The organism is Nitrosospira sp. Nl5 (genome assembly GCF_900102495.1).
Taxonomy (GTDB): domain Bacteria; phylum Pseudomonadota; class Gammaproteobacteria; order Burkholderiales; family Nitrosomonadaceae; genus Nitrosospira.
This window is the reverse complement of record NZ_FMVQ01000001.1, coordinates 57,672-173,014: the sequence shown is the minus strand read 5'-3', so window position 1 is coordinate 173,014 and position 115,343 is coordinate 57,672. Positions and strand designations below refer to the sequence as shown.

At 54.7% G+C, this 115,343-nt stretch carries 103 protein-coding genes, 2 tRNA genes and 1 other RNA gene (2 of these 106 cut by a window edge); 49 read left to right on the top strand and 57 right to left on the bottom strand.

Annotated features, from left to right (window positions below; genetic code table 11):
- Nucleotides 1-202, top strand: partial view of a 2,3,4,5-tetrahydropyridine-2,6-dicarboxylate N-succinyltransferase gene (dapD, locus tag BLP45_RS00830; RefSeq protein ID WP_090368856.1) — the 3' portion only. 620 nt of this gene lie to the left of the window's left edge; only the last 202 of its 822 coding nucleotides appear in the window; the start codon falls outside the window, past its left edge; its stop codon occupies nucleotides 200-202.
- Nucleotides 203-231: 29 nt separating this feature from the next.
- Nucleotides 232-1,365, top strand: coding sequence for a succinyl-diaminopimelate desuccinylase (gene dapE / locus BLP45_RS00825; RefSeq protein WP_090368854.1), 1,134 nt, complete (start codon nucleotides 232-234; stop codon nucleotides 1,363-1,365).
- A 161-nt stretch (nucleotides 1,366-1,526) separates the two neighbouring features.
- Here the strand turns inward: dapE and BLP45_RS00820 are convergent, their stop codons facing one another.
- From BLP45_RS00820 to BLP45_RS14250, 4 genes are all read right to left on the bottom strand, one after another.
- Nucleotides 1,527-3,029, bottom strand: a complete 1,503-nt coding sequence (locus tag BLP45_RS00820) for a hypothetical protein (RefSeq protein WP_090368852.1) — start codon at nucleotides 3,027-3,029, stop codon at nucleotides 1,527-1,529.
- Between the two features lie 348 nt (nucleotides 3,030-3,377).
- Nucleotides 3,378-3,698, bottom strand: a complete 321-nt coding sequence (locus tag BLP45_RS14735) for a hypothetical protein (RefSeq protein WP_090368850.1) — start codon at nucleotides 3,696-3,698, stop codon at nucleotides 3,378-3,380.
- A 116-nt stretch (nucleotides 3,699-3,814) separates the two neighbouring features.
- Nucleotides 3,815-7,411 (bottom strand): RHS repeat domain-containing protein, encoded by a 3,597-nt coding sequence (locus BLP45_RS00810; protein WP_090368848.1) that lies wholly within the window; start codon nucleotides 7,409-7,411, stop codon nucleotides 3,815-3,817.
- Nucleotides 7,359-7,550 (bottom strand): hypothetical protein, encoded by a 192-nt coding sequence (locus BLP45_RS14250; RefSeq protein WP_143002359.1) that lies wholly within the window; start codon nucleotides 7,548-7,550, stop codon nucleotides 7,359-7,361. The genes BLP45_RS00810 and BLP45_RS14250 overlap by 53 nt, the downstream gene beginning before the upstream one ends.
- 255 nt (nucleotides 7,551-7,805) lie before the next feature.
- Between BLP45_RS14250 and prmB the strand changes: the two genes are divergently transcribed.
- On the top strand, nucleotides 7,806-8,711 hold the full coding sequence (gene prmB / locus BLP45_RS00805) for a 50S ribosomal protein L3 N(5)-glutamine methyltransferase (protein WP_090368846.1): 906 nt from the start codon (nucleotides 7,806-7,808) through the stop codon (nucleotides 8,709-8,711).
- A 17-nt stretch (nucleotides 8,712-8,728) separates the two neighbouring features.
- Here prmB and rluB read toward each other — a convergent pair whose 3' ends face one another.
- From rluB to BLP45_RS00775, 6 genes are all read right to left on the bottom strand, one after another.
- Complete coding sequence (rluB, locus tag BLP45_RS00800; protein WP_090369388.1) at nucleotides 8,729-9,559, bottom strand: 23S rRNA pseudouridine(2605) synthase RluB; 831 nt, start codon at nucleotides 9,557-9,559, stop codon at nucleotides 8,729-8,731.
- Nucleotides 9,560-9,872: 313 nt separating this feature from the next.
- The gene (gene recR, locus BLP45_RS00795) at nucleotides 9,873-10,469 is read right to left on the bottom strand and encodes a recombination mediator RecR (RefSeq protein WP_090368844.1); all 597 of its coding nucleotides are present in this window, start codon (nucleotides 10,467-10,469) and stop codon (nucleotides 9,873-9,875) included.
- Between the two features lie 111 nt (nucleotides 10,470-10,580).
- Complete coding sequence (locus tag BLP45_RS00790) at nucleotides 10,581-10,904, bottom strand: YbaB/EbfC family nucleoid-associated protein (RefSeq protein WP_176754632.1); 324 nt, start codon at nucleotides 10,902-10,904, stop codon at nucleotides 10,581-10,583.
- A 14-nt stretch (nucleotides 10,905-10,918) separates the two neighbouring features.
- A complete protein-coding gene (gene dnaX, locus BLP45_RS00785; RefSeq protein WP_256327637.1) occupies nucleotides 10,919-12,598 on the bottom strand; it encodes a DNA polymerase III subunit gamma/tau in 1,680 nt (559 codons plus the stop codon).
- A gap of 129 nt (nucleotides 12,599-12,727) precedes the next feature.
- An RNA gene (gene ffs, locus BLP45_RS00780) (signal recognition particle sRNA small type) lies at nucleotides 12,728-12,826 on the bottom strand.
- Nucleotides 12,827-13,311: 485 nt separating this feature from the next.
- Entirely contained in the window at nucleotides 13,312-13,845 is a 534-nt protein-coding gene (locus tag BLP45_RS00775) for a YfbU family protein (protein ID WP_090368838.1), read from the bottom strand.
- A 474-nt stretch (nucleotides 13,846-14,319) separates the two neighbouring features.
- On the opposite strand from BLP45_RS00775, the gene BLP45_RS00770 reads away from it, so the two are divergent.
- Nucleotides 14,320-14,514, top strand: a complete 195-nt coding sequence (locus tag BLP45_RS00770) for a hypothetical protein (RefSeq protein WP_090368835.1) — start codon at nucleotides 14,320-14,322, stop codon at nucleotides 14,512-14,514.
- A 139-nt stretch (nucleotides 14,515-14,653) separates the two neighbouring features.
- Here BLP45_RS00770 and BLP45_RS00765 read toward each other — a convergent pair.
- Nucleotides 14,654-14,730 (bottom strand) — tRNA-Met (locus BLP45_RS00765).
- 847 nt (nucleotides 14,731-15,577) lie between these two features.
- On the opposite strand from BLP45_RS00765, the gene BLP45_RS00760 reads away from it, so the two are divergent.
- From BLP45_RS00760 to BLP45_RS00750, 3 genes are all read left to right on the top strand, one after another.
- Entirely contained in the window at nucleotides 15,578-16,441 is an 864-nt protein-coding gene (locus tag BLP45_RS00760) for a response regulator (RefSeq protein WP_090368833.1), read from the top strand.
- 341 nt (nucleotides 16,442-16,782) lie between these two features.
- Nucleotides 16,783-17,718, top strand: coding sequence for a diguanylate cyclase domain-containing protein (locus BLP45_RS00755; RefSeq protein ID WP_090368831.1), 936 nt, complete (start codon nucleotides 16,783-16,785; stop codon nucleotides 17,716-17,718).
- A 279-nt stretch (nucleotides 17,719-17,997) separates the two neighbouring features.
- Nucleotides 17,998-18,837 carry a response regulator gene (locus tag BLP45_RS00750; RefSeq protein ID WP_090368829.1) on the top strand — a complete coding sequence of 280 codons (840 nt, stop codon included), beginning with the start codon at nucleotides 17,998-18,000 and terminating at the stop codon, nucleotides 18,835-18,837.
- 74 nt (nucleotides 18,838-18,911) lie between these two features.
- Here BLP45_RS00750 and truB read toward each other — a convergent pair whose 3' ends face one another.
- The 5 genes from truB to rimP are packed head-to-tail and all read right to left on the bottom strand — an operon-like array spanning nucleotide 18,912 to nucleotide 24,955.
- Nucleotides 18,912-19,910: a tRNA pseudouridine(55) synthase TruB gene (truB, locus tag BLP45_RS00745; RefSeq protein ID WP_090368828.1), complete on the bottom strand. Its 999-nt coding sequence runs from the start codon at nucleotides 19,908-19,910 to the stop codon at nucleotides 18,912-18,914.
- A gap of 39 nt (nucleotides 19,911-19,949) precedes the next feature.
- Entirely contained in the window at nucleotides 19,950-20,330 is a 381-nt protein-coding gene (rbfA, locus tag BLP45_RS00740) for a 30S ribosome-binding factor RbfA (RefSeq protein WP_090368825.1), read from the bottom strand.
- Between the two features lie 15 nt (nucleotides 20,331-20,345).
- Complete coding sequence (gene infB, locus BLP45_RS00735; RefSeq protein ID WP_090368823.1) at nucleotides 20,346-22,976, bottom strand: translation initiation factor IF-2; 2,631 nt, start codon at nucleotides 22,974-22,976, stop codon at nucleotides 20,346-20,348.
- A 50-nt stretch (nucleotides 22,977-23,026) separates the two neighbouring features.
- Nucleotides 23,027-24,499: a transcription termination factor NusA gene (gene nusA, locus BLP45_RS00730; RefSeq protein WP_090368821.1), complete on the bottom strand. Its 1,473-nt coding sequence runs from the start codon at nucleotides 24,497-24,499 to the stop codon at nucleotides 23,027-23,029.
- 27 nt (nucleotides 24,500-24,526) lie between these two features.
- Nucleotides 24,527-24,955 (bottom strand): ribosome maturation factor RimP, encoded by a 429-nt coding sequence (gene rimP / locus BLP45_RS00725; RefSeq protein ID WP_090369386.1) that lies wholly within the window; start codon nucleotides 24,953-24,955, stop codon nucleotides 24,527-24,529.
- Nucleotides 24,956-25,271: 316 nt separating this feature from the next.
- On the opposite strand from rimP, the gene acs reads away from it, so the two are divergent.
- The 3 genes from acs to pal all read left to right on the top strand — a co-directional run bounded on the left by acs (nucleotide 25,272) and on the right by pal (nucleotide 29,193).
- On the top strand, nucleotides 25,272-27,239 hold the full coding sequence (gene acs, locus BLP45_RS00720; RefSeq protein ID WP_090368819.1) for an acetate--CoA ligase: 1,968 nt from the start codon (nucleotides 25,272-25,274) through the stop codon (nucleotides 27,237-27,239).
- A 25-nt stretch (nucleotides 27,240-27,264) separates the two neighbouring features.
- The gene (locus BLP45_RS00715; protein ID WP_090368817.1) at nucleotides 27,265-28,275 is read left to right on the top strand and encodes an MBL fold metallo-hydrolase; all 1,011 of its coding nucleotides are present in this window, start codon (nucleotides 27,265-27,267) and stop codon (nucleotides 28,273-28,275) included.
- A 408-nt stretch (nucleotides 28,276-28,683) separates the two neighbouring features.
- Nucleotides 28,684-29,193 (top strand): peptidoglycan-associated lipoprotein Pal, encoded by a 510-nt coding sequence (gene pal / locus BLP45_RS00710; protein ID WP_090368815.1) that lies wholly within the window; start codon nucleotides 28,684-28,686, stop codon nucleotides 29,191-29,193.
- Nucleotides 29,194-29,426: 233 nt separating this feature from the next.
- On the opposite strand, the gene BLP45_RS00705 is transcribed toward pal, so the two are convergent.
- The 18 genes from BLP45_RS00705 to BLP45_RS00620 all read right to left on the bottom strand — a co-directional run bounded on the left by BLP45_RS00705 (nucleotide 29,427) and on the right by BLP45_RS00620 (nucleotide 46,581).
- A complete protein-coding gene (locus tag BLP45_RS00705; RefSeq protein ID WP_090368813.1) occupies nucleotides 29,427-30,278 on the bottom strand; it encodes a TrmH family RNA methyltransferase in 852 nt (283 codons plus the stop codon).
- A gap of 71 nt (nucleotides 30,279-30,349) precedes the next feature.
- Complete coding sequence (gene greB / locus BLP45_RS00700) at nucleotides 30,350-30,934, bottom strand: transcription elongation factor GreB (protein WP_090368811.1); 585 nt, start codon at nucleotides 30,932-30,934, stop codon at nucleotides 30,350-30,352.
- Nucleotides 30,935-31,068: 134 nt separating this feature from the next.
- A complete protein-coding gene (locus tag BLP45_RS00695; RefSeq protein WP_090368809.1) occupies nucleotides 31,069-32,097 on the bottom strand; it encodes a glucokinase in 1,029 nt (342 codons plus the stop codon).
- Nucleotides 32,094-32,867, bottom strand: coding sequence for a M90 family metallopeptidase (locus BLP45_RS00690; protein WP_090368807.1), 774 nt, complete (start codon nucleotides 32,865-32,867; stop codon nucleotides 32,094-32,096). Before BLP45_RS00690 ends, BLP45_RS00695 begins: the two co-directional genes overlap by 4 nt.
- Nucleotides 32,868-32,885: 18 nt before the next feature.
- On the bottom strand, nucleotides 32,886-34,016 hold the full coding sequence (locus tag BLP45_RS00685; protein ID WP_090368806.1) for a DNA recombination protein RmuC: 1,131 nt from the start codon (nucleotides 34,014-34,016) through the stop codon (nucleotides 32,886-32,888).
- Between the two features lie 176 nt (nucleotides 34,017-34,192).
- Nucleotides 34,193-34,558, bottom strand: a complete 366-nt coding sequence (locus BLP45_RS00680) for a hypothetical protein (protein ID WP_090368804.1) — start codon at nucleotides 34,556-34,558, stop codon at nucleotides 34,193-34,195.
- Between the two features lie 99 nt (nucleotides 34,559-34,657).
- Nucleotides 34,658-35,215 (bottom strand): DUF488 domain-containing protein, encoded by a 558-nt coding sequence (locus BLP45_RS00675; RefSeq protein WP_090368802.1) that lies wholly within the window; start codon nucleotides 35,213-35,215, stop codon nucleotides 34,658-34,660.
- A 34-nt stretch (nucleotides 35,216-35,249) separates the two neighbouring features.
- Nucleotides 35,250-37,004, bottom strand: coding sequence for a tetratricopeptide repeat protein (locus BLP45_RS00670; protein ID WP_090368800.1), 1,755 nt, complete (start codon nucleotides 37,002-37,004; stop codon nucleotides 35,250-35,252).
- A gap of 193 nt (nucleotides 37,005-37,197) precedes the next feature.
- Nucleotides 37,198-37,914, bottom strand: coding sequence for an EI24 domain-containing protein (locus tag BLP45_RS00665; RefSeq protein WP_090368798.1), 717 nt, complete (start codon nucleotides 37,912-37,914; stop codon nucleotides 37,198-37,200).
- Between the two features lie 30 nt (nucleotides 37,915-37,944).
- On the bottom strand, nucleotides 37,945-38,508 hold the full coding sequence (locus tag BLP45_RS00660; protein ID WP_090368796.1) for a hypothetical protein: 564 nt from the start codon (nucleotides 38,506-38,508) through the stop codon (nucleotides 37,945-37,947).
- 12 nt (nucleotides 38,509-38,520) lie between these two features.
- Entirely contained in the window at nucleotides 38,521-38,913 is a 393-nt protein-coding gene (locus BLP45_RS00655) for a DUF5675 family protein (RefSeq protein ID WP_090368794.1), read from the bottom strand.
- Nucleotides 38,914-39,050: 137 nt separating this feature from the next.
- Nucleotides 39,051-40,373 carry a serine/threonine protein kinase gene (locus tag BLP45_RS00650; protein ID WP_090368792.1) on the bottom strand — a complete coding sequence of 441 codons (1,323 nt, stop codon included), beginning with the start codon at nucleotides 40,371-40,373 and terminating at the stop codon, nucleotides 39,051-39,053.
- Between the two features lie 92 nt (nucleotides 40,374-40,465).
- Nucleotides 40,466-41,632 (bottom strand): S41 family peptidase, encoded by a 1,167-nt coding sequence (locus tag BLP45_RS00645; RefSeq protein WP_090368790.1) that lies wholly within the window; start codon nucleotides 41,630-41,632, stop codon nucleotides 40,466-40,468.
- A 12-nt stretch (nucleotides 41,633-41,644) separates the two neighbouring features.
- Nucleotides 41,645-42,091, bottom strand: a complete 447-nt coding sequence (locus tag BLP45_RS00640) for a hypothetical protein (RefSeq protein ID WP_090368788.1) — start codon at nucleotides 42,089-42,091, stop codon at nucleotides 41,645-41,647.
- A 126-nt stretch (nucleotides 42,092-42,217) separates the two neighbouring features.
- Nucleotides 42,218-42,790: a hypothetical protein gene (locus BLP45_RS00635; RefSeq protein WP_090368786.1), complete on the bottom strand. Its 573-nt coding sequence runs from the start codon at nucleotides 42,788-42,790 to the stop codon at nucleotides 42,218-42,220.
- 396 nt (nucleotides 42,791-43,186) lie between these two features.
- Nucleotides 43,187-43,963 carry an FHA domain-containing protein gene (locus BLP45_RS00630; RefSeq protein ID WP_176754612.1) on the bottom strand — a complete coding sequence of 259 codons (777 nt, stop codon included), beginning with the start codon at nucleotides 43,961-43,963 and terminating at the stop codon, nucleotides 43,187-43,189.
- 17 nt (nucleotides 43,964-43,980) lie between these two features.
- Nucleotides 43,981-44,946, bottom strand: coding sequence for a PP2C family protein-serine/threonine phosphatase (locus tag BLP45_RS00625; RefSeq protein WP_090368782.1), 966 nt, complete (start codon nucleotides 44,944-44,946; stop codon nucleotides 43,981-43,983).
- A 57-nt stretch (nucleotides 44,947-45,003) separates the two neighbouring features.
- A complete protein-coding gene (locus BLP45_RS00620; protein ID WP_176754611.1) occupies nucleotides 45,004-46,581 on the bottom strand; it encodes an FHA domain-containing protein in 1,578 nt (525 codons plus the stop codon).
- Between the two features lie 804 nt (nucleotides 46,582-47,385).
- Between BLP45_RS00620 and BLP45_RS00615 the strand changes: the two genes are divergently transcribed.
- The 25 genes from BLP45_RS00615 (at nucleotide 47,386) to BLP45_RS00495 (ending at nucleotide 77,158) form a co-directional block, all read left to right on the top strand.
- Nucleotides 47,386-47,985: a Pvc16 family protein gene (locus tag BLP45_RS00615; RefSeq protein ID WP_090368778.1), complete on the top strand. Its 600-nt coding sequence runs from the start codon at nucleotides 47,386-47,388 to the stop codon at nucleotides 47,983-47,985.
- On the top strand, nucleotides 47,982-48,404 hold the full coding sequence (locus BLP45_RS00610) for a hypothetical protein (RefSeq protein WP_090368776.1): 423 nt from the start codon (nucleotides 47,982-47,984) through the stop codon (nucleotides 48,402-48,404). The genes BLP45_RS00615 and BLP45_RS00610 overlap by 4 nt, the downstream gene beginning before the upstream one ends.
- 120 nt (nucleotides 48,405-48,524) lie before the next feature.
- Nucleotides 48,525-50,180 carry a phage tail sheath family protein gene (locus tag BLP45_RS00605; RefSeq protein WP_218117917.1) on the top strand — a complete coding sequence of 552 codons (1,656 nt, stop codon included), beginning with the start codon at nucleotides 48,525-48,527 and terminating at the stop codon, nucleotides 50,178-50,180.
- A gap of 39 nt (nucleotides 50,181-50,219) precedes the next feature.
- Complete coding sequence (locus BLP45_RS00600) at nucleotides 50,220-51,563, top strand: phage tail sheath family protein (RefSeq protein WP_090368775.1); 1,344 nt, start codon at nucleotides 50,220-50,222, stop codon at nucleotides 51,561-51,563.
- Nucleotides 51,564-51,581: 18 nt separating this feature from the next.
- On the top strand, nucleotides 51,582-52,031 hold the full coding sequence (locus BLP45_RS00595; RefSeq protein WP_090368773.1) for a phage tail protein: 450 nt from the start codon (nucleotides 51,582-51,584) through the stop codon (nucleotides 52,029-52,031).
- Nucleotides 52,028-52,396: a hypothetical protein gene (locus BLP45_RS00590; RefSeq protein WP_090368771.1), complete on the top strand. Its 369-nt coding sequence runs from the start codon at nucleotides 52,028-52,030 to the stop codon at nucleotides 52,394-52,396. The genes BLP45_RS00595 and BLP45_RS00590 overlap by 4 nt, the downstream gene beginning before the upstream one ends.
- Nucleotides 52,393-52,581 (top strand): DUF6760 family protein, encoded by a 189-nt coding sequence (locus BLP45_RS15020; protein ID WP_090368770.1) that lies wholly within the window; start codon nucleotides 52,393-52,395, stop codon nucleotides 52,579-52,581. Before BLP45_RS00590 ends, BLP45_RS15020 begins: the two co-directional genes overlap by 4 nt.
- Nucleotides 52,582-52,607: 26 nt before the next feature.
- Nucleotides 52,608-53,063 (top strand): phage tail protein, encoded by a 456-nt coding sequence (locus tag BLP45_RS00580; RefSeq protein ID WP_090368768.1) that lies wholly within the window; start codon nucleotides 52,608-52,610, stop codon nucleotides 53,061-53,063.
- A 153-nt stretch (nucleotides 53,064-53,216) separates the two neighbouring features.
- On the top strand, nucleotides 53,217-55,913 hold the full coding sequence (locus tag BLP45_RS00575; protein WP_090368766.1) for a hypothetical protein: 2,697 nt from the start codon (nucleotides 53,217-53,219) through the stop codon (nucleotides 55,911-55,913).
- Nucleotides 55,904-56,587: a CIS tube protein gene (locus BLP45_RS00570; protein WP_090368764.1), complete on the top strand. Its 684-nt coding sequence runs from the start codon at nucleotides 55,904-55,906 to the stop codon at nucleotides 56,585-56,587. The genes BLP45_RS00575 and BLP45_RS00570 overlap by 10 nt, the downstream gene beginning before the upstream one ends.
- Nucleotides 56,588-56,603: 16 nt before the next feature.
- Complete coding sequence (locus tag BLP45_RS00565; protein ID WP_090368763.1) at nucleotides 56,604-57,674, top strand: phage late control D family protein; 1,071 nt, start codon at nucleotides 56,604-56,606, stop codon at nucleotides 57,672-57,674.
- Nucleotides 57,671-58,294, top strand: a complete 624-nt coding sequence (locus BLP45_RS00560) for a phage baseplate assembly protein V (RefSeq protein ID WP_218117916.1) — start codon at nucleotides 57,671-57,673, stop codon at nucleotides 58,292-58,294. Before BLP45_RS00565 ends, BLP45_RS00560 begins: the two co-directional genes overlap by 4 nt.
- Before the next feature lie 89 nt (nucleotides 58,295-58,383).
- Nucleotides 58,384-58,800 carry a GPW/gp25 family protein gene (locus BLP45_RS00555; RefSeq protein WP_218117915.1) on the top strand — a complete coding sequence of 139 codons (417 nt, stop codon included), beginning with the start codon at nucleotides 58,384-58,386 and terminating at the stop codon, nucleotides 58,798-58,800.
- Complete coding sequence (locus tag BLP45_RS00550; RefSeq protein ID WP_090368761.1) at nucleotides 58,797-61,796, top strand: putative baseplate assembly protein; 3,000 nt, start codon at nucleotides 58,797-58,799, stop codon at nucleotides 61,794-61,796. The genes BLP45_RS00555 and BLP45_RS00550 overlap by 4 nt, the downstream gene beginning before the upstream one ends.
- 145 nt (nucleotides 61,797-61,941) lie before the next feature.
- Nucleotides 61,942-63,153, top strand: a complete 1,212-nt coding sequence (locus BLP45_RS00545; RefSeq protein ID WP_090368759.1) for a baseplate J/gp47 family protein — start codon at nucleotides 61,942-61,944, stop codon at nucleotides 63,151-63,153.
- Nucleotides 63,146-63,811, top strand: a complete 666-nt coding sequence (locus BLP45_RS00540) for a phage tail protein (RefSeq protein WP_090368757.1) — start codon at nucleotides 63,146-63,148, stop codon at nucleotides 63,809-63,811. Before BLP45_RS00545 ends, BLP45_RS00540 begins: the two co-directional genes overlap by 8 nt.
- Nucleotides 63,812-63,879: 68 nt before the next feature.
- The gene (locus BLP45_RS00535; protein ID WP_090368755.1) at nucleotides 63,880-64,872 is read left to right on the top strand and encodes a hypothetical protein; all 993 of its coding nucleotides are present in this window, start codon (nucleotides 63,880-63,882) and stop codon (nucleotides 64,870-64,872) included.
- The gene (locus BLP45_RS00530; RefSeq protein ID WP_371128721.1) at nucleotides 64,794-67,112 is read left to right on the top strand and encodes an ATP-binding protein; all 2,319 of its coding nucleotides are present in this window, start codon (nucleotides 64,794-64,796) and stop codon (nucleotides 67,110-67,112) included. The genes BLP45_RS00535 and BLP45_RS00530 overlap by 79 nt, the downstream gene beginning before the upstream one ends.
- Nucleotides 67,113-67,289: 177 nt before the next feature.
- Entirely contained in the window at nucleotides 67,290-70,814 is a 3,525-nt protein-coding gene (locus BLP45_RS14730) for an eCIS core domain-containing protein (RefSeq protein ID WP_218117914.1), read from the top strand.
- Between the two features lie 9 nt (nucleotides 70,815-70,823).
- Nucleotides 70,824-71,333 (top strand): hypothetical protein, encoded by a 510-nt coding sequence (locus BLP45_RS00520; RefSeq protein WP_090368753.1) that lies wholly within the window; start codon nucleotides 70,824-70,826, stop codon nucleotides 71,331-71,333.
- 140 nt (nucleotides 71,334-71,473) lie between these two features.
- Entirely contained in the window at nucleotides 71,474-74,329 is a 2,856-nt protein-coding gene (locus BLP45_RS00515; protein ID WP_176754610.1) for an eCIS core domain-containing protein, read from the top strand.
- A 37-nt stretch (nucleotides 74,330-74,366) separates the two neighbouring features.
- Nucleotides 74,367-74,600 carry a hypothetical protein gene (locus tag BLP45_RS00510; protein WP_143002358.1) on the top strand — a complete coding sequence of 78 codons (234 nt, stop codon included), beginning with the start codon at nucleotides 74,367-74,369 and terminating at the stop codon, nucleotides 74,598-74,600.
- Nucleotides 74,601-74,652: 52 nt separating this feature from the next.
- A complete protein-coding gene (locus BLP45_RS00505) occupies nucleotides 74,653-75,042 on the top strand; it encodes a DUF4280 domain-containing protein (protein WP_090368748.1) in 390 nt (129 codons plus the stop codon).
- A 474-nt stretch (nucleotides 75,043-75,516) separates the two neighbouring features.
- Entirely contained in the window at nucleotides 75,517-76,590 is a 1,074-nt protein-coding gene (locus BLP45_RS00500) for a sigma 54-interacting transcriptional regulator (RefSeq protein ID WP_218117913.1), read from the top strand.
- A gap of 211 nt (nucleotides 76,591-76,801) precedes the next feature.
- Nucleotides 76,802-77,158 carry a helix-turn-helix domain-containing protein gene (locus tag BLP45_RS00495; RefSeq protein ID WP_143002357.1) on the top strand — a complete coding sequence of 119 codons (357 nt, stop codon included), beginning with the start codon at nucleotides 76,802-76,804 and terminating at the stop codon, nucleotides 77,156-77,158.
- A gap of 76 nt (nucleotides 77,159-77,234) precedes the next feature.
- Here the strand turns inward: BLP45_RS00495 and cysS are convergent, their stop codons facing one another.
- A complete protein-coding gene (gene cysS / locus BLP45_RS00490) occupies nucleotides 77,235-78,617 on the bottom strand; it encodes a cysteine--tRNA ligase (RefSeq protein ID WP_090368742.1) in 1,383 nt (460 codons plus the stop codon).
- A gap of 252 nt (nucleotides 78,618-78,869) precedes the next feature.
- Here cysS and BLP45_RS00485 point away from each other — a divergent pair, with 252 nt between their 5' ends.
- The 5 genes from BLP45_RS00485 (at nucleotide 78,870) to BLP45_RS00465 (ending at nucleotide 83,359) form a co-directional block, all read left to right on the top strand.
- Nucleotides 78,870-79,919: a nuclear transport factor 2 family protein gene (locus tag BLP45_RS00485; RefSeq protein WP_090368740.1), complete on the top strand. Its 1,050-nt coding sequence runs from the start codon at nucleotides 78,870-78,872 to the stop codon at nucleotides 79,917-79,919.
- Nucleotides 79,916-81,163 (top strand): L,D-transpeptidase family protein, encoded by a 1,248-nt coding sequence (locus tag BLP45_RS00480; RefSeq protein WP_090368738.1) that lies wholly within the window; start codon nucleotides 79,916-79,918, stop codon nucleotides 81,161-81,163. The genes BLP45_RS00485 and BLP45_RS00480 overlap by 4 nt, the downstream gene beginning before the upstream one ends.
- Nucleotides 81,164-81,308: 145 nt before the next feature.
- Entirely contained in the window at nucleotides 81,309-81,911 is a 603-nt protein-coding gene (locus BLP45_RS00475; protein WP_090368736.1) for a peptidylprolyl isomerase, read from the top strand.
- 23 nt (nucleotides 81,912-81,934) lie between these two features.
- On the top strand, nucleotides 81,935-82,426 hold the full coding sequence (locus BLP45_RS00470; protein ID WP_090368734.1) for a peptidylprolyl isomerase: 492 nt from the start codon (nucleotides 81,935-81,937) through the stop codon (nucleotides 82,424-82,426).
- Between the two features lie 111 nt (nucleotides 82,427-82,537).
- Nucleotides 82,538-83,359, top strand: a complete 822-nt coding sequence (locus BLP45_RS00465) for a M48 family metallopeptidase (protein ID WP_090368732.1) — start codon at nucleotides 82,538-82,540, stop codon at nucleotides 83,357-83,359.
- Between the two features lie 96 nt (nucleotides 83,360-83,455).
- Here BLP45_RS00465 and BLP45_RS00460 read toward each other — a convergent pair whose 3' ends face one another.
- From BLP45_RS00460 to BLP45_RS00370, 18 genes are all read right to left on the bottom strand, one after another.
- Nucleotides 83,456-84,634 (bottom strand): O-succinylhomoserine sulfhydrylase, encoded by a 1,179-nt coding sequence (locus BLP45_RS00460; RefSeq protein WP_090368731.1) that lies wholly within the window; start codon nucleotides 84,632-84,634, stop codon nucleotides 83,456-83,458.
- Between the two features lie 218 nt (nucleotides 84,635-84,852).
- Nucleotides 84,853-86,373, bottom strand: a complete 1,521-nt coding sequence (purF, locus tag BLP45_RS00455) for an amidophosphoribosyltransferase (RefSeq protein WP_090368729.1) — start codon at nucleotides 86,371-86,373, stop codon at nucleotides 84,853-84,855.
- A gap of 273 nt (nucleotides 86,374-86,646) precedes the next feature.
- Nucleotides 86,647-87,141: a CvpA family protein gene (locus BLP45_RS00450; protein ID WP_090368727.1), complete on the bottom strand. Its 495-nt coding sequence runs from the start codon at nucleotides 87,139-87,141 to the stop codon at nucleotides 86,647-86,649.
- 77 nt (nucleotides 87,142-87,218) lie between these two features.
- Nucleotides 87,219-87,842, bottom strand: a complete 624-nt coding sequence (locus tag BLP45_RS00445; RefSeq protein WP_090368726.1) for an SPOR domain-containing protein — start codon at nucleotides 87,840-87,842, stop codon at nucleotides 87,219-87,221.
- 17 nt (nucleotides 87,843-87,859) lie between these two features.
- Nucleotides 87,860-89,173, bottom strand: coding sequence for a bifunctional tetrahydrofolate synthase/dihydrofolate synthase (gene folC, locus BLP45_RS00440; protein ID WP_090368724.1), 1,314 nt, complete (start codon nucleotides 89,171-89,173; stop codon nucleotides 87,860-87,862).
- A 46-nt stretch (nucleotides 89,174-89,219) separates the two neighbouring features.
- Nucleotides 89,220-90,086 carry an acetyl-CoA carboxylase, carboxyltransferase subunit beta gene (accD, locus tag BLP45_RS00435; RefSeq protein ID WP_090368722.1) on the bottom strand — a complete coding sequence of 289 codons (867 nt, stop codon included), beginning with the start codon at nucleotides 90,084-90,086 and terminating at the stop codon, nucleotides 89,220-89,222.
- A complete protein-coding gene (gene trpA / locus BLP45_RS00430; RefSeq protein WP_090368720.1) occupies nucleotides 90,086-90,895 on the bottom strand; it encodes a tryptophan synthase subunit alpha in 810 nt (269 codons plus the stop codon). The genes accD and trpA overlap by 1 nt, the downstream gene beginning before the upstream one ends.
- 16 nt (nucleotides 90,896-90,911) lie before the next feature.
- The gene (gene trpB / locus BLP45_RS00425) at nucleotides 90,912-92,114 is read right to left on the bottom strand and encodes a tryptophan synthase subunit beta (RefSeq protein ID WP_090368719.1); all 1,203 of its coding nucleotides are present in this window, start codon (nucleotides 92,112-92,114) and stop codon (nucleotides 90,912-90,914) included.
- Nucleotides 92,101-92,727, bottom strand: coding sequence for a phosphoribosylanthranilate isomerase (locus tag BLP45_RS00420; protein WP_090368717.1), 627 nt, complete (start codon nucleotides 92,725-92,727; stop codon nucleotides 92,101-92,103). Before BLP45_RS00420 ends, trpB begins: the two co-directional genes overlap by 14 nt.
- A gap of 11 nt (nucleotides 92,728-92,738) precedes the next feature.
- On the bottom strand, nucleotides 92,739-93,572 hold the full coding sequence (gene truA / locus BLP45_RS00415; protein WP_090368715.1) for a tRNA pseudouridine(38-40) synthase TruA: 834 nt from the start codon (nucleotides 93,570-93,572) through the stop codon (nucleotides 92,739-92,741).
- A gap of 153 nt (nucleotides 93,573-93,725) precedes the next feature.
- A complete protein-coding gene (locus BLP45_RS00410) occupies nucleotides 93,726-95,762 on the bottom strand; it encodes a motility hub landmark protein FimV (protein ID WP_176754609.1) in 2,037 nt (678 codons plus the stop codon).
- A gap of 333 nt (nucleotides 95,763-96,095) precedes the next feature.
- Nucleotides 96,096-97,208: an aspartate-semialdehyde dehydrogenase gene (asd, locus tag BLP45_RS00405; RefSeq protein WP_090368711.1), complete on the bottom strand. Its 1,113-nt coding sequence runs from the start codon at nucleotides 97,206-97,208 to the stop codon at nucleotides 96,096-96,098.
- A gap of 49 nt (nucleotides 97,209-97,257) precedes the next feature.
- The gene (leuB, locus tag BLP45_RS00400) at nucleotides 97,258-98,319 is read right to left on the bottom strand and encodes a 3-isopropylmalate dehydrogenase (RefSeq protein WP_090368709.1); all 1,062 of its coding nucleotides are present in this window, start codon (nucleotides 98,317-98,319) and stop codon (nucleotides 97,258-97,260) included.
- A gap of 128 nt (nucleotides 98,320-98,447) precedes the next feature.
- Nucleotides 98,448-99,086 (bottom strand): 3-isopropylmalate dehydratase small subunit, encoded by a 639-nt coding sequence (gene leuD / locus BLP45_RS00395; RefSeq protein ID WP_090368707.1) that lies wholly within the window; start codon nucleotides 99,084-99,086, stop codon nucleotides 98,448-98,450.
- A 3-nt stretch (nucleotides 99,087-99,089) separates the two neighbouring features.
- A complete protein-coding gene (locus tag BLP45_RS00390; RefSeq protein WP_371128724.1) occupies nucleotides 99,090-99,197 on the bottom strand; it encodes an entericidin A/B family lipoprotein in 108 nt (35 codons plus the stop codon).
- A 59-nt stretch (nucleotides 99,198-99,256) separates the two neighbouring features.
- Nucleotides 99,257-100,666 (bottom strand): 3-isopropylmalate dehydratase large subunit, encoded by a 1,410-nt coding sequence (gene leuC / locus BLP45_RS00385; RefSeq protein ID WP_090368702.1) that lies wholly within the window; start codon nucleotides 100,664-100,666, stop codon nucleotides 99,257-99,259.
- A 96-nt stretch (nucleotides 100,667-100,762) separates the two neighbouring features.
- Nucleotides 100,763-101,905 carry an MFS transporter gene (locus BLP45_RS00380; RefSeq protein ID WP_090368700.1) on the bottom strand — a complete coding sequence of 381 codons (1,143 nt, stop codon included), beginning with the start codon at nucleotides 101,903-101,905 and terminating at the stop codon, nucleotides 100,763-100,765.
- Nucleotides 101,906-102,173: 268 nt separating this feature from the next.
- Nucleotides 102,174-102,698 carry a PRC-barrel domain-containing protein gene (locus BLP45_RS00370; RefSeq protein WP_090368696.1) on the bottom strand — a complete coding sequence of 175 codons (525 nt, stop codon included), beginning with the start codon at nucleotides 102,696-102,698 and terminating at the stop codon, nucleotides 102,174-102,176.
- 463 nt (nucleotides 102,699-103,161) lie between these two features.
- Here BLP45_RS00370 and egtB point away from each other — a divergent pair, with 463 nt between their 5' ends.
- The 4 genes from egtB to mnmC all read left to right on the top strand — a co-directional run bounded on the left by egtB (nucleotide 103,162) and on the right by mnmC (nucleotide 108,411).
- Nucleotides 103,162-104,475 (top strand): ergothioneine biosynthesis protein EgtB, encoded by a 1,314-nt coding sequence (egtB, locus tag BLP45_RS00365; RefSeq protein ID WP_256327616.1) that lies wholly within the window; start codon nucleotides 103,162-103,164, stop codon nucleotides 104,473-104,475.
- Nucleotides 104,472-105,425 (top strand): L-histidine N(alpha)-methyltransferase, encoded by a 954-nt coding sequence (egtD, locus tag BLP45_RS00360; RefSeq protein ID WP_090368692.1) that lies wholly within the window; start codon nucleotides 104,472-104,474, stop codon nucleotides 105,423-105,425. Before egtB ends, egtD begins: the two co-directional genes overlap by 4 nt.
- A 180-nt stretch (nucleotides 105,426-105,605) precedes the next feature.
- Nucleotides 105,606-106,358 (top strand): TerC family protein, encoded by a 753-nt coding sequence (locus BLP45_RS00355; protein ID WP_090368690.1) that lies wholly within the window; start codon nucleotides 105,606-105,608, stop codon nucleotides 106,356-106,358.
- Nucleotides 106,359-106,512: 154 nt separating this feature from the next.
- Nucleotides 106,513-108,411, top strand: a complete 1,899-nt coding sequence (gene mnmC / locus BLP45_RS00350; protein ID WP_090368688.1) for a bifunctional tRNA (5-methylaminomethyl-2-thiouridine)(34)-methyltransferase MnmC2/FAD-dependent 5-carboxymethylaminomethyl-2-thiouridine(34) oxidoreductase MnmC1 — start codon at nucleotides 106,513-106,515, stop codon at nucleotides 108,409-108,411.
- Nucleotides 108,412-108,467: 56 nt separating this feature from the next.
- Here mnmC and BLP45_RS00345 read toward each other — a convergent pair whose 3' ends face one another.
- From BLP45_RS00345 to BLP45_RS00335, 3 genes are all read right to left on the bottom strand, one after another.
- Nucleotides 108,468-109,463 carry a carbonic anhydrase gene (locus BLP45_RS00345; protein WP_256327615.1) on the bottom strand — a complete coding sequence of 332 codons (996 nt, stop codon included), beginning with the start codon at nucleotides 109,461-109,463 and terminating at the stop codon, nucleotides 108,468-108,470.
- Between the two features lie 706 nt (nucleotides 109,464-110,169).
- Nucleotides 110,170-110,385: a hypothetical protein gene (locus BLP45_RS00340; protein ID WP_143002356.1), complete on the bottom strand. Its 216-nt coding sequence runs from the start codon at nucleotides 110,383-110,385 to the stop codon at nucleotides 110,170-110,172.
- A gap of 104 nt (nucleotides 110,386-110,489) precedes the next feature.
- Nucleotides 110,490-110,566 (bottom strand) — tRNA-Arg (locus tag BLP45_RS00335).
- 295 nt (nucleotides 110,567-110,861) lie between these two features.
- Between BLP45_RS00335 and BLP45_RS00330 the strand changes: the two genes are divergently transcribed.
- Complete coding sequence (locus BLP45_RS00330; RefSeq protein ID WP_090368684.1) at nucleotides 110,862-111,218, top strand: DsrE family protein; 357 nt, start codon at nucleotides 110,862-110,864, stop codon at nucleotides 111,216-111,218.
- A gap of 56 nt (nucleotides 111,219-111,274) precedes the next feature.
- On the opposite strand, the gene BLP45_RS00325 is transcribed toward BLP45_RS00330, so the two are convergent.
- Entirely contained in the window at nucleotides 111,275-112,294 is a 1,020-nt protein-coding gene (locus BLP45_RS00325) for a zinc-dependent alcohol dehydrogenase family protein (RefSeq protein ID WP_256327614.1), read from the bottom strand.
- Between the two features lie 416 nt (nucleotides 112,295-112,710).
- Between BLP45_RS00325 and BLP45_RS14725 the strand changes: the two genes are divergently transcribed.
- The 4 genes from BLP45_RS14725 to BLP45_RS00305 all read left to right on the top strand — a co-directional run.
- Nucleotides 112,711-113,160, top strand: a complete 450-nt coding sequence (locus BLP45_RS14725) for a DUF4336 domain-containing protein (protein ID WP_218117912.1) — start codon at nucleotides 112,711-112,713, stop codon at nucleotides 113,158-113,160.
- Nucleotides 113,161-113,336: 176 nt separating this feature from the next.
- Entirely contained in the window at nucleotides 113,337-113,780 is a 444-nt protein-coding gene (locus tag BLP45_RS00315) for a DC-STAMP domain-containing protein (RefSeq protein ID WP_256327613.1), read from the top strand.
- Nucleotides 113,777-115,075 (top strand): relaxase/mobilization nuclease domain-containing protein, encoded by a 1,299-nt coding sequence (locus BLP45_RS00310; RefSeq protein ID WP_090368682.1) that lies wholly within the window; start codon nucleotides 113,777-113,779, stop codon nucleotides 115,073-115,075. Before BLP45_RS00315 ends, BLP45_RS00310 begins: the two co-directional genes overlap by 4 nt.
- A 119-nt stretch (nucleotides 115,076-115,194) precedes the next feature.
- Nucleotides 115,195-115,343, top strand: partial view of a type II toxin-antitoxin system ParD family antitoxin gene (locus tag BLP45_RS00305; protein WP_090368680.1) — the 5' portion only. 94 nt of this gene lie beyond the right edge of the window; 149 of the gene's 243 nt are visible here — the first part of the coding sequence; it begins with the start codon at nucleotides 115,195-115,197; the stop codon falls past the right edge of the window.

Here is a 115,343-nt window from a genome sequence, read left to right as displayed (position 1 = left end):
TATTGGTCAAAGCACCAAGATCTACAACCGCGAAACCGGCGAAACAACCTATGGCCGTATCCCGCCGGGATCGGTGGTTGTTTCAGGCAATCTGCCCTCCGCGGATGGAAAATACAGCCTTTACTGCGCAGTCATCGTTAAACAGGTAGACGCCAAAACGCGCGCAAAAACCGGCATCAATGAGCTGTTGCGCGGGATTTAAACCTTCTTCGATTTCCAGGAAAACATCCCATGCACAATGACACGCTGTCTCTCGCACACGCGCTCATCTCCCGCCGCTCGCTGACGCCTTTCGATGACGGATGCCAGGAAATTCTGATTGGCCGCCTGGAAAAAATTGGCTTCAATATTGAGAGGATACGCTGCGGCGAAGTGGATAATTTATGGGCGCGGCGCGGGACGAGTGCGCCATTGCTGTGTTTTGCCGGTCACACCGACGTGGTGCCAACCGGTCCCGTCGACCAGTGGATCAGCGATCCATTCAAGCCGGAAATTCGTGACGGCAGGCTTTACGGCCGGGGTGCTGCCGACATGAAAGGATCGCTTGCAGCGTTCATTACCGCGATTGAAGCCTTCGTTGCCGCCCATCCCGACCACGGCGGCTCGATCGCGCTGCTTGCCACCTCGGACGAAGAGGGTATCGCCGTGGACGGTACCGTCAAAGTAGTGGAAGTGCTCAAGGCGCGCAACGAGTTGATCGATTATTGCATCGTCGGCGAACCTACCTGCGTAAATGATCTTGGTGATACCATCAAGAATGGCAGGCGCGGCTCCCTCTCGGGGACATTGACCGTAAAAGGCATACAAGGCCACATCGCTTACCCTCACCTGGCGAAGAATCCCATTCACCTCGCCGCCCCCGCCATCGCCGAATTAGCCCAAACCGCATGGGATGATGGCGACGAATACTTTCCACCCACCACCTGGCAGATTTCCAATATCAGTGGCGGAACCGGCGCCACCAATGTGATCCCCGGCGAGGTCACCATACTGTTCAATTTCCGCTTTTCCACGGCCAGCACCGTGGAATCTCTAAAAGCCAGAGTGCATGACATCCTCAACCGGCAAGGCCTGGAATATGACTTGCAATGGGAATTTTCCGGAAAGCCCTACCTCACCCCACAGGGCAGCCTGGTGAAAGCAGTCAGTTCCGCGATTCGAACCGTGACGGGAATCGAACCGCTGCTCTCCACTTCCGGCGGCACCTCCGATGGACGGTTCATCGCCGACATCTGCCCGCAAGTGGTAGAGATGGGTCCGCGCAACGCTACCATACACAAGCTCAATGAATATGTTGAAGTCAAGGAAATGGAACAGCTGCCGGAAATTTACCGCCTGACGCTGGAAGATTTACTGTTGAGATAATCTTGAGTGCCTCTACTAATCAGCGATAAATAGAACTGTCCGGTTTGTGCCAGGTGAAGATTCGCTTTGGGTTTCTCCCTTTTCATAAAGGGTTCCATCAACTCACGTTGCAAGCTGGATGGATACATCACCGTTCACGCTGCTTGTATAAGCGCAATATCCTACTGGACGGCCAATTGGCAGGAATTCCCTAAACGCGCGCCCTTGGAAGTGGGGCCGCTCGCGGCGGCTGCCGGGGTGACGAATATCCCCCGCAAATCGCTATTGGCCAGTTTGGCGGTGACGGCCGTGACCAGCGCGGCCCCGGCCAGGCTGGCGGGGCTTGTCGCGCCGTCGGCAGTGAATGCCGCCAGCTCATACCAGAAGGTGTATGTCCCATCCATGGCCTTGGCGCGTTGCTGCGCATCGGCGTTGGGCGAGACGCCATCCAGCTTGACGAAGGCCCAGCGATCGTTCGTGGCGGTCGGCACGGGGACATTCTCCATGGATACCACGCCCAGGGCGAATTGATCCGCCAGGGAGGCATTCCTCAGGGCAATCTCCACGCCGCTGGTCCCGGACTGCTGGTTCACCGTCACCGTGGAAGTACTGTCGGCCGTGCCTGCCGATTCCAATGCGCCTCCGCGGGTGCCGGTCGCGCAGGGCTGGGCAAGGAAGCGGGCATCGGACACGGATTGGGTGCCGGAGGTGGGGATGTGGCGTACCAGGCTGACCACGGAACCGGCGCTTCCGCCGAACAGGCTGCCGTCCACGCCAACAATCGAGTCCTTGCCTGCAATGGTGGTGTAGCGCTGGGCCGGCAGGTTGGGCTGGCAGGCCGGCGTGAGGTTGGGGCTGCTCGTGGTGAAGGGGGTGGCGGTGCAGCTGGCGGCGATGTCTCCCGTGGCAATGTCATTCTTCTGCAATTGGTAATATAGGGGGTAGCTGACGGCCACGCCAAATGCCTGACCGATGCTGGTCGCCACTTCGCTGCCGATGACGCTCAGGTTCTTCGTGATGCCCAGGTTCTGCTTGTTGATCAGGTATTCGGTGTCGGAGAATCCGCCATCGGGATAGCTCTGGCCGGGCAGGCCCGAGGCGTCCCCCTTGAGGGTGGTGGTATAGGTCTTGGTCACGGCGTCGCAGTCGCCGTAGCGCCCGATGTTGTAGGCCACGCCGTTCAGCGTGACGCTGATGGTGCCGGCCGCGCCCGCTGCGCATTTGCCGACTGCCCCCTGCCCTGCCAGGTCGTTGACCCGGCCCAGGGTGCCCGGCAGGTAGCCGTTGGGGTTCGGTTCGCCCGCCATGCTCAGGTGCGGGGTGTAGGCATTGAACGAGCCGCCCTGGACGGTGTGGTACACCACCGTTTTCTTGCCGGCCAGCGCGGCCCCGGCGGCGGCGCTCATGGTGCAGGCATAGGCGGTCCGGTCGCTGATGTAGAGGCCGGGTTCGATGGCGTAGCCTTCCATGTAGATGTGCAGGTCATTGGTGCCGGCGTTGCCGGCCAGGCCGTTGCAAAGCGAGATCACGCCGCGGAATACGGTGTTCTGCGCCGCGGAGCTGCCCGCCACCCATACATAGGTGGTGGGCCCGGCGGCGATCTGGGCCGGGGTCAGGGCAAGGGCCGCTGGCGTCATGCCAAGTGTTGCCACGGCCAGGGCGATTTGTCTCAGCTGCGTTTTCATAATGAAAATCCTTGGAGAGGTTGGAGGTATTGATGAGGAGTATTTCAATCAGTGTTCAGTGTTATCTGGCAGTTAATCTTTTGACTTTTGGACATATAAAAATGATTGCCACGAAAGTCATCAGAGGCAACGTGTTCATATACGCGTAAGATAAGCAACATAGGCATTCATCGCGTGGATCGTTTCCCGTTCAGATTCCCGGCAGTGCTATCCTTCACCCCTCTTAACATCCGTTTTCCGCGCGTCAATTCCTCTCTATAGATGCCAGGACTCGGCCAAAGGGGTCGAAGCAGCAGTTCGTCTTGAAAGTAGCAGGTTAATGAGACATTGAACTAGCCTGAGTGCGCATTAATTCCCCTTTTCTTTCAGTAGCCGATGCCACTCCCTGGCGACAACGTATGTGAGGTAAAACATTACAATGAGCGTAATCGTAGCAACCAAATGAATTTTTTCGGTTATATCGATGTCATATTTAGCATAGAGCTTTGTCGCCACCAGTATCCCGCCAATGGTCAAGCAGCCGTGGAGACCTTTCAGTATTGCCACTGCTGGACCACTCCATTTCCCACGCTCACGTTGTATTTCGAGTAACCCTAATACAAGCAAAAATCCCATACACCCCAGACCCCAGAAGTATGCAATAGCAATGGTCATGAATATAGTAAGCATCTTCCAGCTCCACGGAGTTAATCAATTCACCAGTTTATCGAGGTTACCAATATATTCAGCCTCTCTGCCAAATAATTGCTCGCCGGGAAGAATGTGTCCGCCAAACGCATAGTCTCCTAGTTGCACTTTTTGACGCAGTTCACGCCGCCAGCCGGCGCTCGGCCGGAACTACTTGCCGATATATTGCCAGGGCTATTTGACGGGGTGCCGGTCACGGCGAAGTCCTTATTCGCCGCCGCTCTCAAATCAATGAGTCCCTGGGAAACGGCCGTGACGCTTCCGCCAAATCCGGCCTGAAGGTGCGGCCCAAAACCACCTGCTTTTGCCAGAAGAGAACCACCTGCCCCGAACCCGCCTGTTACGGCTGCCAGGCCTACTTCGCGAGGGTTCACACTCCCAGAAGAAAAATATTGCCCTGCAGCGTTACCGGCCCCGCTGGCAATTCCTCCGGCCGCTACGATTACTGATGGATTTAATACAAATCCAGCGGCAGCTCCACTGGCTGAGCCAATAATAATTGAGCGTGCAATAGCAAGCCAATCCCCTCCAGCTCCGGCGGCAGTAACCCCGCCTGAGACTCCACCAATAATCGCCCCAATCCCGGCAGCACCAAAATTGACGGCCATGGTTCCGGTTGGATCGATCAGATTCACCGGATCGTTCCCCACATACACATACAGGTTCATGTCGCTCCCATACCCCACCGGATCGGTCTGCAGGAACCGGCCGAGCGCGGGCCAGTAGATCCGCGCCTTGTAGTAGTACAGGCCCAGCTGCCCCAGCAGCTGCTGGCCGGTGTAGCGGAAGCGCACGCTGGCGGTCACGTTCGGTTCGCCAAAGGGTCCGTAGGCATAGGTGACGGTGGAGGCGCCCGCGCTGTTGGCGGTGGCGGCGATGGAGCCCTGGTGGTCGGCATACAGCCAGGTCTTGCTGCCGGTGCCGCTGCCTTCGTACCATACCAGCGGCTCGTCGATGCCCGGCCCATGCACGTAGCGGCGCAACAGTGTGTTGCTGCCATCGTACTCGGCGATGAGATCCGTGCCGTCATAGAGCAGGTTGGTGGTGATCCCCGCGATGGTGGTGCGGTGCATGCGCCCGTTGCCGTCATACGCCAGGGTGGCGGCCAGGCCAGGTCTGCTGGCTGTCCTCAGCCGGTTGTCGGCATCGTAGCCATACGTCCATGTGCTGTAGCTGCTCAGATTGCCGTTGCCGTCGTAACCGAGGGCGGCCCCGGCAGCCGCGGTGTATTGGTTGAGCCCATTGGCGGTATAGGCCTTGGCGCCGTTGATGTAACCCGTCCACTGGTAGGCATCGTTGCTCCAGGCATGGCTGGTGATTTCCTGGGCCTGGTTGCGCCCGTAGGTCCAGGTGTTGTCCTGCGCGGTGCCGGCCAGGTCCGGCGTCAGGGTGAGCAGGGCTGACTGGGCGGTGTAGTCATAGGTCGTGGTGGTGGCGTTGCCCAGCGTCACGGTGGTGCGCCGCGACAGGTCGTCGTAGGCATAGGTGGCCAGGGAAGTGGCGTCCAGTTCCTTGATGCCGGTGGGCCGGTTGAGCGCATCGTAGGCGGTGGTGACGTAGAACGGGGTGGCTTCCGGCCAGGTGATGCGGGTGCGGTTGCCCGCCGCATCGTATTCGTAGGCGAGGCTCAGGTCTCCGTTCAGGTAGACGCTGGCGAGGCGCCCGGCATAGTCCCGCAGGTAGCCCAGGCCGTGTCCGGTGGTGTAGGCGCTGGTGAGGCGGTCGCGGAAATCGTAGCGGAAGGTCACGTTGTCGTCCGGGTTCGGGTAGTTGCGGCTGGTGACGCGGTTGAGGTCGTCATAATTGTCGATCACAACTTGCGCGTTGCGCTTGCGCGTGACGACGAGGTTATCATTATTGTCGTAGTCGTATTGCTCGTAATCGGTGGCGGAGGACGTATTGGGCGTTGCCTTGTCCGGGAACAGGGTCTTGCTCAGGCGGTCGTGCCCGTCGTATTGGTAGGTGGTCAGGTTGTTCTTCGCATCCTTGACGCTGGCGGGCAGGCCGTTGTCGGTATAGGTGTAGGTGGCATACACCTGCGCCAAGGCGGTCCCGATCGCGCGCGAGGCGCTGTAGAGGCTTTCATCCAGCCGGTAGCTGTACTCGGTCACGCGGTTGCCGCCCTGGCCCGCGGTCAGGTTCTCGGTAATCCGGTACGGCGTGTCGAAGACGGCGTAGGCGTAGTCGGTCACCGCCACCGGTGAGGCGGCGGTGGGGCAAGTCGTATCCGCCGCGGTCTGCCCTGGGCCCCAGGCTTTGAGCAGCTTGCCGCTCGCGGTATAGGTGTTGCAGGAGACCAGCCATTGGGCGCCGATTTGCGCCGACGAGCGGATGCGGTTGCCATCGGGATCGTAGGCGAACCTGGTCAGCTTGCCCAGCGCATCGGTCATTTGAATGGGACGGCGCTGGTTGTCATAGGCGGTGGTGACGGTGTCGGTGACGTCGGTGCGCGGGCCGTTGACCACTGTCAGGTTGCCGACGGCATCGTAGGTATAGGTCGTGACCAGGTTGAGTTTGCCAGTGCCCACATCCACAGTGGTCGTCAGCGGCACATACTTGTTGGCGCTATTGTAGCTTGTCGTATTCGCCACATTCACCGAATCGACGGTATTGAACGTGGTCGATGTGGGCAGGTAGAAGGTGGGAAGCCCGGTGACGATATAGCCGGTGTAGCCATAGGCTGTGTAAGCGCGGATGCCATCGATGTTGGCTGGCCTCGCGATGATGAAGGGATCGCCCTGGGCCGTGTAGGAATAGTAGGTGATGAATCCTTTTGGATCGGTCAAGGTCGCCACCTTGTTGAAGGCGCTCTCGTAGGTCATGCGGGTGACCAGCGTCTCCAGCCCGGAACCAGACTTTGGAATCCTGCTCAGGGTCTTGACGTTATGGGTGCAACGCTTGTCGGCGGCGGCGCAGGTTGCATCGTCATAGACATAGGTGACGCTGTTGCCTTCCGGCAAGACGGTTTTGGCGAGGCGCTCCTGGCCATCGTAGGTATTGGATGTTGCCTGCCCAAGCGGATTGATCAATTTGATGACCTTACCGAAGGCTTCGTTATAGGAAATCTTGTTGACGCCGCTGGGCCCTGCTTCCTCGGAGCGTGAGCCGGCGAAGTAATAGGTATAAAGACAGCTGTGGATGTTGGTCTGGGTCTGCACGCGGCCCAGGGTGTCATAGACATTGGTGACGAAGGCGAGCGCTGGGTTGGTGGGGTAAAACAGCTTCGTCATCCGGCCCGGCAGGTCGTACTGGTAGGTGGTATTCTTGGCAGTGGCATCGGTAAAGGTGGCAAGGTTGCCGCTGCCGTCGTAAGCATAGCCGATACTGCGGGCGCCGTCGCCCACGGCGGTGACGCGCCCCGACACGTTGGTCAATGTTAGGGTACGGCCCAGGCTGTTTTGCACCTGGGTCAGGTCGTTGCCGGTATAGGTGAATTTGACCTGCAGGCCGCTGGCATGATTGTATGTGGCGATCCTGCCGGCGGTGTTGAAGTTGAGTTTGTCGCGGTTCAGCGTCTCATAGGTATATGTCGTATCGACGTTCTTGATCAGCCGCGCGGGGTCGCCGGGCGGGGGATTATAACTGCCGTCAGGCAGCTTGACGAAGACCTCGCCGTTCAGCCCCTGGCGCACGATGACGGTATTATCGAAGAGTTGATCGCCGAACCAGCGGTGGCCCAAGGTGGCGACGACCAATCTGTTCCACCAGGGTGGTCACTGCATCCAGCGCAGAGTCTTCACCCATCCCCTGGTAGCCGTCGCTGCCCAGAGTGGCGCTGGAAGCAAAGTTATGGCTCCAGCCTTTGCCCAGCGGACCGGCCTGGGTGCGTGCCATGACGCTATCCAAAATCACCACGTCTAAAATCGATCTGCCGCTTCTGGCATGGGCCGGGATTTAATCTGAGATGGCTATGAGAGGTATGATGTCTACGAATCATTAAAATCACGCTTCCAGCCTGGCGCGATTCGGGTTTATGATATCGTTCAGCGTAAACGAATAAGTAGCTTCATACTTCGGAGTAAATTCTTCCCCGCCTTCTGGGCTCGTTACAAGCTCAGACATCTTAATGTCCTGCGGTTTAATGGAATTATGTTCAGCCAAGCCAAGACCCAGCTCCATACTATCCGCGATCTCTTGCGCTTCGCCGTAAGCCGCTTTAACGAAGCCGAGCTTTTTTTCGGACATGGCTCAGTCTCGGCGTACGACGAGGCGGCCTACCTCATCCTCCACACCCTGCGCCTGCCGCTTGACCAGCTGGAACCGTTTCTTGATGCGCGCCTTACTGGCACTGAGGTGGAAGAGGTATTGCGCATCATCGAGCGGCGCGCAACGGAAGAAATTCCTGCCGCCTATCTCACCAAAGAAGCCTGGCTGGGGGATTTTAGTTTTTACGTGGACGAACGCGTGATCATACCGCGCTCTTTCATTGCGGAATTGCTGCGCGAAGAGCTCGCGCCATGGATAGAAAATCCGGATGATATCCACTCCGCACTGGATCTTTGCACCGGATCGGGCTGCCTGGCGGTGCTGCTTGCGCAGGCTTTTGAAAATGCCACGATAGATGCCACGGATATTTCACATGAAGCGCTGCAGGTTGCCCGGAAGAACGTGCTGGATTACCACCTGGAGCACAAAATCAATCTTGTTCAGTCTGATTTATTCAACGCATTGCACGGACGCCGCTATGACCTCATTATCAGCAATCCGCCCTATGTCAGCGCAGAATCGATGGCAGCGCTCCCTGGGGAATATCGCCACGAACCGCCCGATGCTTTGGCCAGCGGCGAAGACGGCCTGGAGGCAACCCGCGCAATACTGCGTCAGGCGGCCCGTTATCTAACTGGCCAGGGATTGTTGATCGTCGAGATCGGCCATAATCGGGATGCCCTGGAACAAGAATTCTTCCAGACTCCTTTCACCTGGCTGGAAACCAGCGCAGGGGACGAGTTTGTTTTCCTGCTGAAGCGCGACCAGCTTCCAGTTTCAACGAGTTAACCGCGAATGGCCCCGCACTACGCAACTAACGCCAGCAGGCGCTTTATTTCTGTCTCATCCAATTCCATCCAACTCCCGCGTTTCAGGCGCGGCGGCAGATTAATGGGACCAAAGCGCACCCGCATCAGTCGGCTCACCGTCATTCCCGCCGCTTCAAACATGCGGCGGACTTCGCGATTCCTGCCTTCCTTCAATACTACCCGGTACCAGTGATTGGACCCCTCGCCGCCCTGATCCGACAAGTGATCGAACTTCGCCGGACCGTCTTCCAGTTCAATACCTGTGATCAATCGTGCCGTCACTTCGGGAGTCAGGCGCCCCATGATCCGTACGGCATATTCACGCTCGACCTCGAAACGCGGATGCATCAAGCGGTTAGCCAATTCTCCGTCAGTGGTAAAAATCAGCAACCCGCTGGTATTGTAGTCAAGCCTGCCGATGGATATCCACTTGGATGAGCGCAATTGGGGCAGCTTGTCGAATACCGATGGGCGGCCTTCGGGATCATCATGACTGACAATTTCGCCTTCCGGTTTATGGTAAAGCACCACTCTGGGCAGACGGTCACCGGATTTGAAATGAATGGTGCGTTTCCCAACCCGTACAACATCGTCAGGCCCCGCCCGATCACCCGTTTCCGCCACTTTTCCATTGATGGTCACCTGGCCGGTGGCGATCAATTCCTCCATCTCGCGCCGCGACCCCAGCCCCGCCTGCGCCAGCAGCTTGTGCAGTTTGTGCGTGGCCCCGGGCGTCGGCGTGGATGTGGAGGTCGGGTCAGCCCGTACCGGCGCCTTTTTCTTTCCCGGTCTGATTGGCGTACGTGGCCGATGCGGCCTGGCTCTCATCTGCATGTCACTTTTAAACCTAAATCCGGTAGTTGGACAGGGAGGAGTGTGCGGTTTTTGGGGTGCAGGGCAAGGCGCAACGACGCGGAATGGTCGCTCCATTCCAAGGAGTTGCAACGCCGCCATGTGCCACAAAAACCGTGCAATTCGCCCTGTAGCGAACTCACCTTATAGGTGAACGTCAAGTGACACGAAAAGTCTTTGTGGATCATTGCACTAAATTAAAAAAAAGCGGTCAACTGCCGGCTTTAGGTTAAAACTTCAAGTTTCCCAATTTCATAAGAACCGAAACGCGTCCCCGCATGGCGCGCCCTCAGATCTCTCTGCGCTCGATCACCGCCTGCGCCAATGTGCCGCTATCCACGTGTTCCAGTTCGCCACCCACCGGCAGTCCACGCGCGATCCGGGTAATCTTCATCCCTTTGTCGTGCAGCAGCTCACCGATATAATGGGCTGTCGCCTCGCCCTCCACCGTGAAATTGGTAGCGAGTACGACTTCCCGTACCATGCCGTCCTGAGCGCGCTTCAGCAACCGGTCAAGATGAATTTCCCTGGGGCCGATGCCATCCAAGGGCGAGAGCCTGCCCATCAGCACGAAATACATACCCTTGTAGCAGTGCGCCTGTTCCATCATCAGCAGATCAGCAGGCATTTCCACTACGCATAGCAACGTAGCGTCGCGCCGTTGAGAACGGCACAATTCGCATACGACTTCTTCGGTAAAGTTATTGCATTTCTCGCAATGCCTGATATGTTCAAGGGCATAAGCAAGGGAGTGTGCGAGGCGCTGGGCACCGGCATGATCGCGCTGCAACAGGTGATAAGCCATACGTTGCGCGGACCTGGGACCAACACCGGGCAAACAGCGTAAAGACTCGATCAGCTCTTCGAGACTGGCCGCTGCTTTCATTGCAAATAAAAAAGGAAAAAAAATGCTGCAACATGCAAATGAAGACAGTTTTCATGAAGCGGCGCACGCGTGCCCGCCGGCCCATTACAATTCAAGTGAATTTTCCATCAATTAAAACGGTAATTTCATTCCTGGCGGCAGAGCCATCCCGGAGGTCAAGCCCGCCATCTTTTCCTGAGTGGTGGATTCCACCCTGCGCACGGCATCATTGACGGCGGCGGCAATCAGGTCTTCCAGCATATCCTTATCATCGCCGATCAGGCTGTCGTCGATACTGACGCGCTTCACGTCGTAACGGCAGGTCATCACCACCTTGACCATGCCCGCCCCGGACTGGCCCTCGACTTCGATCGAGGCCAATTTCTCCTGCATGTTCTTCATGTTCTCCTGCATTTGCTGAGCCTGTTTCATAAAATTGCCCAAGCCGCCTTTCATCATTTTTTCCTCCGCTATTGAATGGATTTGATCGAAGAAACGATCAGTTTTGCATCGAAATGCTCCACCAGTTCTCGCACGAACGGGTCTGCTTCGATCGCCGCGACCGCCTGCAATTGCTTCTCCTGCTTCTTGCGATTGTCCAGTTCCGCGGGGGTCATACCCGTGATAGTCCCGACGGAGAACTTTAACCGGACCGGCTTGCCTGAATGCTCTCTCAAGGCGGCCTGCATCCTGTCCTGGTAGGGTAGCAAATGCTTATGCGTCTCGGCCACGCAAAATTCGATCTCGTTCGCCGAAACGTTCTTGACCTCACAGTTCTGGGCCAACTCTTTCGCTATGCCCAACTTCAACTGGCTTACGACGGTGGCCCAGTCGCTACCGAACAAACTTACAGCCGGGGCCGCTCCCACAGTTGCGTTCCCGGCATTTTCCGCTTCGTCCGCTTCTGCTGTGGCTTTTGTAGCTTTTGCTGCTTTTGCTGCTTCTGCTTTTTCTACTGTACCGGATGTTGGAAGTGTTTCAGATGCTTCCGTGGTCTTCGAGACCGAAGGAGATGGCCGTTTTATCTCCCTATCATGCCCTGGCTCTGTCATCTTCGGCATATACTCCGGCAGGAAAGCCAGCAGCCGCATTAACGTCATGGTAAAACCGGCGTACTCGTCCGGGGCCTGGCTCAGGTCGGAGCGGCCATGTATGACGATCTGATAAAACAGCTGGATATCCTCGGGTACAAACGTTTTTGCCAATGCAAGAATCCGTTCACGCTCTGGCGTATCTTCCCCGATTGCAGACGGCACGATTTGGGCCAGAGCAACGCGATGCAATAACGTTGCCAGATCCTGTAACGCGGCGTCGAACGACAAACTACGGGTTTCCATCGCATCGGCCACCTCAAGCATGCGAGGCCCATCTTTTTGCCCCAGAGCGTCAAGCAGATCGTAGAGATAACTTTGATCGATAGCGCCGAGCATGTCGCGCACCCTGGCTTCCTCGACTCTTCCCCCGCCGAAAGCGATCGCCTGATCCAGGATACTGAGGGCATCGCGCATGCTTCCTTGTGCCGACCGCGCCAACAATTGTAACGACGTGACGTCGCAATTTATCTGCTCCTGCTCAAGCACGTGCTTCAAGTGCGCGGTAATCAGAGGCAGCGGAATCTGTTTGAGGTTGAATTGCAGGCAGCGGGACAGAACAGTAACAGGAATTTTTTGGGGGTCGGTTGTGGCAAGTATGAACTTGACGTGCTCCGGTGGCTCCTCCAGGGTTTTCAGCATCGCATTGAAAGCCGATTTCGAGAGCATGTGTACTTCATCAATGATGTAAATCTTGTAACGGGCGACAGTCGGGGCATAGAGCGCGTTTTCCAGCAGGTCGCGCATCTTTTCCACCTGCGTGTTGGACGCGGCGTCCATCTCGATCAGATCGACGAAACGACCGCCGTCAATTTCAGTACAGGCGGAGCATATACCACAAGGCGTTGATGTAATCCCGGCTTCACAGTTAAGCGCTTTAGCCAGAATGCGCGCAATAGTGGTCTTGCCGATACCGCGTGTACCGGTAAACAGATACGCATGATGCAGCCGTTTTTGTTCAAGGGCGTTGGTAAGCGCCCTGACCACGTGATCCTGTCCGGTCAGTTCCGAAAAGATCTTGGGGCGCCATTTGCGGGCAAGGACTTGAGTCTGGGACACGATATCGAGGAGATAGGCAACGTCGGTTATTTTAGGCTGGATGAGAACTTGAATCTGTTCTGCGTACAGTCGCATGTGGAGCAGAACGCGATGCTGCGACCGCTCCGCCCTGGCTACCTATCTAAAAAGGGTGGCGAGCCTGATCCCCGGCACTTGCAGAGAATAGCTGTGGCTGCTTCCTTCCGGACCTGACCAGATTCACTACTATGCAATGCGGGGAGGCCCGCCATAAAATAAAATGTTTAAGTATTTTATCAGTTAAAGAACCAGAACTCTGTTTGCAGACTAAAGATTCATACAATCAGTTCCTTAACCTGAATTGTGAATTGCGAATACGTTGCCCGATTGCTACGGCGCCATCAATTGTGGGTATTGTGCCCGTAGTTCCCGCTTGCGTCTACTGCCATGGTCTTCAGCAGCCCGCTAACCCTGCGCTTCTGTTTTTCTGGCCGACGCCCGCAACTCACTCCTATTCTCAAGATCATCAAGGAAGCACTCGTCTCGCGCGGAGCCGGATCGCCGGGAGGCGGTGAAGCGAGATTACGTTTCGTGATTTTAAAGGGCCCATAGTGTTCTATTTACCTCGCAACACGTGACCGGCCAAAGCGTTCCCGGACTCAATTTTCTTTGGGGTCTGGCGAACTGCCAGGATAGGCGGCAGGTTTTTACAGGCTGTGGTTACCAGCTTTCATCCAGACCTTGGGCTTTCTGATTTAGCACTGCAATATTGCTAATAGTTCCGATGCATTAAAACTTCTGTTACGCAGATTTTCGAGAGATAGCTCATACATTGAGAGCATCCTTCTATAGCGCGGCAGGGTTTCGATATGGGAGTTTATATTGCGATCTTTAAATTCGTCAAACAGGCCCAAATCCTTTGTCAGGAAAGTCGTTATGCTAAAGTGCTCAGCTTCGTCGTTGCCATCGAACCCATAGAATCCAATATCGTCCTCGAAGTACCCGGCATCTTTTTTCAACTTTTCCTGATCCTCCATGGGCAGTCTTTTATATGCTCCCTCAATAGCGCGCCACATCGTTAAAATTTTTATCACTTCATTCACTGCCGGAGGATCGTCATCTTTCGATCCCCCAAAAATTCCATCGTACTTCCATCTCAAGCCCCACGTATGGCCACGGAAAATAGCCTTCTTGACGAATTCCGGATCGATCTCACCCTCAACTCCGAGTTTCTTATAGACGTCACTCAGCATTACCAGGATCAGTTTTTCACCATTGCTAAATTTCATTGATGACTCTCGCTTGAAAAAGTTTCGATTCTACGGCCGAGTAACAAGAACGTCCGCTACTGACGTCGCGCCTGGCAAACCAAACCCGGCACAGGCAACCACGATCCGGCCGGGACCGTTATCTTATGGAGGAAAGCAAACCTTCCGCGGTTGCATCTTACGGGTTTTAGTTGCCTTGCCCATTGGACTAAAGTACAACCCATTGCCTGAATCTTTGAATCTAAATCCGGCAGCTTGAACGGCTTGAACCGTCGTAGCAGGTTCACCGGAAAGTGAAGGTCAAATGGTAATGGATAGTACCTGGCAGCGATGTTTCCTTGCACAGGTATCGTCCGCCAGGAAAACAACTGGTGTCCGGAAAATCAGGGAGTCAATTCAATAAAATAAATTAAAGGGAAAGCGTGCAATGCCGTAAACGTCTAAAGAGCGAGTGAGCACCCTGGGGCACAATTGAAACGGTCAAAGGAGCGTGGAATGGCAAAGACTACCGTAATGTATTACGACAGCTATTGTAGAGCGACAAACGACATGATCAGGTCAAAGAGGCCTGCTACTCGTGAGGCAATCATTGAATACGTTAAAGGCATCCCCATACCCGAAACAGAGCAACAGGTCGATGATGCCTGGCTGGATGAAGATGGATTCCTTAAACAAGGTTACCTCTTTTAAGGCAGGCTGCGGACTTCCGCATAGTGACGGATACGCTTGCTGGCACCGCGAGACAGGCGTCTCCACGTAGCCCTTGCGCTTACATGGTCTGGAAAACAAAAAGCCCAACCTTCTGAGTTGGGCAGATTATCGATGGCATTGGTTGCGGGGGCAGGATTTGAACCTACGACCTTCGGGTTATGAGCCCGACGAGCTGCCAGACTGCTCCACCCCGCGTCAGAGAATACTAATTATAACAAAGTGGATTTATCAAGGTCAAATTTTATTCCAATCCCATTACTGCAGCCGCCTGGCCAGATTCCGCACTTTCAACCTCCGTTTACGGCCCTGGCAATCACCCGTTTCTCGACCACGGCATCGTTGCCTCCGATTTCTTATTGGGAACACCACGCGTTGAACCTTGCGTAATCCTTGCCCGCTATCCAAGCAGTTCCATGCGTTACGGAAACTGGTTGAGAGCTGCGCCGCCTCTGCTCCTCCCATTTTCCTTTAGAAGCCACCCCCTTTCTGCAAAATTAAGTCACTTTCTACTTTCTTATGAGAGTTAGCGCACAGAGTATCACGCAGAATACCGGCAGCATTTGCGTCACCAGCATCGTTGTTCATGCTGTGCACTGACATTGAAAGCCTGAGCGTATTTTTAACCTAAATCGGGCGGTGAACAGTCATTGCGAGCCAGGGGTGGTACGTAACTGACAAATGAGTTGAAAATGAATGATCAACTGTCGGATTTATACGGATGCCCATCCATAGCAGGATTCTCGCATGAGCAGATCCTTGCCGTACATGGGCTCTAACAGAGGATTGTCTCCCTGCATCAACGACGTCCAGGTGATCCGTACCGCAGAGTTCCCCTGACGGCTCTCATCCGGTAATTCTCTCTATCGATACGGTACGGGCAATATTGAGAAAGACATGGCGAGCAGGATTTGCGTTACCTCAGCACGTATCAGGATTAACGTGTTCACGAATAATATCCGGATCGATTGAATTTGCGGAAACGGTGCGGCGGCCGGGCAATGGTTAGTGAGATTAGGCAGTTCCAATAAAAGAAAGGCATGCAATGATTAGCAAAACCGACATTCTTAATGCCAAAGTTCTGATCGTTGATGATCAGGACGCCAATGTCCGGCTGCTTGAGCAAATGCTGAGCGATGCCGGGCATACCTGCATTGCCTCGACCATGGATCCGTACGAGGTCTGCGCGCTCTATCGCCAGAACCGCTACGATCTGATTCTGCTTGATTTGCAAATGCCCGGCATGGATGGCTTTCAGGTACTGGAAGGCTTGAAGAAAATCGAACCGGACGGCTATCTTCCGGTGCTGGTGATCACCGCACAGCCGGGCCATAAGCTGCGGGCGCTGCAAGCAGGCGCGAAGGATTTCGTGAGCAAGCCTTTTGATCTGGTCGAAGTTCAGACGCGCATTCACAATATGCTGGAAGTACGCCTGTTGTACAAAAAACTTGAGAATTACAACAAGCGGCTGGAGCAGACCGTGGCGGAGCGAACTGCGGAACTACGCGAGAGCGAAGCGCGCTTTCGCCGCTTGACCGAGTTGGCCTCCGACTGGTATTGGGAGCAGGACGAGAACGGGCATTTCACTAAAGTGTACGGACCGGTCCTTGAAATGCTCGGGATTACTGTCGATGCCTTACTGGGCGAATCCAAGGGGAATCACGGGGCGCAATGGAACGAAGCTGAACATGCGGTGTTCAAGGCAAATATCACTGCGCGCCGGCCTTTCCTCGATTTTGTTTACAGCCGCACCAAATCCGACGGCTCGCAACAATATTTGATGGTGAGCGGCGAACCCATGTTCGATTCATCCGGCCGCTTCAAAGGCTATCGCGGAATCGGAAAGGATGTGACCGATAGCATGCATCCCGGAAATTTTGCTGCTCGGAAATGCGCTGCCCTGGAATGACAGGACCGTGGCCCTCCCGCATTGCTCTCCGCGTGGCATGAGAATTAGTGGCTTGCATGCTTCGCTTGATGCCAATCCGGTCATTTTAAACGCCCATTCCGGTTGTGAGGTGAGCGGTCATCCAACCTGAATCCGGCCGAAGATCTCAATTTTAGGTTTAGGGTTATGTTCCAAAAAGGTTTTTATGTTACTCGACCTTCATCTTTATGTGAATTCGCTACGCAGTGAATTTAGGTTCAATAATATTTTCTGATGCACGCACCGCATGTCGGAATGACATTTCTTATGGCCGCAGCTGTCTAAATAAAGAGACAGATGATCAAAATGAACATGGAAGCGATATGATCAGCGAGGCCGACATCCGCAACGCCAAAATCCTGATTGTCGATGATCAGGAATCAAATATTCACCTGCTTGAAACCGTGTTGACCACTGCAAACTATACGTCCATCGCCTCGACTACAGATCCACGCGAAGTCTATGAGCTGCACCGCCAGAACCGTTATGATCTGATTCTGCTCGATCTCAAAATGCCCGGCATGGATGGCTTTCAGGTACTTGAGGCTCTGAAGGAAATCGAAGCGGACGGGTATCTCTCGGTACTGGTGATTACCGCTAATCCGGACTGCAAACTGCGTGCGCTCCAATCCGGAGCCAAGGATTTCGTCAGCAAACCGTTTGATATGGCCGAGGTGCTCGCGCGCGTCCGCAATCTGCTGGAGGTGCGCCTGTTGCACCAGAAAGCGCGAAATTATGCCAAGGCCCAGGAATTCATGGCGCTACATGATCCACTGACTGGCCTTGCCAATAGGCGGCTTCTGGTGGAGAGAGTTTCCCAGGCCATTATCCACGCGAAAAGAAACAGCGGCATCATGGCGGTGGTGTATCTGGACCTGGACGGATTCAAGGAGATCAACAATACCCTGGGGCACGATAGCGGCGATCTGCTTCTGAAACTGGTTGCGGCACGCCTGGTAGCCTCGGTGCGGCAGGAGGATACCGTGGCGCGCCTGGGAGGCGACGAATTTGTGATCGCTATGCCGCATATTAATAACGTCGACGGTGCAAGTCTCGCGGCGGAAAAAATAATTAATGCATTATCGAAACCCTACAGCATTCAGAGGAACGACGTCACCGTAACTGCCAGCGCAGGTATCGGTCTTTATCCCGCCAACGGCGAGGATGTGAAGACACTCTTGAAGAATGCGGATATTGCTTTGCTGGATGCCAAGCAGGCGAATAAAAATACCTATCGGATTTCAGAACGCACAAATTAGAAATTTTTTAACCCTATTTCCGCAAAACACCTGCTCTGTTCCAATTTTACGTGTCACTTTCCCACAAATCTTGTAAACATGTTTTTCAAGGGGTGTACCAATGGCCCATTGTTTCTGCTGCTCAGAGCGATATGATGCGGGAGCGAAGGATGCAATCTTAGCCAGGCAGAAAAACCACATGGAAAAACAACCGCTCTTACGTATCATCAATGGAACCAATAGAATACCTTGGGCAAACCGCAAAAAATTGATTAATCGCCAATAAACAGGACAGAAGTAATGATTAGCAAAACCGACATTCTTAATGCCAAAGTTCTGATCGTTGATGATCAGGACGCCAATGTCCGGCTGCTTGAGCAAATGCTGAGCGATGCCGGGCATACCTGCATTGCCTCGACCATGGATCCGTACGAGGTCTGCGCGCTCTATCGCCAGAACCGCTACGATCTGATTCTGCTTGATTTGCAAATGCCCGGCATGGATGGCTTTCAGGTACTGGAAGGCTTGAAGAAAATCGAACCGGACGGCTATCTTCCGGTGCTGGTGATCACCGCACAGCCGGGCCATAAGCTGCGGGCGCTGCAAGCAGGCGCGAAGGATTTCGTGAGCAAGCCTTTTGATCTGGTCGAAGTTCAGACGCGCATTCACAATATGCTGGAAGTACGCCTGTTGTACAAAAAACTTGAGAATTACAACAAGCGGCTGGAGCAGACCGTGGCGGAGCGAACTGCGGAACTACGCGAGAGCGAAGCGCGCTTTCGCCGCTTGACCGAGTTGGCCTCCGACTGGTATTGGGAGCAGGACGAGAACGGGCATTTCACTAAAGTGTACGGACCGGTCCTTGAAATGCTCGGGATTACTGTCGATGCCTTACTGGGCGAATCCAAGGGGAATCACGGGGCGCAATGGAACGAAGCTGAACATGCGGTGTTCAAGGCAAATATCACTGCGCGCCGGCCTTTCCTCGATTTTGTTTACAGCCGCACCAAATCCGACGGCTCGCAACAATATTTGATGGTGAGCGGCGAACCCATGTTCGATTCATCCGGCCGCTTCAAAGGCTATCGCGGAATCGGAAAGGATGTGACCGATAGCATGCGCGGCAAGGGAAATTCATAGCCATCCTTCAAGTTGCTGCATTCGTGACCGGCTACACGTTCATTGTGCGCTTGTGATCATCCTGATTTAGCCGCTCATTGGTCTATCAGGGCTCCCCGAAGGATGCATTCAGAAATTCCTATCAGCCTTTTCGGAGCTATTTCGCCCGGTGCCTTAATTTCACCTAATCCTAGAAAGCGCTTCTGCTGATCGTACAGCCGAATCTTCTCACCCTCCGCCAAATCCGCTAAATTGTCCAGACCCTCCCCGGAGAAACCACTTTTCACCGGGCGCCCCTGCAGCAAAGATACCACTGCCGCATCATCGAGTATAGCGGCGGGAAGATCGTGCAGAAGGCTGTCGGCGGGACGCAGGCAGGCGTCGCGCTGCGCTGCCGGCATGGCTTCAAGCACATCTAGCGTATAACTCTGCGACAGATCAAAATCATCTAGAATGCTACGACGCAAAGCGGTGAGATATGCTCCGCCGCATCCCAGCGCTTTGCCGATGTCTTCAGCCAGCGTGCGGACGTAAGTGCCCGTACCGCACTTGACTGCGATCCGCATTTCATCGCCGGCCAGCGCCTCCATCCGTAAACCATAAATAATCACCTTGCGCGGTTGCCGTTCGATTTCCATTCCTTCCCTGGCATAGGTATAGAGCGGTTTCCCCTGATGCTTCAGGGCACTATACATTGGCGGTACCTGCGTGATTACGCCAGTAAAGCTTTTCAGTACTGTTTCAATCTGCGGCGGCGTCAGCTTCCAGTCCTGCGGAGGTGCCTCGCCCGCGACTGAAATTTCACCCTCGGCATCCCCGGTCGTACTGATATACCCCAGCCTCAGCGTCGCTTCGTATGTTTTGTCTGCCCCCAGCAATGCCGAGGAAAATTTTGTGGCTTCGCCGAAGCAGATTGGCAACAATCCCGTTGCGAGCGGATCGAGAGTGCCGGTATGACCAGCCTTGCTGGCAGTGAAGATGCGTTTGGCGATTTGCAGCGCCTGGTTGGACGAGACGCGGGGAGGTTTATCAAGCAGCAGGACGCCGCTGATTTTACGTTTAATGCCCCTGAACTGCTCAATCTTGGGATTCAATAATATGCGAAGTAAATTCTGAGTGCGGCGGGTCGCGAATCAGGTGTCGTCCATCTTCTTTGCCGGACCTTCCTGCGCCACAGCTTCATCTATCAATTGTGATAGACGCATCCCACGCTCTATCGACTCGTCATAGATAAAATGAAGCTGCGGTATCACCCGTAGCTTCAATCGATGCGACAAATGACTACGCAAAAATCCAGCCGCATGTTCCAGCCCTTTACCGGTGAGAAAATTGTCGCTTTCACTACGAAGCGTCGTGTAGAAAACCTTGGCATGAGCGTAATCGTGGCTCACCTCAACACCAGTCAACGTGATCATGCCAATGCGAGGGTCTTTGAGTTCGTTGCGAATCAGATCAGCCAGTTCACGCTGAATCTGGTCGGCAATACGCAGCGCGCGAGAATAATCCTTAGGCATGATGCAAGACTGGCACTACAGGCTACGCGCGACTTCGACGATTTCATAAGCTTCCACTTGGTCGCCCACTTGGATATCGTTGAAATTTTTCAGGGACAGACCGCATTCAAAACCTGCTCTAACCTCTTTCACGTCATCCTTGAAGCGCTTCAGGGAATCCAGTTCGCCAGTATAAATCAGCTCTCCATTGCGCATCAATCTTACGAGCGAACCCCGCTTGATAATGCCCTCCAGTACATAACAACCAGCCACGGAACCCACCTTGGAAATGCGGAATACTTCGCGAATTTCCACCAGGCCGGTAACATTCTCCCTGCGATCCGGCGCCATCATGCCGGATAGTGCCGCCTTGATTTCGTCCACCGCCTCGTAAATAATGCTGTAGTAGCGCACGTCCACCCCGGTAGAACTGATGAGCTTGCGCGCGACAGTATCCGCGCGGCTATTGAAGCCAATGACAACGGCTTTGGAAGCCAGTGCCAGGTTGATATCGGACTCGGTAATCGCACCCACGCCGCTGTGGATTATGTTTACCCTGACCTCATCAGTGGAAAGCCTTTGCAACGCGTGTGTCAGCGCCTCGTAAGAACCCTGCACATCGGCCTTGATGATGAGCGCAAGCACCTTGACCTCGCCTTTCTGCTCGAACACGTTTTCCAGTTTGGCGGCCTGCTGTCTGGCCAGCTTTACATCGCGAAACTTGCCTTGGCGGAATAGCGCAATTTCACGCGCTTTCCGTTCATCGGTCAATGCCACGACCGATTCCCCAGCCACGGGAACTTCCGATAAGCCCTGAATTTCCACCGGAATGGAAGGCCCTGCCTGTTCCACCGGTTTGGCGTTTTCATCCAGCATTGCCCGTACCCGCCCAAATACCGCGCCTGCCAGCAGAATATCGCCCCGCTTTAGTGTTCCGGATTGGACCAATATTGTCGCTACCGGCCCGCGCCCTTTATCCAGGCGTGATTCGATAACGATTCCTCTGGCGGGCGCATCCTTTGCCGCCTGGAGTTCCAGTACTTCAGCCTGGAGCAGCACGCTTTCCAGAAGCGCGTCAATACCCTGGCCGGTCTTGGCTGAAACTTCAACAAACATGGTATCACCGCCCCAGTCCTCCGGTACGACCTCCTGCGTCACGAGTTCCTGCCTGATGCGTTCGGGATTGGCTTCCGGCTTGTCTATCTTCGTTATTGCCACTACGATCGGCACTTTGGCAGCCTTGGCATGATGAATTGCCTCAATCGTCTGGGGCATCACTCCATCGTCAGCCGCCGCGACCAGCACGACGAGATCGGTAACCTTCGCGCCGCGAGCGCGCATGGCCGTAAAGGCTTCATGGCCGGGCGTATCGAGAAAAGTGACCATGCCTCTTTCAGTTTCCACATGATAAGCGCCGATATGCTGCGTGATGCCGCCCGCTTCCCCGCTTGCCACACGTGTACGGCGGATGTAATCCAGCAGCGAGGTTTTACCGTGATCCACATGGCCCATTACTGTAACCACCGGCGCACGCGGCTCCGTTTTGAATCCGGCGATGGGTAGTTCGGTATCTGCCAGAAAAGCTTCGGGACTATCCAGCGTCGCGTACTTGGCAATGTGGCCCAATTCTTCCACCACGATCATGGCGGTTTCCTGGTCCAGCATCTGATTGATTGTTACCATGTTCCCCATTTTCATCAACGCCTTGATAACTTCAGCGGCTTTGATGGACATTTTCTGGGCCAGCGCGCCGACGGAAATGGTTTCGGGCACCATCACCTCATGCACAACAGGCTCTGTCGGCGCTGAAAAACTATGAGCGGCCTGGTCTTCAGTAGAAGTTTTCGCGTGCCTATCCCTGCGCGTGCGCCATCCCTTGCCGCCGGAGAGGTCGCCGCGCGTCTTGAGTCCGCGTTTTTCGAGTCTTTCATCTTTCCAGACAACCTGCTTGGTCTGCTTCTTTTTCTTCTCCGCCTTGGCTGCCTTGTCTTCCGGCTTGACTACAGGTTTATGCAGGGTACCTTCCGTCGGCGCAGGCTGGGGCTGGGAAGCGTCAGCTCCGGCCTGGACCTCGGATGCGGATGGAATGGCGGCAGGGGCAGGGGCGGATACGGTCTCCAGTGGGGCTGGGCTGACGGGGGCGGCAGCGGTCTCAGGTTCCTTGGCCTCAGCCGCTGCGGGCTTCTGACGCTGTTTCTTTTCCTTAAGCTCCGCGGTCTGCCGCGCAATCAACTCGGCCTGCTTCCTTGCTTCCTCCTGGCGCAATGCCTGTTGTGCGGCATCCACCACTGGCGTAGAAACTGGTGCGGACACGGCTGCGGATGACACCGCAGGCTCGGCCGGCTTCCCGGGGGTTGCCGCCCTGTCATCTACGTCACCTTTTACGAACACCCGTTTCTTGCGGACCTCCACCTGAATGCTGCGCGCTTTGCCGGTGCTATCCGATTTCTTGATTTCGGAAGTCTGCCGGCGGGGAAGGCTGATCTTGCCCTTTTCCTCGGCGCCATGAATTTTTCGCAGGTAATCAAGAAGCTGCGTTTTATCCTTCTCGGTCAAATTATCCACTGTCAGTTGCTTGCTCACGCCGGCAGCATGGAGCTGTTCCAGCAATACCGCCGGAAGGACTCCCAGTTCATTAGCGAATTGTTCTACATTCATTTGAGACATTAATAACCTTTAATAACGCTGTGCCTGATACGGCAAACTCAGCGGCAAAATCATGCAAACCAAGGTGCACGCGCTGCCATAATCAACTGCTTGGCGCGTTCGGCATCCATCTCGACCATTTCCATCAGGTCATCCACAGCCAGATCTGCAAGGTCCTCTTGAGTATTCACCCCTTTAGCCGCCAATTGGCGCGCTGTCTGACTATCCATGCCATCCAGCGAAAGCAGATCTTCTGCTATGTGCTCTACTTTCTCCTCACTGACAATGGCCTCGGTCAAAAGGGCGTTGCGGGCTCGATTACGAAGTTCATTGACGGTCTGCTCGTCGAACGACTCGATTTCCAGCATTTCACTAAGCGGAACGTAGGCGACTTCTTCCAGCGTAGTGAAACCCTCCTGCACCAGGATATCCGCCACTTCTTCATCCACATCCAGTTTTTCCATGAAGAGCTGGCGAATAACCGAAAATTCCTCTTCATTTTTTGCCTGTGACTCTTCCATCGTCATGATATTGAGTTCCCAGCCAGTCAACTCGGATGCCAGGCGCACATTCTGGCCCCCGCGGCCGATGGCCTGGGCAAGATTATCCTCGTCCACCACGATGTCCATACTATGTTTTTCTTCATCCACCAGGATGCTGCTGATTTCAGCAGGGGCCAGGGCATTGATCACGAACGTGGCCGGATCATCCGACCACAAAATGATATCCACTCTTTCTCCCGCCAGCTCGCCAGTTACCGCCTGTACTCTGGAGCCTCGCATACCGACACAGGTACCGATCGGGTCGACCCGTTGATCGTTGGATTTAACCGCGATCTTGGCGCGTGAACCAGGGTCTCTTGCCGCGACTTTGATCTCCAGCAGACCTTCCTCAATCTCGGGCACTTCCAGTTCGAACAGTTTTATCAGGAACTCCGGCGCAATCCGCGACAACACCAACTGCGGCCCTCGCGCGGTACGATCGATTTTGTATAGATAAGCGCGCACACGGTCACCAACACGTAGATTCTCCTTGGGAATCATCTGGTCGCGAGGCAACGCAGCCTCGATTTTGCCGGATTCGATAATGGCATTACCGCGCTCCATGCGCTTGATGGTGCCGGTAACCATGTATTCTTTGCGTTCGAGGAAATCGTTCAGGATCTGCTCGCGTTCAGCATCACGTATTTTCTGGAATATTACCTGCTTGGCTGCCTGGGCGCCGATACGGCCAAACTCCAGCGGTTCCAGCACTTCCTCAATGAATTCGTCCGGCTTGATTTCAGGGTCGCGCTGCAATGCCTCGCTCAGGGGGATTTGACGTGCGGGATCTTCGACCGCATCGTCAGCCACTACCTGCCAGCGGCGCAAGGACTGATAATCGCCTGTCTCGGGGTCAATCGACACTCGCACGTCGGCGTCCTCATGAAAGCGCTTTTTTGTGGCAGAAGCCAACGCCAATTCGAGTGCGACAAAAACGATGCCCTTTTCGACATTCTTTTCGCGCGCCAGCGCATCCACCAACAGCAAAACCTCGCGGCTCATGTTACCTCCAGCCAAATTCTCGGATAACTACAGTTTTGGAACCAGACGCGCCTTCTCAAGATTATTCAGCTCAAGATCAAGCGTTTTACCCTCTACTTCCAGTTTTAATACGCCATCGTTTATTTCACGCAAAATCCCGGCGAAATTCCTTTGACCCTGCAATGCCACACGCAACTTCAGCTTGACCGGTTCACCCAAAAAACGGATGAAATCGGATGCCTTTTTTAATGGCCTGTCCAACCCCGGCGATGATATTTCGAGCCGGTCATAATCAATACCCTCAACCGCAAGCAACCGGCTGAGGTGATTGCTGACGGCCATGCAATCGTCCACAGTAACGCCACCGGGTTTGTCAATAAACACCCGTAACAGCTTGCCACGCGCCGACCGCTCGACATCGACCAGCTCATAACCCAGTCCGGGCAGAGTCGATTCGAGCACTTCATGCAAATCCACAGCCCCCATAGTCCCGGCACAAACAAAAAATGGGCTGAAAGAGCCCATAAATGTCCGGTCATTTTAGCAAAATTTTATAATTAATGAAAGAGATGCTCGCTAAATTATAAACCTCGTTTGCCACCCGCGAATCTCCCTGCTGCCGGGCGATGTCGTTTATGCACTATTCATCACTTGCTGCCGGAGTTCATGACACAAGTATAGCGCACCCAAGGTTTTTTCCATAGCTGATCCGGAAGCGGGCCTCGTTCAGTCAATATGAATGATACAATTTTGAACGTACTATATCCCAGAGAAAACTTACCGGAGGCAGCCAGTGTCCGCGATTCGATCCCTTCTGAGTGAAACCCGCATATTCCCGCCCGATCCCGCATTCATAAAACAGGCAAACCTGTCGGGCATGGATACTTACCGCGCGCTCTGCGCCGAAGCCGAGAAAGACCTTCCGGCTTTCTGGGGCAGACTGGCGCGGGAATGCATGATGTGGCAAAAGCCATTCACCCGGGTGCTGGACGAAAGCGGCCATCCCTTCTTCAAATGGTTTGATGACGGAGAGCTGAATGTTTCCTTCAACTGTCTCGACCGGCATCTCGCCACCCAGCCGGACAAGGTTGCCATCATTTTCGAGGCGGACGACGGCAAGATTACCCATTCCACATACCGCGAACTTCATCGCCGCGTGTGCCAGTTCGCCAACGGACTCAAGTCGCTCAGCATCAAAAAAGGCGATCGCGTCATTATCTACATGCCGATGAGCATTGAAGCCGTGGTGGCGATGCAGGCTTGCGCTCGCATCGGCGCGATTCACTCGGTCGTATTTGGCGGCTTCTCCGCCAAAAGTCTGCACGAGCGAATTATCGATGCGGGCGCAATGGCTGTGATTACCGCCGACGAGCAACTGCGGGGCGGCAAGAGAAACCATTTGAAAGCCGCGGTGGATGATGCAATCGCCCTGGGCGGAACAGATTCGTTGAAATCCGTTGTGGTTTACAAACGCGGCGGCGGCGACGTCCAATGGAACGTTTTGCGCGACGTCTGGTGGCACGAACTGATTAGCGGCAAGAGCGATGTTTGCGAACCCGAATGGATCAATGCCGAGCACCCGCTATTCACTCTCTATACTTCTGGTTCAACCGGCAAGCCAAAGGGTGTGCAGCACTCCTCCGCGGGGTATCTGCTGGGTGCGATCTTGAGCATGAAATGGATTTTCGACTACAAGCCCACCGACATTTTCTGGTGCACCGCCGATGTAGGCTGGATCACCGGGCATAGCTATGTGACGTATGGTCCGCTGGCGGTTGGCGCCACGCAGGTGGTATTCGAGGGCGTTCCCACTTATCCCGACGCGGGCCGCTTCTGGAAGCTGATCCAGGACCATAAAGTGACAACTTTCTACACCGCGCCGACCGCGATTCGCTCACTCATAAAACATGGGCCGGATTTACCGGGGAAATACGACCTTTCCTCATTACGCCTGCTGGGTTCGGTAGGAGAGCCGATTAACCCGGAAGCCTGGATGTGGTATTACACCGTCGTTGGGCAGTCCCGCTGCCCGGTGGTGGATACATGGTGGCAAACCGAAACCGGGTCTCACATGATTGCTCCCGCGCCCGGTGCGGTACCGCTCAAGCCCGGCTCCTGCACGTTGCCGCTGCCCGGCATCATGGCAGCCATCGTGGATGAAGCCGGCCACGACATAGAAAACGGCAAGGGAGGATTTCTTGTCATCAAACGTCCGTTTCCGTCACAAGCACGTACCTTGTGGGGTGACCCGGAACGCTTCAGGAATACCTATTTTCCCAAGGAACTGGGCGGCAAATATTACCTGGCTGGCGATTCCGCGAACCGCGATCTGGACGGCTACTTCTGGATCATGGGACGCATTGACGACGTGCTGAATGTTTCCGGGCACCGTCTGGGCACCATGGAAATAGAATCCGCGCTGGTGGCAAGTCCCCTGGTTGCGGAAGCGGCCGTCGTGGGCAAACCTGACGAGATCAAAGGCGAGGCAGTCGTGGCATTCGTGGTGCTGAAAGGCGCGCGTCCCCAAGGGGAGACCGCGCATAAAATTGCGATTGAATTACGCGAATGGGTAGCCCGGGAAATCGGTCCTATCGCCAAGCCCGACGAGATCCGCTTCGGCGATAATCTGCCAAAAACCCGTTCCGGAAAAATCATGCGGCGTTTACTTCGCACCCTTGCGCAGGGAGAGGAAATCACCCAGGATGTTTCCACGCTGGAAAACCCGGCAATACTTGAACAATTGAAACAGGCGATAGCGTAATTCGCGCATCAAACCTCCTTGCCTTATGGATAAGCACTTGCCTGCCGGGGCAAAAGCGCCCGCCGTTCCGCGCAGCCCGCTGAGCCCTCCCCGCGTTACCGATTACGACAACGGCATTAGCGCGATCGATGCGGACTACCTCCGTCCGGGGCTCGCCGCGATTCACCTGATCGTCGAGGGCGGCAAAGCAGCACTGGTGGATACGGGAACCTCATCTTCCGTCGCCGGCGTGATGGAAGTGCTGCGGATAAAGGATCTTGACGCCGGCGATGTGGCCTATGTGTTTGTCACCCACATACATCTCGATCACGCCGGTGGCGCGGGAGAATTCATGCATCGTTTTCCCCATGCGAAACTGGTGGTGCATCCGCGCGGGGCGCGGCATATGGCCGACCCTGCCCGGCTGGTCGCGAGCGCAACGACGGTATATGGCGAAGCAGAATTCAAACGGATGTACGGCGTCATCCGTCCGGTGGAGGCAAACCGGATCATCGAGGCGCCGGACGGATTCAATCTGGATTTCAACGGCAGGCCATTGCTGTTCCTGGATACACCAGGCCATGCGCGCCACCACTACTGCATCTTCGACCGGCAAAGCCAATCATTTTTTACTGGTGACACATTCGGCCTTTCCTATCGTGAATTCGACGTGGAAGGGATGGAATTCGTTTTTCCGACCACCACCCCGGTGCAGTTCGACCCCGCAGCAGCCCATACCTCGCTGGACCGGATCATGAGTTACGATCCAGCATATGCTTTCCTGACCCACTACGGCCGCATCAGCCACTTGCCGCACCACGCTGTGGAGATGCACGACTTGATCGATGCCCACGTGGCGATCGCCAGGAGGTTGCGCAATGTTCCTGAGAGGCATACGGCGCTGACGGAAGAACTTGGGGAGCTGTTGTTACAGCGGATCATCGCGCATGGCTGCAAGTTGACGCAGGAAGAAATTCGCAACCTGTTAAGCCTGGATGTCGGGCTTAATGCCCAAGGGCTGGAACACTGGCTGGATCAGGCGAGTGAAGGAAGGTAAGCCGTAAGACGCCAATAGGCGAGGCGCGTTGCACCGTGCCACTCTTCAAGTCCAAGCGCATTTCATCGGCCCTACCCTGCCCCGCTGCATAAGCATAGCGTTACCGTATCCCTTTGGTTCACCACGTACTACACAAGCCTGTATCGACAGATAAGCCCAATTCACGCCGTTAACGCCGTAAATGCACTTTGCTTTTCGGTATCCCGAGCCTTGCGCGCCGAGCGGTGGCGGTTACTCAAGAAGATGCTGGGGTGTACTAACGTCCAATTGCCCTTCTTCCAATGCTAAGCCATGATTCCAATGTGGCTTTGTTAATACCACTCAAACTGAATGTAAGAGCCGCATTTAAAAGTCCACCAAGGTTGGAAATTCTGATTTACCTACTTAGTCAACTTGAAAGGAAAGAGAATGAAAACGATATCCGGGGTCTTATTGATCAGTTTATTATGGGGATGTTCCAGTCAGCCCACGCAACCTACGGCAGTAGAAGATCGGTCCGCGGGAGCAGGCACAACGAAGGACGGTTCAAAGACGGCGGAGGCTGCGCCAACCCTTAATCCCCTTACCGACCCCAACAATATTTTGTCCAAACGCAGCGTTTATTTCGATTACGACAGTCATGCAGTCAAGAATGAATATAGACCTTTAGTGCAATCTCATGCCCAGTATCTGCGCGACCATCCTGATGCCAAAGTGTTGCTGCAAGGAAATACCGATGACCGTGGCAGCCGTGAATACAACCTCGCATTGGGTCAACGCCGTGCCGATAGTGTGAAAAACGCCATGACCCTAACCGGCGCGAAGGAAGCGCAAATTGAATCCGTGAGCCTGGGGGAAGAAAAACCCCGCGCGACAGGACACGATGAGGCTTCCTGGGCCGAGAACCGGCGGGTGGACATTCGCTATCGAGGTGAATAAACTACAAGGCAGACGGCGGATTTGAGCTCAGTCGGCGAGGCCAAGGAATGCCGCTCTCGGTGGAGTGCGCAAGTTAACGCGATCTCCTACCGTTGAGCAGGCTTGCGTAAGATCTGTCTGCCGGATTACTGGTAAAGCAGACCATTAACGTCCGGCCGCCCGCGGCGTATTCCTCAATGCCGCATCGCACTCGCGTGAGACTTCATTGCGGTCTTTGGCAGCAGTAATCTTGCTTAATCCGGCATTGAATCAGCTCGAGTTTCCTCTGCCACACACCCAGCGCTCATTTTTACCTGCCTCACCCTCTCAAAAAAACATACCGCCGCCGCAGCCGCCGCATTCAGTGATTCCGTGCCACCTTGCATGGGAATGCTGACCTGTTCGCTGGTTGCTTGCAGCACCGCGTCCGACAACCCCACTCCTTCGTTACCGAACACGAACGCGATCGGGCCGGTTAACCAGGCCTGGTAAAGGCTCGTTTTCGCTTTCAGCGTGGTGGCGATGACCTTGCCGCTAAATGTTCGCGCCACCTCTGCCAGGTTGGACTGCTCGTGGATACGCAATAGAAAATGTGCCCCCATGGCGGAACGCAACGTCTTTGGCGACCACGCATCGGCGCAGCCACCGGATAAATAGATGTCCGTCGCACCTGCGGCGGCGGCGGAACGCAGGATGGAACCAAGATTGCCGGGGTCTTGCATAGCCTCGAGCAAGACGCAAAAACTGTCATCCCTTTCATCCTTATGCACGGGAATGCTTGCGGCTGGAGGAACGGATATCAGTGCCATGATGCCCGTAGGTGTTTTTACCGGGGAAGCCTCTCGGAACAACGCATCGCTTAGAACAATTACATCCGCGTCTGCCCCGGCCCCCAATCCAGCCAGGAAGCGCTTTATCTCTAAGTCCTCGCAACCCGACTCGCTCATGATCAGGTTTCTCGGCGCTCCTAGCGCGAGTTGATAGGCGCTGACCAGGTGAATGCCGTCAAGAAGCGTCAAACCGGACGCTTTGCGTTGCCTGGCGGAATCTTCCAGCTTGATGAGTTGCCTGAAGAACGGATTATCGCGGGAAGTGATGAATTTCATCGTCAATCAAGTGCATCAGAGCAAATGCCGGCAAAACCTGAACGACCGCCATAAAATGCCCATTTTTCACGTCAGCCCTGGGCGAACGGCCCCATTGGAATCGTCCGGTATTTGACTTCCAGGATTTCCAGTTCTTCAATCCCGCCCGGTGCGTGAAGTGTTACCACATCGCCTTCCCGCGCTTTGATCAACGCCCGCGCCATCGGCGAAATCCAGCTGATGTAGCCCTTGGCGGTATCTATCTCATCAACCCCCACGATCGAAACCGTTTTTTCCTCGCCTTCCGGATTGGCGAACGTAACGGTTGCGCCAAAGAAAATCCGTGCTTCATCTTCCCTCGGCATCGCTGGATCCACGACCTCGGCCATATCCAGCCGCTTGGTAAGAAAACGAATGCGCCGGTCGATTTCACGCAGTCGTTTTTTGCCATAAATATAATCGCCATTCTCTGAACGGTCACCGTTCCCGGCAGCCCACGATACCGTAGCCGTTACCTGTGGCCGCTCCTTGTTCATCAACCAGAGAAATTCATCCATCAGCCGTGCATGGCCGCCGGGTGTGATGTAGTTTCTACTTCCGGCGGGGAGAAGACTGGCAACTTCTTCCTCCTCGATATCCTCGATCGGCTCGGTATCCTTGACAAACGCCTTATTCATATGCCAACAATTTTCTCTCAAGTAGAATGACAGACCTGATCTCACGCTTTTATTTTCGTTCAACTCGTCAGTCAATACGCAAGGAGGTGCCTACACATATACAGCGACAAGCGACACAGCAGGCGGCAATCCGGTCATTCTTCAAGCAACATCCGCCGCGCTTCCTCTGTCGCACCGACCAGGCCCACGTTTGGGTTCATGACAACGTGCACGGGAATCTCCTCCATCAGGGAGGAAAAACGGCCCTTATCGCAAAACGCTTTCATGAAACCGCCTTCCCGCAATTTGTCGATGATTTTAGGTGCAATGCCGCCAGCTACATACACCCCGTTACGGCTCAATCCGGCCAGCGCCAGGTTTCCGGCAAACGCGCCGTAAATCTCAACAAATAAGTCCATTGCTTTCATTGCAAGCGGATGCTTTTGTTGGAAAGCAAGGTCGGTCACTTGTGCCGCGCCGTCTTCCTCCAGCCGTATTCGCGCCAAGCTGGTATCGCCCGATTCGACCTCGGGAACCTCGGAGAAATGGGAATCAGAAAGAAAATTAAAAATATTCGTCAACCCCGGCCCGGACAGTATCCGCTCGACCGATACATGGCCAAATTTTTTTCTTAAATATTGGAGCAGCCGATCCTGCAACGCGTCTGCGGGAGCGAAATCCGTATGACCAGCCTCGGTGGATAACGGAATATAGCGTCCGCCCTGCCGTACTAGCCACGCCACGCCCATACCGGTGCCAGCGCCAAGCACAACGCGCATCTCCCCGGCGTAAGGTTTTCCCGTTTGCAACGCGACCAGATCGCTCGCAGGCAAGTTTTCGATACTTAATGCAACCGCTGCAAAATCATTGATGAGTTTAACCGCGGGGATGGAAAATTCCCTTGCGATAGCCGCACTATCCATCACCCATGGCAGATTGGTGAGGCTTGCCCTTTGCTGCGCAATCGGGCCCGCTACCGCGAAACACGCAGCCGCGGGGCTGCCGCGCATTCCGGACACACCTACGCCGGCGAGGAAATGCTTGAGTACTTCGGAAAAAGTTGGATAGTCCTGGCTGGAATAACGGAGTTCGTGGCACACCTGTACGCTGCCCTCTCTCAACTCCGCCGCCTGCAGCAAGGTCTTGGTACCGCCAATATCGCCGCTGATAAAATATCCGGTCATGGTTCGATCCATCGTTGTGCCGGGTCTTGCCGATAAAACAATGCCAGCTGTCCATACACCGCTGGAAAATCCAGTTTTACCACCAATGGCATCTCAAAAAAAGCCTCGCTCATGACAGCAAAGAACTCCGCGGGATTCTCGGCCGCATAAGGATCGATCGCCGTTGGGGCATCCGCATCCACATGCAAGCAGAAACCCGCGTAGGCTTTACTGAATGCCTCGCTCCATGCCTGCTGATTCATATTCGCGTGCAACGGTGGAAATCCGTTGGCGTCACCGTTGAGCATGTCGAGTTTGTGGGCGAATTCGTGAATGACGACGTTGTATCCCGCGCCCGCCTCCGCCGCGGCGGTATCTTCCCAGGAAAGAATCACGGGCCCGCCCAGCCAGGATTCACCCGATACCGGCTCGCGCGCGCGATGCACCACGCCATCCTCGTCGGCATATTCGTAGTCGCGAATGAATTCACCGGGGTAAACAATGATTTCCACCCACCCGTCGTAGTAATCGAGGTCGAGGTTCAGAATCAGAATACAAGCCTGTACCGCGATCATCACATGCATTTCGCTGGTGATAACCAGGCCATGCGCGCCGCTTATTTGCTTGGCATGAAGAAACAGGATGACGCATTCACGCAAGCGCTTCAGCTCAATCGGACTCAGGCCGTGCAGAAATCTCAGCCGCGCAACTGCTTTTTGCCAAAGATCGTCAGGAATGGATTCATTTTCAAGGATGCGCTGACGATACCAGTTTTTGAAGTTCCAGGACATGCCGCTTCAGAATCGGAATCAATCCTGGCCGGATTCCAGCGCATTGTCGCTTACCACTTGTGAAGCGTCGTCCAATTCCACTGCGTCAATCCGCGCAAAGCGTTGGCTGATCTTGCGGCTGGAAATATGCACGTCTTCTACATCCTGATTAGCCAGACGAATATGGTCGGCGAGCTTTTTCATGCGCTCGTCGAAGCGCGCAAAATCCTTTCCCAGCCTGGAAAGCTCGTGCTTGATGATGTGCACCTGCTCGCGGGTTTCCATATTCTTCAGTACCGCACGCGCGGTATTCAGCACTGCCATCAGGGTGGTGGGCGAGACTATCCACACCTGCTTCTGCATGGCGTAATCCACCACATCCGCATGATAAGCATGAATTTCGGCAAAAACCGCTTCAGCGGGGACGAACATTACCGCGCCGTCACAGGTTTCCGGCGGCAGGATATATTTGCCGGCGATATCATCCACGTGTTTTTTCACGTCCGCCTTGAATTGCTTTTGGGCCAACGCGCGGCTGGCGTCATCCGTATGGCGGTCGAACATGCGATGGAAATTTTCCAGCGGGAATTTTGAATCGACCGCCACCATGCCTGTCGGCGGCGGCAGCCGCAACACGCAATCAACGCGGCTGCCGCTGGAAAGCGTGTGCTGCATGGTGTAGGCAGCCGCGGGTAAAATATTGCGCACCAATGCTTCCAGTTGCACCTCGCCGAATGCGCCGCGCGAACGTTTGTCGCCGAGAAGTTCCTGCAGGCTCACCATGTTGGTGGTAAGACTATCTATTTTTTTCTGTGCCTCGTCGATGGTCGCGAGCCGCGTCATCACGCTGGTAAACGTCTCGTTGGTTTTCTTGAACCCTTCGTCAAGACGTTCGGTGACCTGACCGCTGATCTGGTCCAACCGCGCTTCCACCGTTCCGCGCAACTGTTCGGAAGTTTTACCGAGCGCCTCGGATAAGCGGTCACCCTGCCTTGCCAGCCCCTCATGCAAATCCTTGAGCATGTCGCGGTGCTTATCTTCCATTACCCTCGCTTGCTGCGCCGACAACTCGCGCACCAACGTCGAAAGCATGCCAAGCCTGATCACAAGAAAAGCCATGGTCACAAGCAGAATGGCGGCAGCGGTAATAATCAGCAGGGTATCGGGCATCGTGCTGTAAAGTATACCGGAGAATGCAACGACCTGGAAAACCGGGATAGGCTTCCGGAAAGTCCTTTAGACAGTCCTTTGCGTAATTTTTTGATATGAGAGAAGGCCAGAGGGGCCGAGTATGAATACATCTGGCAGCCGGCCGTCTGCCGGATTACTCATCGGCAGGTGCTGCATTACCTCGGCGGCAATCCTGAGCGGTTGAACCGCTCGCCTTCCGTCCGGTGCTTCTCCCATTTGTTCTCCCATTTGCCCTGAGGCTGCTTCACGTCATTCTGGTTGCGAAGCCCACGTTTTTCCATTTGTTGCTCAAACCGCTCCTTTTGTGTTTTTTTCCCTGCCGGGCCCTCGTCCGTGGCTTTCTGCTGCTCCCACGGCCTCGTTTCCCATGGCTTCGGCTGGCTATTTTCCTTTCCTCGTTGCCGGGGCTGAACATGTTCATGCCCATACGGTCTCAGTAACGTTTCGTCATATGCCATGAGCGGCTGTGAACCCACTGCGGCAAGGGCGAACGATGCTATCCAGAAGATTTTCATAATCATTGCGCTCCTTCTATTGCTATTTAAGATGCCCATCTATAAGGTGCCTAGTGGTGCTAGCTTGCGCTTAAATCCATCAGGATGGAACCGGCAATCTCCCGTTTATTGAATTTGCTTGCCAGCAACGGCGTCCATCGCTTCCGGCGGATAGCTGATCTTCAACCCATCCGTTCGTGCCCACGGCGTCATCAAATGCAGCCTGCGCCCCCGCGTATTGATAATATCTTCCACCCGCGCCCCGCGCGCGGTAAGCGCATCGGCGATCAGCGAGCGATGACAGCGCCACGGGACCGCTTCGGCGCACATCAGCGCACAGCGTTCGTGCGCCGCAAGCTCCATGACGTCCCGCACGTTAACGGCAAATTCCGGTGTCTGCATATAATCCGCATATCCGCGAAAAGACGCGTTGCGCCAGCCGCCGTTGATCGAATCCTTGTGGGCATGCCGCAGCCCGCCTAGCCCAGGCAGGTGGGTGTATTTGATGCCCTCGGTTCGGAGGGCATCTGGCAATGTTTCCTTGTTGAACTGAGGATTTTGCCGGGAACGCGGCACGGTTCGCACGTCGAGGACGTGCGTGACTTCGTTCGTTTTCAACAGGCTGACAAATTCGTCCAATGGATGGGTTGAATGTCCGATCGTGCAAATCAGGGGTTCGTCCATTGCAAAAAGGCTCCGCCGTTGGCGATGGGGGGAACTATTCCTGCCGGGGTGCCGCAATACATCCGAAGCGCGAAGCATTGAGGGCCACATCGGCGCGCTCCCATGCCTTCTTAAAACGCGCCTCGATCAGCGGGGCCCGGTCATCCTTCTTCTGCGCACGTAACGCCTGCAATAGGCCGTAAAGCGCCCAGCCGTTGTTGCGGTTCCTCCGCAGATCTTCCCAATACACGGTCTCCGCTTCGGCGGGGCGTCCGGACTCCATCAGGATCGCGCCCAGTGCCAGTCTTGGGGGAGACTGCCATTCCGCCGGCTCCGTGTAAATCAGGCCATCCTCAAGGCGGACTGCCCGTTCAAGGTGCGCGATGGCGGAATCGAACTGTCCACGAGCGGCCGCGATCTCGCCGGCAAGCACTTCGGGACCAATACTCAGCACACCGCGCGCAGTATTTGGCGACATAAGCTGCCAATCCAGCGACCCATTCTTCATGATCTCGCGCAGTGCCGCCAGCTCCTGCTCGGCTTGCTGCAATTGCCCCGTGGCAACAAACGCCAGGCCGCGTGCATAATGCCAGCCTCCTTTCAAGAAGGCGTTCGTGGACGGCGGCGCTGGTTCCTGGAGGAGCTCGTTCCACTTTCCGAACCGCGCAAGCGCCCAATACGGCACGGCACGGAACGCCGCCGCCGCCGGCACTTCCCGCAGAAGCGCGTCGTTTACTTGGCTGGCCACGCTTCGCGCCGATTCGATCGCAAGCTTGCTTTGGCCGTCCGAAGTGGCCGCGAACCAGAGGAAATGAATGTTGTGGGGGTAGTACATAATCGGGTACATACCCTGCGCGTGGCGGTGTGCGAGGTATTCCTCGTCAGCCGCGATGGCGAGCTGGTTACTCTTTATCGAATCGGCATAGCGGCCCACGCGCTGATAAATGTGGGACGGCATATGCACCGCATGCCCTGCCGCGGGCATCAGCGTAAGCAGGGTATCAGCCGCCTTTTCCGCCCGCTCGGGAGTATTCGTCGGCTCGATGAGGTGAATATACATATGCACCGCGCCAGGATGTTTCGGATTGCGCCGCATTACCTCTTCGGTAAGCGCGACGATTTGCTCGGTTCCTTCCAGCGGATAACCATCCCGCATCCAATAGCCCCAGGCGTTAAGGTCCATTACCGATTCGACATAGAGCATCGCGATGTCGAGATCGTCCGGAAAGCGCGCGTGCGCTTCCCGCATTGCATCCGCATAAGCCTTGTCGTTCGCCTTACGCTGCTCGGCATTCCCCGTGTAGCGCTTTTCAAGCGCGCCGATCATCGCACGCTCGCGCGGTGATGCCTTCGCCGCGAGCGAGGCGGCTTTTTGCACCAACTCCAGAGCCGGCGCCTCGTCTTCCGGATCCATTGGCGCGTTGATGTTGGGACCGAGCACAAGCGCCTGGCCCCAATACGCCATGGCAAGAGACGGGTCGAGCCGTGCCGCTTCGCGGAATGCGCGGCCTGCCTCGGCATGATTAAACGCGTATGAGAGGTTCAGGCCCTGATTGATGTATTGCTGTGCTAATTTGTTCTGCGTGCTGACCGGAAATGTATGTGGACCCAGGTTCAGCAGTCTGGGTGACGCTTGCTTATCCTGATTTGCCTGATGCGGCCCGACTGAATGCTTATGCGCAGCTCCGGATACCGTGGAAGAACCGCCGTTGCCGGTCTCGGCCGCCTGGGCAAATGCAGCCGTCGCGATAATGCCGCCGACCATTGCCGCCAATCCCAACGTCATAAAACGAAGCGTGCGGAATCGCATGGACATTTCCTCCCCCGGTTTAGCGCTTCAGTGTAGCGCTCAATGTAGCGCCAGTATAACGCCTCACAAGTATTGTTACATAACAGGCTGAAATTTATAAGCCAGGGGACATAAAGATGCCGCATTGGCGACAACGACATCAAAAGCGGCGAAATGCGAATCGGCTAAGTCCGGGGTCCTGCCATTTTTCCATTTACGGCGCGTGACGCAATTCAGTCAGGCGCGCCAGGCCGAAATGAATGAAAGCCAGCGCCGCCAGCACCGGCGCGAACAAATTCAAAAGCGGTATAAATTGTATCAGGCCGGTCAGCAGCCCAAGGCCCCACAGCGATGACCGCCAGGCCGAAAATAACACCTGCATTTCTTCACGGCTGGCATGCTCCGCCAGCGCATCATAACGAAACAGCCGCTGATTCAGATACGCCACGGCAACAAACGGAATGACCACACCCGCGCCGATTAACCACAAGGGAAGCGTAACCAGCCATATAGCGATAAAAATTCCGATGGCAAGCAATGCATTGAGTAGACTACCGGCAACGCCACCGCCGTTTTCACGTTTAAGTTGCGGATAATCACGGTTGGCCACCAGATGAACCAGGGCAGGCATAGCGAACAGCGCGGTAATCACCAGCGCGGTAACAAAAACCAGCGGCACAAAAAGAATGAGATGCGCCACGCCCTGAATACCGTATGCAATCCATCTTGGTTCCACGCCTTCGAGCCACTCCTGGATGCCAATGGCCGTCAGACCGCTTGCGATCCACCCTGAAAAACTGCTCCAGAAAGCCACACCTAAAATCACCCACAGCAGCGTTGCCGCCAGGATTGGCCAGACGACGATCCACAATACCTGAAAACGGAATAAATCGCGAAAGGCGCGCGAAATCGCGTCGAGTATGGAAGTCATCTATTCTCCTTCGCGGGGTTTCGCCGGAACTCATTGAATTCCACTCTCGCATCCCGCTTCTGCTTCATAGGCGAATGCGTTGTACCAGGTGGTCCGCTCCCAGATTTCCCCGCAAACCTCCCCACAGACCTTTCGCTCGAATCCGCATGTCCCGCCAAGCGTAAAACGTGCGGTGTAAGCGCCCGCGGCTTCCCCACCCTTGAGTTCGATAATAACGCGCGTCTTTTGTTCAAAGGCATTCAAGTGATAAGTGTTGGTCAAATCCTTGTAGAATTTCTCGGGAATGACGAATTCCCTGCCGTCGATGGAAACCAGGAATACTTCGGTAAGGAACCGTGGAACGCCTCCGTCCGTGCCCCACGTCCCCGCGTCGGCTTCGCTGCACCCCCTGCTCCCGGCACTCTCGCATGGGCGCTCCCGAAACTTGATGGCGACGCTCTTGCCGGACGGCAAGAGATATGTTTTCTCATGCATGAACGGAATCGCTTCCGCTTTCGTTTGCGCAAACGCATCCAGGTGCATGAACAGCACAAGGGGCACGAAGATCAATATAACGGCGAAACCGGAGCGCAGTATTTTCAGGAGGCTCAACATTACCAGATGCCGCTATCCTATCTCTATGAATATCTTCTCGGTCTCGGAAGCGGCCTTCAATTTATCGAAAAGCCGTTCAAAAGCCGGTTTACTTTGACCTATGAATCCTTCTTCTTTCGTCTCGCCTACCAGGATACATCCCTCTGTATCCGCTGCTGTATTGCCGGGATGTATTCGAACTCCCACGAAGTCGGGTACATCCAGAAAAAGCGGAAGCGGGCGATTAAATCGCTGCGAGTGGTTAATAATGACCTCATAGCGCCCCGTGGGAATAGCTGTCTTCCCCTTGATCTTGACCGGCCTGACCTTGTCTTCCAAAGTGTAGCATTCAAACTGATCATCCACGTATAGCTTGCCAATCGTACTATTTTCAGAAAAATCTGTCCTTTCCACCCGTAGTTCCATTTTCGGATCTCCTTTTTAGAACAGCAACCCTCGTCAAGGCGGGTATTTCGCCAGATTGCGAGGGATAAACCAGTTTTACCGCTCTCTCTTTCTCCAATCGCCAAAAAAAATGCATGGATTGCGCCGAGAATACCAGGCTAAGGCGGACACTTTTCCAGCATCCTTCCCCTGTCGGGGCTTTGTCCGGTAGTCGTGAATTGTTCGTAATCGTCGCCGGTTAATTGCCAGAATTTTGCCCGTTCCGATTCATCGGCCTGCTCGTATCTCGTCCGCACGTCGATTTGCTCCCGCTCGCTAAATACCTTATGCGCGGTGCTACCTCTGAATGTCGATAATTCACGGAAGGCGCTGGCATAATCCCCTAGAAATTTCTCGATATTCGCATTGTGGTCCGACACGTGTTTCGAAAACGCTTCCACCATTTCCGCATCGCCCGATTCCGCCGCAATGCGCAAACCTGTTTCCTTTCGTTTCAATGTTTCGGCCTCTCGACATAACAACGCATAATTATCGGTTGCCAAGCTTGCCAAGCTGCGCACCGCTTTCAAGTTCTGTACAAAATACCAAATCCCCGCTGCCAGGATGATGGATAGGCTCAGTCCCCAGATTTTCCAGTTCCTGCCGCGCTCGTAGTACTCAATCGCCTTGAGAAAGGCGAGGCAGCCTTGAAACCGGTCACCCGGATCCTTCTGTGTTGCCTTCAATACGATGTTGGCGAGAGGTTTTTTGATCTTCGAATTGATGATGCGGGGATTGGGGGTGGGAGTGGCTATATGCTGTTGTTTAAGTGTTTCCCGGGAGGTATCCTTAAATGGCAAACGGCCGGTCAGCATCTCGAATAAAAGAATTCCGGCCGAATAGACGTCCGACCTATGATCGATTTTGTCCGAATTCTCGAATTGTTCGGGACTCATGTACTCGGGTGTGCCAATCACACGCCCAATATTCGCGGCGCTTTCACCGCCGGACTGCCGTGCGATGCCGAAGTCTGTCAACAGCGCCCTGTTGCTATTGTCGACCATCACGTTGGGGGCCTTGATATCCCGATGCAGGATTGCTTTCTCATGCGCACAGTTGAGTCCCGCCAGGACGCCCTTGAAGATGTGCAAGGCCTCCTTCTCGGCCATTGGTCCGCCCAGGGCATCAATCCTGTCGGCCAGCGAACGTCCATCGACATACTCGAGAACAAGAAAATAGTCTTCGCCTTCCTGAAAATAGTCATACATCTGAACGATATTGGGATGGGAGAGTTGCGCCTGGTGCGCTGCCTCTTCGTAAAATTGCTGCTTGAAGTTCGGGCTACGGGTCAGCTCCCTCCTAAGAACTTTTATCGCATATTTCTTGTCCTGAACCAGGGAATTCTCGGCGAGATAAACCTGACCCATTGCGCCCTCGCCGAGTTTGGACGTAATTAAATAGCTGCCATGTATTGTCTTGCCGATCAGATCATCGTTTTCCACAGTCGACTCCAAATTGGCATTTCACCTGCCAGGCCCGCCCTGAGTAATAAAGCACGGACCAGCGGTCCATCGGTCCATCCTGCCCTAACGGCCTAATGGATGGAGGCGGCGGTTTTGTGAAGGAATGCCTCCGTATCATCGGTACTCTCCGCAACCGGGCGCATCGGTGCCAGCCCCGTGCCTTCAAATCGTACGCCATCGGGAGTTATCAGGTATCCCGTCGTCAAAATCAGGACGCCGCCGCCATCCGTCAGCTCAATAATGTCCTGCCGGGTTCCCTTTCCGGCGGTTGTTCTTCCGATCGACGTGCCACGCGCATTGTCTGTTAAAGCGGCGATAAATATCTCCGCAGCGCTGGCGGTAAATTCGTCTTGCCACAAAAACACGCGTTGTGCGGGCGGCTGCCGTGCAACCGTAGCCGAATACGACCGCGTGCCGGAGCGTCCGCTTACCGAGACGATTGGCTCCCCTTTCTTGAGGAAGAGCATTGCGGAATTCACCGCCGCGTAAAAATCCCCACCGCCGCAACCCCGCAAATCAATGACAATGGGATCACGCTTGTGCCAGTTGGAAACCAGATAATCGAGCTCCTGCCTGGTGCTGGGCGTAAAGTTCGCCAATTTGATAATACGCGCGGAGCGAAACGTATACTCGGATACTGCGGGACCGGCTATTGTCGACCGGGTAACGGTTACTTGCCTGCGATTCCCGGAAGAGTCCGCAAGCTCCACCACAACGGTAGTCCCCGCTTTGCCGATTGCCAGGGCGACGACGGCGGGAAGCGATTTTCCCTGGGTGGAAACGCCGTCGACCGCCAGCAGACGCTCGCCTGGCTTGATTCCCGCCGTTGCGGCGGATCCGTTCGGAAGCGGGTAGCAGATAATATCGCCATTGCGGCGCTTCTCAATATCAAGACCTATGCCAACGTAATACTCGCTGCCCGCCGCCTTGAATTTCGCATATTCTTGCCGGGTCAGAAAATCCGAATAGGGATCTTTTTTCGCAAGATACGTTTTTAAAGAGGCGGCCACCATGTCTTGAAGGTCTCCTACGGGAGTTGAAAACACCGCGCGCTGCTCAATATGTGCAAGCGCTTCGGCATAGCGGCTTATTGCGGGCTCCTTCACTTGCGACCGCTGCGCGCCTGCCGGCATATCTTCGTCAAACCAGGGCAGGATGGCTTTGAACAGGTAGCCGCCGAGAAAGGCGACTGTCACTACCAGTAAGGCGGTTCCTGACCCGACGTTAATGTGCGCCATGCCGGCACGTTATCAGGAGTGCATCAGAAGATTCAGGGATTTCCTGATTTCTTCCTTGAGGTGCTCCAGCTTTTTTTTCTTTTCCGTGATGGTCTCGTCGCTCTGCTGGATCTTGACCAGTTCCTTCTGATGCGCCTTCAATTTCACTTCTCGCCGCTGCTTGAGCGCTCGCTGTTCCTGGGTGACATCCGGCGTATTCGCATTTGCCCGCAGCAGTTGTGCCAGTCGCGACTGCAGATCGTCCAGCGATACTTGCCGGTTCGACAAATCCTCCTGTAACCGGGCGATTTCCCCGCGTAGCTGAGCCTGCCGCGCTTCTTCGGTTTTGAGTTCGCCTTCCTTGCCCACTACGCGTGCTTCATCTTGCTCCACATCTTTTTTGAGCTGCATAACAGTGCATGCGCACAGCGCGGACGTTAAAACCGCCAGCATTGCCATTGATCTGATGTCTGCCACCATCCTGTTCCTTATATTCCTTATATTCCTTATATTCCTTATATTCCTTATATTCCTTATATTCCTTATATTCCTTATATTCCTTATGTTCCCTATGTTGCTTGTATTCCTTATTCCGGCTTGGTTGGTCTATATTCTCTGGCGCTGGGAAGCAAGCGCGCTGGTGGCCCTTCGTGTCTCGGCGAGCAGATGTTCCTGTTTCCTGATTTCGGCATCCAGTTCGGCATGCGCCGCGCTATCCGCACTGGTCTTGCGCGCTTGCTCGGCCTGAAAACGCTTCATGTCCTCCAATGCGGCTTTTTCAAGCGCAACCTGGTCTTTCGCCGCATTCTCCGCCTTGAGCAATGCCTCCCTTTCTTTTACCAGCTCCTGCTGGGAAATGGTGCCTTGATTAATCTGCGCGACAATCGTATCCGTGCGCTTGGAGATCTGGGCAACGCGGGTGTTCAGTTCCTGATTCAATTTTTCTGAATCTTCATTGAGTCCGCGTACATACTTCAGTCGCGCATCCACATCATTCTCTTTACCGGCGAGTTCCTGGCGGCGTTTCTCATATTTTTCGGCGTAGGTATAGCAGACCCCTGCGCCAAGAAGGCCGCCACCCGCGGCGGAACCCGCGCATGCCGCGGCGCTACCGCCCGCTGCCAAACATATTGCGGTGGCAAGTCCCGCCCCGATAGCGCCGCATTCAAGCGCGGCCATTCCCGAACTCCCCCGGGTTCCGCCTACTGTGCTGCACCCTGTTATGAGGGTTAAAAGTAGCATTGCGGCGATTATCTTCATGATGCTTCTTCCATTAACCTAAATCCGGTAGTTGGGCGGGGTGAATTGTGCGGTTTTTGGGGTACAGGGCAAGGCGCAACGATGCGGGAATGATTATTCCAAGGAGTTGCAACGCTGCCATGTACCGCAAAAATTGTGCAATTCATCCCGTAGCGGCCTCACCCGCAAGATGAGAGTAAAATAATACGAAATATCGTTATAACCATAACGATGATTTATTAAATGAGCGGTCAACTACCGGATTTAGGTTAATAACCTTTCCGCAAGATCCGTGGAACAGGGAAGACAGTTCTCCCGCTGCGAATCGTACCCGCGTCAAATCTCGGTTTCTCCTGGAGAGCGAGTTCTCCGGATATCCCCTTCACTTTCGTAGTATCTGGCCTTGTCACTTTCAGGCGCCCGGTCGCCGCCACTGGTAAATTTCCTGAACTCAAACACGGTCGCTCCGGTTTTGATTAATGCGCCGTCAACCAGATCAGCGCCGTCTCTTTCAACATACTTCTCATTGAGAAAAGTCCCATTGGTGCTGAGCATGTCATGCAGTTCGTCTCTCCCGGCGCGGCAGAGGATGACGGCATGCTCCTTGGATATCATCTCGTCAGTTCTGTTGGAAATGTAAATGTCGCACGTCTCCTCGGAACCGGAACCGATAACATTGCGTCCTTCATAAAGGGGAAATAATTTACCCTGTGGCCTCCAGTTGAATGTAACCAGCACGCCGGTAAGTTTTCTCTGACTCGTATCTGATTTCCCGGTTTGGAGGCGCGTCTCGGGTTTTTCTCTCGGGGGGGACACGCCGGCTGATGTCTCAAACTTTGTCGCACCCCGTCCTTCGCCTGATTCTCCATTGTCTATCTGTGTAGTTCTCCTTTCCATGGTGATGCTCCTTTGCGTAGATTGGCTTGATTCGATCTCATCAGGTTCGTGAGCGGTTTTTTGATGGGCACGAGCCTCGGCATCGCAATAGGCACAGGTTTTCCAATTCGGGTCCATCGGATGCCCCTTTTCGCAAACACGGGTGTCCGAGGCACTGCTTCCGACAATCTGTTTCCACCATTTGGAAATGTCGCTCTGCTTCGATTTGTCGTTCATTAGCAATGACCTCTGGTTTATGCAGTGTTTACGGTATCTAATACGCATCGTGTTTCGCTATACCGGCGTGGGTGGCGCTCTCCGACTCGGTAGACAGGCAACTTGTCAACCCGGGCTATCTGTACCCCGGACTCCTCTCCAACCCTCCTGTATTCCCCCGCCGGAACACCCAGAGCGATCGGAAAAACGATGGCAAAACGGCTAATAACCTGCGGCCACCCGCGTTTGCGCCGACGCCCGTATTCGATCAACTGAACGGTTATGTTATCTTCCCCGCCTTTCTGCAAGGCGCGATTGACAAGCTGGTCCGTCAATTCCTGCACTGTCGCGTCCTGACCCAGGATGGTGCCGATCTCGCTATCGGCAACATAGCCATGAAGCCCATCCGAACACAGAAGAACCTGATCACCCGCATGCAGTGGTATCCATGGGGAAATATCCACCGTTACGTCCAGTGAAGTGCCCATTGCTCGTTCCAGTAGACTCGCATCAGGGTGCGACATGGCCTCGGCGGCTGTTAACATTCCCGCATCCACCAAGCGCTGAACGCGGCTATGATCTTTGGTCAACTGACGCAGTTCACGCCGAGCAAATAGATAGGCACGGCTATCCCCCACATGGGCGACTATGGCCCTCGACCCTGCCACCAGCAGTACGACGGCTGTGGCGCCCATGCCTCGAGTTTCCATTGCTCCCGAGTGCCCCTGCTCATAGACCGTCCTGTTCGCCTCTTCGAAGGCACGTTTTGTTTCTGCAGGTATTCCAGCAACCGAACGAATATGAGACAGGCCTTGCGTTAGTGCCTGGACTGTCAGTTCGGCTGCGAGCGCCCCGCCCCGATGACCTCCCATGCCGTCCGACACAATATACACGTCGCCGAAAGCGGCTCTCACGCAACCCATCCTGTCCTGGTTCTCGTTCCGGACGTACCCTGTTTCGGAACGGGCACCTACCGACAATTGGCTTGCAATTGGCTGTTTCACAATCTTGGTATCCCTCTTGGTATCCAGTACAGTCGTTTGATCCGCTGTATGCCAGAATTACGGAACCAGTTGCTCTCCCCCATCGGCGTCGTATTGCCTGGCTTGTCTGACTCCACGATCCTCATCCGTCGCAACTAGCTCGAGCATCGATTTTCCAACCCGAATACGGTCCCCCGGGGTAAGTGCCTTGGCTGTCTGGTCGAGCCGCATATCATTCAGAAAAGTTCCATTGCGCGATCCGCTGTCGCTCAGATAGAGGTTGCCGTCGTCATATCTTATGCTGGCGTGCTTGTGCGAAAGATAATCATCGCTCAATTGCAAATCATTTGACTCACCCGAGCCGATGCGATAGATCGTCTGCTCAATAGGATACTGTAGCCCTCTCGCGGGTCCACTAAGACAATGCAGAATCGCTGTGGGGCGCCCCTGGGCGGGTGCCGGGAACGCAAAACCTACGGAGGTGCGCGCACGTTTTGAAGGTCGGGGGGGAGGCGGCGGCGGCGGGGGAGGAGGTGGGGGTGACGGTGGCGGAGGACGCTTCATTGCCACGATGACAAGGAGTACAACGATGCCAATCAGAATTGCCGACAGGAGCCTGAGGTCGAAATCGATCGACAGCAGATTAACCGTCCACTTGTCCCCAGATCCATTCGGGGTTGGCGCTGTTCCTGGCGGACTGGCAACGCTGGGCGCTGAAAGCCCGTACACCATCGTTCGCAACACCGGCGCCTTCCCCTCGGGTGTAAACTCCAGTTGCGCGGAATCTACTTGGCGCCCGTCTCCCGATACATTGTAATGGAACGAGACGTTAAACACGCGGGGCGCAGGTAAATTGAGTAATTGATGGAGTGCGCGAGTCAGTTCCTGCGTGTTGCCGGCAGGAATAAAGTAGCCACCCGTGTTTTTCGTCAGGCGTGCAAGCAATTCCGAATCTTCGTCCGTAACATTGCCAAACCCGACCGCGTAGATGGTAATCCCCTTGGCGTTGGCCTTGCTTGCGATCACCTGGTCGGTGATGCTGCTGCCGTCATCCTTACCATCGGTAATGACGATCAGGCGCTTCAGATCGTTGTCATCATGGCTCCGCAACTCGGAAAGACCGAGTTCGATGGCTTCGTACAGCTTGGTTTTACTATCCCGTGCAGATTTAACACCGATCTCGCCAATGCCTTTTGCCATCTGTGCAGTATTTTTGGAAAAGCCGCGAAGCTTCCTGACTTCTGTGTCAAACGCCCATAAGGCGAGGTTCAATTGCAGTTCCGATTTGGCCAAAACGCTCCTAAGCGCCTCCTGAATTTGTTTGATGCCAGAGGGGCCCATGGAACCGCTTTGGTCGACGCAAAGAATCACCGATATCTCAGGTGCAAAGGATGGCGCGGATTTAACCTCGTTGGCCCGAATCGCGAGCTTGTCATCGAACCGGAGTTGAAACGCAGATGCGCTCGGAGTGGTTTCCGCAAAGACGCCGGTGGTCGCAACGACGGTACCAGCGGGATTCTCTTTGACCGAAAAAACCTGGATCTCGCTTGCATGGGCGACGCTCCACATGAGGACGGAAATGACCACCGCTGTGAGCCATGTCGCGACCGTTTTTGATGAATCCTGCGCGTAATCCGGACCCATCGCATCAGCCATCGGACCAGTAGTGGCCCCTGAACAGGATCTTAATTTTGATAGTGGACACATCTTTCCCCCTGCACACAGAGCTTTGATGCATGCCACGAATTGGTGTCATGCAGTGACTTCTCCAGCAAATTCCGTGCCGGTAATATCAAAAAAATAAAACATCGTTGAATCAGCCACTACTTACTTCTGCCTATCATGCGAGTGGTTGGGTCGCTCAGTCAAATAAGGCGCGGCCTCTATTAGGGCTTTCCATTTATCCGTTTTGTTTCATTAAGTTAAAGAAAGATCAGAAAATACCCCCACTGGGTCGAAGTCAACCCATTGTTCCAGTACCCTCCCGAATATATTTCCTGCTCGTAGTGTTCACAGCGAAACCGCAGGTTGAAAAAGTCCCGCCAATCTTTGGAATGAAAGTATTTTCCAGGAAACAGACTTTTCGTTCCGACCCACCCTGGGTTAGAAACAACCCAACAAAAATATAAGCTAATGATTCCAGGTACTTGAGCTTGCAATCAATCCCGGATTATCGCTTCGGACGATCGCAGTTCCGAAGAGAAAAGTGACCCATTGCCCTCAAACAGCTTTGATCAAGCCATTGATTCAACGCGATATCTTCTCCAAAAACACTGGCATGGAAGTTGCATGGCAGTAAATGCGGGTAAAGATGCCCAGCGCGGGAGTGTATGGGAGAAACCACGACGGCGTAAAGGTACCGGTGCGTTGTCTGCTCGGGAAATTTTTCGGGAGAACGAGTCATTGCGGGGGTATGGCATTATGCTTTTACGCCAGCCGATGCAGAAACGGTAAGCAATCATGATTAACGATCTGGACGAAACGCTGGCTGCTCTATTGAAACGCGAGCTCCCAAAGGGGCTGGCTGAGCAGGTGCAAGTCAGTTTCGGCGCACCAGACAATCAGTTTCCTCCGTCTTCCGTGACCCTGCCCGCCATCGATCTCTTTCTGTATGACATTCGGGAGAATATGGAGCTTCGAAGTAACGAGGTATATCTGGACCGGCGATCTGATGGAACCGCCACCCGTACCGCCGCCCCGGTGCGAATTGATATTTCGTACCTGATTACCGCATGGCCCAGCCAGAGCGTTACCAACCCTTCCGAAGATGAGCATCGTCTGCTGGGAAATGTCATTCAGGCACTGCTGCGCTACCGGACCATCCCGCAGGATGTACTGCAAGGCAGCCTCACGGATCAGGATTTACCCCTGCCCGTCAGCTCTCTCCAGCCGGGGCGCTTGCAAAGCCTCGGGGAATTCTGGCAGGCACTGGGCGGTAAGCCGAAGGCTGCGCTCAACTATACCGTCACACTGGCCGTGGATGTCGCGCGGCCAGAGACGGTAGATCTTGTCACCGAAAAAATACTCAAGTTTCGCATGCAGACAGGAGCGAACTCATGAGTGCATGGACAAGCTGGGAAATCGTGAGTCATCGCGTAAGTATTTGCGGCCGAACCGTCGATACCGAGGGCAAGCCAATGCCAGGTGTTCAGATCGGCATTTCGGCTGAATCGAAACAATCACAGAAACCGGGCATGCCGGCTGGCCGCGCGCAAGCGCGTCGAGGAGCAACAGATGCTCCGGATGCGCCTCACCCTTGCGGTGAACCGGGACAAATCGAGTCGCGCGCCGATGGCATATTTTTCTTCCTGGATTGTCCCGATGGGAAATATACCGTACGCGCTGTTGACGCATCCTCCGGGGGCAAGGCGGAAAAGTCGGCTACGCCTGCCACGGTTGCCGGGGGCGCACGGAAGAAACGTACGAAAGATCAGGCACCAATGGAAGGATACGGGATAGAGCTTGTTCTAAAGCAGTAAACGTAACACTCGCAAGTGTAACGCTGGCCATAGTTTAAGCGATGAGAGACGGTGTTTCCTGGAGCAAATGACGGCTTCGACGGAACAAATTTACGATCATTAATGAAAAGGGGATGCGCAATGGCAAATTATCTGAGTCCGGGCGTTTATGTGGAAGAAGTGCCTTCTGCACGCCAGCCAATCACAGGGGTAGGAACCAATACGGTGGCGTTTATTGGCTTGGTTCCCGATACAATTTACTGTCCGGAAGCGAATGAGTTTTATGATCCCGTGGCCGCCATGGGGGCGCTGCAGAACACTGTTGCTGCGCCGGATTCTGGCGATTCCCCGGAAGTGAAGGATATCAAGGCAAAGCTCAGGGGAGCCGAGGAGCAGCTTACCGCTGCCAATAATGCACTGGCGGCGGAAGAGAAAAAGAAGGAAAAGGACCGAGACCCCGCTTTGATGGAAAAGCTGCGTCAGGATAAAACCGACAGGACAGCCGAGCGGGACAGGCTGAAAAGTTCGTTGCTGGAATACTCCACCGCGTCGTCGACGGCGCCCCAGACCATCGAGGGTGAGGATGTCGCTTATGAAGACATGGCCGGAGAACCCGAACCCGGCCTGTTGCAGGAATCCCAGTCGAAAATAACCCCTTACTACCTTAAAAAATTCATTGTCCAGGCCGAGCCTGGGGATACCAAGTTTTGCGCCAACTTTTCCGATTACACCAAGCGTTTTGGTTCGTTTTCGGCATTCAGGCCAGGGCCTGATTCGTCCAGGCCGATGTATCCGGGACATCATGCGTTAACCCATGCGGTCTACGGTTTTTTCAAGAATGGCGGAACCCGTTGTTTCGTTGCCCGTGTGAGATCGGTGGCCGAGCTTGATAGAACCTTAAAAAACTTCGAATCCATCGATGAAGTGGCAATTATTACGGCACCCGGATTACCCAAGCTTCCCGCTGTATGGGAGAAGCTGATGAGCCATAGTGAAAACAACCAGAATGTTTTTGCGATCCTGGACAGCACTGAGGTAGTTAACGACGAAAAATCGAACGACTTTTATATCCAGAAGCTGCAATACTCAGACAAACCCAAGGATACATTGCCGCGCACAAGCAAGAATGCGGCCTTTTATTTTCCTCATATCGAGGTCGTGGACCCCGCCAAGCAGCTGCAGGATACCGATCCGGTTCGGCGGGTTGAGCCAAAATATCGGGGCCGCACCTACGTTCCGCCAAGCGGACATATGGCAGGCATTTACGCCCGCATGGATGAAGAACGGGGAGTACACAAGGCGCCCGCCAACTGTGTGGTACGCGGGGCGATCGACGTCAAGTATTACGTCAGCAAGCCTGTGCAGGACTTGCTCAATCCTCAGGGCGTCAATGTCATTCGGTCAATGAACGGAGCAATCACGGTGTGGGGAGCGCGTACCATTGGCGGAGACCGCAATGGCGAGTGGAAGTACATCAACGTTCGCCGCTTCTTCCTGTTTCTGCAGGAGTCCATTGATGAAGGCACGCAATGGGTGGTGTTCGAGCCGAATGATCCCACCTTATGGGGAAAAATCCGGCTCAACATTTCCGCTTTCCTCACCAATTGCTGGCGCAGCGGCGCGCTTTTTGGATTGACTCCGGAAGAGGCATTCTATATCAAGTGCGACGAGGAGCTCAATCCACCAGAGGTTCGGGACCTGGGCCAGGTCGTCACGGAGATTGGCGTGGCTATTGTAAGGCCGGCGGAGTTCGTTATTTTCCGTATTTCGCAAGCGACCGGTCAGGAAAAAACCTGACCCCTGGTCCGAGCGGAGTCGCCATGAGCCGAGTCGATAATGGATAGCGGAGCGTATCTTCGCGCGGGGCGCACCGCCTACCGTACCCCGGGTGTGTACTACGAAACGCGGGCCGAAGCGCCTGCGCAGCCCGTCGTTCGTACCGGCATTCCCCTTTTTGCAGGGTTTGCACGACCTGCGCCAGATCGAGCGGATACGCCCGCAATCCATCCCATTGACCGGTGGCAACAATTCCTGCAATTGTACGAACCTTTACCGGGTAGCTACCTGGGCTATGCGGTGCGCGGCTTCTTCGAAAATGGCGGAGAGTGCTGCGTAATAGCGCCTGTCCAATGTAACCAGGACAGCCCGGTGGAAATGACCAGGGCCCTGATAAGCATTTTTGAGGGAAGTACGCTTGATAATATCGACGGTATTGATCTTGTGTGCGTGCCGGACGCAATGTCGCCTGCCATTCGGGCTGATCATGACGCCGTCGGCGAAATTCAAGCCGCAGTTCTGGATTACTGTCACCGAATGGGTGATCGTTTTGCCATTCTGGACGGATTCAATAACGAAGAAAGTAACAAATACGTGACGCCGGACGAGAGAAAACGGAATGTGCAACCGCCTGTCCTGCATTGGCAATCTCTGCCACGGGAGCACGGCGCTTTCGGCGCCCTGTATTACCCGTGGATCTCCGTAAGAAAATCCTTTGCTGCGGAAGATTCCGGAATTTCCCGCAGAACCGGCATGCCCTGCGACGAAACGACGAGCCGGGCCGGTATCGAAGCGACATTTTCGAATTCCCGCCACATCCTGTTTGTGCCGCCTTCCGGGCACATTGCCGGTGCCTATGCACGAGCGGACGGCAGAACCGGCGTACACAAGGCGCCCGCCAATGAAATCCTTGAAGGGATCCTCAAGCTGGAAGTCGATTTCAGCGATGATGAGCAGGAGCCGCTTAACGAGGCGGGCATCAATTGTCTGCGCAGTTTCACCGGACGCGGCACGCGCGTCTGGGGTGCGCGAACCCTTAGCGGCCAGACCGATTGGCTATACGTCAATGTGCGGCGTCTGGTCCTGACCCTGACAAGATGGATCAGGCAAAACATGAGTGATCTGGTTTATGAGGGAAACAGCTCATCTCTCTGGGAACGCGTCGCCCAGCGCCTGAGTGCGCATTGCCGTGACTTGTTCGATCGCGGCGCGCTGATGGGGAATAGTCCCGCTGAGGCGTTCTTTGTCAAATGCGATGCTGAAACCAACACTCCGGAAAGCCGTGAAGCCGGACAGGTTGTCACATTGGTCGGCCTGGCGCCCGCGATTCCCGCTGAATTTGTTGTGGTTCGCATCACCCAAAGCGCCAGCGCAACCGCTGTGACTGGATTGAATATTTCATAAATCAAGGAGGTAATCGGCATGGCAAGCACAGGAGAACGTAGAGATCCCTATCGCGGGTTCAAGTTCCGCGTCCAGATTGACGGCATACAGCGAGCCGGTTTTCGCGAGGTATCCGGGCTGGATTCCTCAACAGACCCGATCGACTATCGCGTTGGCGACGACAAGACGGTGACAATACAAAAACTGCCGGGTCTGAAGAAATTTTCCAACCTCACACTCAAGCGTGGAATAACCGATGACATGGATCTCTGGAAATGGCGCAAGCAGGTCATGGATGGCAAGATTAAAGATGCCCGCAAGAACGGTTCCATCATTCTGATGGATGACGAAGGCAACGACGCGGCGCAATGGGATTTTGTCGCCGCCTGGCCAACCAAGTGGACTGGTCCGACATTCAATGCGACCGCCAATGAGGTCGCTATCGATACGCTCGAAATCACCCATGAGGGATTGGATCGGACCAAATGAGCCTGCAAACGGAATTTAACTTCAAGCTTCCGCATGGGTATGTCGACGCCGAAGGAAATATTCACAAAGAGGGTGTGATGCGGCTTGCGACAGCAAACGACGAGATTGCGCCAATGAAGGATCCGCGCGTTCAGTCCAATCCCGGATATCTGGCAGTCATTCTCCTCTCCCGGGTGATCCGTCGACTGGGGGATTTGCCGCAAATTAACCCCCGAGTGATTGAAGAATTATTCGCAGCGGATTTTGCGTTTCTCGAAGACATGTATCGCCGAGTCAATGCCAACGGACACAACCGCATCAAGACCGCTTGTCCTGAGTGTAATGCGAGTTTCGAAGTCGAGGTCCAACGTTCGGGGGAGCAATAGGCTACCCCTCTGCGGAGCTCTTTGAGGAGGTAGCCTACGTCGCGTATCACTTCCATTGGCCATATACGGACTTAATGAATCTTGACCATCTTGAGCGGCAGCGCTGGATACAGGAGATCGTGAAAATCAATGAGCGTCTTAATCGTGATCAAGCGGATGAGAACCAGCCCGAGTATCTTGGATAAGCAGACAGAAACATCAGGAGAACCATATGCCACCTGACCCTTATTTGGCTTTTCGGTTTTCGATTGAGGTAGTGGGTGGCGACAAGGATAGGAAAGGGAAGCTGGAAGGACCTGTCGGGGGGTTCAACGAAGTTTCCGGCCTGGTGTTCGAAACCGAGGTCCAGACACTACGGGTCGGCGGCGTCAACGATCACGAACTGCAGCTGCCCGGCCCCTCGAAATTTCCTTCGCGTCTCGTTCTCAAGCGCGGACTCGGTGACGCCGAATTTCTGTGGGACTGGTACCAGCTTGTGGCGCAAGGGGAGATCGTGCGAAAAGACATCGACATCAGACTGAACGACACGCAGCGCAGCAAGCCGAGATCATGGCTCTTCAAGGAAGCATGTCCCGTGAAGTGGACCGGTCCGGATCTGCGCGCAAGTAATTCGGCGATTGCATTTGAGTCGCTTGAGCTGGTGCACCGTGGTTTGCGATTACCCTGAGTCTTCACGAAACCAGAGATTATCGGATACACCTATAAACGCAAAATGCCGGACAATTTACAGACACCCGTTCCTGATGAGGCCTGGAATCATCCACGATCGCTAGGCCTTTCTACATGGCGACGTCATACGACCGCCGGTCAGGCGGCAAGAATGCCCTTGATTCAAGGGCGGCTTGCCGGCTTTGCGGAAATGTACGAGCGGCATGCGGGGTTTGTCGGCGGGCCGCTTGCCCGAAAGATCAATCGGGCGGAATCTTGCGCCGATCCCGGCAAATTCATCTTCGGCATGAATCAAAGCGGGGGGGCGCGATACGGAGCAGCCGGCGGGGAGCCCGTCATGCAACGACTCCCGGGCATGAGATACGCCGCCTCAAGGGGCATGGGGTCCGCCAGGAATGGGGGAAACGCTGTCCTTGGCGAGCTATCGTTTACGCCCCCGGGGGGAGCACATAATGATCCGGTAACAGGCAGCGCGGGATCGACCGTTCAGGCGAAGTCAGCGCTCCCCCATGTATTGGCGCCGGAGGATCGGAGGGGTAGCGGATCGGCGGAAGTTGCCGCAACGTCCAAAGCTGGAAACAACCCGGCTACGGTCGAACGAATGGGACAAGGACATATTGCCCGGAAAGCGGGGCTTTCCGAATACTCCAAACCCGTCGATGCCTCCGCAAATAATGCGCAAATTGGCAACGCGTTTTCCGGAAGCAACATCAAAGGGCATCACGGACGTAGCGGGACGTCGCTACCTATATCGATGGATGCGGCGACCGGGCCGGTCGCGTCACCCGCGCTGCCTGGCGCCGTCTCATCGCGCCTGCCGGTCCAACGCTCCCTATCATTCTCATACCGGCACCCGCTCAAACCGCAATCCCATTCAAGATCACCACAGACGTTGAGCTCAGGGGCATCAGGAGTCATTGCGCGGCAGTTGCAAAACACTGGCTCAGACCGGACGGCAAGCCGCTTGCTTGAACCAGATCAGACTCCATCCGGCCGGCCTACGTCCGGGGAAATCATCAGAAGGAGAGGGAGAAACCGCGCTGTTTCGGAGGCTGAGCCCGGGTTTGAATCCGCGCTGCTGGATCTCGCCGATGAACGACATGCCGAACCGATATCCAAGGGATTCATATCGGGCATTCCAGCGGGCAGTAGCCGCTCAGGCCAGATAGTCATCAATCACAGTGACGCGCGCCTCAGGCATCACGCACGTGTACTGCGTCGTTTACCCATTTCTTCGCCGATGATGGCAACGCGAGACGACACATTTTCCATCCAGCCATCGCTCGGGCTGCCATCCACGCATTTGGCCAATTCTTCCCGGCTATCGGGGCGGGGATTGCAGCCATTGAACAGCGACCTTCACCGACCACCTGAAAGAGAGCCGGTCCGGGACGGATTACCGGTAATCAGCAGTGCGCCGTTACAACGATTATCCAGGCAAAACGCTCCTGAAACCCTGCGCAATCCGCCCGGCGCCCCTGACGCCCCTGGTTTCCATGTATCGCGCCGTCAACACGATAACGTTCCGATCCTGCGCGAGCCAATCACACGTGGTGCCGGCAGCCTCGCTATGGATCGCGACGCTGCTGCAACCGGAGGCACAGACACTATCGTATCATCAGCCCTACCACCGCCGGACGGAGCGGCAGCCGGCACTGAAGTTGATCCGGCAAGCCATATTCCCTTCCGGCCTGGACGCATCCTCCAGGCTCAGCCTGTGGTGCGGCGCTCACCCGGCAGCGGATCTCCTTGGGCCCGCCCGTTGAGCCCCGGGGCGGCCAGGCATGACAATATGCCTTCTTCCACCCAAGGACTATCCCGCTCCGCACTCTTGCATTCAGCTGACATCATCCGTCCATCAAGGTCGGCATTGCAGTCACCACGAGAACCAATTTCCAGCCGAACCCAAGCCTCACTTTACCAGGTGAATCGACACGCGCTTCATCAATATAATAATCTTCCGGTATCGCGCAAAACGATCGCACCCAGCGTCGGTAACGACGGACTGGACCGCTTTTCCACGATATCGGACACGGCCACTGCCATAGCGGGTCCGGATCATTCAACTGCGTCTATTGCGCGATTCTCCAACTCCGCGGAGTCACGCTCGCTTCCTCGCGAGGCAGGGCCAGCCGAGTCTGGATCGATGCTTGCACGCACGGTAATCGGAGAGACGCAGACAAGCGGCGTTCTCGCCGGCATTGCCACCCCTGCCGCCACCGCTTTCGGTGCAATGCCTTCCGCAACCCCTGCCGCCCCGGGGCTTGCTGCGGGGAGAATTGCCGCGGGTATCGCACCCGCGCAGCCTTTGGCGCAGCGGCGTATACAGAACAACTTGCGTGCTATCGTCCCCGCTCCCCTCGCGTTACCCCATGCGGCGCATCGCCAGGCTATTACAGGGACGGGGTCAAGCGGCCATGAAGGCACGAGCAGCAGTCATGCAAGCGTCATCTTGGCAGATGCCGGAATCGTTGAAAACGAGCAAAGTATCGGCTCTCATCAGGAAACGCGTGGCGTATATGGTGGCTGGACAGCTGGCGCCGCCGGCCGGCCTCTGGTGACGGCGCGCCGGACACGCGACCAGCTGATGCGCGCAACCGGTGACACGGCTGGCGCTTCAGCCTATTCCCCTTCTTCCGCTACATCGGAAGATCGCTATGGCGTCGTGCCCGTGCCGCGTGAAGGCGTGCGGGAAGCACATGTCGCGCCTGGTGGCGGGACATCCGGCATTGCCGCACCTGTGCCGGGTGAACCCGATCCTGATGAGATCGCCGAGCAAGCCTGGCGAATAATGATGGAACGGCTGGTTATTGAACAGGAAAGGCGGGGATTGGCAAAATGGCCTTAGAGCAGATGAAAATCCTGGTTGAACTGGCGGGGAGCACGCTTCAATTCGACGAAAAGAATTCCGAAGGGTTGATCGTCGCAAAGTTCAACCCCAATCGTCTTACGGTGAGCCGCAGCGTTCAATGGCAAAGCCAGAAAGTTGCGAAGCGTGACTGCCCGGAATCGCAATATACCGGTTCCGAGCCGGCCACGCTTAGCGTCGAGCTATTTTTCGACACCTACGATGATCCGGAAAAAAACAAGAAAAGCGTCCGGGAATACACCAATAAACTTCACTATCTGACCACGGTCAAGAAGCACGGGGACAAGCACCGGCCACCCGTATGCCGGCTTATTTGGGGCACCATGAGTGTCTTTTTCCAGGGCGTCCTGCAGCAGCTCCAGAATCAGTTCACGCTTTTCATGGAAGATGGCACGCCCGTGCGCGCGACTGCAACATGCACGTTCCGGCAATGGCAGTCCAATATCAGCGACTTGAAGGAGCAGGATCTGATGTCAGCCGATGTCGCCAAAGTCTGGGTGGTCAAACGCGGGCAGACGCTGGCTTCCATTGCTGCCAAAGAATACGGCGACCCCCGTAAATGGCGCCCTATCGCGCAGGCAAACGGAATCGACGATCCTGTAAATCTGCATCCGGGCGCCATTCTGGCCTTGCCCGCCCTGCGTAATATTTAAAGTAGACGAGTGATCCATGGCCGCCAGAGATCAATTTGACACGCTTGCACCGGAATTCGCAATAAATATCAGCGGTGCGCCGCTTCCCAACGACGCCGTTGCCGACATTATCTCCCTCAGCATCCTTGAGGATGTCGATGCCATGAGCATGTTTGCCATCACGCTTTCCGGATGGGATTCAGCCAGGATGAAGGTGAAGTGGATGGATGACGAGCTATTCCGGGAGGGCAACCCGGCAAAAATCGAAATGGGATACCGCGACCATCTCCGGCCGCTGTTCAGCGGGGAAATCACAGGGCTCGAGCCCGATTTCCCCGAAGCCCGCCCACCTTCCCTGACGGTCAGGGGCTACGACCGCCGGCATAGATTGATGCGCCAGCGCAAGACCCGTTCGTTCACCGATCTCAAGGACAGCGATATCGCCAGCCAATTGGCGAATGGAGCGGGACTGAAGCCGGATGTGAAAGACAGTAAAGCCGTGCTGCCTTACGTACTGCAGCATAACCAGACCGACCTCGAATTTCTGCTAACCCGCGCGCGGCGCATTGATTACGAGGTTATTGCGGAGGATAGCGCATTACTATTCCGGCCGCGCGAAATCAAGAACGACGCGGCACTGACCTTGAGACGAGACGTCGAATTACTCGAATTCCGGCCGCGCATGACGACCATGGGGCAGGTGCAGGAATTTATGGTCTATGGGTGGAATGCAAAAGACAAGAAAGAAATCGTGGCGCGTTCAGCCGCCGGCAGCGAATCCACGTTGATGGAGGGGACAGTCTCGGGTCCGGCCAACGTGCAGCGGTTGTTCTCCAATACCGGCGCGACACGCGTAGCGATGCCGGTGCAAAGCCAGGAGGAGGCGGACCATATGGCGAGCCAGGGGTTTGCGGAAATGGCGCTCGGCTACATCCGTGCCGAGGGAGTATGCATCGGCGAACCCGGCTTGCGCGCCGGGAAGGTGATCAAGGTGGAAGGGATTGGCGAACGGTTCAGCGGACTGTATTACGTGTGTTCCGTCGAGCACCGCTATTCGATGCGCAAGGGGTATCGCACCTCCTTTTCCGCGCGGAGGAACGCGACATGATTCCTGACGATTTGCTGCGCGGCATGCTGGCCGGCCATGACCCCGACGGCAAATGTTACGGTGTTGTAGTCGGTATCGTGACGAATAATCGCGACCCCGAAAACATGCACCGGGTAAAGGTACGCTTTCCATGGCTGAGCCAGAACGACGAAAGCAACTGGGCGCGCGTGGCAAGTTCGATGGCCGGCAACGGCCGCGGTGCCTATTTCCTGCCCGAAGTCGACGATGAAGTGCTGCTTGCTTTCGAGCATGGCAGCATCGAACATCCTTACGTGGTGGGTTCACTGTGGAACGGCAAGGACCAGGCGCATGAAAATAATTCGGACGGAGCAAACAACAACCGCAGCATCATGTCGCGCAGCGGCCATGTGATTCGGCTATGCGATAGCTCCGGGGACGAAAGGATTGAGATCATCGACAAGACGGGGAATAACAAAATCGTGATCAGCACCTCGGGAAACAAGATTTTGATGGAGGCGGCGGGAGACATCGACATCACTTCCAGCAGTGGAAAGATCACATTAAGCGCGGTTAGCATCGAGATGAAATCGCAGACAAATGTGGATATCTCAGCCAACGCGCAAATTAACATCAAGGGTGCAATAGTCAATATCAATTAATCGCGGACGTAGCCCATTGATCTGATAAGCAAGGTCACCTGTCGTTTTTCCATTGGAGAGAATCGACCGGGGCGAAGTGAGGAAAAAAGATGATGCCAATATCCGTTCTTGGAGTCGGTTGGGGGTTTCCAGTCGCGCCAGATGATGTTTCACAAACGCGGGCGGCACGATTTGCTGTTGCCGAGTACGAGGAGAGCGTGCGGCAATCGATCTCAATCATTCTTTCCACCGCCAAAGGCGAAAGAGTCATGCGTCCCGATTTTGGCAGCGGCCTCAGCGAATTGGCATTTGCTGTCAACAATCAAACGACTCAGGCAATGGCTGCCTTTGAGGTGCGGGAAGCGTTGCAAAACTGGGAGCCCAGAATAGAAGTATTGCGTGTGGAAACATCGAGCGGGGGAGACCGGGGCGAGCAATTGATGATCTTTATTGATTACCGCGTGCGGACCACCGACAACCGATTTAACCTGGTATATCCTCTCTACCTCGACAGGCCGCTTACATGAGCATCGTCAAGCCTCCATTGATCCGCGAGGAATCCTGCTCGGAAAGAGAGATCGTCGCGCGCGTGACGGATCAACTCGAAGAGCGCGGCTTCGCGCCCGCGGGTATCGATCCCCTCAAAGATGCCCTTGTAAACGTCTTCGCCCGCTACTGCGAAATATTGATCGAGCGCCTGAACCAGGTGCCCGAAAGCCATCATCAGGCCTTTTTAAGCATGCTCGGGGCTATGCCCGCACCTGCTGTTCCCGCCCAGGTGCCGCTCTCTTTCACGGCTGTCGAATCCACACAAAATGTCACGGCGATCGTGCCGAAGTCCACCCAGGTCTCGGCACCCGCGGAAAACGGATCCGGCCCCGTGGTATTTGAAACTTCAAAAGACCTGCCATTGGTGCGCGCGGAACTGGCGCGTGCGGTAGCGGTTGATACACAGCGGTTGATCCACGCCGATGTCAGCAGCATGGTGTCCACCACTTCCGCTACAGGTTTCAGCCAGCCGTTCCTTTTGACCGGCGCAGTTCCCATGGAGAGCGCCATGCATATCGGGCAGCACGCCATTATCGGCTTGCCTGGCCTCACGCGATTACGGCTTAAGATCGATCTGGATCATGCCGGGCAACTGCCCCCAAGCACCGGGATCGAATGGGGAATTCAGTCTGAAGCCGGCTTCATCCTACTCCAACCCGAGCTCGATACGACTGACGGTTTAACACATAGCGGCGAACTGGCTTTTATCCCACCGGAAGATTGGCCGAGCTGGAGGATTGTTTCCGAAACGTTGCCCTGGTTGACATGCCGCTTGCGTCCGAGCGCCACGTCCTGGTTTGCCCCCAATCCGGCAGGAAGGCATTCGATATCGATTATGCGGATCGAAGTATCGGCGTGCGCCAGCCCCGCGGCGATACCTGTCGAAAGCGCATACCACGGCGGCGTGCCACTCGATGTTAGTCGGGATTTCTTTCCTTTGGGAGAAAGACCCCGCTTCGGCGACGTATTTTATGTCCTTGCGGAGAGTTTTGCCGCGGCGGGAGCACGGATCGTGATCAGCATCAAACTGACCAATCCGGCTGGAATGAAGGATTCTCCAATTCCAGCTGTAAGCAGCAGAGGCAACCCGCAACTGCGTTGGGAAGGCCATACCGCGCGCGGCTGGGTAGATCTTGACTGCACCGACGGTACCGTTTCGCTGACACAGGACGGGGAAGTCGATTTCCTGGTCCCATGCGATGCAGTTCCAGCAACCATAAATGGGGTGAAAGGCGGCTGGGTGCGCGCGCGGCTGGTTGGCGGTCACTATGCAAGCGACCAGCCCGCCGGCAATGACATATTTCCCCCGCTGAATCCACCTTCAATCGCGGCAATGCTTCTAGCATCCTTCTCGGAGTTTGGACCTGTCCTTCCGGAGCATCTGGTTGTCGAAAGCAATCTTGAGTACCGGAAGATCGACCCCCTGCTGGCGCAACCGTTTGATCCGTTTCCCGGTCCTGTGGAACAGGGCCTCATGCTCTACCTCGCGCTATCATCGCGGAACATGGGGGAATTGGCGGGGCATACTGTCAGCCTGTATGCGGCGCCATCTGATGGCGATAGGCGCGCATTCTGCCGGGAGAGCACCGTGGATGCAGCAGCCGCGGCGCCGCGCTGGCAAGCGCGTGCAGGGAGCGGCTGGCACGAGTGTGCTATCAGCGACTTCACTCAGGGATTAAGCAGCCCCGGCATCATCGAAGTGCGTTTGCCTCAGAAGTTATCGAAATGGCATGAGTCGGCACTTGACCGGCAACAGAAATTCTTTTGGCTGCGTCTTGTCTGGGACAGCCGGGGCGCAGAAGCGGCCCGGCTCCCCTGCCCGCGCCGGCTACTGCTCAATACCGTACTCGCGTCGCAGACAATGCGGCTTGAGAACGAGCTCCTCGGATCGAGCAACGGCAGGCCTGGACAGGTATTTCATACCCTTCACACCCCGATCATTGGCGAATTGATGCTGGAAGTGCGCGAACCTGGCAAAAATGCAGGCAGGCAATTGCGGACCGGGCTGGATGAGGAATCCCGATATCGCTTCGGTTCGACAGAAATTTCCACTTTACCGGTCAACGAGGCATGGGTGCGTTGGTCCGGCGTCGAAGATTTTTTCGCTTCCGACTCGCATTCGCGGCACTATATCGCAGACCGTCTCACGGGCAGCATCCGCTTCGGGGATGGCAGGAACGGTCGCATCCCCCCGCCTGGAGCCAACAACATCCGGCTCCGCGAATATCGCGCCGGGGGAGGCAGGCGAGGCAACAGACCCGCCGGCGCCATTACTCGGTTGCATACCACCATCCCCTATGTGGAATCGGTAACGAATCATGAACCCGCGGCAGGCGGGCAGGATAAGGAGGATGTGATCTCGCTGAGCCAGGGAGCGACAGCACGGCTCAGGCACCGGGATCGGGCCGTCTGCATTGATGACTACGCAGATCTTGCGCGCCAGGCATCATCCGAGGTTGCTTATGCCAAATGCATTACAGCGCGTGATCTGCTGCGCGATCCGGCGGAACGCGAGACGGAAACCGGGGCGGTCAGCTTGATCGTGGTGCCATACAAGGGCCATAACGCGTCGCGTCCACAGCCTTCCTTCGAACTGCTGAAGAATGTCAAAGCGTTTCTTGATGCGCGGCGGCCGCTCGGGGTGGATCTGATCGTGCTTGGGCCGGAATATGTCAGCATCGATATCCAGGTGGAAATCGCATGGGCTGCCGGCCACTCTGTAGCAGGCGCCGCCGCCGAATGCGAAAACCGGTTAAGCCGTTTTCTTCATCCGGTAACGGGCGGGCTGGATGGGCACGGGTGGCAATTCGGACAGGAGCCGCATGCATCCGATATCTATTCCCTGCTCGGTGCAATCGAAGGACTGGATCATATCCGTGGATTAGAGCTACGGAGCAGAGAGGAGCGTCCAGGCCTATTGTCGGCGGGAACGTTTCTTATTTGTTCCGGCAAGCACGAGATTCGGCTATGTTGATACCATCGACTCCCGGCAGTTCGAGAAATTCTCGCATGCGCGCAAGTCAGGCGACCGCCTGGAAACCATGCGCCCGCCGCACAATGGATCGGATAGGCGGCCCGCAAGGTCGTCCAGGAGACATCGACGATCGGAGCCCGTCGCAATGAACGCAATGATGCCCCATCTGGATGATCGAACCTACGACGATCTTCTGCGGGAAGGCTTTTCCCTTTTGCCGTCTGTCGCGCCCGAATGGACCAATCATAATCCGTCGGACCCTGGCATCACACTCATCGAGTTGCTCGCATATTTCACTGAAATGCTGGTGTACCGGCTAGGGCGGGTTACGCCGGCGAGCAAATTGCGGTTCTTGAAATTACTGAAGGGTGCAAACTGGGAAGGCTTGACCTGGGCTAACAAGCTGGAATTTTTAAAATTGCTCATGGGTGCCGGATGGGAGGGTTGGAGAACTCTTGCCGAAACGCAGTCCGACCTGGAACAGCAAATCGACTGTGCTGTGGCAAACGCCGGCCCTGGCGAGCTTGATGCGGCGATTGACCACGTGATTCGGAACCTGATGCGCAACGAATGTGCTGTCACCGCGCGGGATTTCGAGCAAATTGCCCATGAAGCGGCTCGCGACCATCTCGGTGCAGAGTGGCCGATACGAACATTATGTGTGCCATCGGTCAATCTCGAAAATACTTCAACAATGCGGAACGGGGATTACCGTGCGCATGTCAGCATTGTGATAGTACCGGGCCGGAAACTCACTGATGAGGCGGCAGCAAGTTTGCATGAGAAGGTAAGAAGCCATTTATTGCCGCGTTGCCTGCTCACAACGCGAGTGCATGTTGTCGCGCCAGTTTATCTATGCCTTGCCATTGGATTGAAACTTGCTCCCGCGCCTGGCCAATCAATGCAACAACTTTCAAATACACTCATGGATACCTTACAGCGGCGATTTGACTCAGAAACAGGACATGAAACGCAGGGGGGGAAGCCTACCTATGGTTCGCCCAGTTGGCCCTTTGGCAGGCCCCTGCACATATCGGAGCTGATCGAAGCCATTGATGCAACCGCGGGGGTTGACTACGTGAGCGATGTCACCATTCTCCAGATGAGCAGCAATGAACAGAACCTGGCGTTGCCAGAATTCGCGCTAGGTCTCCAGGTGGGAATCCGTTCGACCATTGGCGTCGATACGTTGCTCGGCGGGTCCCGGTCCCTCGGATCGGAGCGCTTGCTGCGCAACGATGAAGGGCGGCTCGTTTCCATCCTCCTCAAACCGTGGGAGCTCCTGCGGGTGAGCCTGGCAGCGGAGAATATTACAATCATCCCTACACGAAAGAAGAGTGGGGGCGACGATGAGTGAGGCCGGCTCACGCCTGCTGGACAGCCTGCCCGCGATTTACCGCGCTTCAGACTCTGCGGGGTACTTGCGGCGACTGCTTGGCGTCTTCGAGGAAACGCTTTTTCGCAACGAAGCACAAGACCTGCCCGGAATCGAGCAACAAATCGACGCGATTCCAGGTTTCTTCGATCCGCTGGGCAAGGATCATGCTGAACCGTTCAATCATGCAGAAACCCCGGACCGGTTTCTGCCGTGGCTGGCGACCTGGGTTGCATTCACACCGCATGCCCTTTTCACCCCCAGCCAGCTCAGAGTCATCATTTCGCGTATCGCCCCGCTTTATGGCAGGCGCGGAACTCGGACTTACCTGGAGCAGTTATTAAAAATCTGCTTCGACGAAATTTCAGCGGTGTCAATCGACGACGAACCAGTACAAGGGCTGGTAATCGGACAGGCCCGAGTTGGCGAAGACACATTGCTCGGTGGCGAACGGCCATTCTGGTTCCGTATCGACATCGGCGTAAGCCAGCGAAATTCCGGATCGAAAATGACGGAATTGCGCCATGAATTCGAGCAGCGCGTCCGGGCGATCATCGATTTCGCAAAACCCGGCCATACAACCTACGAGCTGCGATTGCGCTTTTCTCCGCCCGACGAGACGGGAACATATACAGCGTGATAACCGGGACCAGTTCTGAATGACAATGATGCTTGATCGGGAAAAATACCCGCCAGGGGAGAACCAGAATGCGTAAAAAACAACTTATCGGCAAAAAACCGGCATATTTCCAGGGACAGTTGCTGCTCGCGGATGATTTCATCGACGAACAGAAATATCACGCAAATGAACGCGCGCGTCATAGCCTCAACCTGCACGGATGGGGAGTTTTGCGCGGACTGGATGTCACGCGCACGAGTGATTCAACCATAAGCATCGGCTCCGGGTTCGCCATTGACGGCAAGGGCCGTGAAATTGCCATCAATCAAGCGGAAGTCCTTGAGCTTTCGTCCTTTCCTCCATCCTCCCTCCTCCAAATCACCGTGAGTTATGAAACAGAACAACCTTCGCGAGATCGGCCGCGAATCGAATGCTATGGGGTTCTGGCCGCTTCGACAGGCATCGAAGAGGCCGCCGTCGTGCTGGCGACGGTTCAACTCGACGAACACGGCAAGCTTACCGCGGAATCGATCAGTACCTCCAGCCGGCGCCAATTGCGTCTTGTGCTTTCGCCTGGTTCGGTAACCGCCTCCGCACTCGATCCCGGTTTACGCAAGGGTTGGCTGCGGCTGGCCTTCCGCCCGATCGCAATACCGCAGGATACCGACCCAAAGGTAGAGCCTCCTCCACCACCTTTCAGAGTTGGCGCCACAGAAGCAAGGGCGCATCGGGATTTTGACGGAAAAGCCAATACCAGGGGCGCGGGCGGGACGATGGCGATTCCGCTGCCCCCAGGCGTCACGCGCGTCCACCGGCTGCGGATCGCCGGCCAGGAGAACGAGAAAAAGATGAAAGTCACCCTATTCAGGGGCGGTTGGGATGCTCTTAACAAGAAGCATATCGGAGGCAGGGACGACGCGGCTAACAGGCTGATAGAAGAGGAAATGGGGAGTGGTCCGTACGACAGGACATACGAGATCAGGGAAGGAGGCCTTGATGCCGAATGCGGCACGCTTTCGGTCGATATCCGCAGCACGGGCTACATCAGGGTATCGCTGATTGCAGTGGAAATATCCTATTGATGCCGCTTGAATCGGGGCGGACCGGACAGACGGAAAAATTCATGCAAGCCTTTACCGACTCGTTGGCACACCTTCTTGCTGAAATGGAGCGCATCGATCTGCTCATGCGCTTTCAAATCACCCGCCAGCGCAAACTGTCAACCGGCGATGAGCAGTTCCGGGGTTTGTACATTTACGAGCAGGAAGTCGATGCACTGCTGCGCAAGCCGATCGGCTTGCCGCAGTGGCTCGTGTCCGAGCCCGATTGGGCGACAGATCCGGCTTCCGAGCTGGGCGTGCTTACGCACCGGATAGCGGAATGCAGGCAGGCCAGCTTAAACCAGGGAATCGACCTGAGGCTTGAGCGGCTGCGCCAACTCTTTGCGTTGACTTCTTTTGATATCGATGTCTTGCTGGTCTGCATGACAGTGGAATTCGATCTGCGCTACGAGAAACTCTATGCCTACCTCCAGGATGATCTCAACAAGAAAAGACCCAGCGTCGAGCTGCTATTCAACCTGCTCGCCCCTTCCCTTGAACTGAGCGTCGATGCGAGGCAGCGCCTCTTGCCGGAATCCCCACTGCTGCGTTTCCGGCTTGTCGAACTTATAGAAGACCCCTCCCAGCCGCGCCCGCCCCTGTTATCGAAATACCTCAAGGCCGATGATCGCATCGTCCAGTATTTACTGGGGGCGGATGGACTTGATGAACGCATTCGCCCTTTCGCGGAATTGGTGGATGCCGGCGAGGGTCTGGAATCATTACAACTGGACGACGAGGTAAAGCAAGGCCTGATGCATTTTACGACCAGTATTCCGGGATCGCAGCCCGTTGTCTTGCACCTTCACGGCCCTTATGGCGCGGATAAACTGAGCGTGGCGCAAGCGGTATGCCACCATGCGGGTCAGCGCCTGATGGTAGCCGACCTGGAACGGCTGGTGGCCGAATCCGATACCGGATTCGGCAAAACCCTGACCTTGATTTACCGGGAGGCCAGCCTGCAACACGCCGTGCTATTCTGGAAAGGCATGGAGGTATTGCATAATGAGCAGCGCCAAAGCATGCTGATTACATTCATGCAGAGTCTTGAACAAGGTTGCGCGGTCGCCTTCGTCGATGGCGAAGCAACTTCCGAGTCGGCTCATGCACCGCGGGGAGTCATCTATCATACCGTTACGCTTCCGCGGCCGAGCTTCGCTCAACGCGTACAGACCTGGCGCGCCGCGCTGAAAGCCTGCGAAATCGGTATCGCGCCGCGCGATATTGACGAACTGGCCGTCAAGTTCAAGTTTTCCCACAGCCAGATCAGGAACGCCGTAGCCACCGCCAGGAATTTTGCCCGCTGGCGCGATCCGGATTTGCGGCGTATCACGATGCGAGAGCTCTACGAGGCTTGCCGCATGCACTCCAACCAGAAGCTGTCGACGCTGGCTCACAAAGTCACGTCCAAATACCTGTGGAATGACATCGTCCTGCCATTGGATCGAACGGAGCAATTGCGGGAAATTTGCAACCACGTCAAGTACCGCGACCGCGTGTATAGCGAGTGGGGATTTGACCGGAAGCTGGCAATGGGCAAGGGGCTTTGCGTCCTGTTCGCCGGACCATCGGGCACAGGCAAGACCATGGCTGCGGACATCATCGCAGGTGAACTGGGATTGGATCTCTACAAGATCGATCTGTCGACAGTCGTCAGCAAGTACATCGGGGAGACGGAGAAAAATCTTTCACGGATTTTCGACGAGGCCGAAACCTCGAACGCGATCCTTTTTTTCGATGAGGCGGATGCGTTGTTTGGAAAGCGCAGCGAGGTGAAGGATTCTCATGACCGTTACGCCAATATCGAGACAGGCTACCTGCTCCAACGCATGGAGGAGCATGAAGGGATGGTCGTCCTGGCAAGTAATTTCCGCAAAAACATGGATGAAGCTTTTGTCAGGCGTTTGCATTTTACCGTCGAGTTTCCCCTTCCCACTGAAGAGGACAGGCGCAGGATATGGGAAAGTGTCTGGCCTGAAGCCACGCCCCGTGATCCGAAGCTGGATCTGGGGTTCCTGGCGAGGCGTTTTCAGGTTACCGGCGGCAACATACGGAATATTGCCTTGTCAGCGGCATTTCTGGCGGCGGATGATAATGGTGTAGTAGGTATGCGGCATCTGGTTCGGGCGACACAACGCGAGTACCAGAAAATGGGAAAACTCGTTTCGGAAAGCGATTTCGGCGTTCAGCCCAAGGATTTGATTGCGATTGGGGGAGATTGATTCAGTTTCACGCCGTCAGTTTGGCAATAGGGTCCTTTGTGAGTCCCTGAATTGGCCTCCACCAATTGGTCCACGGGGGGCGTTGCTGGATATGCGAAACCGGAATCATATCGTGCTGAGAAAATGTCTGTTGCCAGTGACTCAAGCATATTCCTGTCACCGTAGGAACTGACTTTCATGGCTCCGCAACTTTTGGCCGAATCGCCGGAGAAAACAAGGCAGCAGGATGCGCTCCGCAAGCCGCCTCCTGCATCCGTTACATTGTTGAGTGGGGGGTCCTGTTCCACTATCCTCCAGTTGCAGCGCACGCTGGGTAATCAGCGCGTAGCACAGTTGATTCAAGCCAGGCGTCTTACACCCGAAGGCAGAATCCTTGGTCTTCAGCCAAAGCTGACCGTCGGCTCGCAGGACGATCAATACGAGCGTGAAGCCGATCGTGTCGCCCGGCAAGTAGTGGGCATGCCCGATTCGGCAACCCCGGCAGCTTCCCAGCAAACTCCCCTGATAGAAAACGAAGCCAGCCCGGCAACCCAGCGGAGCAGGTCGTTGCCTCCGGTTGCCTCATCCGCTCCCCTCGTTATCCCCCTCGCTCAGCGGAAAACGCAGGTCACAGAAGAGGTTGAAGACCAGAAGGACAAAGAGAAGGACAGAGAAGAGGATAAAGAAGAATTACTACTGACGAAATTCCTGAATCAATCGGCCGCACCTCCCCTTCAGCGGATGACCGCGCAAGAGGAAGAGGCCGGGTCAACCCAGGCAGCATCCGCCACATCGTTCGGTGGCAGCTTCGAGGCTGGGGAAGAGATCGAATCCCAGGTCAACCTGAGCAAGGGACAAGGCAGTCCCCTGCCGGATTCCGTGCGCGCCTACATGGAGCCAAGGTTTGGGACGGATTTCAGCCAGGTACGCGTTCACACGGGCAGCAACGCCATTCAGATGAACCGGGAAATCGGCGCTCATGCCTTCACCCACGGTTCCGATATTTTCTTTGGCGCTGGAAGCAGCCCCGCCAACCTGGAACTCACCGCGCACGAATTGACCCACGTAGTGCAGCAGACCGGCGCGTCGCCCCTTCAAAGGCAAAAAGAGGATGCATCCATTGCATCCCGTCCGCAGTTATTCGCCCATTTACCTTTTACTGCCGATATTCCGGAAAGCGGTCCAGATCTTTCCCATCAGGAAATTATGGGCGGATCGAACACTGGGGAATCGGGAAAGACGAGCATTGGCACTGCAAGTAAAACTGGGCATGTAGAGCACGTTACCCCAATACCGGATATACGCAGCGGCACGGGGCGTCCGGTGGAAGCCCAACAAAATCCGCTGTTGTTGACTCCCAACTCCCCAACCTCTGCGGAGCCCAAAAAGCTTGGAGAGCCGTCAGAGCCCGCAGTACCGAATGCAGTTCCATCCGCTACACCAGATATTACGGGTAACCAGCCGCCAGGGGATGGCAGTGAGCAAAAAACACCGGAAATCATCGCCGCTCCAGCACCCGGGACGTTACAGGCCGGCAGTGAGGCCAGCAATACAGTGGAGAAGCCGGGAGACTCCGCATCTCCAGGGATGGGGCAAATCGCGGCGGCGCCAGACTCGCCCCTCAAGCCTCACGCCATCTCACAGGCGCGCCTCATCAACAACGATTGTCTGCAAAGTGAATCACAAGTCGCTCGAAATGCGGCAGCGCGCCGGCAACAGATAAACGGGTATTTCTCTGGCGTGCGTCGAGAGCTATCGGGTTTTTTAACTAAATCCGCCCTCGGCATGAGGACCCTGGTTGCCACAAAGCAATCCGAAATCGTCGCCGCGTCGGCGAGAACGCTCGGCGTGATCCAGAGGGGTATCGCGAGCGCCTTGCAGGCGGCGGAAGCGCAAAGCAATGCGCTTCGCGAGGAAATAAACGAGGTCATCGAAAATATCACCATCTCTGTACAAGAAAGAGTCGGGGGAATCACGAACCAGATAGTCGATGTGATCAACGTCATACCACTCCCGGATCTCCCCGGCGTCGCCCAAGTCCGCAACGCGGCGGTGAATCTTTTGAAGAGCGCAGCCGGAGTGGTAAATGGCGCGGTTGGACAAGGCCTCGGATTTATTCGTTCGGCCTTCAACGTTGGAATGAGTTTGCTCGGTTCGTTCTTGCGCGTTTTCAGGCAACTGATCGATCAGGCGCTTGCGCTCGCTTCATCGGCGATTCAGCGCATGATGCAACTTGTCTTCCAGGCGCTGAATCAACTGTTAAATCTCATCGTTTCTACCCTGGAAAGTGTTTTGTCCGGCGCCATTACGCCTCTGCTCAACCGGCTGGAGACGTTGATGAGTCAAGCGATTTCCAATGCGGAGCAACAGTCGCTCGCCCAGATACGGGCCAATAAAGCGCAGCATCTGGACGCATTGGCTTCGGCGGTCAATCCTGCCGCCGGAGGCGGGAAAGTAGCTCCAACGGCGGAAAACAACAAGACTGCTTCGATGGATGACAGCATTGCAGCAATTCGGGAGATTGGGCTGAATGCGATCCAGAACAATCAAGTGATCATCCAATCTTTCGAGGAACAAACGTCCTCGATCACTGTATCGATCTTTCAACGGCTGGCGACTACAGCCGGGCAGATCATGCAGGAAATCGCGACTCGGATCGCGCAGGCGGTAGAGATGATTGTCAATAAAGTCACCCAGGTCATTCAGAGTTTCTCTCAGTTGGCCCAAGCCGTTGTTGCGTTCATCCAGGCTTTGATTCAGGCGTGGACTAGCGCACTAAGCCGCATTGTGCAGTACGTACGCTCGCTGGCCCAAAGTCCTGTTGATCAACTCGTCAACTTTGCCCAGAGAACTTTGAGCCGGATGCGAGATTTTATCAGCCGCCTCATCCAAAACTTCATCAGCAGCGGCGGCAGCATAATCGGCAGCATCGCGGAAATTGTCGGCGATTTCAAGTTTACTCCTTCCTTTCTGGGACCAGCCCCGGCCTTCGTCGGGCCGCCAATCCAGATTATCGGAGGGCTCATTATCATCCTCATCGCCGGAGTGGCCTACGTTCTCCCGCTATGGGTGGGAATCGTCCTCCTGGTGGTCGTCGTGTTGCTGCTTCTCCTCCTCCTGTATCTGCTCTACCGGTGGATATTCAAGCCACCCCCGCTCAAACCTCCGCCACCACCGCCACCCCCGCCCTGCCCCCTGCCCATCAATGTCCGCAATGGGCCCTTCCACCAGCCGATTGACGAGCCGGCGCGTGTTGGTATGGAGATCGCAATCACAATCAGTTCATCGACCGGTGTCGATGCCGATATGGCAACAATAGTAGACAGCGAACAGGTAGGCCTTTCGTTTAACCACACCGGGTCATTTATCGGCATGCCTCCCCTACCTTCCAACCAGAGTGGCTTTATGCCAGGATTCCCCATACCAAATGACAGGCACGCCGCGCCGCGGTCACTGATCATCGACCGGGCGGACAATCATGGCGGCAACGGCAGTTTCGACAAGCACCAGCTGGATATTTTTATGGCGCCCGCATGCGGCATTCCTGTCCCGCAGGCAATTCCCGACTCGGGTTATCTGATCAAACGCGTCATTTCCGTCGGACCGGGCACCCAGATTACTTTCCGCACCGAAAAAAGCCCGGCCGCGTGTACCGTCAATGGATTCGCGACAACTGCGGGACCATCGCCGACGCAGGGTGATGACGTAATCGTAAGACCTTAGGAGGCAAGCATGGATTCCACCAGCGGACCGGGCCTGTTTATTCGTGAGCGCGACCGCATTCTCCCGGCTACCGCCGAAGACGAAGAGGTCGCTCGAAGCTACCCGATGTTTCCGGATAAGGGACCCATCACCCACGGATACCGAATCACGATTCTCACCCGGAATATCATGGTTAGCGCGGGTGATTGCGTGCGTATCATCCATATTTGCGAGGCTGTTATCCCGCATTTGCTGCTGTATATCATGGGCCCAAAGCCGATTTACGATGAGTATGTGAATGACGTTCTCTCAACCCCGGCGCTGCCTGTCCATGAGAACCCGTTGGCGCCATCCTTCTATGACGGCCGAACTGCCGTTGGCCCCGCCATCGATTATAACTACGAAATCACGCAATACCGGTTCGAGAAGCCGGGAACATACCTGCTGCAGTGGCGTCCCGGAACACTCGTATCCAATACGCTCAGGATACAAGTGGCTGCCGAAAAAACGGGCGGGCCAGCGGCAGTGCGGGAAACTTGATCACTTTCCATGTATAGACTATGTTTAAATTGACTATGCATCAGGTTTGAGAACGCGGTCAACTTGTACGGATCAGTAAGACAGATAATGCTTAATTGAACGGCACAAACAGCACATAATCCATGCAGGAGATGACATTTATGTCTGCACAACTTCTGACCGGGTCACCGGAAAAGTCAACGCAACAAGTCAGGCGCCTCGCGCCTGGTCCTCTTCCCGCTTCGTCATTTCGCGCTGTGCTCCAATCACCCATTCTCCAACTGCAACGCACATTGGGCAATAGACGTGTGGCGCAGTTGATTCAAGCCAGTCGCCTCACGCCACAAGGCAGGATTATTGGAGTTCAGCCAAAGCTGACCGTCGGTGCAGCAGACGATCAATACGAGCAGGAAGCCGATCGCGTTGCCCGGCAGGTAATGAGCATGCCGGATCCCGCCTCGGGAACTTCGATACAGCCGGCGCTCGCTCCTGAAGAAAAACCGGAAGAAGACAAGGATAAGATACTGCAAAGCAAACCGCTGGCTGCTGGAATTACGCCGCTCGTACAGCGACAAATGGAAAATACGGAAGAATCAGAGGACAAGGAAATGCCGCTCCAGGCGAAATTGGGGCAAAGAGAACATGGGCTCGTCCGGCGACAGTCTATCCCGGAAGAAGAAGTCGAACCAATCCAGGCCAAATCCGGAGGATCATGGGGCGACAGCTTCGAGGCTGGGGATGAAGTCGAATCCAAGCTTAATAGCAGCAAAGGAAGCGGCGGCCAGTTGCCGGATACTGTGCGCACCTATATGGAGCCGCGATTTGGGATGGATTTTGGCCATGTACGTGTTCATACCGGCAGCGCAGCCATCCAGATGAACCGAAATATCGGTGCCCAGGCCTTTACCCACGGTTCTGACATTTTCTTTGGCGCGGAAAGCAGCCCACACAATCTGGAACTCACAGCACACGAATTGACCCACGTCGTGCAACAAAGCGGTGCCATGCCGCTGCCAGCGAATAGATTGCCTCAAGCAGCGACCGGCAATACGAACCTATCCATGCAGCGCGCGTGCCCGGCGTGTGGCGCAGCCCCGGACAAGAATAAGGGAGAGGATACGGAGGCTGATTCCTCCTCCTGCCCGGACTTCAAATCCTCGCCCAAAATAGCGAGACAGCACATTGCGAAGACTGGGGCCCGCTTAAACAACCATTGGCAGTCAGCACAGCGCCAGTCCGTCGTAAGCGGTGAAGAAGAGAAAGAGAAAATCAGTACCGCTCGTCTCAATCAGTCCCAATCACGTTCATTGCCTATTCAGCGCAAGACCCACCGGGGAGAAGATGGATCCGACTACGTGGAACTCACCATTCCTGACGGGACCTACGTCCTGGAGGCAGCCAATATCCCGGCCGAAGCCTACTGGGGACTGACCTATACCAATTATGCCGACGTCTATGCCACAGCCAGCCAGTTCCTGCCGAAAGTAATCGATGGATTGAATGCCAATCCTCATACACTGCGGCACACCGACAAGGGGGTAAAACCGGAACACAACTTCCGCATCAAGCCCGGCGCGGAGCTCGACCCGGAGGCTGGTTTGGGTTCCGCCAAGGTACAGGGATTCCGCCATGGCTATATCTCCGACGATCCGGTCATCGAAGCATACCTGCAATTCGATACCGTGCCCCTGCTGGAAAATCCACGACCGGAAGAACATGTCGCCAATAATATTATCGATATGAATCCAGAGCATCACGAGGCATTCTCGTGTCCGGAACAGGGCAAGATGCAGCTCCAAAAGGAAACATCCGTCACTGTAACGGATGGGGTGGCATTATCCGAGACCAAGACTGTCGGCAACACCCTTGGGTTTGAGATAAGCGGGGAAATCGGGAAGAAGGACAGCTGGAAAGTCGGCGGGAAAGTTGGATACCAACGCTCATGGGGGAAAAGCTTGGGCAAGACAGTGACGGAACAAAAAGCGGTAACAAAAAAACTCCAGGTAAGCTATACCTGCGAAGGAGCCGGCGACTGGGCTTTTGTGCCCACTTGCAGCGTCTGGAGAACGCCGCTGACAGTAAACGTATCCGATAAAACAGGGAAACGCACCGGACAGGATATAGCGTACCTCTACCGAGTGAAATATAACCCGGACGCCAGGGTGTGCAAAGTGGTGAATGGCAAGGTGGATCCCAACTGCGGGAAAACGGCGGCCACCGAAACCGCGGCCGCAGTTAAAAAACCTGTGCTCGACATGACCCCGGACGAGTTCGAGAAGAATCAGGAAGCCCAGTACCAGCTATTCACCATGGCCAAAAGCTGCCGCTCCCGCATGCAGGCGCTTGCGGACGACATCCTCGCCCAGCAGTTGATCAAGGGTGAGGCCAAATCCATTCTAAAACGTGATAGTTTTCCGGAGTTCGTCAAAGGGGTTGTTGCCAAATGCCGCAGAAATGGCTACAACCGAATCGGCCAGATGGATGACATTGTGCGGGGCCGTTTCAATCTGCGTTCCAACGAGGACGTCAATACGGTTGCAGCCGCCTTGAAAGTACAAAAAAAATACCCCGTGTCATTCGTGGTCGGCCCGCAACGCGAACAGCCGGGTGGCGGGTTTGGTTATCCCCGCTGGCACATTATTCTGAGCGATCCGGAGTCGGGCCTGACCCATGAATGGCAAATCGGTACCCAGGCCGTGACCGATGTGTTTGAAAAAGGGAAGATCAAACTTCCGGACGGTGTTGAGCTGGGACCCGATATGAAGCCGAATTTGCATGATATCGAATACGACATCTTCAGAGGTATCGAGAAAAAATACCCGGATGTACATAAAAGACATAACCTGCCGGAATTTCATGCCAAGGTTGACGCGCTGGCTGCGGAAGCAGGACTCAAAGGCGAGAAAACCCCTGATCTGGCAAAGAAGATCGGTGTGTTGCATAAGGACGCCTATCTTCATCTTCAAAAATTGGTCGATGAATTTGGTCCGGAGTGGCTGAAACAATTTTATCATTAGGATAATGACATATCCCCTGTTAATGGAATGGCTGTAGGTGATGCAACAACCCGACAGAGAGGTGAAAAGCGATAGGCTGCTAGGTTTGTCAGTTGCCTGCCCACAGTGCGGCACCACCATGCAATCGACAGGAAAAATGCATTACAGCCCGGTGATCAAGGACTGGCTTATTGAATACTGGTGCCCCTCCGACCGGCAGTTGTTCAATATATATACCCCGGAAACGTACTCCCTTGCTCGGGAGCTAGCGTCGGACCCGAAAGAAAAATAAACGACTCGCGATATCACAAGGGGCTTATCCACATTGAGGTATGTAACCCGATATGCCACAACATGTTTGTAACGGCGCTATATTACGGTGCAGCTTCGGCGTCGCGCCCAGCCAGTTCACCGTATTGCCCATTAATAGGGTCAATACGAGCAGCCAACCCGCAGCCACCATCATGGACCACAAGCCCACGGTAAATATCGCACCGTTCGGGATGTGCATGAGCCTAGCCAACCCAGCGGTGGCCGCCGCGACTTCGGCTGCCTTTGGCGTACTCACACCGCAGCCATGTATGCCAGTGACGCTAAGCCCGTGGGTACCCGGCGCAACGACGGTGCTGCTTGGCGGTCAGCCCTCGCTGGATAATACCTGTACGCTTAATTGCATGTGGGGCGGCGTGATCCAGGTTGCCGTGCCCGGACAGTTCACTGAGCTTATTCCATAAGATTTCGCTGTTATTCCCTACGAATAGCTACACCTATTCCTATTGGCAGCCGGAAATCTGCCAGGATAACGATCGGCCGCAAAGACTGCGATTCTTCCAGTCCGGCGGATTGCTCGTCAGCGTTACACGTTATTTGCGGATCATATCAGCATTCTTCGCAAGCTTTGGCTCAGGCAACCTGTCTCGCCACAATCCGGGATCACAACGCAGATCTTCTTTGTCTCCGACAAAGCAGGACTCCTTCTCTGTGAAGCAAAAATACATCCGTATCTCCATGTTTTTCTTCCTCTGTCGGTTACCGCACCGACCTTTCTTTTTGCTTCACACATTCTCACATTTCTTTATTGCCGGGGGGCTTGGAAAATTAAAATTGCTTGCAATCTGAGCACAAGCCAATTTGAAATAAAATAAATAAAATCTCCCGGGAGATAAAACCAACAGAATTTCTTGAACACCGTTTTCAAGGGGACTGACATGAACCACGAGCATCACGATACCTACGGTATGTATAAAACCGCTCCACGGGAATGGGCTGCGGCTCCGAGTGGAACGGCCAAGCTGGAGAGGGGAATGGACCGTTTTACTCTTCTTGGGAGTTCTTCAGCATTCTCTCGCATGCTTCGCCTAATCGACAGACTTGCAAAAGTACAGGCGCCCGTCCTGATCGAAGGAGAAACTGGAACGGGAAAAGAGATGGTTGCACGTGCCATCCATTACCAGGGTATCCGTCGTGACCAGGCTTTCGTACCTATAAATTGCGGCGCATTTCCGGACAATCTGATCGAGAGTGAACTCTTCGGTCATGTCAAGGGGGCATTTACGGATGCCCGAAGCGACCAACCTGGATTGGTGGAAACGGCCGCCGGAGGCACCCTGTTTCTCGACGAAGTTGACGCGCTGACACCCCGGGCGCAAGTAACACTATTGCGCTTCCTTCAGGACGGCAGCTATCGTCCGATTGGGGCCCGCATCGAACGCAAGGTCGATGTCCGGGTAGTCGCCGCGACAAACGGCAGCCTGGATAACCTGGTCGAATCTCATGCTTTTCGCTCCGACCTCCTGTACCGACTGCGAGTCCTTGGCATGAAACTGCCGCCGCTTCGTGAGAGAGACAACGATGCACTACTGTTGGCAAAGGTTTTTTTTGATCGGTGCAAGGCACAATTTCACTGTGATGCAAAGGAACTGGATCAAGAAAGCTGTAGCTGGTTCGATAGCTACCCTTGGCCCGGTAATATTCGCGAATTGGAGGGACTGGTCTATCGGGAAGCTGTGGTTTGCGAGGATACGACATTGCGCCTGCCTCCCCCGGTGCCATGTGACAATGAACGCCGCCGTACTTTCGAGCGCCGTATAACCGGATTTTGCAATGAGACATACTCGGCAGCAAAATCGGCAGTGCTGGAGCAGTTCGAGCAGCAATATCTCAGCCAGCTAATGGAGCGGACTCGAGGTAACGTCAGCCAGGCAGCTCGCCTGGCCGGCAAGGAAAGACGCGCCCTCGGCAAGCTCCTGAAAAAGCACGGCATGACGGGGCGCGAACTGTGACAATTCCGACCCACCTATGGGTTATTTTTCGCTCAATCCAGGCAAGCTGCTGATTAAACGTTCTTATTCATAATCCCGCATGGCGGAATTCACGTGACCCCAATGCACGTGGATACCCACTCGCGGGCCAATTAGCGCAAGTAAGCTCGCAAAGCGCGCATATTGATTGATTGATCAAACTTTGTGGTTGGCATATGTCTTGCTTTAGTAAATGAAGCAGATCCCAATCACAGTCTCAAGCACCTCTTCCAGCGAATATCAGAGAGACACCGGAGAAATGGATTCTCGATCCAAACCGTATACGGGTACAGACCCCCGTCAGGAAATCGTCGAGTATTTACATATACACCCGTGCGCCGCTGACACCGTGGACGGGATTATTCAATGGTGGCTTTCCCGCCAGCGTTATGAGACCGCCAAGACAGTCATACAACGTGCCCTGGAGGATCTGGTGGAGCAGGGCATTGTTGACTATGTGGATACAGGGAATAATACGAGGATTTTTCGGCTCTCAGCAAAGCGAAATGCCGGAGATGCCGGCGATACCGGCGAAATGGACCAGGATTAAAAAAACGGACAATCAGGTTAACGTTTTTCGTTTCGAGTTGCCAACAGTCCGCCCATGATCCAGAGGGCGACAATATTCACGCCCGCCGCCAGGTCGTGCCTTCCGGGTCATCTTCCAGGATAATGCTGGCGTCCAGCAACTCCTTGCGGATGCGGTCGGCTTCATTATAATTTTTCCTTGTGCGGGCAATGAGGCGCTGTTGAATCATTTGCTCAATACGTTCGGGTGTCAAGGCGGCATCCTCCGCAGTTGCGGCATCCTGGAAATATCGCTGTGAATCCTGCTGCAGCAGGCCCAGCACGCCACCCAGCGCTTGCATTAATGCCCTGTCCCCAAGCGACCCTGTCTTGTTGGCTTCATTGGCGAGGTCAAACAACACCGCAATAGCGTCGGGGGTGTTAAAGTCATCGTCCATCGCTTCCCTGAAACGCCGTGCATGAGCCTTATTCCAGTCTATCGCACCGGAGGGTTCGCTTGATGTACTTCCTTTCAGTGTTGTGTAAAGGCGGTCGAGGGCGCGTTTTGCATCTTCCAGATGCTGGTCGGAATAGTGCAGCGGACTGCGGTAATGCGCGCGCAGAATGAAAAAACGCACCACCTCCGGCTGGTAGCGGTTGAGTATCTCGCGCACGGTAAAAAAGTTGCCCAACGACTTTGACATCTTTTCATCATTGACACGCACAAATCCGTTGTGCATCCAGTAATTGACGAAAACATGTCCATGCGCGCCCTCGCTTTGTGCAATCTCGTTTTCATGATGGGGAAACTGCAAGTCCTGTCCGCCCCCATGGATGTCAAAATGCTCACCCAGATAATGCTCGCTCATCGCGGAACATTCGATATGCCAGCCGGGACGTCCTTTCCCCCAAGGCGAATCCCATTGCGGCTCACCGGGTTTGGCGGCTTTCCATAATACGAAGTCCAGCGGGTCTTTCTTGTGCGGATCGACAGTTACGCGTTCCCCTGCACGCAGATCGTCGAGTGATTTTCCGGAAAGCTTTCCATAATCAGAAAAGCGGTGCACAGCATAGTACACATCGCCGTTGGCTGCCGCGTAGGCCAGGTCTTTATTCACCAGGATGCGGATCATGGCGATCATCTTTTCCACATGCCGGGTCGCTCGCGGTTCGTGTGAGGGCGCCACCACGCCGAGCGCGGCGGCATCTTCCTCCATCGCCTGGATAAAACGAGCGGTCAGCGCTTCGATGGGCTCATTATTTTCCGTCGCACGCTTGATGATTTTATCGTCAATATCGGTAACATTGCGCACATACGTCACATCGAAGCCACTCGCCCGAAACCAACGCACAACCATGTCGAATACCACCATCATCCGTGCGTGGCCGAGATGGCAATAATCGTAAACGGTCATGCCGCAGACGTATACTTTGACCTTGCCGGGTACCAGGGGGACGAAATCCTGTTTTTCCCTGGCGAGTGAATTATGGATTCTGATCATCTGGCGAGATTGTGGAGGGAGCAGGCTTCTTGGTAGAATCTTGAATATTCCAGCAGCCTGTCGGACTTGAAGAATCGATGCGAAAAATTGACTGGGCGAGGACAGATTTTGACGATTTTGAAGGCCAATAGTTGTTCTATTGGCCGAAAAAGCGGTGAAATATGCACCGTCCAGTCAATTTTGCAGCCGATTCCTTTAAGTCCGGCGGACTGCCAGGATACTCAATAAAAAAAACCGGAGCAGTATAGCATAATGAAAACGCTAAATTTTCACCGCGTAACTGCGTCCATTGCCGTCGCATTGCTACTGACAAGTTTTTCCGCATTTGCCGATGAAAACGAGGAAGTTGCCAAACTCTATAAGCAGGGGAACCTCGCCAAAGCGCTGGAACAGGCGGAGACTTATCTTGCCACCAAGCCCAAGGATGCCCAGATGCGCTTCCAAAAGGGCCTGATCCTGACCGAGCAAAACAAGATCGCCGAGGCCATCAAGGTATTTTCTTCGCTATCGGAAGATTACCCGGAACTACCGGAACCTTACAATAATCTCGCAGTGCTGTATGCCAGCCAGGGCCAATATGACAAGGCCAAGGTTGCGCTCGAATCGGCGATACGCACACATCCCAGCTATTCCACCGCCCACGAGAATCTGGGGGATATTTACGCCAAGATGGCCAGCCAGGCATATGGCAAGGCTTTACAGCTGGACAAGGGTAACGCGGCTGCCCAAACCAAGCTTGCGATGATCAAGGATTTATTCACGGGCAGATCCAAAGGAATTCAAACAGCATCGGCACAGTCGCCAAGCGATACATCGGCGCAAGCCAAGGAAAAAACTGCCGGCAAGGCGCCGGAAAAAGCTTCCGAGAAAACCTCGCCGGAAGCTCCTGAGAAACTTGTGCCGGAAAAAACTCCCATTGCTGAAAAACCGGCGCCTGAAAAATCCACTATCCAGGACGAATATTCCGAGGAGGTTGTAAAAACCGTGAATGCCTGGGCAAAAGCGTGGTCGGGTAAAGATATCACCGCGTATCTGGCATTTTATGCGAGTGATTTCGATACCCCTCGCGGCATGTCACGCTCGGCATGGGAGAAAAGCCGCCGGGAGCGCATCGGCAAACCAAAATCCATCCATGTCGAAATCGCCAGCCCTAAAGTCAGCTTTCCTGATGCCACCCACGCCAAGGTAAGTTTCAAGCAGTCGTATCATTCTGACGCGATTAAGAGTACAACTAACAAAACCCTGGAAATGGTCAAGATAGGGGGAAAATGGCTGATACAGCAGGAACAGGTGGGACGATGAAGCCACTCTTTAATCTGGCCTCTCCAAAGCGGAGCCTATTAACGACCGCTACGATTACCACAGCCGTGGTCGGCGCCTTCTGGCTTGCGCCCCCCGGCGCCCTGGCAAGCGACGCTTCAATTTTGCCGGAACTAGCCGTGACCGGACCGGAAACAATTCTTGTCAAAACCCTGCACGAAATTGCGGACAGTCGCATGGATTCCGCTTTAAGCGGAATCGAACAATTGCTCAAGACCAATCCCAATTTCCGCCTTGCGCACCTGATTAAAGGTGATCTGTTGCTGGCGCGCGCACGTCCTATCAATAACATGGGAGATACCGCCGGGGCCGCGCAGCAGCACATTGCCGATCTGCGCGAGGAAGCGCAGGCAAGAATGCGGCATCACCAGGAAGCGGTCCCGCGTAATATGACGCCCAAGTATCTATTGCGAATGCAGCCGGAGCAAAAATATGCAATCATTGCGGATACTCGGAAGTCCCGGCTTTATATGTATCGGAATGTCGGGGGCGAAGCCCGTTATTTCGCCGATTACTATATTAGCAGCGGCAAGAATGGATCGCAGAAACTGAAGGAAGGTGACAAGAAAACCCCTGTCGGGGTGTATTTCATCACCGCCAACCTGCCACGCGAAAAACTTACCGATTTTTACGGCAGCGGTGCATTCCCCATCAATTATCCCAATGAATGGGATAAGCGCCATGGGCGTAACGGCTTCGGCATCTGGCTGCACGGCACGCCTTCAAACACCTATAGCCGGCCACCCCGCGCCAGCGATGGCTGCGTCGTACTGGCCAACCAGGATTTGGATGCCGTGGGGGCGACACTGCAAGTCGGCATCACACCTGTCATCATCAGCGACGACATGGAATGGGTGAAACCCGGGGACGCAGCCATTCTGCGCGATAAACTGACACAGCAACTGGAACGCTGGCGGCATGATTGGGAAAGCGGGAACATTGACGCCTACATCGGGCACTACGGGCGCGATTTCTCCACTGGCAGCCACAACCTTGCCGAATGGACAAAACACAAGCGACAGGTGAAAGCGGCCAAGAGTTGGATCAAGGTGGGCGTCAGTAATATTGGCATGTTTCTTTACCCGGGCAGGGACGATCTGGTGGTCGTCAATTTCGACCAGGAGTATTCCAGCAACAATCTTTCCAACAAAATGAAAAAACGTCAGTACTGGATGAAGGAGAACAAGAAAGGCCCATGGAAAATTATCTATGAAAGCGCCGCGTGAGCCAGCAGGCTGGCTGAAGATTCGAAGCAAAAAAAAGCTGTGCAAGCGCACCGCCGCTTTTGCACCCGGTTTTCTTTCAGCCCCTTTCGGTCCGGTGGCTGCCAGACGCGTTAATTATTCCTTCGTTACTATTTAGAGGATACCCATGCATATTGTGAAGCTTCTCGCTGTGCTCGCGCTTCTCTTCAGCGCCCCCACCCACGCGGCCAATCCCCAGGTTGAAATAAAGACCAATTTCGGTAATATAGTAATGGAACTCTATCCGGAAAAGGCACCGAAAACCGTGCAAAATTTTTTGAGCTACGTGAAGGATGACTACTACACGGGCACCATATTCCATCGCGTCATTCAGGGATTCATGATTCAGGGTGGGGGGTTCGATAAGACCTTCAAGCAGAAGCCGACCAGGCAGCCCATTGAGAACGAGGCGGCCAATGGTCTCAGGAATGAGACCGGCACCGTCGCCATGGCCCGAACATCGGACCCACATTCCGCCTCGGCACAATTCTTTATCAATGTCGCCGACAACGCTTCTCTCAATCATACTGCGCGCACAACGCAGGGTTACGGCTATACCGTGTTTGGAAAAGTCATAAAAGGGATGGACGTTGTCAACAGGATTGCCGGGGCGCCCACTAATCCGGGCGGGCCTTTCCCAAGCGACGTGCCTAACGTAGCGGTAGTCATTCAGGAAGTCAAACTCATCCCGACGGAATCTGCGCCTGCTGCCGGTACATTGGTAAAATAAGCCGCAACAAATAAGGAGAAAACATGATCAAACTGCACACCAATCTCGGCGACATTACGCTCGAACTCGACAATGAAAAAGCCCCGGTAACGGCCAAGAATTTTATTGACTACGTGAACAGCGGCTATTACGACAATACGATATTTCATCGCGTCATTGACGATTTCATGATCCAGGGAGGCGGATTCGAACCTGGCATGAACCAGAAGAAAGCGCGCGCCCCGATTCAGAACGAGGCCGCCAACGGCCTCAGAAATGACAAATATACCGTTTCCATGGCGCGAACGTCAGACCCGCACTCCGCCTCGGCACAATTCTTTATCAACGTCGCCGACAATAACTTTCTCAATTACAGCGCATCCACTTCCCAGGGTTTCGGCTATTGCGTGTTTGGCAAAGTCGTGGAAGGCAAGGATGTGGTAGACCAGATCAAGAAAGTCAGAACGGGCGATCGAAGCGGACACCAGAATGTACCGCTGGAAGATGTGGTATTGGAAAAAGCGGAAGTCATTTAGTCTGTCACGCTTGAACAATCGAAGCCAGACATGTGCCGCGAGGCGGCATGGCTGGCTCAGGTATAAACAGGTATATCGTTGGAACGGCAACATCTCCCCCATGAGGAAATTATGTCCACTTTGCGGCTCCTTACAGTTATATTCACCGGTATTTCGTTAATCACACTCAGCGGATGCGCGACCACCACCAAGGGCGGGGCGGTGGGCGCAGACCGTTCTCAATTCATGCTTATCTCCTCGGAGCAACTGGAGCAAACGGCCGCCCTGGGCTATACCAAGCTTAAGACAGAGGCGGAGGAAAAAGGCGTGCTGAACAAGGATGAAAAGTTGCTGCAGCGCGTACGGGCGATAGCCGACCGCATTGAACCACAGACCGGCGTATTCCGGCGGGATGCGCCGGGCTGGAAGTGGGAAGTCAATATCATCGACAGCAACGAGCTCAATGCCTTCGCCATGCCTGGCGGCAAGATCATGTTTTATTCGGGGCTGATCAACCGGCTGCAACTGACCGATAATGAAATTGCGGTTGTGATGGGGCATGAGATCTCCCATGCCTTGCGCGAGCATTCGCGCGAACAGGTATCGCAAGCGATCGCAGCACAGGCTGCGATGGGTGTCGGATCCGCGGCGCTCGGCCTCAGCGCGAATACGACCCAGCTTGCCGGTGTTGTTTACGATGCGCTGATCGCAACGCATTTCAGCCGTACCGACGAAGCCGAGGCCGACCGGATAGGCCTGGAACTCACTGCCCGTGCGGGCTATGATCCCCGTGCCGCGGTGACATTGTGGAAAAAGATGATGAACGCGAAGAGTGGCGGGCAGCCGCCCGAATTCCTGAGCAGCCATCCGGCGGACTCAACCCGTATCCAGCAGATTGAATCGCTGCTGCCAACCGTGATGCCACTTTACGAAGCGGCGCGCCGCCGGGGCTGAATCGCCGTGCCGGTTATGTTTCTGTGACAGGAGCGGCTTTCGGAAGAATTGAGCGAGAATGATAAGCGATTGTTCTGACCGGCTACACCGATAGTATTAAGCCGTGAGGCCCCTTGCCAAATCGGCCTCGATATCTTTCGCCGCTTCGAGCCCCACGGCGATGCGTAGCAGGCCATCGGTGATACCGGCCAAATCCCGGCTTTCCTGGCTGATACGGGCATGGGTGGTGGTGGCGGGATGCGTGAGAGTGCTCTTGGTGTCGCCCAGATTGGCGGTGATCGAAATCATGCGGACGGAATCCACGACCCGCCATGCCGCTTCTTTCCCATCCTTCAACTCGAATGAAACAATGCCGCCTCCGGTTTTTTGCTGGCGCCTGGCAAGCTCGTACTGTGGATGCGACGGCAAACCGGGGTAATGAACTCTTGCCACGTTTGGCTGCGCTTCCAGCCACCGGGCAATCTGCACGGCATTTGCGGAATGGGTCTCCATGCGAATTTTCAGCGTTTCCATTCCTTTCAGGATGACCCAGGCGTTGAATGGACTCAGGCTCGGTCCGGCGGTGCGCAAGAAACCGAATACTCCTTGTTCCATTACCAGATCCCGGTTGCCGAGTATTGCGCCGCCCAACACCCTGCCCTGGCCCTCAAGATACTTGGTGGCGGAGTGAATCACAAGGTCGGCCCCAAGGTCCAGCGGCCGTTGCAGCGCCGGCGAACAAAAGCAGTTATCGACCGCCAGCCACGCGCCGTTTTTCTTTGCGATGGCGGCAAGCGCGGTGATGTCGGAAATTTCAGTAAGCGGATTCGACGGCGTCTCGACGAACAACAGTTTAGTGCCGGGTTTCACCGCAGCCTCCCACGCCGCAATGTCGGTGGCGGAAACAAACGTTGTCTCGATATTGAAACGCTTGAGGATGTTATTGAACAGGTTCACGGTGGCGCCAAACAGGCTACGCGATGCAATGACGTGGTCCCCGGCGGAAAGCAATCCCATCACGCACGCAAGTATTGCCGACATCCCCGAGGATGTCGCCACGCAGGCTTCCGCTCCTTCCAGGGCGGCTAGCCGCTCTTCAAAAGCCGTAACGGTGGGATTGGTAAAACGCGAATAAATATTTCCCGGCTCCGCACCCGAAAAGCGCGCTGCGGCTTGGGCAGCATTGTCAAATACAAAACTTGAAGTCAGATATAAAGCTTCGGAGTGTTCATTGAATTGACTGCGATGAATGCCCGTATGCAACGCCAGCGTTTCCAGTTCAAGATTATCAGACATGCGAACCCTCCAAATAAAAAACCCGTTCAGCATTTTGCCAAAACGGGTTTTCCCGCTTTAGCCGAATTTATAACGCGCCCGCAAGCTGAATATCAAATCGGCGCACACTTGTTAAATTACGCTTGGTGATTGTTTTTGTCAAATCTCCGTTTAACCCAGATAATCTCAATCACGCGGCTGGACAGGGCGGAGAATGAATGCGAGCTGCCGGGCTTAGTTTAATCCGCTGCCGCCAGATTCAAATCCAATTGGGTACTGGACCTGGATTGCGGCACCGACGCGCCGCTGTTGCGTTGCGCCTCTATGACTGCCAAATATTCCGCGGTGACATCCCCGGTAATGTAATGGCCATCGAAGCAGGAAGTTTCATAATGCGTAATTGATGGATTAACCCTGCAAACGTCTTTTATGAGAGAGTCGAGTTCCTGGTAAACAAGGTAGTCGGCGCCTATTTCTCGGCATATTTCGTCATCGTCCCGCCCCGTGGCGATGAGCTCCTGGCGGGTTGGCATGTCAATCCCGTAAACATTGGGAAACCTTACCGGCGGAGCGGCGGAAGCAAAATATACCTTATGGGCCCCGGCCTCCTGCGCCATTTGCACAATTTCACGGCTGGTGGTGCCGCGCACGATTGAATCGTCCACCAGCAGCACATTTTTTCCGCGAAATTCCACGCTCATGGCATTGAGCTTCTGGCGAACAGATTTACGCCGCTGCTGCTGGCCCGGCATGATAAAGGTCCGGCCGATATAGCGGTTCTTGACGAAGCCTTCACGGAAACTCAATCCCAGTCGATTTGCAAGCTGCAAGGCACTGGGGCGGCTGGAATCAGGAATTGGAATTACCACGTCAATATCCAGATGCCGCATGGTTGTGGTAATTTTGTCGGCCAGGCTCTCGCCCATATTAAGTCTTGTTTCATAAACCGAAATACCGTCCATTACCGAATCGGGACGCGCCATGTAGACATACTCGAAGATACATGGGTTATATGCGGGGTTGACGGCGCATTGTTTGCTGTAGAAATTGCCGTCCTCGTCGATAAAAATTGCTTCTCCCGGCGCGACATCGCGCACCAGCTTAAACCCTAAAGTATCAAGTGCCACACTTTCGGATGCCACCAGATATTCCATTCCATGCTCGGTATCGGCGCAACCGAACACCAATGGCCGAATGCCGTAAGGATCGCGAAAAGCCACCAGCCCATATCCCGCAATCATCGCGACTACCGCGTATGCGCCTCGGCAACGCCGATGCACCCCCGACACTGCGGCAAAAATAGCGGCGGGATCAAGATGGTAGTTTGTCGTGCTTCTCTGCAATTCGTGGGCCAGCACGTTCAGAAGCACTTCTGAATCTGAATTGGTATTGACATGGCGCAGATCTTCGCGGAATAACTCCTGGTTGAGTTGCGCCGCATTCGTAAGATTGCCATTGTGCGCGAGCACGATACCGAACGGCGAATTGACATAAAACGGCTGTGCCTCGGCCGAAGATTCGGCGGAGCCGGCGGTAGGGTATCTCACATGGCCAAGGCCCATATTGCCAGCCAGGGCACGCATGTTTCGCGTGCGAAATACATCTCGCACCAGGCCGCTGCCCTTGTGCATGTGAAACGTATTGTCCTGGGCGGTAACGATGCCGGCTGCATCCTGCCCGCGGTGTTGGAGCACCAGTAATCCGTCATAGAGCAACTGGTTGGCGGGCGTCTGTGCAACCAGACCCAGAATTCCACACATATTGCACTCCGCAAAATTGGCTTGGATTAACGCTGTACAAAAAGGTATTGGAAACTTCTTTTACGCTTATTCGGTACCACCAAAAACTCAAAGCTTCAGCTCATCTGTCAACTTTAAAACGTCAACAGGAATAATGACGCGACACCGTTTGACATGCAAAAAACCTTTCTTATCCCGGCAATCGGGAAGCAACGAATTATTCCGGGCGAAATATAAAACATAGATTACTGACGGCCCATTATACTTGCGCCATGACCATTCATTTTTTTGCGTTTAATTTCCGTAATTAATGCGCTTGGATAAATCCTGCGGCAGCCAGGGTGTTAGCCGCATCGCCGCTGTTTCCAGCGGCTTGCTTAACAGGGCCTTCCGCCAGAATGGCTCCTGCGGCAGCGCAGTCAATCCCGCTGCCAATACGATTAATAACACGACCAGCAAACCGCGTATAAAACCAAACAACGAACCAAAAAACCTGTCTGCAAATCCCAGTCCCACGCTTTTTACTACAGCTGATGTCAGCATGGCCACCAATCCCATCGCCACCAGCGCCGACAGAAACAGCGCAGCAAACGCCAGTATTATCCGCAACGATTCGCCACTGATCATGGATGGCAGCATCGGTGCAAACCCGGCTGCGAATGAATTCGCCGCCATGAACGCGATTATCCAACCGGCCAGAGACAATAACTCGCGCACTACGCCGCGTACCACGCTCAGCAAAACCGATAAAACAAGTATTGCAAGAACGGAGTAATCGAAAATAGTCATTCGTAAGCAGGACAGGATGACAGCAGCACAATTTGCCTATTCGCCCGTGCTAATGGTTCCACACATTCGTCATGGCGCTATTTATCCGTTACGACGCCATCAAATCCCAGTTTCTTCAATTTCTCGCGCGCTCCCTCAGCTTCCTCGCGGGTACGGAAAGGGCCAACGCGCACACGCGTTATCTCGCCCTTGTCTGCCTTAAGCGTTTCCGTATAGACCTTCCTGGCATCCTTGGATATCAGACTTTGCTGTTGTTGCCTTGCCTTGGCTGGATCGGAGAAGGCGCCCAACTGCACGACAAATTGTTCAGCGGCGGCCGCCTTGGTGCTGCCCGCTTCAGCTGCGGAATCAGAGGCTTTCCCGGCCCCGGCCAGCTTCCCCACCGGTTCTGCTCTGGATTGGGAAGGCTTTACCGGCGGCCTGGATTCTACCCGCTCTTCCTGTTGCACCCCGGTTGCCGATTGCTGGGGAACAGCGGTAGCTGGCGGCTCCATGCGGGGAGCAGTTCCCGGAACGAATTCGTCCGCCGAGTCTTCCGCGGGAATGCGGATGTCAATCTCTTGATTTCGCTGCTCCGGTTTACTATCGAGCACCATCGGTAAAATCACAACTGCCGCCGCCGCCAGGGTAATCGCGCCAACCAGCCGCCGTCTGGCACGTTTTCTAAGCTGAATCTCTTCTTCACTGACAGTCTTTGCCATTTGATTTTGATTGATTGCTATCCGCGCTCAACTTTACTTCCATGCCGTAACGCTTCGGCTACGGTATGGAACGAGCCGAATACGCAGATTCTATCATTTTCGACCGCCCGCTCACAGGCATACGCATAGGCAATTGCCGGATTGCGAAAGGTAAGGATTGCCTCCGCCGCCTCATCTGCCCCGGCTGCTTCCAGTGCCTGCGTCACTTCATTTGCCGAGGCGCCGCGAGGCACATCGATCCCCGCTACCAACCATATGTCCACTCTTGCCGCAAGGGCCCGCGCCACGCCGGCAATATCCTTATCCTCAAGCATTGCGAATACCGCGTAAGTTTTCCGGTAGTGCCCCATACTGTCGAGGTTAATAGCCAGGGCCTCGGCCGCAGCGGGATTATGCGCTACATCAAGCACCCTCACCGGTCGCCCCGGCAATACCTGAAACCTTCCCGGCAATACGACTTCCAGCAAGCCCTGGCGTATGTCGCGCATGGTAATCGGCAAATAATCCCTGATGGCGTCCAGAGCGGCAAGGCAGGCGCTGGCGTTACGCAATTGATAAACGCCGCGCAGGGCGGGATGGGGAAGCGAATGACGCTTTCCTCCGGGCCCCCAATAATCCCACAGGGTTGCATCGGCTGCGTTGGGTGAATAACCGAAGTGTTCACCAATGTGCATCAAATTCGCACCTATGATATCCGCATGGGAACGGACGGTCGCCGGGATATCCGGGTCCGAACAGATCGCGGTCTTGCCGCTTCTGAAAATTCCGGCCTTCTCGAATCCGATTTTTTCCCGTGTATCGCCAAGATAGTCAATATGGTCGAGGTCAATGCTGGTGAGCACCGCGCAATCGGCATCAAAAATATTGACCGCATCCAGTCGCCCGCCCAGCCCCACTTCCAGAATCGCGATATCCACGCTCGCTTGACTGAATAATTGCACCGCCGCCAGCGTGCCGAACTCGAAATAAGTCAGGGAAATACCAGTACGGGTCCTAGCTGCTTCCACAGCCTGAAAAGCGTTGCACAATTCATCGTCGCGCGCGTCCTGCCGGCTTATCCGCACGCGCTCGTTGTAACGCAGCAGGTGTGGCGAAGTGTAACAGCCCACACGATACCCGGCACAACTCAGAATGGCCTCGATCATCGCGCATGTTGACCCTTTACCGTTGGTGCCACCGACAGTGATGATGGGGAAAGATGGTGCAAGGCCTAGCGCAACCCTGACTTGATCGACACGCTCCAACCCCATCTCGATGGTTTTTGGATGCAGATGCTCGAGACAGGTCAGCCAGTCGGAAAGCGTCCTGGCTTTTGCATCGGGCTCTGTCATAACGCATGCGCCATTCGGGATACGATTATGCAGACGCAACCGGGAATCAAGATGGCGCGGACGTGCGCATCAGCAAGGTGCAAAGATTCGCAAGCTTATCACGCATGCGCCTGCGATCCACGATCATGTCTATCGCTCCATGGTCCAGCAGGAATTCGGCGCGCTGAAAGCCTTCCGGCAAGGTTTGGCGCACTGTCTGCTCGATCACGCGCGGCCCTGCAAAACCGATCAGCGCCCCAGGTTCGGCAATTACCACGTCACCGATGAAAGCAAAACTGGCAGATACGCCACCCATGGTGGGATCGGTAAGTACCGAAATAAAAGGAAGCTGTTCCTGGCTCAACTGGGTCAATGCCGCCGATGTCTTGGCCATTTGCATGAGCGATAGCAGTCCTTCCTGCATGCGCGCTCCACCGCTGGCGGCAAAACACACAAACGGAAGGCGCTGCTCGACACACACCTGCACCCCGCGCGTAAAGCGCTCCCCTACCACCGAGCCCATCGAACCGCCCATGAAGCCAAATTCAAACGCCGCTGCAACCAGGGGAATGGTTTTTACGCTGCCCTGCATGACAACCAGGGCATCGTCTTCTTCAGTCTCTCTTTTCGCCTCCGATAAGCGATCAACATAGCGTTTGCTATCCTTGAATTTAAGGGGATCAAGTGACAGCACTTCGGTACCGATTTCATAGCGTCCCTCGGCATCCAGCAGCAGATCGAGGCGCACTCTGGCGGAAATGCGATTGTGATGGTTGCACTTGGGGCAGACATTGAGATTGTTTCCGAGGTCAGAGTAATACAGCACCGCTTCGCAGGAGGCGCATTTGCTCCATAACCCTTCGGGTACGGCTTTCTTTTCGCCGCTTTCCTTGCGTTTGATTTTCGGCGGGAGAAGTTTCTGAAACCAGCTCATCAGCTTCTGTCGGCTCCGTCGATTGCGCTGCGGAGGCTTTTTACCAGGTGATAGACATTCGCCAACACCTTCTCCTTCGATGAATTTTCTATTTCCTCGATGATGCGGCTTCCGACGACTACTGCATCGGCGAGCGCCGCCACGGCCTTGGCCGTCCCGCCGTCGCGTATCCCGAAGCCAACGCCAATGGGAATGGAAATCACCGAACGCAGCTGGGCCAATTTACTGGCCACATCGTTCAGGTCGAGATTCAATGCACCCGTCACGCCTTTCAATGAAACGTAATACACGTACCCCCGGGCCATTTCCGCCACCTGTTCGATGCGTGCTTGCGGCGTAGTGGGGGAGAGCAAAAAAATGGCATCGATCTGCTGGTGTTCGAGATATTTCACCCATTCCGCGCTTTCCTCCGGGGGATAATCCACTGTCAGCACGCCGTCTATGCCGCACTCCTTTGCTCTTGCCGTGAATTTCTCGTAACCCATGGCTTCTACCGGATTAGCATACCCCATCAGCACTACCGGCGTGTATGTATTGCCTTTTCTAAATTCCGCCACCATTGTCAATACATCGTTCAAACCAACATGGTGCTTCAATGCCCTTTCCGAAGAGCGCTGTATCGTGGGCCCATCGGCCATGGGGTCGGAAAACGGCACTCCCAGTTCAATAATGTCGGCGCCGGCCTTCACCAGCTCTTGCATCAGCGGGACCATCATCGCCGGTTCGGGATCGCCGGCGGTAATGAAAGGGATTAGCGCTTTTCTGCCTTGCACGCGCAGTTTGTCGAATACGATTGCAATACGGGACATGAAATACCGGGTTCGGTTAGAGGGTGATATCGGAGGCCCGCGCAACAACGGTGGCCATATCCTTATCCCCGCGTCCGGAGAGATTCACCAGCAGCAACTTGTCCCGGCCGAGTGTAGGAGCGAGCTTGGCGACATAAGCCAGCGCGTGGCTGGATTCCAGCGCCGGCATGATGCCTTCGTAGCGGCATAAGGCATGGAATGCCGCCAGCGCTTCGTCGTCGGTTATTCCTACGTACTCAGCACGGTTGCTGTCCTTGAGCCATGCATGTTCCGGACCGACGCCAGGATAATCCAGGCCCGCTGAAATGGAGTGGGTTTCGATAATTTGCCCATTCTCATCCTGGATCAAATAGGTTCGATTCCCGTGCAGCACGCCAGGCCTTCCTGTCGTCAGGGTAGCGGCATGCCGGCCGCTTTCAATTCCATGTCCCGCTGCTTCCACGCCTATCATGCGGATGTTGTTATTATCTATATAGGGGTAAAAAAGGCCGATGGCGTTCGAGCCGCCACCTACACAGGCGATCAACGCATCCGGCTGGCGCCCGTATTCTTCCTGCATTTGCACAATTGCTTCCCGTCCGATAATCGCCTGAAAATCACGCACCATCATCGGATACGGATGCGGTCCCGCCACCGTGCCAATGATATAAAACGTATCTCCAATGTTGGTAACCCAGTCGCGCATGGCTTCATTGAGGGCATCCTTCAGTGTTCGGGAACCCGATTCGACCGGCACCACCGTTGCTCCCAGGAGTTTCATCCGGTGAACGTTGGCGGCCTGGCGTTCCACATCCACGGAACCCATGTAAACCACACATTCGATTCCATAGCGCGCGGCGACCGTTGCACTTGCCACACCATGCTGACCCGCGCCGGTTTCCGCGATCACGCGCGACTTGCCCATGCGCCGCGCAAGGAGCGCCTGTCCGATGGCATTGTTGATTTTATGCGCGCCGGTATGATTCAGATCTTCGCGCTTCAACAGAATCTGCGCTCCCCCAAGATGCGCCGACCACCGTTTTGCGTGATAGATGGGACTGGGGCGTCCCACATAGTGCTTCAATTCATCGGCAAATTCGGCCTGAAAATCGGCGTCATTGCGATAGCGTTCGTATTGAACTCGCAATTCCTCCAGCGCCGCGATCAGCGTCTCGGCGACAAACACGCCGCCATAGGGCCCAAAGTGACCATGCCTGTCAGGAAGATCATAAACGTTCACTATCTTGAACTCCTCGCATGAAAGCGGCAATTTTCTCCGGATCCTTGATGCCTTTGGCCGTTTCCACACCGCTCGACACATCCACCGCCCAGGGTTGGGCCTGCTTGATTGCCGCCGTCACGTTGCCGGCGTGCAATCCACCGGAAAGGATCAACGGCAGCGATAGGTTTCGTGGAATCAAATTCCAGTCAAACGCGTGTCCGGTGCCGCCCGGTTCGCCTTTAACATAGGTATCAAGCAACAGCCCCATGGCGTCGTTATAACGGGTTGCGTATTGTAGCAAATCTACCCCGGCTCTGACTCGCATGGCTTTTATATAAGGCAGCGGAAATTCCCGGCAAAATTCCGGGGACTCGTTACCATGAAACTGCAGCATATTCAGTCCGGCTGCTGAAGAAGTTTCTTTTACCCATTCCGGATCGGGATCAACGTAGACGCCCACCGCGCTAACAAATGGCGGCAGCGACGCAATGATCGCACGAGCTGCGGCAGGCGCGACATACCGCGGGCTTTGTCTCCAGAATACAAGACCAATCGCATGCGCACCGAGACGCACCGCCGTCATTGCATCCTCAACACGTGTGATTCCACAAATTTTTACTCGGATAGCCATATCCTTGCGGATTATCTTATTTTCATATTGCAGCCTGATTGTCCCGGCCTGCTCATCCTCGGCAATAGAGCGGCAAGCGGTGGCTCGACAAAATGTGGCAACTTCCATTTGGGATCATAGGTGATTCCGGCCAAGTATAACCCTGCAGCGGAAAAAGTAGGGGCGGCGTCACTACGCTTGCGGCCTTCCAGCAGTTTCCGCATCCATTCCGGCGGGTATTTGCCTTTGCCCACGTAAATCAGGCAACCCACAATATTGCGTACCATATGATGCAAAAATCCATTGGCACGCAACTCAAATGCGATGATGTCCCCCTGCCGGGTAATTTCCAGTCTTGTCAAATTGCGCACTGGTGATTTAGCCTGACACTCGGCAGCGCGAAAAGCGCTGAAGTCATGCTCACCGAGCAGCATTTGTGCCGCAACCCGCATGCGTTCAACATCGAGAGCCTGGTGAAACCACCCGATCTTGCCGTGATAAAGCCCCGGGCGCACGGGATGATTCAATAGCAGATAGAGATAACAACGCTCGCTGGCGCAGTAGCGAGCATGGAAATCATCCGTGGTTTGCAAGGCCCACAATGCCGCGATGCTATCAGGCAGCAACGCGTTGACACCCCGTACCCAGGCATTCATTGGCCGCTGTGCCTGCGTGTCAAAATGCAGTACTTGATATGAGGCATGGACGCCCGTATCCGTGCGTCCCGCCGTAGTGACCCGCACGTCGCTACACGCGATTTTCGACAACGCGGCTTCCAGCGCATCCTGCACCGAGCCACCCGATGGCTGGCTTTGCCAGCCACAATACTCGCTACCGTCATACTCCACCCCCAAGGCGATTCTCATAACAGAAGCGACATCATGTTATTGTGATGCAGGGCGAAATTCCTGGGGAAGCAGCAGCGGGATTGAAACCGAAGAAATTTTTGGAACAACGCCGCCGTAGCAGTATCCGATTGGTTAAATGTTGAGCGCGAAATAATGGTAACCCGGCAGAAACTACAAAGCGGCCAGCATTCGTCTTGCGCTCTCTTGCTGCTGAACGTCGCCCTCATGGGCCACTTCCCGAAGAACTTGCCTGGCGGCCTCTTTGTCACCCATTTCCTGATACGCTCTGGCCAGGTCAAGCTTGCTGACGATTTCATGCCAGTGGGTATTCCTTTCCACGAATTCCTCCGGCGTCGCGCGCCGTATGGCGTCCAGATTGAAACTGACGTCCATCAGTCCGGTTTCCGCTGAGGGCACGGCGGAAGACGTTGAGCCGGCGGTCTCACGACCCGGATTGACGTAATCTCCTTCCGAGGCTTCCTTGAGAACATTCGAGGCTTGAATATTGCTGGTACCGGGATAAGCTTCAGCTTTGGCGGGCGAATCTATTTCATCAGCCTGGGCGGCAGCGGTTCCCGGGGAGATACCGTTCGGCGTCATCGCCACCGGTGTCTCGGGCACCGCTTTACCCTGCAACCGGGGGTCGGAGGCGGGAGAGACCTTGTCCGCGTTGGACTCCGGCGATACTTCCTTTGGCCGGCCGATCATGGATACGCCGACGATACCGGTGATCAGAAGAATAAGCGCGCCACCCAAATATTCGATATTAGCCGTCATATCATCGATCAACGAACTTTTGCCCGGCTGCCGGGGCGCCGAAGCCGCTCCCTGGCCCGACTTTTCGATAGCTTGAGCTTGCATGGGCTCCGCTATTTCCGTCGCAGACTCGACTGTCGTTGGTGCTGGTGGCGTTGTCGCCACTTCATCCACGTTGCCTGCTTCGGCGACAAGAGGCGGAGCCTGGGTTTCCAAGCCGGGAGGCTCTGGAGTCAGTGCATCCTGGGGGGAGATTGCCGCAGGCGGATCGGATAGCATGGCGCCGTCCGGCGCAATAGCTTCCACCCGTTTCTGCATGTCCGCCAGGACAACGCTTTTCAACTCCAGAAGGCGTTCTAATTCCTTGATATTTTTTTCAAGCAGCGCGACGCGCTCATTGGCTTCGCTCAGCGACCTGCTCTTCGCTACGGCTTCTTCCTCCATCGCAAGAAGCCGGTCCTTCGCACCACTTGCCTCCGCGCCGCCTTTTCCGCCCGCGTTCATCCCGACGGCGTTCTCCGCGCCAGCTATCTTCCCAGCGTTCCAGGACTCTTCGCCCTTGGAAAGCTTTAGAATCTCCCTGGCCGGCTCTTTAGCCGAGATATCCGCCTCAACATTAGAGCTGATCTTTCCGGTAACAGTTTGCCTCAGTTCTTCATTAACCGGGCGCAAGCCTATAAACTCCGCCAGTTTGTACCGGTTCCAATCCGCTGTCTGCATTTTCACTTCTTTGTCCGCTTCCGCCGGAGTTATCGCACCGATTTCGCTGTCATCCGGCACCCGTAGAATCGAACCTGCCTTAAGCCGATGCGTATTATTGTCGAGGAATGCGTCCCGGTTTGCACGATGAAGAGCGATCAGCATCTGGTTAACGCTGATTCCAGGAGGGGGAATAATATTCTGTACGATTCGTACTAACGTTTCGCCTCGCTTTACTGGGCCATAGACACTATGGGCCTTTCCTATCGACCCGGAGTCCAGCCCCAGTCGCTTTTCACCAAGGACCTGACTTTTGATCGATAAAGCCGTTTTTTCCCCGGCGGCCGGCTCAGCTTTAGTGGAAGTTGTGGAAGCAGGAACGGAGGGTTGATTCGATTGGCCGGTCGACGTTCCCGATGGATGCGCATCGATTTCTGGTGGAGCAAGCAACACCGTGTATTCCCGCAGCAGCCGCCCCGACGGCCAATTCAACTCAATCAGCATGTTCAGGAACGGCTCGGTGATGGATTGAGGAGAACTGATTTTGACGTAAAGTCGCCCGTCAGGACGGTTTTCGATACTTGCTTTAAACGTGGAAAGGAGAGGCACATAATCCACGTTCGCGTGGCGAAAGGTATCTGGTGAGGCAAGGCGCGCCATTAAGGAATGCTGTTCCTCTTTTTTTACCGCAACCAGATCGATTTCCGCCTTGAACGGTTGCCCCAGAGCGGAAGTGACAGTCAGCCTGCCCAAACCCGCCGCCTGGATCATCGCCGAAGACAGGAGCGCAATTAACAGTAAACATGCTTTAGAAGTAAACTTGCGCACAGGAAAAATTAGAGTGATTCAGTTGGTTGCGGCAAATAGAAATTAGCTGAAGCTTATCTTTAATACTGAACAGTCTAAAACTGTAAACTGAAATCTCGCTAACAGCAGCAACGGAGAAACCAGGCAAGCGGCCGCATCTTTGTTTTTAGAGATGCCCGATAGGAACAGGCAACGGAACGGCCAGGGCAAGCATACGGGGGTTCACCTTCATCGCGTCTTCATGATTATCGTTAAGAGCGCAAAAATGCTTCACAATTCTCAGGCTTCCACCAGAATTCTCAACATTCTGCGCAGCGGCTCTGCGGCGCCCCACAGCAACTGATCACCCACCGTGAATGCGGAAAGGTATTCCCCCCCCATGGAAAGCTTACGCAATCGTCCTACCGGTATCGCCAGTGTCCCTGTAACCATGGCGGGCGTAAGTTCTTTCATTGTACTCTCGCGCTCGTTGGGTACAACCCGTACCCAACTGTTGGAAGCGGAAAGAACATCCTCGATCTCATCCAGCGGAACGTCCTTCTTCAATTTGATGGTCAACGCCTGACTATGACAGCGCATTGCGCCGACCCGAACGCAGATGCCGTCAACCGGCACGGCGTGATCACTGCGTCCCAGTATCTTGTTCGTCTCGGACTGGCCTTTCCATTCTTCCCGTGTCTGCCCGTTGCCAAGGTCCCTGTCTATCCAGGGGATGAGACTGCCCGCCAGGGGCACGCCAAAATTCTCGGTCGGAAAATTCCCATTGCGCATTGTCCCTGCTACTTCCCGGTCAATATCAAGAATGCCAGAAGCCGGATCGTCCAATAAATCTTTGGCCACCCGATGCGCTTCGCCCATCTGCATCAGTAATTCCCGCATGTTCTGCGCGCCGGCGCCGGAAGCCGCCTGATAGGTCATGGCGCTCATCCATTCCACCATATCTTCTTCAAATAACCCGCCCACCGCCATCAGCATCAAGCTCACAGTGCAATTGCCGCCGATGTAATTCTTCACATCATCGTGCAGCGCCTGCTTGATGACGGGCAGATTGACCGGATCAAGGATAATGACGGCATCCTGACCCATGCGCAATGTCGAAGCCGCATCCACCCAATAACCCTGCCAGCCGCTCTGACGCAGCTTGTCGAAAACCGCGCTGGTATAATCACCTCCCTGGCAGGAAACGAGAATATCCATTGCCTTGAGTTCATCCAGGTTGTACGCATCTTTAAGGGGCGATATTTCGCGGCCGATATCCGGCCCTTTGCCACCCTTCTGGGAGGTAGTGAAAAATACCGGCTCAACCAGTGCGAAATCATCTTCTTCCCGCATCCGCTGCATGAGCACTGAACCCACCATACCCCGCCAGCCAATAAATCCGACTCGTTTCATTGATCGCCTCTCTCTTCAGGAACCAATTCCTGGTCTCTCCCTACTTGTACTATATATTTGCCAGAACCGCGTCTCCCATTTCCGCGGTACCAACCTTCTTCATTCCCGGTTCATAGATATCCTGAGTGCGATAACCCTGCGCCAACACCCTTTTCACCGCATTCTCAATGCGCCCCGCCGCCGCTTCCTGATCAAACGTGTAGCGCAGCATCATCGCCGCCGACAATATTGTCGCCAAGGGGTTGGCCACGTCTTTGCCGGCAATATCCGGAGCCGAGCCATGGATGGGCTCATATAACCCCTTGTTCTTATCGTCCAGGGACGCCGACGGCAACATTCCGATCGATCCTGTCAGCATGGAAGCCTCGTCTGACAGGATATCGCCGAACATGTTTCCCGTCACCATGACGTCGAACTGCCCGGGGTTGCGCACCAGCTGCATCGCGGCATTATCCACCAGCATATGCGAGAGTTCCACCTCCGGGTAGTCTTTCGCCGTCTCCACGACTACATCGCGCCATAATTGGGTGCATTCGAGCACGTTCATCTTGTCCACCGAGCAAAGCTTGCGCTTGCGCTTGCGTGCCGCGCGGAAGGCTACATGGGCGATTCTGGATATCTCTGCTTCGCTATAAATCATGGTATTGAAACCGACCCGTTGACCGTCGCGCAGTTCGATTCCGCGCGGCTCGCCAAAATAAATGTCCCCGGTCAACTCCCGGACAATGAGAATATCCAGTCCCGCCACGATTTCCGGTTTCAGCGTCGAAGCATTGGCAAGCTCGGGGTAAAGCACCGCCGGACGGAGATTGGCGAATAAACCCAGCATTTTGCGTATGCCGAGCAAACCCTGCTCGGGCCTTAGCTGACGCGGCAGTACATCATATCGCGGGCCGCCTACGGCACCCAGAATGGCGGCATCCGCCTCGGCGACCAGCCTGCGTGTCGCCTCCGGAAATGGTTCGCCGGCGGCATCGACCGCGCACCCTCCCAATAAACCCGGTTCCAGTTCAAATTTTAATCCATCGCTCTTCAGTGCCTCCAGTACTCGCACCGCTTGCGTGATAATTTCCGGGCCGATACCATCACCGGCCAGGATTGCGATTTTCATAACGGGACCTCAATAGATGCGAATTTGCGAGCACCGCTGCACGAATAGCCGCTTACCCAACTGCACGCCCTCTGCTGATAAATGGACTTACCCGGAACTTTGAATTTATCGAGTGACCAAAAATCCTTCTATGCAAACAGCCAAGGCTGCGCCGCGCGGTGCTTTTCCTCGAACGCCTTGATTTCGCCCACGTGCTGCAATGTCAATCCTATTTCATCCAGACCATTCAACAGGCTATGCTTGCGGAAAGGATCGACTTCGAACAAGAAGGCTTCACCGCCGGGCGTAGTCACCGACTGATCTTCCAGACTAACAACCACGCAATAACCTTCTTCCGCCTGCACCTCGCGGAACAACTGATCCACATTCTTTGCGTCGAGCACAATAGGCAGCAGACCTATCTTGAAGCAATTGTTGAAAAAGATGTCGGCAAAGCTGGGCGCGATAATCGCCCTGAAGCCGTAATCCTGAAGAGCCCAGGGCGCATGCTCACGGCTCGAACCACAGCCAAAATTCGCGCGGGCAAGCAATATTTGCGCGCCCCGGTAACGAGGTAGGTTAAGTATGAAATCCGGGTTAAGCTTACGCTGTCCGCTACTCATCCCCGGTTCGCCGTGATCCAGGTAACGCCACTCGTCGAACAGATTCTGTCCGAAACCGGACCGCTTGATCGATTTCAGAAACTGCTTGGGAATGATAGCGTCGGTGTCGATGTTGGCACGATCCAGCGGCGCTACCAGCCCCTTGCAAGAATGAAATTTTTCCACGCGTTACTTTGCCGATTTCTCAATCGCTTCGCCACCCTTCTGAATATCCTTCCCTACCCCACCCAAAGTATTACATGCGGATAACTGGAAAACAGCGATCAATGCAATCATTACGGACAACATTTTCATAGCAACCCCTCTTCTAGTAAAAAACCTTTTAAGTTTAAATATTAATATATTTCCCGTACATCCACAAAGTGTCCAGCCACTGCCGCCGCCGCCGCCATCGCCGGACTCACCAGGTGTGTTCGCCCCCCTTGCCCCTGCCTGCCTTCAAAATTACGGTTGGACGTGGAAGCGCAGCGTTCTCCCGGAGCGAGCCGGTCGTCATTCATCGCAAGACACATGGAGCAGCCCGGTTCGCGCCATTCAAATCCCGCTTCCCGGAATATCTTATCCAGCCCTTCCTGCTCCGCCTGATACTTCACCAAGCCGGAACCCGGTACGACCAGGGCAAGCTTGATGTTCGCAGCAATATGCCGGCCTTTTACTACTTCCGCCGAAATTCGCAAATCTTCGATGCGCGCATTCGTGCAGGAACCAATGAATACCTTATCCGGGCGAATTTCGCTAATCGGAGTGTTGGGTGCAAGTCCCATATATTTCAGAGCGCGCTCCATGTCATGACGCTTCACGACATCAGCAATCTGCGATGGGTCTGGCACCTTCCCATCGATCGTCGTCACCATTTCCGGAGATGTTCCCCAGGTTACCTGGGGCTTGACCTGTGCCGCGTCCAGCGATATTACCTTGTCGAAGCTTGCGCCCTCATCGCTTTTCAAGGTGCGCCAGTAAGTAACCGCTTTTTCCCATAAGTCACCTTTTGGTGCAAAAGGGCGTCCGCTGAGATATTCGATAGTGATATCGTCCGCCGCCACCATGCCGGCACGCGCCCCCGCCTCAATTGCCATATTGCAAAGTGTCATGCGCCCCTCCATGGAAAGCGCGCGTATCGCCCCGCCGGCGAATTCGATGGCGTATCCGGTACCACCCGCTGTACCAATTTTACCAATGATGGCGAGGGCAATATCCTTGGAAGTGATGCCATGCCCAAGCTCACCTTCGACCAGAATCTGCATCGCTTTTGCTTTTTTCAGCAGCAGGCACTGCGTTGCCAGCACGTGCTCCACTTCCGACGTACCGATGCCAAAGGCAAGGCAGGCAAAGGCGCCATGCGTGCTGGTATGCGAATCCCCGCATACTACAGTCATGCCGGGAAGCGTAGCGCCCTGCTCGGGGCCGATTACATGAACGATGCCCTGGCGCAGGTCATTCATCCTGAATTCAGTGATACCCAATTCCTCGCAATTCTGGTCGAGAGTCTCCACTTGCAGACGCGATATCGGATCCCTGATCCCACGGCTGCGTCCGGTGGTGGGCACATTATGATCCGCTACGGCAAGAATCGAATCCAGGCGCCATGGCCTGCGTCCGGCCAGTTTCAGTCCTTCAAACGCTTGCGGACTGGTAACTTCATGCACCAGGTGGCGATCGATGTAAAGCAGCGCCATATCATCCGGTTTATCGGATTCCTCATGCACAACGTGGCTTTGCCAGAGTTTGTCGTATAAAGTTTGCATCTTATGGAATTTCCAAGGAATTCAGGATTATCCCATAACGCGGCAACAAGAAATAGATGAGAATATCCAAGGAGCTTTTAACTCCTGCCTTTTACATCATCGATCAACGTTCATTTTCCACATTACCAATCCCAGGCCAAGTAAAACGGCCACCGCGCTTATGGTGAATGTAAGTGCGGGCCCCAGTCCCTCCCAGATGTAACCGCTGAATATGCCCCCAAATGCGCCGCCGAGCCCAAATGTCAGGCTGGTGTAGAGAGCCTGCCCCTTAGCCTGATGGCGCCCGCGAAAGAAATGATGGACCACCATCATCGCCGCGGCATGATGGGCGCCGTAGGTCGCGGCATGCAGTATTTGTGCTAGCAATATCATGGCTGGCCATTCCACCCCCCAGCCTATCATCAAAAAGCGCGCTATCGCGCAAATGAAACTGAAAGCCATAATCTGCTTCAGGCAGAATCGATGCATGAGTTGCGGCATGAGAAAAAACACGCCGATTTCGCAAATCACGCCCGTAGCCCACAACCAACCGACAATGCTCTTGCTGTAACCATGCTCCACCAGATAAATCGAATAAAAAGTGTAATAGGGCCCATGGGCGAGGGCCATCAAAAAGCAGGCGGCAAAAAAAGCCAGCACCTCCGGCCGTTTGAATATCTGCCGTACAGACAAACCCTCGGCAGGGTGAAGCATTATTTCGGCTTCAGGAATCTGACGGGAACAAATTACGATACCCAGTTTGAATCCCAGCACTGCCCACAATAATGCGGTGATATCTGTGGCATCAAGCAGATAACCGACAGCTATCACCGCGAAAATAAACCCGAGCGAGCCCCACGCTCGAATGCGCCCATATCTGGCAGTACTTTCACCAAGATAAGAGAGCGTGGTCGCCTCGATCAACGGCAACGACGCGCTCCAGAAAAAACTCATCAACGCCATCGTTGCGGCCATCCAGGCGAACGATTCTCCAAAAAAGACTCCGCAATAGCTTATTAATCCCGTAATCGCAGCCAGTTGCACGATCAGCAGCCGCTTACCGGTGTGATCGGCAAGCCAGCCCCACGCGGTCGGCGCAAATACGCGCGTGACATGCAGCAGCGACATCAGCACACCAATCTGGAAAGCGCTGAAGGAAATAGATTTGAGATACAGGCTCCAGTAAGGAGCAAACGCGCCGATGAAAGCGAAATGAAAAAAATAAAAGCCGGAAAGCGACCAGTACGGAATGGGATGCATCCCGCCGATTTTAACAGGCTACAGGAGCAAACAGATAAACGCCCAACCGCATCGAACCGTAGGGGCAATCAACGCATTGATCGTGCATTCAAGGCTAACGGCCATGACAGATCAGATCATGTCGATCGATGGGAGGATGGGAGTGTTGCTGGAAAAAAACACTTAAACAGATGTTCGACCATCATTAGAAAAAAGAGGCAAGATAATCTTGCCTCTTTTGTTCGCCTAATGTTCGCCTAATTCTTGAAAATCAGCGGCGCCAGGGCTTTTATTTATGAACGTAATCTTCAGTATCATTTTTTACGCTGTCAGTTCCCACTGGGGCCACCGGTATGATTCTTTCGTCGTTCCTGTGAGCTGGCGTCGTGTAGTCCTTGGAGGACTTGGTATCCATATATGACGTTGTGCCATAGTAGGAATGGATGGTATTTTGCCAGGTCGGGTCCGCCATATCCGGCCAATTATCCTTATCGAAACCCGGTGCGGATTCGAGGCGTTCCTTATCCACCTTGAGCAGGAAACGCTTGTTCACGGTATCCAGGGTCAGTGCGCTCCATGGCACCGCGAACAGCTTGTTGGCAATACCGAGAAATCCCCCGAAAGACAATACCGCATAGGCAATTCTGCCATTGTTGACATCCAGCATGATTTCCTTGATATCCCCCAGATCTTCTTCCTTATGGTTGTAAACATCGTCTCCGATAAGCGTATCCGCACCCATCAAGCGGGGTCCCGGCCCCTTTTCGTCGTAGTTTTTGTACATGCCATAGGTATCGCGATCTTCGTAGCTCATGTTTATCTCCTCTAAATGTAGTATTGAGAAATCCTCGTTACTGCTATATGCCCGGCGAAGAAATCCAATCGGGTAAAAGCGTTTCAGGCCGATACAGGATGCGCGATCGATCAAATACGGTCAGTGCGGTAACGTACAAAAACAAGTTTTTCTGACATTCTCTTCACAATACTCACCAACCGCGTAAAGCAAAGCAACGCGAGCGTAAGCAGTAGATGACCTGCGGGACATCCCGCAGCTGAATGATTCCTTACTACTGATATCGATGGAGGGCAATAACGCCGCCGCTGCTGGAAGCTGCTATGTCTGCCAGCGCACAGAATGAGCATTAATGTTAATAGAAAATGCAAAAAAATGGTCATCTGAAACCGCAGGGCAACTTGACCTGGGATATTTGAACCTGAATCCGGCAACCGAGCGCTCGCCGGACGTAGATTAAAAGCCTTGAGGAGATGAGTTAACCGTGATCAAAACTTCCCTCATGCGTACCGAACGCGCGTCGCTTTCGCGAAAATGGCTCGAGCGATATGATGAGGTGCGCAATCAAACGTTGAAGCTGGTTGAAACTCTCGGGCCGGACGATCAAATGGTTCAATCCATGCCGGACGCCAGCCCGGCAAAATGGCATAGTGCACATACGACTTGGTTCTTCGAGACCTTTATTCTGGCTCCGCACATGCGGGACTACGCTCCCTTCGATGCGCGCTTCGGTTTCCTGTTCAACTCCTACTACAAGCGGCTTGGAAATCATCCCAATCGCGCCATTCGCGGCACCTTTTCACGCCCTACGCTCGATCAGATTCGTCATTATCGGACTTATGTAGACAGCGGCGTCCGCGAACTACTTGCGCGTGAAGCTTCTGCCGAGACGTTACGATTGCTCGAATTGGGACTGAATCATGAGCAGCAACATCAGGAACTGATCATTACCGACATCAAGCATGCATTCTGGACCAATCCGCTACGGCCCAGTTACCAGCCCAGTCAGATGCAGGCCGTCGAGTCTGGCGGCGCACCCCTGGCGTGGTGCTATTTCGACGAAGGTATCTATGAGGCTGGACATGATCTGCGCGGTTTTGCATTTGATAATGAGTTGCCGCGGCATCGCACCTATATAACGCCCTTTCGTATCGGCTCTCGCCTTGTGACCAATAAAGAGTATCAGGCGTTCATGGACGATGGTGGTTACACGCGGCCGGAACTATGGCTGTCGGACGCATGGGACCACGTTTCCGGTGAAGGCTGGACAGCGCCGCTCTACTGGGAGCGGACAGAGGATGGGTGGACTCAGTTTACTTGCAGAGGCACCCTGCCATTGAATCCCAATGAACCGGTCTGTCACGTCAGCTTCTACGAAGCCGACGCATTCGCTCGATGGGCAAATGCGCGGCTTCCGACCGAGTTCGAATGGGAGGTGGCCGCAGGCTTCGCCGGGAATTCGGCCATGACGTCCGGAAACCTGCTTGAGAGCGAGACATACCATCCGCGCCCAGCCACGGCGCAGGCGGGTCTGCAGCAGATTTTTGGAGACGCCTGGGAATGGACAGCAAGCCCCTATTCCGCATATCCCGGTTATTGCCCTCCGGCAGGCCTTGAAGGGGAATACAACGGTAAATTCATGTGTAATCAAATCGTGTTACGCGGCGGTTCCTGCGCCACGCCGGCATCGCATATACGTAAATCTTATCGCAATTATTTCCCCCCGCAGGCGCGTTGGCAGTTTTCCGGCATAAGATTGGCCCAGGATGGGCTTGCACGTGATAGGACAGACTCATGATCACGTCTGAATTGAGCCCCCTATCGTTGATCGCCGGGGACGTGCTGGAGGGTCTGTCCCGCACGCCCAAAATGCTGCCGCCGAAGTTGCTTTACGATGCGCAAGGCTCGGCCCTGTTTGAACAAATCACGTGTTTGCCCGAGTATTACCCGACACGGACGGAAGCAGCCATATTGATGACACATGCCGATGAAATATGCTCCCGGCTCGGCCAGAACGTTTCTGTTGGTGAACTTGGTGCGGGCACCGCGACCAAGACGCGCATCCTGCTGCGCTCATTGCTGCGGCGGCAGCCCAGCGTCAATTATTTTCCGCTCGACGTATCCGACGCTGCATTGCAATTGGCCAAAGACGAAGTGGAAAAAGAATTGGAGTCGGTGAATGTGCATCCCCATGTCGGAGATTTCGAAGACCTGACATTTCTGGGCCGGCAAGCTCCGCCACGCCTGGTTCTGTACATTGGCTCGAGTATTGGTAATCTGGAACAGGAAGATGCCATTTCCCTGCTTCAAAGCATCGCGCGGCACCTATCTAGCGGAGATCAGCTGCTGCTTGGGGTGGATCTTGTGAAGAATAGCAACGTCATGCATGCGGCGTATAACGACAGTGCCGGAATAACCGCCTCGTTCAACAAGAACCTTCTCGTCCGGATTAACCGCGAACTCGGCGGTCATTTTGAACCGGATGCTTTTCGCCACGTCTCATTCTGGAACGAGGCCGCATCGCGGATTGAACTGCATCTGGAAAGCACATGCCCCCAGTCCGTGAGGGTAGACGCCCTTGATAAAACCCTGCGGTTTTATCAGGGTGAACGTATCCACACTGAAAATAGCTATAAGTACACCGTGGAGTGCCTCGAAGGACTGCTTCACCACGGCGGCTTCGAGGTCGCGCATATCTGGACGGATCCCGATTGCTGGTTCGCCGTAAGCTTGGGCGTCATCGCATAAGCTCGCCCAGACCTTTTTCCCGCTACCGCTGCGATATCAGTCCCTGAAAACGACGCGGGATATCCGTGAGCTTAAAGCGTTAGAGCTTTATGCGACGATGACGACGTCTGGCGTAAGAGGAACAGGAATGGGAGAATAGCGGCATTCAAAATAGTGATAACTCCAAAATAGGGGAAGCTGATGTTCGAGTGGCTGACTAGCCCGGAAGCATGGATAGCATTGGTCACGCTAACCGCCCTGGAAATCGTGTTGGGGATAGACAACATTATCTTCATCTCCATTCTTGTCGGGCGCCTTCCCGAGGCTCAGCGCAATTTCGCAAGAAGAGTGGGCTTGAGCCTGGCGATGATCACTCGCCTCGGTTTGCTGTTCTCCATTTCATGGGTAATGAGCTTAACCAAACCGTGGTTCACGGTATTCAGCAACTCGATTTCAGGGCGTGATGTCGTTCTGATAGGAGGCGGCCTGTTTCTTTTGACCAAAGCAACGCATGAAATACACAACAGTATCGAAGGTGTGGACAATGCCGGCAACAAGGCTGTTGCCGCGGCAAGCATGGGGATGGTGCTGACGCAAATTGCCATTCTTGACATTGTTTTTTCGCTGGATTCGGTAATAACCGCGGTCGGCCTGGTCGAACATATTTCGTTAATGGCGATTGCTATCATTTTGGCTGTGCTGGTTATGTTAATGGCGGCCAAGTCGATAGGGGAATTTGTGGATAACCACCCGACGATCAAGATTCTTGCCCTTGCGTTCCTGATACTGGTAGGAGTCACCCTGATAATCGAAGGTTTCGACGTGCATGTCCCGAAAGGATATATTTATTTTGCCATGGCATTTTCAGTCAGCGTGGAGTTTCTCAATCTTCGAATGCGTAAGAAAAGCGCGGAGCCGATCAAGTTACGGAAGTCTATAAGTGACATCGAGTGATGGTTAGTATGTATTACCGCCGCTACCTGCCATCAACCCGGTCCTCATCGATTTACCACGGATTCCGAAGGGTTTCACTTCGACGATCTTCATCATCCGAGTTCAGTTACGAAAATGATTTTTGACGAAACCGCATGGCTTAATCCTCCCATAGATGCTTGATTGGCGGCACGGGCAGCCGTATTCCAGCCGCTTCGGCGATGTTTATTTCTCAAGCGATTCCGGACTGGCGGAAAAACGCCATGTTTTTCTGCAAGGCAATCAACTGGCCGAGCGTTTTGCCGCATTGTCGAGCGCGGATAAATTTGCCATTGGCGAGACAGGATTCGGCTCCGGGCTGAATTTCTTATGCGCCTGGCAGCTATTCGACGCGGCCGCTCCACCCGGAAGCAGCCTGGATTTTTTTAGCGTCGAAAAATATCCACTTGATGAGCAGGATCTGACCGAGGTACTGGCGTTGTGGCCAGTGTTGCAGCGGTACACTGATGATTTTATTGCACGCTGGCATCGCCGCGTACCCGGCTGGAATCGGTGGAGCTTTGCCGGTGGACGAATACGCCTCACGCTAGTGATAGGCGATGTAGCCGAGGCGCTGCCTGAAGTCCGCGCAGGCATCAATGCATGGTTCCTCGATGGTTTCTCGCCCGCATGCAATCCCGAAATGTGGACACAAGCTGTGTTCGAGAATGTCGTACGGGCATCTCGGCCAGGCGCCACGTTTGCCACCTATACTTGTGCCGGCTGGGTACGGCGCGGCTTGGAACAAGCCGGATTTCAAGTAAGCAAATTTCCTGGCTTCGGCCGCAAACGCGAAATGCTGCGAGGCCGTCTTCCCGGTTCGCCGCTCACGCAACCTCCTCGCCTCACGCCAGCAACCGCCATCGTTATCGGCGGGGGTGTAGCTGGTTGTGCCGTTGCTTCAGCACTGGCGAAGCGTGGAGTCGCCGTTACACTCATTGAACACGCGCCGGCCCTGGCTGCGGCAGCGTCGGGTAATCCACGCGGCATACTGCATACGCGCTTGAGCGCAGGCATGAACCTGCTGCAGCGCTTCGTGCTGGCATCCTATGGGCACGCGCTTGCCTTGCTGGATGAAGCATTGCCCATAGATGGATTTGCGCGTGCGGAATGCGGAGAGCTGCAACTGGCTTTTTCCGCGAAGGAGGCGAAACGCATAGACAAGCTGGCAGCGCTCGGCTGGCCGCCGCATGTATTGCGGCGCGTGGACGCAGCTGAAGCATCCGGGCTGGCCGGTATCGAGTTGGCATATGGCGGTCTGTGGTTTCCCGCCGGCGGCTGGCTGGTACCGCCCCGGCTGTGTGCGGAACTGGCAGCGAGCCCGGGTATCGTGCAGCGCACCGGCCATCGCGTCGAATCCCTGATGGCGGTAGATGCTGGCTGGCGTGTGGAAGGAAAAGATCAGCGCGAGCAGGGATGGGTCTGCGAAGCTCAGGTAGTGGTAATTTGCACTGGATACCAGGTGAAATCGTTTGCGCCATGGGCAAATTTCCCGCTGACGCCAGTGCGGGGCCAAATCACGATGGTACCTGCCACACCGGATAGCGAAAAGCTGCGGACGATCTTATGCGCCAACGGATATCTCGCTCCATCATCCGCGGGGCTGCACGTGCTAGGGGCGACGCACAGCTTTAGCGATGAGTCGATTGATGTGCGCGCATTCGATCACGTCGAGAACTTGTCCAAGCTGGCGGAAATATCTCCGGCCCTTGCCAAATCGATAAATACCGATTCGTTGGATGTTCGGCAATTGGACGGCCGCGCATCGGTAAGAGCTTCCCTTCCCGGCGCCATGCCCCTGGTGGGCGAATTGTTGCCAGGACTCTATACCAGCCTGGGCCATGGCACGCGCGGCCTGCTAACCGCCGGGCTTTCAGGCGAATTAATTGCTGCGGCCGCATGTGGACAGTTGCCGCCTTTGCCATCGGCTGTGGCAAACACGCTGTCTCCTGCTACCAGGCTTGAGAGATTTCAGAGACCGGACGCAGGCAAACGAGGGAAAGCCAATACTACATGCCGGACCAGATCGGACTGAAATTCATCAATGGCTATGACCATACCCGACTAAACGCCTATCTTGTTCACACAAACTTATGCAAAAGAACCCGTAAGGCCCTCTTTCGCCACTCGCCGCCTTACAATAAAACCCATCAGGCCCAACCCGGCCAGCAGCATTAAGTAGCTTTCCGGTTCCGGGACCGCGGTGACAAGCATCGGTTCACTAGCGGACATAACTTTGCCATCGAGTAACTGAATTTCATGAGCATCCCCATGCGGAATCAGACCCAGTTCGGCCTGTAGCAAGAGGTCGGCTTCCAGTGCGGGATCCGTAGTCGCAAACCCCGGTACATCAGTGAGGATCACTCGACCGTTGAGCGGCTGGGCCTCGCGAGTATTTCCGTCCGGGAAGAGCGCATTGAAGGCATCGATCTGGCCGCCGGACAGATTTAACGGTTGAGCCAGCTGGATCCAATTCACGCCTTCCGTAAAGGGCGGCGTAGTTAGGGAACCGGTATAGCGGAACGATTCAAGATTGCCTGGGAGAAGTGTATTCAGGTTGAATGAAGCAATATCGAGCTGTTCTGTTGTAGTCTGGGGCAAATGAGAGAAAATCGGGTCTAATGCACTATTGAACGCGCCTTCCTCGATCCATCGGCTGACTACAAGAAGGTGATCCTGGGAATCGCTAAATACCAAGTGCATCTCCATATCGGATGCGTGACCATTTAACAAATGCTCTGAAGGCGCGTGAAAATGAAACTGGGCCAGATCCCACTTGTTTCCGGAAAACTTCAGGCTTCCCGCATCAAGAGGAACATTGGCTCTGATGGTTTTTTCCTCATCGGGCGAGCCATTATTGATCACGCTCAGCGGGGTGCCGGAACTGAAATCAAATTTCAGTGCCGGTAGCTTCTGGAAAACGGCATTCTCTGAACGGATATCGACAGGACTTTGGGATTCCATGACGGCGAGCATTGCGGCAATCGAATCTTGCCCCTTTTCGGCTTTCGCATCAGGTAATGCTAGCAAGAAAAAGGCGGAAACTATCGGAACCAGTTGCAACGACCGTAAGAATGACATTTTCATAATTAGAATCCTTAAAAAAATGATGTTTGGTATCGAAGGAAAGAAATTGCGTTATCGATATAAACAATACGATAAATGCTGAATATCGCTTTACCATGAAAGGCTCGTGAAAGCACCGGTTCATGCTGCCGGGTGCAATAAAGCTGGTAACCCTTCGTGTATTCACCTTAATCAGTTATTTCGAGGCTCCGGCCGGATTCTGTTCCAAATCAGGCATTGCGACAGAACGCTTTTTATTCCCTCATGCTCCAGAAAGAAGGAGACGACGTCCCGGTATGTGGAGAGAATGAAAACAGCTTACGCACAAAGTGAGCTGGGATAATTAAGGCTGGGATAATTAGACAACGAAATGCAATCGCCAAACAACTGTAAGATCTTACAGGGTAGTAATGGCAGATTTTGCTGGGGAGGTTTTTATAGGCGGGTTCAGTTTTCCAGCGCTGTAATTTCGGAAAAACCAGGCGGATCAGCGGTTTCCCTTGTCGGACGGGACCCTTCGCGATCCGACCACCAGTGTGTACGGCAATCCGGTTGTTTGTTAACACATCACGAGCGCAACGGCACCAACAACAGGGAACCTGCCGATAATGTTATCGTAACAGTAGTTAGGGGAGGGGGACGCCGTCAGCGCAAAGTATAAGAAAAGTTGCTAGGCAGCGTTTTATGCCGCCCTTATATCGCATTCTGTCATACACAGGCTCACCAATCAGTCTTTCGACCTCATCCGAATGTTTGCTTGCGCCTCCGCCTTATTCAGGGCAGAGATGTGACGTCCGAATGCATCCCGTGTTTTCTTGTCTCCCTGGGCACTCTTGATGCTGCGCTCACATCGCCAGCGTTTACCCGTCTTTGTGACGACCAGGCGCATTTCGTCGCGAGAATGTTGAACGTGGCAGTGGTAGCAATAAATATTGGCAGGCATAGTTGTATCGTTGGATTTCATCTATGTAAAAATACTCGGAAGTGATCCAGCACGCTCCGGAAAAAGAAAAAGGGGACAGACTTGTTGCCCACCCCCTTGTTTTATGGCGCGCCCGGCAGGATTCGAACCCACGACCCCTTGGTTCGTAGCCAAGTACTCTATCCAACTGAGCTACGGGCGCTGTGTTATTGGCAATTATACCAGACTGGCGGGTCATCAAGTCAAAGCGAACTCTGCTCGGCCGGATATTTTCCAGAAATTCCCATTATGAAGGACTTTACAGCGATTATTAGCATTTTCAGCATTTGATCGGCGCAATTGCTCATCTATAATCGGAGGAAGAAACACGCTGCACTGCCTTGACTTGCACACGTTCGTGCATGGTATTAGGAAAAAAGTGTCCGCCAGATCCAGGGCAGCACACCACATTTCGATTATTGCCATCTACCCACATCAACATATGAAAGGATACCGCTATGCAATTTCTCATTTCCGGAAGCCGTGGAACAGACGATCCAACAATGGCGACCCTGCCTTTCATGGCAGCGAAAACCGCGCGCGAACAAGGCCATGATGTGGTTCTTTTTCTATGGAACGAGGCAGTGACCTTGGCGCGCCCGGGAATTGGAGACCACATAACAGGTGTCAACTTGCCACCCCTAAAAGATGTCCTGGCGGCGGTCCAGGCGGCGGGTATTCCAATATGGGTTTGCGGTGCATGCGCCGCGGCGAGAAAGATTGGAGAAGCCGATCTCGTATCCGGAGCAGTGATCAAGGCCATGGGAGACTATATCAAAGCTGTGGCGGAGCGGGAAAGATGCGTCGCGTTCTGATGCCATGCGCCACAAAACGGATAGAAGCTGCTATCTGCAGTCGCCGCTTTGAAAGCCTAAAGATCTGGTATAAGGATCGCAGCGCCTGTCAAATTTCCTTCCCGTAGCCTTGTCAAAGCGGTATTGGCCTGGTTTAACGGAAAGGATTCCGTCGTCACTTTGACAGGTATTTTCGGCGCTAACGCCAGAAATTCTTCAGCATCCCGGCGAGTGAGATTGGCGACTGAAATCAGCCGTTTTTCGCGCCATAGAATGTCGTAGGGGAAAGCAGGAATATCGCTCATGTAAATGCCGCCACAGACGACGGCTCCACCGGGACGAATAGCGCGCAAGGCGGTTGGCACCAGAGCGCCCACCGGCGCAAAGATAATAGCGGCGTCGAGTTCTTCGGACGGTACCTCATCCGAACCACCTACCCACGCCGCACCCATCCTGCCGGCAAAATCTCTTGCCGCCGCATCGCCGGGGCGCGTAAACGCAAATAATTGGCGTCCCTGATAGCGCAGGATTTGGGCCACGATATGCGCCGCGGCGCCGAAACCGTAAATTCCAACGCGATTGGCATTTTCAGTCATTTTAAGCGCACGATAGCCGATTAATCCGGCGCATAACAACGGCGCCGCTTCGATATCACTATACATATCGGGGATGCGGAAGCAATAACGCGCGTCAGCGACGGTATATTCGGCATAACCGCCATCAATTTGGTAACCGGTAAATCTGGCACGCGGGCAGAGGTTCTCGTAGCCACTGCGGCAATAGCGGCAAGAACCGCATGTCCAGCCCAGCCAGGGGATACCGACCCGTTCGCCAATCGAAAAATCACGAACGTTTGCTCCACAAGCCACCACGCGTCCAACGATTTCGTGGCCCGGAATAACGGGCAATTTTAGATCAGGCAATTCGCCGTCAATAACGTGCAAATCAGTGCGGCAAACGGCACAGGCCGCTATCCTGACCAGCAATTGATCCGCGCCGGGCTGGGGGCGTGGCAAGCAACGCATGTGCACGATTTGTCCCGGCTCATCCAGCACCATCGCCTGCATGGAATCGCTTGGCTTCTCGCGTGGCATCATCAATCGTTCCAACTGTAGTCTATCTAACGGACTTTAGGCTACTATCCGTTTAGCCTGTCTGCATTATCAAGTCTCGAATCGATAGCATGATCTGCCGTTCATCGCGTCGAGATCGAACAATGAACGACAAGACCAGCACCACCTATCCGCCACTTAACACCGTCAAGCCCGTGGCGCCAAACCTCTGCATCGTCGACGGCCCGGTTATTTAGTTTGGCATGCCCAGGCCAGAAATGCCTTTTCCCACCAGAATGACGATTATCCGTCTCGCCTGCGGCGGCCTGTTTGTGCATTCGTCAACGTGGCTGACGCCGGAACTCAAAGTCGAAATCGCAAAAATGGGAACTCCGCGCTGGATAATCGGGCCGAACCGCATCCACTATTGGTGGATTCCAGAATAAAAAAGGTGTTTCCAAATGCAAAAATCTATCTCGCGCCTCGCATTCGCGAGCAAGCCGGCGCCGCATCGAGTTGATTCCCTTGCCCTGGACAGCGACAACGGTTATCCATGGGATGCCGAAATCTCCACACTGCCTGTTGCGGGAAGCTATATGACAGAGGTTGAGTTCTTTCATTATGCAAGCCGCACACTTATTTTGACAGATCTCATCGTGAATTTTGAGCCCCGGAAGATAAACTCATTGATCGTACGCTGGCTGACACGGCTTGGCGGCGTACAGGATCCCGACGGCCAGATGCGGCGGGACATGCGTCTAACCTTCTCCAGACAGAGGCCACAATTGCAGGCGGCAATCAAGAAAATGATCGCCTGGAATCCGGAACGCGTCATTTTGGCCCACGGACGCTGGTATGAGAAAAACGGAACAGACGAGTTGCGGCGGGCTTTTCGATGGTTACTGGATTAGCGTCAGGGTCTGAAGTACTGTTAAACGACCGCCTATACTGGCATGTGCACGGCATCCATAGATTAGTGCTGAATGGCGGAGACGGAGTGTGAAACTTCGAACCAGCTTCTGGAAATTCTAGAGGAATGGAACGACTATCTCAAGAGTAATGTTTCGTATTATCAGGAGCCGTCACCATGAGCGGCTTCAACAATATTCCATCAGCAGTTCAGGCATTCTCGGCTGCTGCTGCACCCCTACCCAAGAAATCTAAACGGCGTTATACGCCTCCGTTTTCCCTGCGGCTTACCGTCGAGGAACGTAGACGGCTGGATGAACTGGCTGGAAATCAGCCGCTGGGGTCGTATATACGTAATCGCCTTCTCGGCGAACAGACTGAGAAGCGCCGTAAAGTCAAAAAACCTACGCCTGACACCGCCTTGCTGGCTCTGGTCTTGGGTGAATTCGGTCGCTCGCGGCTGGCCTCCAATATCAACCAGCTCGCCAAAGCGGCCAATATAGGAACACTGGATGTAACACCCGAAACGGAGCGTGAGATTGCACAAGCATGCGCGGAAATCCAAGCCATACGCATGCTGTTAATCACAGCGCTGGGTGTAGCGCCGGTAGAAGATGAATGATTCTCGTAGGCAACCAGCGCGGCGGAGCCAAGGATTTGGCCCAACACTTGCTCAAGCAAGAGAATGAGCATGTCGAAGTTCATGAAGTGCGCGGGTTTGCCTCGCATAATCTCATGGCGGCCCTCAATGAAGCTTATGCAATCAGCCGCGCCACCCGCTGCAAACAATTTCTATTCTCCTTAAGTCTTAATCCACCCAAGAGTGAGAATGTTTCGACCGAAACATTCAAGCAGGCTATAGACCGAGCCGAAGAAAAACTGGGACTGAACGGTCAACCCCGGGCCATCGTTTTTCATGAGAAGAACGGGCGCAGACATTGCCATGCAGTGTGGTCACGCATCAAGCTTGAGGAAATGAAAGCGGTACAGCTCTCTTTCTCCAAACGGAGATTAATCGACTTATCGCGTGAGTTGTTTCTGGAACACGGCTGGACGATGCCAGAAGGACTTAAGCACTCTCATGCACGCGATCCACTTAATTTCACCCTAGCGGAGTGGCAGCAGGCCAAGCGCATCGGCAAAGACCCGAAACAGATCAAAGCGGTATTTCAGGAATGTTGGTTGCTTGGTAAAACCCAAAACGCTTTTGCCCATGCACTGAAAGAACAAGGATATATTCTCGCCCGTGGCGACCGGCGCGGCTTTGTCGCGGTGGATCACCGGGGCGAAGTGTTTGCTGTGTCCAAATGGGTGGGAATCAAAACCAAGGAAGTACGCACCCGTCTCACCGATGAAAAAAACCTGCCATCGGTCGATGAAGCCAGAATCCAGATTGCCAAAGATATGACGGCACGGCTGAGTACGCTCTCTCAAGAACAAATGACAGTGTTTACAACCCGCCGGGCTGAGCTGGAAGAAAAACGGCAAGCATTGGTACGCCAGCATCAGGCTGAACGGCAAAAATTAAACGAAACCCAGCAATCTTTCTGGCAGCACAAACAGCAGGAATGGCGAAGCAGTTTCAATAAAGGCATTCGCGGCCTGTTTGACCGCCTCACGGGATTGCGCAAGCAAATCGAAGAACGCAATGAACGAGATTCATGGCAGGTCACAATGCGTCAACAGCAGGAACGCGACGCGCTGATCTTTGCGCAGCTAGAAACCCGCCGTACGCTGCAAGCACGCATCGAGCGGCTGGAAGCACTGAAGTCTTATCGGATGGACGAGCTGGAACACGATAGATCGCAATACCAAGCGATGCGCGATCAGCGCGTCGAACAGCTTGAGACACAACGCCAAGAACAAAATCGGGACCGCCCCCAGCCTCGCCAGCGCGGCCTCGACTGGACACGCTAGAAAGTTTTCAATATTGCATACTTGCTTGGTACAGGGCGGTGAACCGTTCATAATTATATTGCCGTTAATACCAATAAATATTATAATTGGGTATAAAGATTGGATTTATAGAGGAAACCATGCCGGTACAGAAAAATACCAGCGTCACGCTGGGCGAGCATTTCGAGAAGTTTCTCGCCTATCAAATTGAATCCGGGCGTTACGGCTCAGCCAGCGAAGCGATACGCGCCGGTCTTCGCCTGTTGGAAGAACGTGAGGCCAAGTTGGA

Excerpts from the sequence above, each read along its gene's own strand:
- dapE (WP_090368854.1), top strand. The coding sequence starts at position 232 with ATGCACAATGACACGCTGTCTCTCGCACACGCGCTCATCTCCCGCCGC.
- BLP45_RS00820 (WP_090368852.1), bottom strand. The coding sequence starts at position 3,029 with ATGAAAACGCAGCTGAGACAAATCGCCCTGGCCGTGGCAACACTTGGC.
- BLP45_RS14735 (WP_090368850.1), bottom strand. The coding sequence starts at position 3,698 with ATGCTTACTATATTCATGACCATTGCTATTGCATACTTCTGGGGTCTG.
- BLP45_RS14250 (WP_143002359.1), bottom strand. The coding sequence starts at position 7,550 with ATGGCACGCACCCAGGCCGGTCCGCTGGGCAAAGGCTGGAGCCATAAC.
- prmB (WP_090368846.1), top strand. The coding sequence starts at position 7,806 with ATGTTCAGCCAAGCCAAGACCCAGCTCCATACTATCCGCGATCTCTTG.
- rluB (WP_090369388.1), bottom strand. The coding sequence starts at position 9,559 with ATGAGAGCCAGGCCGCATCGGCCACGTACGCCAATCAGACCGGGAAAG.
- recR (WP_090368844.1), bottom strand. The coding sequence starts at position 10,469 with ATGAAAGCAGCGGCCAGTCTCGAAGAGCTGATCGAGTCTTTACGCTGT.
- BLP45_RS00790 (WP_176754632.1), bottom strand. The coding sequence starts at position 10,904 with ATGAAAGGCGGCTTGGGCAATTTTATGAAACAGGCTCAGCAAATGCAG.
- BLP45_RS00775 (WP_090368838.1), bottom strand. The coding sequence starts at position 13,845 with ATGAAATTTAGCAATGGTGAAAAACTGATCCTGGTAATGCTGAGTGAC.
- BLP45_RS00770 (WP_090368835.1), top strand. The coding sequence starts at position 14,320 with ATGGCAAAGACTACCGTAATGTATTACGACAGCTATTGTAGAGCGACA.
- BLP45_RS00760 (WP_090368833.1), top strand. The coding sequence starts at position 15,578 with ATGATTAGCAAAACCGACATTCTTAATGCCAAAGTTCTGATCGTTGAT.
- BLP45_RS00755 (WP_090368831.1), top strand. The coding sequence starts at position 16,783 with ATGATCAGCGAGGCCGACATCCGCAACGCCAAAATCCTGATTGTCGAT.
- BLP45_RS00750 (WP_090368829.1), top strand. The coding sequence starts at position 17,998 with ATGATTAGCAAAACCGACATTCTTAATGCCAAAGTTCTGATCGTTGAT.
- rbfA (WP_090368825.1), bottom strand. The coding sequence starts at position 20,330 with ATGCCTAAGGATTATTCTCGCGCGCTGCGTATTGCCGACCAGATTCAG.
- infB (WP_090368823.1), bottom strand. The coding sequence starts at position 22,976 with ATGTCTCAAATGAATGTAGAACAATTCGCTAATGAACTGGGAGTCCTT.
- nusA (WP_090368821.1), bottom strand. The coding sequence starts at position 24,499 with ATGAGCCGCGAGGTTTTGCTGTTGGTGGATGCGCTGGCGCGCGAAAAG.
- BLP45_RS00715 (WP_090368817.1), top strand. The coding sequence starts at position 27,265 with ATGGATAAGCACTTGCCTGCCGGGGCAAAAGCGCCCGCCGTTCCGCGC.
- pal (WP_090368815.1), top strand. The coding sequence starts at position 28,684 with ATGAAAACGATATCCGGGGTCTTATTGATCAGTTTATTATGGGGATGT.
- BLP45_RS00705 (WP_090368813.1), bottom strand. The coding sequence starts at position 30,278 with ATGAAATTCATCACTTCCCGCGATAATCCGTTCTTCAGGCAACTCATC.
- greB (WP_090368811.1), bottom strand. The coding sequence starts at position 30,934 with ATGAATAAGGCGTTTGTCAAGGATACCGAGCCGATCGAGGATATCGAG.
- BLP45_RS00695 (WP_090368809.1), bottom strand. The coding sequence starts at position 32,097 with ATGACCGGATATTTTATCAGCGGCGATATTGGCGGTACCAAGACCTTG.
- BLP45_RS00690 (WP_090368807.1), bottom strand. The coding sequence starts at position 32,867 with ATGTCCTGGAACTTCAAAAACTGGTATCGTCAGCGCATCCTTGAAAAT.
- BLP45_RS00685 (WP_090368806.1), bottom strand. The coding sequence starts at position 34,016 with ATGCCCGATACCCTGCTGATTATTACCGCTGCCGCCATTCTGCTTGTG.
- BLP45_RS00680 (WP_090368804.1), bottom strand. The coding sequence starts at position 34,558 with ATGATTATGAAAATCTTCTGGATAGCATCGTTCGCCCTTGCCGCAGTG.
- BLP45_RS00675 (WP_090368802.1), bottom strand. The coding sequence starts at position 35,215 with ATGGACGAACCCCTGATTTGCACGATCGGACATTCAACCCATCCATTG.
- BLP45_RS00670 (WP_090368800.1), bottom strand. The coding sequence starts at position 37,004 with ATGCGATTCCGCACGCTTCGTTTTATGACGTTGGGATTGGCGGCAATG.
- BLP45_RS00665 (WP_090368798.1), bottom strand. The coding sequence starts at position 37,914 with ATGACTTCCATACTCGACGCGATTTCGCGCGCCTTTCGCGATTTATTC.
- BLP45_RS00660 (WP_090368796.1), bottom strand. The coding sequence starts at position 38,508 with ATGTTGAGCCTCCTGAAAATACTGCGCTCCGGTTTCGCCGTTATATTG.
- BLP45_RS00655 (WP_090368794.1), bottom strand. The coding sequence starts at position 38,913 with ATGGAACTACGGGTGGAAAGGACAGATTTTTCTGAAAATAGTACGATT.
- BLP45_RS00645 (WP_090368790.1), bottom strand. The coding sequence starts at position 41,632 with ATGGCGCACATTAACGTCGGGTCAGGAACCGCCTTACTGGTAGTGACA.
- BLP45_RS00640 (WP_090368788.1), bottom strand. The coding sequence starts at position 42,091 with ATGGTGGCAGACATCAGATCAATGGCAATGCTGGCGGTTTTAACGTCC.
- BLP45_RS00635 (WP_090368786.1), bottom strand. The coding sequence starts at position 42,790 with ATGGCCGCGCTTGAATGCGGCGCTATCGGGGCGGGACTTGCCACCGCA.
- BLP45_RS00630 (WP_176754612.1), bottom strand. The coding sequence starts at position 43,963 with ATGAACGACAAATCGAAGCAGAGCGACATTTCCAAATGGTGGAAACAG.
- BLP45_RS00620 (WP_176754611.1), bottom strand. The coding sequence starts at position 46,581 with ATGGCTGATGCGATGGGTCCGGATTACGCGCAGGATTCATCAAAAACG.
- BLP45_RS00615 (WP_090368778.1), top strand. The coding sequence starts at position 47,386 with ATGATTAACGATCTGGACGAAACGCTGGCTGCTCTATTGAAACGCGAG.
- BLP45_RS00610 (WP_090368776.1), top strand. The coding sequence starts at position 47,982 with ATGAGTGCATGGACAAGCTGGGAAATCGTGAGTCATCGCGTAAGTATT.
- BLP45_RS00605 (WP_218117917.1), top strand. The coding sequence starts at position 48,525 with ATGGCAAATTATCTGAGTCCGGGCGTTTATGTGGAAGAAGTGCCTTCT.
- BLP45_RS00600 (WP_090368775.1), top strand. The coding sequence starts at position 50,220 with ATGGATAGCGGAGCGTATCTTCGCGCGGGGCGCACCGCCTACCGTACC.
- BLP45_RS00595 (WP_090368773.1), top strand. The coding sequence starts at position 51,582 with ATGGCAAGCACAGGAGAACGTAGAGATCCCTATCGCGGGTTCAAGTTC.
- BLP45_RS00590 (WP_090368771.1), top strand. The coding sequence starts at position 52,028 with ATGAGCCTGCAAACGGAATTTAACTTCAAGCTTCCGCATGGGTATGTC.
- BLP45_RS00580 (WP_090368768.1), top strand. The coding sequence starts at position 52,608 with ATGCCACCTGACCCTTATTTGGCTTTTCGGTTTTCGATTGAGGTAGTG.
- BLP45_RS00575 (WP_090368766.1), top strand. The coding sequence starts at position 53,217 with ATGCCCTTGATTCAAGGGCGGCTTGCCGGCTTTGCGGAAATGTACGAG.
- BLP45_RS00570 (WP_090368764.1), top strand. The coding sequence starts at position 55,904 with ATGGCCTTAGAGCAGATGAAAATCCTGGTTGAACTGGCGGGGAGCACG.
- BLP45_RS00565 (WP_090368763.1), top strand. The coding sequence starts at position 56,604 with ATGGCCGCCAGAGATCAATTTGACACGCTTGCACCGGAATTCGCAATA.
- BLP45_RS00560 (WP_218117916.1), top strand. The coding sequence starts at position 57,671 with ATGATTCCTGACGATTTGCTGCGCGGCATGCTGGCCGGCCATGACCCC.
- BLP45_RS00555 (WP_218117915.1), top strand. The coding sequence starts at position 58,384 with ATGATGCCAATATCCGTTCTTGGAGTCGGTTGGGGGTTTCCAGTCGCG.
- BLP45_RS00550 (WP_090368761.1), top strand. The coding sequence starts at position 58,797 with ATGAGCATCGTCAAGCCTCCATTGATCCGCGAGGAATCCTGCTCGGAA.
- BLP45_RS00545 (WP_090368759.1), top strand. The coding sequence starts at position 61,942 with ATGAACGCAATGATGCCCCATCTGGATGATCGAACCTACGACGATCTT.
- BLP45_RS00540 (WP_090368757.1), top strand. The coding sequence starts at position 63,146 with ATGAGTGAGGCCGGCTCACGCCTGCTGGACAGCCTGCCCGCGATTTAC.
- BLP45_RS00535 (WP_090368755.1), top strand. The coding sequence starts at position 63,880 with ATGCGTAAAAAACAACTTATCGGCAAAAAACCGGCATATTTCCAGGGA.
- BLP45_RS00530 (WP_371128721.1), top strand. The coding sequence starts at position 64,794 with ATGCGGCACGCTTTCGGTCGATATCCGCAGCACGGGCTACATCAGGGT.
- BLP45_RS14730 (WP_218117914.1), top strand. The coding sequence starts at position 67,290 with ATGGCTCCGCAACTTTTGGCCGAATCGCCGGAGAAAACAAGGCAGCAG.
- BLP45_RS00520 (WP_090368753.1), top strand. The coding sequence starts at position 70,824 with ATGGATTCCACCAGCGGACCGGGCCTGTTTATTCGTGAGCGCGACCGC.
- BLP45_RS00515 (WP_176754610.1), top strand. The coding sequence starts at position 71,474 with ATGTCTGCACAACTTCTGACCGGGTCACCGGAAAAGTCAACGCAACAA.
- BLP45_RS00505 (WP_090368748.1), top strand. The coding sequence starts at position 74,653 with ATGCCACAACATGTTTGTAACGGCGCTATATTACGGTGCAGCTTCGGC.
- BLP45_RS00500 (WP_218117913.1), top strand. The coding sequence starts at position 75,517 with ATGAACCACGAGCATCACGATACCTACGGTATGTATAAAACCGCTCCA.
- BLP45_RS00495 (WP_143002357.1), top strand. The coding sequence starts at position 76,802 with ATGAAGCAGATCCCAATCACAGTCTCAAGCACCTCTTCCAGCGAATAT.
- cysS (WP_090368742.1), bottom strand. The coding sequence starts at position 78,617 with ATGATCAGAATCCATAATTCACTCGCCAGGGAAAAACAGGATTTCGTC.
- BLP45_RS00485 (WP_090368740.1), top strand. The coding sequence starts at position 78,870 with ATGAAAACGCTAAATTTTCACCGCGTAACTGCGTCCATTGCCGTCGCA.
- BLP45_RS00480 (WP_090368738.1), top strand. The coding sequence starts at position 79,916 with ATGAAGCCACTCTTTAATCTGGCCTCTCCAAAGCGGAGCCTATTAACG.
- BLP45_RS00475 (WP_090368736.1), top strand. The coding sequence starts at position 81,309 with ATGCATATTGTGAAGCTTCTCGCTGTGCTCGCGCTTCTCTTCAGCGCC.
- BLP45_RS00470 (WP_090368734.1), top strand. The coding sequence starts at position 81,935 with ATGATCAAACTGCACACCAATCTCGGCGACATTACGCTCGAACTCGAC.
- BLP45_RS00465 (WP_090368732.1), top strand. The coding sequence starts at position 82,538 with ATGTCCACTTTGCGGCTCCTTACAGTTATATTCACCGGTATTTCGTTA.
- BLP45_RS00460 (WP_090368731.1), bottom strand. The coding sequence starts at position 84,634 with ATGTCTGATAATCTTGAACTGGAAACGCTGGCGTTGCATACGGGCATT.
- purF (WP_090368729.1), bottom strand. The coding sequence starts at position 86,373 with ATGTGTGGAATTCTGGGTCTGGTTGCACAGACGCCCGCCAACCAGTTG.
- BLP45_RS00450 (WP_090368727.1), bottom strand. The coding sequence starts at position 87,141 with ATGACTATTTTCGATTACTCCGTTCTTGCAATACTTGTTTTATCGGTT.
- BLP45_RS00445 (WP_090368726.1), bottom strand. The coding sequence starts at position 87,842 with ATGGCAAAGACTGTCAGTGAAGAAGAGATTCAGCTTAGAAAACGTGCC.
- folC (WP_090368724.1), bottom strand. The coding sequence starts at position 89,173 with ATGACAGAGCCCGATGCAAAAGCCAGGACGCTTTCCGACTGGCTGACC.
- accD (WP_090368722.1), bottom strand. The coding sequence starts at position 90,086 with ATGAGCTGGTTTCAGAAACTTCTCCCGCCGAAAATCAAACGCAAGGAA.
- trpA (WP_090368720.1), bottom strand. The coding sequence starts at position 90,895 with ATGTCCCGTATTGCAATCGTATTCGACAAACTGCGCGTGCAAGGCAGA.
- BLP45_RS00420 (WP_090368717.1), bottom strand. The coding sequence starts at position 92,727 with ATGGCTATCCGAGTAAAAATTTGTGGAATCACACGTGTTGAGGATGCA.
- truA (WP_090368715.1), bottom strand. The coding sequence starts at position 93,572 with ATGAGAATCGCCTTGGGGGTGGAGTATGACGGTAGCGAGTATTGTGGC.
- asd (WP_090368711.1), bottom strand. The coding sequence starts at position 97,208 with ATGAAACGAGTCGGATTTATTGGCTGGCGGGGTATGGTGGGTTCAGTG.
- leuB (WP_090368709.1), bottom strand. The coding sequence starts at position 98,319 with ATGAAAATCGCAATCCTGGCCGGTGATGGTATCGGCCCGGAAATTATC.
- BLP45_RS00390 (WP_371128724.1), bottom strand. The coding sequence starts at position 99,197 with ATGATTGCATTGATCGCTGTTTTCCAGTTATCCGCATGTAATACTTTG.
- leuC (WP_090368702.1), bottom strand. The coding sequence starts at position 100,666 with ATGCAAACTTTATACGACAAACTCTGGCAAAGCCACGTTGTGCATGAG.
- BLP45_RS00380 (WP_090368700.1), bottom strand. The coding sequence starts at position 101,905 with ATGCATCCCATTCCGTACTGGTCGCTTTCCGGCTTTTATTTTTTTCAT.
- BLP45_RS00370 (WP_090368696.1), bottom strand. The coding sequence starts at position 102,698 with ATGAGCTACGAAGATCGCGATACCTATGGCATGTACAAAAACTACGAC.
- egtD (WP_090368692.1), top strand. The coding sequence starts at position 104,472 with ATGATCACGTCTGAATTGAGCCCCCTATCGTTGATCGCCGGGGACGTG.
- BLP45_RS00355 (WP_090368690.1), top strand. The coding sequence starts at position 105,606 with ATGTTCGAGTGGCTGACTAGCCCGGAAGCATGGATAGCATTGGTCACG.
- mnmC (WP_090368688.1), top strand. The coding sequence starts at position 106,513 with ATGCTTGATTGGCGGCACGGGCAGCCGTATTCCAGCCGCTTCGGCGAT.
- BLP45_RS00345 (WP_256327615.1), bottom strand. The coding sequence starts at position 109,463 with ATGAAAATGTCATTCTTACGGTCGTTGCAACTGGTTCCGATAGTTTCC.
- BLP45_RS00340 (WP_143002356.1), bottom strand. The coding sequence starts at position 110,385 with ATGCCTGCCAATATTTATTGCTACCACTGCCACGTTCAACATTCTCGC.
- BLP45_RS00330 (WP_090368684.1), top strand. The coding sequence starts at position 110,862 with ATGCAATTTCTCATTTCCGGAAGCCGTGGAACAGACGATCCAACAATG.
- BLP45_RS00325 (WP_256327614.1), bottom strand. The coding sequence starts at position 112,294 with ATGATGCCACGCGAGAAGCCAAGCGATTCCATGCAGGCGATGGTGCTG.
- BLP45_RS14725 (WP_218117912.1), top strand. The coding sequence starts at position 112,711 with ATGCAAAAATCTATCTCGCGCCTCGCATTCGCGAGCAAGCCGGCGCCG.
- BLP45_RS00315 (WP_256327613.1), top strand. The coding sequence starts at position 113,337 with ATGAGCGGCTTCAACAATATTCCATCAGCAGTTCAGGCATTCTCGGCT.
- BLP45_RS00310 (WP_090368682.1), top strand. The coding sequence starts at position 113,777 with ATGATTCTCGTAGGCAACCAGCGCGGCGGAGCCAAGGATTTGGCCCAA.